This is a genomic window from Chryseobacterium elymi (assembly GCF_003385495.1).
GTDB classification, from domain to species: Bacteria; Bacteroidota; Bacteroidia; order Flavobacteriales; family Weeksellaceae; genus Chryseobacterium; species Chryseobacterium elymi.
In genome coordinates this window covers 1-115,343 of sequence record NZ_QNUH01000005.1, presented here as the reverse complement: position 1 = coordinate 115,343, position 115,343 = coordinate 1, and the positions used below count along the sequence as shown (strand labels likewise).

The window sequence follows — 115,343 nt, the reverse complement described above, 5'->3', positions numbered from 1 at the left end:
TTTGTAATTTTCAGGAAGGTCTGCTGCCATCTGAAGAGGCATATACATGGTTACATACAGGGCAAGCTGTTTAGCAAGGGTAGTTTTTACAAAACGCTTATCTCCAGGGAAGTAATAGTCTAATTTAGTCTGGAAAATTCCCGGTGTATAGTCCATAGATCCGCCCATCCATCTTGTAAACGGAAGAACGGTCTGGTGATCCGGCTTATTTCCTCCGAATGCTTCGTATTCAGTTCCTCTGGCTGCTTCTGCAGAAATATAGTTCGGATAGGTACGGCTTTCTCCTGTAGGACGTACTGACTCGTGGGAATTGACCATAATTTTATAATCGTTTGCTTTTTCAGCAATTCTGTAAAAATGGTTGATCGTCCACTGTGAGTAGTGGTGTTCTCCTCTTGGAATGATATCTCCCACATAGCCTGTTTTTACGGCATCATAGCCGTATTTGTTCATCAATTGGAAAGCTTTATCTGACCATCTTTCGTAGTTGGTTGCAGAACCTGACGTTTCGTGGTGCATGATAAGCTTAATGCCTTTTGAATGGGCATAATCATTCAGCATTTTGATATCAAAGTCCGGGTATGGTGTAATGAAATCGAAAACAAATTCTTTGGAATGACCGAACCAGTCTTCCCAACCGACATTCCAGCCTTCAATCAGTAATCCCTGGAACCCGTTTTCAGCTGCAAAGTCGATATATTCTTTAACTCTTGTATTGTTCGCCGCATGTTTTCCGTTCGGAGTTAATTTTGAGAAGTCTGTTTTGCCCAGGTGTACGTTTTCTGCAGTAGAATAAGCCCACTGGGATTTTCCGATGATCATTTCCCACCATACGCCCATGTATTTGGTTGGGTGAATGTAGGAAGTATCGGTATATTTTGTAGGTTCGTTAAGGTTGAAGATCATTTTGGATTCCATTACCTCTTCCGCTTTCGGAGACACAATAATGGTTCTCCAAGGCGTTACTGAAGGGGTTTGAATATATCCTTTTGCTCCCTGTCTGTCTGCAGTAAGATGTGTTTTGAATTTAAAATTCTGAGCATCCACTTCAAGATGGGATACCGGATAATCTAAAACAGCTGCTTCTGCCACATTCACATACAAAGGATCTTTACCTTCCTTTTTAAGCATTAATGGAGACTGGACAGCATTTTTAACGAGAGCCTGGGAAGCATTGGCATCGAATGCTTTATCCCATTGGGAAGGAATTTCGGAAATTTTTGTTTCCTGGTATTGATATTCCTGGGAATCATAGTCGGCAACCATCCACCATGCTTTCATATCTGTAGGAAAATCTATTTCGGAATCTTCTTCTCTGATCACGAAATAATTCAGATTTTTCTGTTGCGGGAATTCATATCTGAATCCTAATCCATCATTAAACAGTCTGAACTTTACAACAATACTTCTGCTTGTAGAAGCCTGATCAAGGGTAACCGCGAGCTCGTTATAATGATTGATATAGTTTTTCTTTTCGCCAAGAACCGGCTGCCAGGTTTCGTTTTTAGAGTCACGTTTTTCGTCTTTTTTCGTGAACCCGTTATTCAGGTCAAATTTTGCGTCTTCAGCTTTAGCAATTTCGGAAGCAAATTTGATGGCTGAATCTTTAAATAATCTCAATCCTAACTTAGAATCTTCTACCACCACAGCACCATTATATTTTAGATTGTAATAAGGTACTCCTTGTTTCAGCTGAAAATTCATTTCAAATTTTCCATCCGGTGATTTCAAAGACTGTGCATTCACTCCCATGAACATCATTGAGAGCAACACTGCTCCAACTGTAATTTTCTTCATAATGATTATTTATAAACTTAAAAATAGATAAAGTGCTGCGGTAAAGCAACACTTTATCTAATTATTCATTGAAATTATTATAATGGCTCTATTTTATAAGTACCTAATTTCAGATCTACAGAAATTTTATAGCTTCCACCAGTACCATCAAATAAAATATTGCCGTTGCTTCCTTTTGGAGCAAGATATCCTGTGTTACCATCACCATCAATATTTCCCCAATCCAAATCTCCCCAAGACTGTTGTCCTAAGAATTTTATCTGTGTACCAGCAGAAAGAGAAATAGTATGTTCAAATTTGCCATTTCCTAAATTTGTCATTGGAATTGCAGTGCCAGCATCCCAGCTATTTACTGTGCCTACTAAATATAAATTAGTAGGATTCCAGACAGCAATTGGTGAAGCAGAAACAGTAATTGTTTTTTGAGTCGCCTCTGCATCAATAAGTATTTTATACATTCCCGTCGCTCCATTAAATTGAATGTTTTCAGAAGGTGCTGCCACTAAATTGGTAGACCAAGTTTTAAAATACTTATAACTATCATTCATTCCAGGAGTATCTAAACTATAATTAATAGGATTCCAATCTTGTTGTCCTAAAAATCTGAAAGCTTTTCCATTCTCCAAATAAGTATAAATTGTTGAAAAATTTTCTTTTTTATACAACATTTGTGATGAACCTGCGTTCCATCCTACTGCTGATGCTTCCCCTACAATATAAAAAGAAGGAAACTCTGTCAAGTAAGGTGTTACTGTCATAGCAATTGTATTAGAATATAAAGCCACATTACCAACTGTTGACTTCATTCTAATCTGAATTTGTGAAGGTACACCAGGTACAAAACCAGCATCAAGTAAAATTTTATTAAAAACACCAACTGTATAAGTTACTGTTAAATCTTTTGCAGAAATAACAGTGCTTTTAGCACCAACAAAGTTTGTGCCTGCAGCAGCAACTTCTAGTGAATTAGTTAATGCTACTTTTGTATCAAATACAGGATTAACCCAATCAAATTTAACAGCTTTGTTTGCTTCATTATCTTTTATAAGCACCAAAGTTGTAGCATCCGCAGATAATACAGGAGTTGATCCCTGCCCAAGTGTGGCCTGATCTTCATCTTTTTCACAAGACATTAATAAAAATCCTATGAATGCAATAGCGAATATTTTATATAAATGTTTCATTTTTAATACTATTTTATATTAATAACCAGGATTCTGAATCAAATTAGGATTCGCATTTAAGTCACTTGCAGGAATAGGGTAAAGCTTTCTAAAATCTTCTACGGCTTTACCATCTTTAACACCTCCTTTGAAAGGCCATAAATAACTTCCTGAAGTAAATTTTCCGAATCTAATCAAATCTGTTCTTCTTACTGCTTCCCAAGATAACTCCCGAGCTCTTTCATCTAAAATAAAATCTAGATTAATTGATGAAACATTTCCTGAATTGTTTCCATAAGCTCTTTGTCTCAGTAAATTTACATACTGAACTGCTGTAGCCGTACTTCCGCCTCCCCCACGCAGAACCGCTTCTGCATATGTTAAATATGCTTCCCCAAGTCTGAACATTGGAAAATCTGTATCAACAAAATCTCCCGCCACATCTGAACCAGCCTGACCGTTTCTTTTAATATTTTTAAATTTTGTAATTGGGTACCCGTCTGTAAAGGTAGCAACATTGTTAATTTCCAAATTTTGCCCATCAGTATGGAAAGTTCCTCTTTTATCAATTGAACCATCTGTAGCAGGAAATAATGCAGCAATATTCTTAGTGCTTCTCAGACCACCCCAACCACTATTGATTCCAAAATTAGCAGGATTCATAGATCCCCCTGTGCTTGCATGTATGATGTAAGTAGTACCACCAAATGTTCTAGTGTGAGTACCATCATAGTTTACAGAGAAAATAGTTTCATTATTATCTAAGTTATTGTCTGCTAAGAATAATTCGCCATAATTAGCTTTTAGTGAATATCCAGCATTAATAACCTTTTCAGCATATACTCTTGCATCAGAATATCTGGCTTGACCTGTATATACTTCAGCATTTAAATATAATCTTGACAGTAACATCCAAACTGCAGCTTTATCAGCACGGCCATATTCATTTGTTCTAGGATCTTTTAAAAGATTTTCCAAATCTTTTAATTCAGATTCTATATAGTTGAAAAGTTCTTTACGTTCAATTCTTTGTGGAGGTATTGTTCCTACCTCACTAGTTTCTGTTGCAAACGGGCCATTACCAAAAAGATCTATAGCATGAGTATAGCTTAATGCTCTCATGAAACGCGCTTCATTTCTAAACATTTTTGCCTCTTCAGCATTTGCTCCTGTAATATTTCTTGAAGCTAGTTTTTCATCTGTCGTTTCTCTGATAAACTCATTGGAAAGCCCAACCTGATAGTAAATTCTGTAATACAAGGCTGCAATAAATTCATTACTTGCAGACCATGTCATACTATGAAGGTCAGGAAGAGAACCGTCTCCCCAAGCAATAACCGCCTCATCTGTAGGCAGTTCTTGTAATTGAAAATATTGTCTTATATAATTGGATGTTCCTCCGTCAATTCCACTGATATCAGGATCACCATCTCCTCCGTTCTGACCGCTCATTGCTAAGCCTGCATATATTTTTGCTAGTACACTCTTATAATTGTTAAAATCGGCATATACAGAAGCTGAAGTCACCTCTGTTTCAGGCATTCTATTCAAATCATTCTCACATGAAGTAAGAAATAATACTGCTGTAAGACCAGCAGAAAACATTGTTTTATTAATATATTTAAATGTCATGATTTCTCTCTAATTAAAATTGAAAATTAAATCCTACTGAATACACTCTAGGTCTTTGGTACAAATTATTATCGATACCGTTGAAAACTTCAGGGTCTAAACCACTGTATTTAGTGATAATAAATGCGTTTTGAACAGAACCGAAAATCCTCAACTTAGAATCTTTTATAAATCTTGGGAAATTATAACCTAAGTTGATATTATCCATTCTAACAAATGATGCATTTTCAACATAATAATCTGACAACAGCTGAGTACGTTTGAATCCGGTATCTAAATAACTTGTATGAATATTTTGTAAATACCCGTTAAGTGTAATGCCTTGCTCTGTACCATATTGAGACGCTACATTATTATAAACATAATTACCAATACTTGCTCTCATAGTGAATCCTAAATCCCAATTTTTATAATTAAATTTTGATGAAAATCCTAGTAATACATCTGGAGCAGGAGATTTATATCTGTACAAGTCATCTGTATTTACTATACCGTCTCCATTTCTATCTACATAAACACCTTCAATTGGCTTCCCGTTTCCATCATATACCTGTTGGTATACATAAAATGAATTTGGCTGATAGCCTTCTGTGTGAACTTGAATAGTTGTCCCAGTTGCTCCTCCAATTGAATTAAGTAAAACCTGAGATGAATTAAGGTTAGTAATCTCAGATTTAAAATGAGTAGCATTTACATTAAACTCCCAAGAAAAATTTTCTGTCTTAACAGCTTTAACATTAATATTTGCTTCAATCCCACGATTACGCATATTACCTACGTTTGTAAGTAGATAATTCGTAAGATTTGATAACGCCGGTACAGGAATAAAACTGATTAAATCTTTTGACTCTTTTTCGTAAACATCAATTGTTCCACTTATTTTATCATTTAAAAAGCCAAAATCAAGACCTAAGTTTTTAGTGGTGGTAGTTTCCCATTTAATATTTTTATCATAGCCTTGAGCTCTATAAGTACTATAGAAATCATCCCCTAATTGATATTGAGCACCGCTGTCCGATAAAACATATCTAGCTAAATAAGGATAGTCATTCTTATCAATTTCTTGTTGACCTGTCTGCCCCCAACCTGCTCTTAATTTCAAAGTAGAAATCGTTTTAGAGTTTTTAACGAAGTCTTCTTGGTCAATTCTCCAGGCTAAAGCTACAGACGGAAAATATCCAACTCTATTATCTTCACTGAATCTTGAGGAAGCATCCCTTCTTAATGAAGCTGTTAAAAGATATTTATTATTGAATGTATAATTTAATCTACCAAAATATGAAATAATTGTATTTTGAGTAAAGAAATCATTTCCAGTTGCAGGATTTAGAATTCCTGTTCCATATATTGTAGGAGCGAACGGTTCTGATCTTTGCCAATCTTGGTAAGAATAGCCAGCAGTGAAATCTACAGTAGATTTTATAGATTCAAAAGTTTTAAGATAATTTAAATAAAAATCTAATAATTTATTTTTCTTTTCCTGAGAATATTTTCTATAACTCCCCTTATTATTATAAGCAATAGCTGCAGTAGGTAAAACAGTTGTATTACCATTCGCATTACTATAATCGTAGCCCAAATTTAAATTAGCTCTTAATTCCGGCAAGAAATGAAATTTATAATCAAACTGTATGTTTCCTATCAATCTGTTTACATAAGATAAATCTTTTCTTTGATCAAGCATTGAAACCGGATTTTTGGTTCCATTTGTATTAGGCTCTCCATTTGCCTGCAACCATTCAAAATATCCGCCATATTTACCAAAGGCAGGATTAGCATCATAAACCGTCTGAGTTGGATCGAACACAACAGCAGCACCTATAGCACCATCATCTTTGAACCTATTCTCAACATACGTCCCCTTTAAGTTAAAGCTTACATCTAAATGTTTATCAAAAAATTTAGGATTCAAATTTAACGAAGCTGTTGTTCTTTCAATCGTATTCGTTTTAATAATACCCTCCTGATTAAGATAGCCTAAAGATAATCTGTATGGTAAACCTTTAATCCCCCCTGATAAGGAAATGTTATTGTCAACACCTACTGCAGTTTGATAAATTTGATTTTGCCAATTTGTATCTCCTTTTCCTAAATAACCCTGATAAACAGGAGTAGCTTTTTCATTCACTATTTTTCGGAAATCATCTGCAGACAACATATCTATATTCCCCATTTTGTTATATACAGATGTCGTGGTAGTATAATTTGCTTTCAATTTCCCTGAACTGCCTCTTTTTGTTGTAATAATTACTACTCCATTAGAAGCTCTAGAACCATAAATTGCAGCAGCTGATGCATCCTTTAGAATACTGAAACTTTCAATATCATTAGGGTTAATTAATGCCAAAGGATTCGCTGCACCGCTAATTCCGTTAGTATCAACAGGAACACCATCAATAACAATCAAAGGATCATTTAATGCATTTAAAGAAGACCCTCCACGAATTCTAATTGTAGAACCCGCACCAGGTGCTCCCCCATTACTTGTAATCTGAATTCCAGAAGTTTTACCTTGTATCAGTTGTTCAGCAGAATTAATACTTCCCTCATTAAAATCTTTGGCAGAAATTGCCGTGATCGACCCCGTCAGGTCAGATTTCTTTTGCTTTCCATATCCGATCAATACAACCTCCTCGATTTTTTTCTCCTTGGTTATAGTGTCCTGTGTCTGTGCATGTATCATTGAGCTTGCCAATAAAAAGGCAGGCGCAATTTTTAATACCGTTGTAAAATTTTTCACAATATCGTTTTTTTAGTTTCGTTTCTTAATAAGGCTGTACAAACCAGCCTTGCAATTTATAAAAAAATTAGAATTATTATAATATTATTGAAAATTTAGATAAATTTATGTAAATTGCTTGTCTGTTATAAAACCAAATATCTGTTTTCCATAACATTACGTTAACATATGCGATACATAATATATTAGTATAATTAACAAAAAGTTAAACATTTGTTTAACTAAATGTAATATTTCAGTCGGGCAGCCGGGCAAAAAACTTATTATAACCGAATATTAGGCGGTTCTATGAGATAATTCTTATCTTTGCAGTTAAAACTTTACGATAAATGTCAAACAGAAAGATGATTACGGCAGCTTTGCCTTATGCAAACGGACCGGTTCATATAGGACATTTGGCAGGTGTATATATTCCTGCGGATGTCTACGCAAGATTTCAGAGAAGATTAGGAAAAGATGTAGCATTTATCTGCGGATCGGATGAGCATGGGATTCCTATCACCATCAGAGCAAAAAAAGAAGGAGTAACGCCTCAGGATATCGTGGATAAATACCATGAGATCATCAAAAAATCTTTTTCAGATCTGGGAATTTCATTTGATGAGTATTCCAGAACGACTTCAAAAAAACATTACGAAACGAGCCAGGATTTTTTTAAAGTTCTTTATGAAAAAGGGAAATTTACAGAAGAGGTTTCCGAACAGTATTTTGATGAACTGGCCGGGGAGTTTCTCGCAGACCGATATATTGTAGGAACATGCCCGAACTGCGGGAATGAAAATGCTTACGGAGATCAGTGCGAAAAATGTGGTTCTACCTTATCCCCTTCAGAGCTGATCAATCCGAAATCAATGTTGAGCGGAAATGTTCCAATTCTTAAAGACACCAAAAACTGGTATCTTCCTTTAAATGAATATGAAGATTTCCTGAACGAATGGATCATTGAAGGTCATAAAGACGACTGGAAGCCAAATGTTTACGGACAGGTTAAATCATGGCTGAATGATGGTTTAAAACCACGTGCCATGACCAGGGATCTGAACTGGGGAGTTCCGGTACCGCTTCCGAATGCAGAAGGGAAGGTTCTTTATGTTTGGTTTGATGCTCCTATCGGGTATATTTCCTTCACTAAAGAATGGGCAGAGAGAAACGGAAAAGACTGGAAAGATTACTGGCAGAATGAAAACAGTGATCTGGTTCATTTCATCGGGAAGGATAATATTGTATTCCACTGTATTATTTTCCCTGCCATGATGAAGGCTCACGGTGATTATATCATGCCGAAAAATGTTCCTGCCTTTGAATTCTTAAACCTTGAGAACGACAAGATCTCAACGTCTAGAAACTGGGCGGTATGGGCACATGAATATGTAGAGGAATTCCCTGGACAACAAGATGTTTTAAGGTATGCATTACTTTCATCTGCTCCCGAAACAAAGGATAATAATTTTACATGGAAAGATTTCCAGACTAAAAATAATTCTGAGCTGGTAGGAATTTTTGGAAACTTTATTAATAGAGTTGCTGTTCTTATCCATAAATATTATGATGGAGTGATTCCTCAGGGAGGTATCAACAGCCCTGAACTGAAAGAAATTAACAAAGCAGCTAAAGAAATTTCAGGATTCTTAGAAAATTATGAATTCAGAAATGCATTAACTGCATTAATGAATCTTGCCCGTTTCGGAAACCAGTATCTTCAGACTGAAGAACCTTGGAAAACCATTAAGGATAGCCCTGAAAAAGCAGCACAATCCTTATTTGTAGGAGCTCAGCTGGCTGTTGCATTAGCTCAGTTATGCGAACCATTCATGCCTTTCAGTTCTGAAAAATTGTTAACCATGTTTAATGCCAAGCAGGTAAACTGGAGTGATGTTGAAGATAAATCTGTTTTAGTAGAAACAGGTCATAAGATCAATGAAGCTTCTCTTCTTTTCTCAAAAATTGAAGACAGTGTAATTGAAGCTCAGATTGAAAAGCTGGAACAGACCAAACAAAACAATAAAAAAACAAACCCTAACGCCAACCCTATGAAAGAAGAGATTTCTTTTGATGATTTTGCTAAAATAGACCTTAGAACAGCTACCATTTTAGAAGCTGAAAAAGTGGAAAAAGCGGATAAATTATTAAAATTCAAAGTAGATACAGGGGTTGATATAAGAATTGTAGTTTCTGGTGTTGCAGAAAGTTTCACGCCGGAAGAACTTATCGGAAAGCAAGTAATGATCTTATTGAACCTTGCTCCAAGAAAGATCAGAGGAATAGAGTCTCAGGGTATGTTCTTATTAACGACAAAGCCAGACGGAAAACTGTCTTTCGTAACACCGGACGACAGCAATGTAGAAAATGGTATTGAGATAGGATAATCAATATTTAAGATAAAGCAAAAGACACATGACTTTTCATGTGTCTTTTTATTTTGTACTCCATCCTAAAACAAAATTTAAACTCAATGATCTTAAAAACTTGATATTAACCTTAAAACCATTAAGAAGAGTTTAGCTATTAAGAGTATTAAGAGATTGCTTCGCTGCGCTCGCAATGACAAGGCAATATTTATTTTTTAGTCAATTTTGCCAGGTAAGAATCTTCATCCCGCATTACTTTTTCTATGGTAAAACCATTATTTTCAGCAGCATTTTTTAAAGTTTCAAAATCAAGATAGAGCCATTTTATAGGCTCTTCCGATTCTCCTTTATAATGAACCACATAATCCAGTTCACCATAATAGCCGCCTGCCGGAATATAAACGCCACCATCTTCATCACGGTCGAACATATACAGAATATCTGTACTGTCGATCAGGATCTGTCCGTTATCATTAATTAAAGTATGCAGCTTCTGAAGATAGGTATCAATTTTTTCCAAACTTTCAAAAATTCCGGTTCCGTTCATCAGAAGCAGAACCGTATTAAAAGTTTCTCCCGAGAAATCCAGCATATTTTCACATACTGCTTTTTTGACTCCTCTCAATTGGCAGACTTCAATACATTTTGGTGAAATATCCAACGCCAAAACATCAAGATTTTTTTCATTCTGGAGATATAAGGCATGAGAACCGGCACCGGAACCAATATCCAGTACTTTTCCCTGAGCTAACTCTAGTGCTTTCTGCTCAATATCATTCATCTCCTCAAAGTCTCTGAAAAGATATGCTACCGGAAGCTCATCCAGTTCTGATATTGATGTTTCTGTCTGCAGATCCTTAGGATTTTCATTGTGAAAGTAATCCCAGGCTGCCTTACCCATTAAGTCTTTCATTGCTGTCTTTAAAGTGCAAAGATAAGGGTTTGGGGTTCGGATTGCAAGTTTGCCTGGGGTGAGAGAGTTAAGGATTTGAAAGTAAATAAACTATCGTCTGGTATCCGGTGTCTTGGTTCTTGGTTCTTTATTCTTTATTCTTTATTCTTTATTCTTTATTCTTGACTCTATCATTCTCATCATTGACCTAATAATCCTACCCCATCGAATCCTTCTCCTTATGCCTGTCCTTTTCTGATTCATTCTCTGCAACACCGGCTTTCCAATAAGAATAGGCATTAAGCTCCTGTGATGTCCAGTTTTTTTCTTTTCTCAGATAAGTGCGGATTTCTTTAACACTTGAAAATTCTGCCGCAACATATCCGAATTTAGACATTTCCGGAATAGCAATATTTTTTACAGTATCTGCCATTTCACTGCTGATGTGCGGACTGGCGTTATGAAGCCATTTAAATTCAATATCAGCTTTGGTTTCAAGGCTCTGTTCATCCCCTTTTCCGTGAACTTCAATGATGCAGACTCCTTTCGCTGTTTCAGGCAGGGTTTCCAGCATCGCGCTCAAAACAGGAATGGCAGTAGCATCTCCAACAAACAGGTACCATTCAACGTCCGGATACATTTCTTTAGCTTCAGTTCTCATCATGATGCCTAATTTGGAGCCGGGTTCAGATTCACGAGCCCACTTTGATGCAGGACCGCCATCGCCATGGTCTACAAAATCGATAACCAGTTCGTTTTTTTCAAGATCAATTCCTTTGTGGGTGTAGGTTCTTATGGCAGGCGCTACTTCCTTTGGAGGATATACCCATTGGCGGTTTTCATCCAGTGTCGGAAAATAAATTTCATCCAGACCTGCCGGTGGCACAGCGATCTTGTTATTGTCACCAATGGTGGTATTTTTAAACAAATGAGCCTCCGGAGAATACAGATAGGCCCTGATATAATGATCTGTGATATACTCTTTTCTCGTCATTTCCGCAACAATGCGGCCTGTTTGAATTTTAGCCATAACTGAATTTTTAAAGTTAAAATCCGGCTTCCGTTGATGATGAGAAGCCGGATCTGTTATTATATAATGAATTTAAATCAAGGCTAAACAGCTCGATTTAAATTTTTAGAAATCAAAGGTATAGGAAAGGTTAAATGTTCTTCCCCTTCCTTTGTAGTTGAACAGTTCAGGAAGTCCGTAGGTAGAATATAGAACCTGTGAACGCTTGCTCCATATAGTCTGATAATCGGTATTGAAAATATTCTGAATCCCAAGATTGAATTTACCCCAATCGAAACGGTATCCTACCATTAAATCCGAAGTATTGTACCCATCGATTTGATTTTTAAGATCGTCCGTCAGCTTGAAACTCTGTAAAGACTGGAATCTGAATGACCAGCTTTTAACATTATATCCAATGTAAGTGACCAGTTTTGAAGGGGAAGCATTGTAAATTTCCTGCTTCTTCCATTCGTTATTATTCTCAACTTCAGATTTGATTAAAAGTCCGCTGGCTCCGAAGTAAACCCCATTGTTCATGAAATAGGAAACCTCAGCCTCAATTCCCATATTTCTTAGCTTAAGATCATTGACAAGGATCTGGAAAGTCTTCTTGTCAACCGTGACTGTTTTATCCGAATTGCTTAAAAAACCAGCAATCTGACCTCTTAATCCTCCTTTATTGATACGGTACCCCATTTCAAACTGGTTGGTTTTGATAGCCTGTAATGGTTGTTCTTTAACATTAATGCTTGAAGTTATGTCCCAGTTGGTTCCTTTTAATATATAGTTTCCAATTCCATAATATTTCGATGGATCTGCCAAACTCACTCCCTGGGAAAAAGTTCCCCAGACCTGATGCTGCTCATTGAATTTATACAGTAAACCGGCATTCGCCAATGTCACATTGTATGAACTTTCTCCTCCCGGAATAGCAGAAGCTGAAGTTCCGTATCCCATGGCCACCTGAGTCTGCTGCACTGAACCTACAAAATCATCTACTTTTACATTGATATTCTGATAACGGATTCCTCCGTTCACTTGGAGTTTAGGTAAGATGTCATATTTAGCCTGAACATATCCTGCGTAACTCTGAGAATGGTTGGTTGGATATCTTCCCAGGCTGTATTTGGTTTCGTTTACCAAGCCACCGCTCGACATTGTTTTGGCAATATCATATACCGACTGGCTTCCTTCAAATTTTTCAAGATCAACATCTACTCCATAGGTCACATTCAGGCTTTTCCATGATTTCGACAATAATGCTTTTACACCGGAATAATAGGTATCCTGCTGCGAAGAAGACATATAAGCCGTGTTTACGTTATTTAAGTTAACATTTCCGGGGAAAGGATAAAATCCTAACTTCTCTCCTCTCGCAGCCAACTGTACATACAAATCCTGACCTCCTAAAATATTATTCCCATTATAAGCAACTGTTCCCATGAAACGTTCTGTTCCTATATTTTTATCAGATGAAAAGCCGTCACGCATCTCCAGAAGGTTGGCATTTTTTGTCGTAAAAGCGCTTAAATTTTCGCCTAAATAAAGACTTCTATCACCATTAAACTTAGAATTGTAATACTGGAGGGATGCCGTGATTTTATGTTTATTATTAAATTTATAACCTCCTGTTGCCAATATATCAATTGACTGGTTGTACTGAAGGTCAGTTTGCGTAATATCTGTTAATACCTGACTTTCATCGGCCCCATAAACTCCCCCATTCTGCTGGTAAGCAACCCCCAACCTTCCGAAAAATTTCGCCCCTTTTGCTGAAATTGCCTGAGCTGCCCGGAAATCGTGGTCATCTTTTCCCATGAACCCTGTTCTTACTCCAAGCTCAGTTTCTCCGCTAATTCCGTTTTTAGGAGGTGTTTTTGTGATGATATTAATGATACCGCCGGTTGCATTCCCTCCGTAAATAGAACTGGCTCCGGAAAGCACTTCAATTCTTTCGATATTAAAAGGATCAATAGCGTCCAGCTGACGGCTGATGGCGCGGATACTGTTCAGCGAAACACCATCTATCATCACCAAAGCCGAACGGCCTCTCATATTTTGTCCGTAGTTGGTTCTTCCCTGCGGACCGATATCCATGCTCGGGATCAGGATTGCGAGCATTTCTTTGATAGGAACTCCGCTTTTTGCCTGTTCCTGGATTTTTTCTTTCTGAACCACCCAAACCGTTCCCGGGATATCCGAGATCTTTGTTGGTTTTCTGGATGCCACGATTACCACATCATCAATACCTTTATAGGCTATAGAATCATTCGCTGTCTGGGAAAATACAATTCCTGAAGCCAACAGACCTATGAATGCATATTGCTTTTTCATTCTTTTCTACTCAGTTTTATAATCCGTCAAATATAATTTTTATTGCTTCTAAATAAAAACAACAGAATATGAAATTTTTCATATTTTCACAAAAAAAAGCGTTTTATTTTCACTCATAAAAACGTAAGATCCCGGACTTCGTAAAGCCAAGGATCTTACTGGTGAAAAACAAGGTATCTTAAACTGCAGGCCCGGCTGCGTCTTTTATTTCTTCTAATAATTTTTTTCTTTCCCTAAGTCTTCTTCTCGCAATAACAGATTTACCGCCGAGAACTCTCATGAATCTTAAATACTGAAATCTTTCTCTTCCGAAATGATGCGTTATGATATACAATAGTACTCCAAAACCCACCAAAATAATATACCCGAAAATCTTTTTACTGGCTATGATAATGGCATTCAGCTGAAGCGTCTTCATATTTGCTGCTAAAGTCTGAGGCGTAACCGTCATTCCATCAATATACACTGCAAGATCTCCTACTGCTGTTATCTGGAAGCGGTACTGAAACCATGAATATAATGCTGAGAAGACCCCTACCGCCAGAAAAGTTCTCCATACCAGCACCAACCCGATTGCGGCCAGCATATCCTCCATTTCAAGCTTATCCAGGGTATAGAACCATACTGAAATAAACAGTGAACACATTCCATATCCTTTTAAAAACATCGGTAAGTACCAGTTCTCATAATTGAATTCTAAGACCATCGAAAAGTACATAATCAATGCATAACCCATCATCGCCGAAAATCCCGAGAAGATGTACATTTTCAGTGGTATTTCTTTTTTAAACCAGAATACAGCTATTATTCCTGCCAGGATAATTCCAGGAATCATCAGCATATTCAACCCTGCATTCGTAAGCTGATCATAGCCGAGAACTCCTACTGCAAAGGTATTCTGCAATGTGGTCGTTCCTAAGAACATTCCAAGAAACAACAGCATAAATAAACCATGCTGCACATTATTTTTTTTGAATATCTTAAATGACAAGTAAGGTCTTTTTAAAGTAAACTGACGAATCACCAACAATGCAAAGCTTATAAAAGCAGCCATACTTGCATTCATAATATTTTTTGAATTCCACCAGTCCTGCTGCTTTCCGAAAGAAAAAACGTAGGCAGAAAACATAAATGTTGAAACAAACAACATGATACTCATCCAGTCGATATAGTGCAACGGAACTTTTAATGCAAAGTATTTATCATGCATAAATATCCAGTGAATCAGAGCAAGGATAAAACACGATACTGCTGCAATGAGGTAGAAATGCTGCCAATTGTAATGAATGGAAACTACCACCGCATAATAAGCCGCTACTTGGTTCATCACCAAAACAAAAGTGTAAAATAGCCCATAGAACATTCCCCTGTTACCGATCATCATCATTAACGGAAGAAATAACTCGATCGTTACCATCATCTTCAAAAACCCGATAAACAGTGACGTAAATACGAAGATCATTGGTTGCGTCGTAGTTCCGTCGATGTAGCTCAACAATCCTAAAAGAACGAGCAGCACTGCCATTTTATCTCTCACCTTGAATCGCATCTTTAGTCTGAGAACAATCGGCATACAGGCGCCCATTCCTATTGTGGTGGCATAATTGGCCCACATAAAGTATTCCGTCATTGCCCCGGTACCGCTCACCAGATAACTGATGTTTCCGGTATACACACCGCCAAGCGGCATCACCACTGCCAATAGCAGTACAATGAGCAGCAGCTGTACTGGTTTAGGTACCCAGTCGTTATATAATCCTTTGTTGTACATGAATTTAGATATTAGAGGTTAGAAGTTAGAAGTTAGAAGTTAGAGGATGGAAGCGGGAAGATGGGAGATAGAAGTTTTTTTGTCATCATACTTCTGCTTTCCAGATAAGTTCTGTTTAAAAAAAATTAAAAAATAAGAAAGGGACCGGAAGTTATGATTCGTCTGCATCAACTTCCCTCTTCTGACTTCCGGCTTCCCTTCTAAAATCTTTCAATCATTAAATGCTTAAATCTTTCAATCCTAATTAATATTTACATTCATGTTCATTCCTGCACTCAGTTTTTCCAAATCTTCTTTTTTATTGGAATTAGTGAATTCTATTCTTACCGGAATTCTTTGTTGTACCTTGATAAAATTACCTGTAGAATTGTCTGTAGGAACGCTTGAATATCTTGAACCTGTTGCCGCTGAAATAGCAGTGACTACTCCTTCAAATTTTTTTCCTCCCAAAGCATCAGCGGTCATTGTCATCTTCTCCCCGATTCTGATATTGGGCATCTGGCTTTCCAGGAAATTAGCTGTTACCCATTTCTGACCATTCAGAACGATGGTCGCTACCTGTTGGCCTGGTTGTATCAGTTGTCCTTCAGATATTGTTCTGCGTCCCATGATTCCATCATATGGGGCTGTTATCACGGTATAAGAAAGGTTGATCTTTGCCATTTCCAGCGCTGATTTTGTTCTTTTGATCTCTGCATCATTAATTCCCAACTTGCTTTTAACCTCAGTTGTGGAAAGATTGGCAGACTGTTTCTGGTTCACTAAGGTTTCATACGCTGCTTTCTGGGCCTCATATTCCGTTTTGATCTGATCGTACTGTTGTCTGGTCACTGCTTCTGCTGCAAGAAGGTTTTTATACCGGTTTAAATTCTGCTCGGCATTCCATAATCTTGCTTTGGCACCGGCGATATTGGATTCCATGACACTTACGTTATTGGAAACTGTATTTACAGATGAACTGGTTGCCGATCTCTGGGCAAGTGCATTCTGATACGCTGCTTCTGCCTGTCCTAGCTGGGTTAATAATTCATTTTTATCCAGAATAACCAAGGTATCCCCTTTTTTAACCTTTTGATGCTCTATGAATTTTATATCTTTGATATAAGCCGAAACCCTTGTATTAATTGGGTTAATGAATTCTTCCACCTGAGCAGCTTCCGTATAGGTTTTGTCTCCGATGTGGAAATATTCACGGACCAGCCAGAAAAGTCCGAATCCTATCACCAGAAATACAGCCGTATTGGAAATGATGGCTCTGATTTTATTTTTTTTATTCTGTTTCTTTTTAACTGCTGCTCCTGACTGTGCCGGAGCGGCCTGAGTATTTTGAGTGGTTTGTTCCTTGTTTTCCATTATCTTGATTTTCAGTTTTAAAATTAAAGTGTTCCTGCAGACTTCAGCAGGTTATAATACTGATACAGTACATTGATCTCTGCATTGGCATAATCCAGTTCCGATTGAAGTTTCTGGTTCTGTGCATCAATCATTTCTGCCTGTACCGCCAATTGGTTTAAATATTTAGCTTCAGTGATCTTATAGTTTTCTTCCGCCAGCCTTTTTGCATCATTCAGAATATTAGCCTGCTGGATAGATTCCTGGTATTTTACATAGGCTGCATTGACTGCCATATCTACATTCTGCTGAACCAGGGTCACGGCATCTCCTGCCTGTGTTTTTTGTAGCTCACCAAGCTTTACTTTCTCTTTTGTCTTGTATAGATTATCAATATTGTAGCTCAGGGAAACACCCGCCTGCCATCCTCCTGAATACATATCCAGAACAGGATTTCTTGTGGTAACCGGACGTTGCAAAGTATAGCCTCCGAACCCGGAAAGTGTCGGCAGCTGGTCTGTTTTAATAATTTCTATGTTTTTATCAGCAACATCAATATTTTTCTTCGCCGATTTCAACTGAGGGTTGCTGTCATGGGCAAGCTCCATATAGTAATCCATACCGATTCCGGATTCTTTATCCGTTAAACTTTCAACGGGAACAATCTCTGTTTCTGAAGGAAGCCCTAATGCGATATTTAAATTGTAATTAAGAATTTTTTTATTATTCGCCAACGTCAGAATTCCCTGATCCAGATTTTTGATCGCCAGTTCTGCACGGATCACTTCATTTCGGGTCACCATTCCCTGCTGATAGAATTTCTGAATATTTTTGAGGCGTTCCTGAGCCAGCTTTTTGTTATTCTGAAAGACCGTTTCCTGATTGAACATTTTATAGACATCCAGATAATTGGAGATCACGAGAAATTTTACATCAAGCTTATTTTTTTCAAGATCCAGTTCAGAAAGCTGTTCACGAAGCCCGGCCATTTCAATGGATTTATTCACTAAACCTCCTTTAAAGATGAGTTGGGTTGCCTGTATGGCATATGAACTTCCGTAATGTGGCATCGGAATATGGATTGAATTTGAAAAATCTTTATCAATCGCTACAGCATCGCCTAAATAGAATTGGCTTGTAGAAGCCATAATACTAGGGAGCTTTTGAAGTTTTGCAACATTTGTATTTTGTTTTGCAATCTCAATATTCTGTGCAGCCACTTTTAATTGCTGATGATTTCTAACAGCCATATCGGCCGCCTCACCTGCGGTCATCTGTTTGATCTGTTGAGAAAAAAACAGCACAGGGAATAGAGCTATCACTAATGATAGTGCTGTTTTTACATTATTTGTCATTTTACCTTGTTTTACGAAGGCAAAGTTACGGCAGCAACAAAATCAATCAAATGTTTGAATTTTGGAAAAAGATGTTCAAATGTAAGATTTTAACTTTCAAACTGATGTCTGTACTGTCTTGGGCTTACTTCGAGATGCTTTTTAAAAAAGTGAGAAAATGCATATTGATCGCTGAAACCGAGGATTGAAGAAATCTCTGAAACAGGTTTATTGGAAGAGTTCAAAAGCACTTTGGCTTCATTCATTACAATTAAGGCAATGATCTGGCTGGCAGATTTTCCGGTAATGGATTTCACGACTGAGGAAAGATGTCTGGTTGTAATCGACTGCCTTTCGGCATAAAACTCAACGGTTCTTTCTGTCAGATGATGTTCTGCGAGATCTGTCAGGAATACAAAAACAATCTCTTCCTGCCTGGACATCTGGTTCATAGAATTATTATCCTCTTTAGAAATAATTCCGGCCATCTGGTAGCAGAAAACAGAGAAAAGATGTTCCACCATTTCTTTTTTGTAGAGCATGTCTGCATCTGAATCCAGAATAAATTTCAGAAAATTGACACTTTTCCAAACCACTTCCATTTCGTTTTCAGGAAAAGGGACCCCTTTATTCATTTGCTGGCGAAAATAGCGGTAAGTAATCAGTCGGTTGAATTTCAATGATAAAGCAGAGATAAATTCTCTTTTATAAGAAACCATTCTTGACTGAAAATCTCCGCTTACGGAAACCACCTCATAGATTGTCTGAGGGTCAGTAACCATAAACATATTGGCAGAAAGCTCCAGATCACTGAAATGCTGACGGAGCTTTATAGTACCTGATTTAATAAAAATAAAGGCAGGATTTTCCGGACGGAAAGGCTTATCCGCAGAAATTCTCTCGAAAATATTGTGCTGTGTAAAAATTTCAACACCGAATTTTTCTAAGGCTGACATAAAACAAATGTAACCAATATATTCTGTGTTTACAATATTCAGTCTTCCAGAGAATACACCGCAAAGCTTGCCAGCCAGTGGTCTCCTCCATAATTCCCCTGAAATAATAAAGGAAGTCCATTCGCTAAAAACACATCTGCCGTTTTCTTAAAATCTTTTTTCAGAGGATGTCCGTCAGGAAGGGCTTTGGATATTCCTTTCATACACCATGCTTTGGAGAAAGAGAGACCTACAAGATGAACGGTCTGGTAATCGCTTAAATCACTTACGACAGGGATTTTTTCAATATTCTCTAAGCTTCTTTTCTCATAAAAATTATTCAGCCATAGGACAAATTCTTTCTGAGGCAGTACTCTTCTCATCAGGTCTGCAATTTCGAGGCTTGGCGAGAAGAAGTCTGATCCGTCAGGTTCCAGATAGGCTGGAGTTTTCTGATCTTTAGCGTAAAAATATTTCGCTTTTTCTTTAAGCTGATTTTCGAATTCCTGATCCTTATTTGCTCTGGCCCAATCGATCGCGAAAGCCAGGCCAAACGCTGTATTCGGGTGAACGCCGGTTCTGTTCGGATAGGTTTGTTTGGGAAGATAGGCCTTCCAGGATTTTAAAATCTGATCTGTCAGGGGTTTTAAATTTTCGTGCCAGATTTTAGCTTTGGGATGATTCCAGGTGGTCAGCTCCTCATCAAGCTTCAGCAGCCATGCCCAGCCATAGGTTCTTTCAAATGTAGTGGTTAATTGATATTTTGTAAAATAATCGGCTTCGGCCTGCAGGTTTTCTTTACTTAACGAATTATCAAGGATTTCTTCAATGTCTTTTGCATTAGCCAGATTGGGTTTCGTTTTCAACAATCTCACAAGCATCCAATGCCCGTGAACGGAACTATGCCAGTCGAAACAGCCATAAAAACTTGGGTGAAGATCTTTTGGAGTCAAAGTAACCTCGCCGGCGTTGTTGATAATATGCGCCGTTTTATTGGGATATTCCTGGTTGATGCAGTGAAGTGGTTTTTCCAATAATTTAGCTGCCATTTCATCGGTAAGTTTCGGAACTTCCTGGGCGCAGATCAAAAAAGGAAAAAGCGTGAACGCTAAAAGACTTTTTTTCATTCAATAAAAATAGAAAAAAATTTAGATCCCAAGCTATTTTTAAACTTCATTAAAATAGCTAAATCCTAAAGATATCAATAAAAGAATGTAAGTATTCAATAAAATAAAGATTTAAGCATAATTTTTGATAAGATTCCTTAAAAAATATTTATGAAAAAATTATTTCTACCTTTATGTATACTTCTATTGATGAGCGGTTGTAAGAAATCTGAACTGGACGTTGCCAATTCCTCTCCGGCAGTAGCAGCTGATAAAGCAGTAGCAGTCGCTGAGTATGAAGTGGAGGCTCCTCCAGCGCCAAAAGAAGTTTATCAAATGGCTCCTGCTAGCTCTATTTCTGAAAAATCAGAACCCGTTAATAAATCTGCGCAACCTTCTATAGCCCCGAAAAAGCTGGACACTATTGCCAAAAAGATCATTAAAAACGGCAATATGAAAATCCAGGTGGGAGATATTAAGAAAGCTCAGAATCAGGTAGAAGATATTCTGAAAAAAAATAATGCTTATATTCAAACTGAACAGTTTCAAAACACTGACCTAGATGACAATTTAGACCTTGTTATCCGTGTCCCGCATAAAAATTTCGATGCGCTCATTAATTCATTTTCTGACGGAGTGGGTTCTGTTTTATCCAAAAATATCTCATCTAATGACGTCACTGAAGAATATACCGATGTCTCTATCAAATTGGCCAATAAAAAGATCTATATCGAGAAATACCGCGATATGCTTAGAAGTGCTTCTACTACAAAAGACATGATCGAAATTCAGGAGACCATCCGAGAGCTGGAAGATGAAATTGATATAGCGGAAGGCAGACTTCGCTTCATTGACGACCGGGTGAATTACAGCACACTCAATCTGAGTTTATACAAAGAAAAAGTAAGAAGCTCAGCTACCTCAAAAATTGGTTTTGGAAGCCGTTTTGCAGATTCTATCACTGAAGGGTGGAACAGCTTTATGAGTTTTCTATTGGGAATTATTTCTTTATGGCCGTTTATGCTACTTATTCCAATTATCATCTTCTTATGGCGAAAATGGAAGTCAGGAAGATCAAAATAGCAAATTAATATTTTGTAGATACCAAAATCCGGATATCATTGCTGATATCCGGATTTTTATTGCTTTTTCAATGATTAAGCATTGTAAAACTCTTTAACTGTTTCCAGCACTTGTTCCTCCGACATTTTCTGTGCTGTATCTAATGTTATCGTTAAATTTTTAAATTGTGCTGTATCATGGAGATAGTTTTTAAGCTCTTCCTGAATGGTTCCCGGACCTGTAATGTAAACTTCCTGGGAATTGGTCAGAAGATGTTCTATTTCTTTAAAGAACTTTACCCTGTTGGTACGTTCTGCATTATTTCCTGCATTTTCACTTGAATTTCCATGCTGTATTTCTGCTTTTACGGGACTGCACAGGAAAAATTTGAATGCATTCTGTGCATCGTGATTCTTTACAACAATTGCTTTTTCTGTATCTATCCAAAGTCCTGCTAATTTCTTATCTGACATAATTTATTTTTTTGGTGTTATAAACTGTACAGAACAAGAATGGTGCAAAGGGCATGTTAAGGGCTGTTAAATGTTTATTTATAGGTAAGATGGTAATGAAACAGCTTCAAACTGATAAATGATTTTATATCTCTCGCAGATCGGGCAGATTTTTTGGACATTATAATGATGTAATCTGTGAGAAAAAATTAATCCTTGAAAATATTTAAATTAGTAAAGATTAAAACACAACTCAAAATGAATGAAAATGAAATTTCTTACATTGTAAGAAAATGTATCTTTAATGTATACAACAAGCTGGGACCAGGCCTCTTGGAGACTGTTTATCACAAAATTCTTATCTATGAATTACAGGAGAATGGGCTTGATGTACAATCTGAATTAGCGATTCCAATAGTGTATGATGGCAAAGAATTTGACTTCAACTTTAGAATAGATATTCTGGTTGAAGATAAAGTAATTCTGGAACTCAAATCCGTAAAAAACCTAGATGATATTCATTTTAAACAACTTACTACTTATCTAAAGCTTTCCAATAAGAAATTGGGATTGTTGGTTAACTTTAATACTACCAATATTTTAGATGGGGTAAAAAGAGTCGTTAATAATCTATAATATTTTATGATGCATAGTAGTCTCTCGCAGATTTAGCTGATTACGCAGATTTATAATACTCACAAAACGATCTGCTCAATCTACTAAATCTGCGAGAGATATAATAGACAAATTACTGTAGAGATTGCTTCACTTTCAATTCGCAATGACGTTGTGAGAACTATTTCCCTAAGACAAATACCGCAGGAATTTTGTGGAGTTCCGGCTTTGCTTTTTTCCAGTCGTTAATGGTTTTTGTCTGGATGAATTCATGCTCCGGATCGTTAATATTTGCTGCGATGCAGAGCTTTGTATTCGGCGATAAGAATTTGGTAAGGTCTTCAAAAAGCGGATTGTTTCTGTACGGAGTTTCCATAAAGATTTGAGAATATCCTGTCTGTTGCACCAAACTTTCCAGACGCTGGATCTGCTTTTTCTTTTCTCCTTTATCTATCGGAAGGTAACCGTGAAATGTAAATTCCTGACCATTAAATCCGCTGGAAATTAACGCTAAAATGATGGATGAAGGTCCTGAAACAGGAATTACTCTTATATTTTTTTCATGACACCATTTCACAATCAGGTTTCCGGGATCCGCAATACATGGAAGCCCGGCCTCGGAAAGGAGCCCAAAGTCCTGTCCCTGCAGCATAAGTGTTTGAGCTTCTTTGATATCAGCATTTTCCGTGTACTTGTCAAGCAGAAAAAGCTTCAAATCAGACTGCTTCTTTTCGGGAGCAAAGAATTTAATAATCTTTCTGGCTGTTTTTTCATTTTCCACAAAGAAATAGTCCGTCTGCATAATATAATCTTTCAGTACGGGTGAAAAGTGAGTGATAGAAGTATTTTCCGATAAATAGGCTGGGAGTAAAAAAAGCATTTTTATTGTTTTTTAGTTCTTTCTTTTAGTGTAGGTTGAGGGAAATATTCCGTAAGATCCATAGAGAAGGTAACTGAAGTAATTTTCCATATTCCGTGGATCTTCATCAGGGTCCAGATTTCTTTACCCCAATTTTCCATTTTCCCATCATACCAGAAACTATAGTCAAAATTGGCAGAAGCTACAGCTCCGTCTTCAATGATTTTGATATTGTCGAATTTTTCTTCAGATTTATTATCTTTAAAGCCTCTGATAAAGGCTTTATAATCATCCGTAAAATAGTATTCCGCTTTTGGATTTTTTTCCAGACGTTTGGCCTGGGTTCTATCATTATATATTCCGGTCCAAAGTACAGGATCCTGAAATAAAGATGCAAATTTGGCTTCATCCCTGGTTTTGATACACTGCATAAATTCTTCCATTACTTTCCGGATTTCAGTTTCGTCCTGGGTTTGGGCAAAAGAAAAATTAAAGCTTAAGAGAAGTGTGAGAATTAATGTTTTCATATTATGATAGAATTTGGTTTTTAATAGCGTCACAGCCTTTATCCAACAATTGGAAAACATCTTCAAAATTCTTCATATCTCCCCAGTAAGGATCAGGAACCTCTGTATTTTTATGATCTCCCAGTGCAGACATAAATAATAATATTTTCTGGTGCTGTTCTTCATTCTGTGCTTTTGAAACCACATCTTCATATACATCAATATCCATACAGTAGATCTTATCAAAAGTATCAAAATCAGTTTTAGTAATAGGTCTGGACCTTTGTTGCGAAATATCAATATGATGGTTTGCAGCTGTTTTTACAGCTCTTTTATCAGGAGCTTCCCCTTCGTGCAGAGAGATTGTTCCGGCTGAGTCTACAAAAAAACTTTCCGGGACCTTTGTCTTCATAATACCTTCTGCTAAAGGACTTCTGCAGATATTGCCGAGGCAGACCATCAATATTTTCATAGCATTTTATTAATTGAAAGATTAAATGATTTATACATAAGACAATTAAGGATGCGAAATCATAACATTCAGCAGCAAAACTAAATAAAAAATGAAGAATAAAACTATTCTCCATTTCAATTTATTCAGATTAAATTATTTCTATTTTTTGATTCTTTCAGCAAGATCTTTTACGTACTTCTTTACTTCTTTATCAATTTTTGATACATCTTTAATGGTATCGCAGGCGTACATTACCGTTGAATGGTCTTTTCCGCCCATCTCTTCGCCTATTTTTGTAAAGGTAGCATTAGTCAGCTCTTTTGAAAAATACATCGCCAATTGTCTTGGAAGTGCAATTTCTCTTTTTCTTGTTTTAGAAAGAAGCTGTTCTTTTTTGATTCCGAAATAATCGCATACCACCTCCTGAATATAAGGAATATTGATCACCTTCTTCTGGTTGGCTGCAATCTTATTGATCGTATCTTTCAGTAATTCAAGACTTAAGTCTGTTTTATAAACAGTAGAATAAGCGATCACAGAGTTAATGACTCCAATAAGCTCTCTTACATTCGTCTTAGCTTCAGCAGCAAGGAAATCCAGCATATCACCAGGAAGAACAATTCCGTCTCTGCTCAGTTTATCTACTATGATCTGTCTTCTTGTAGAAAGATCCGGTGATTTAATTTCGGCAGAAAGTCCCCATTTGAAACGGGAAACAATTCTTTCCTGAATATCCATGATATCTGCAGGTGCCTTATCTGAGGTAAGGATGATCTGCTTTCCGTTCTGGTGAAGATGGTCAAAGATGTGGAAGAAACTGTCCTGTGTGGCAGATTTACCTGACAGGAACTGTATATCATCAATAATCAAAACATCAACCATCTGGTAAAAGTTCGCAAACTCAGTCTGCTTATGGGCTTTTGCTGCTGAAATGAACTGCTGGATAAATTTTTCTGAGGACAGATAAAGCACTACTTTATCCGGAAACTGATTTTTTACCTCAAGACCTACAGCCTGTCCCAGGTGTGTCTTTCCAACTCCGTACCCTCCGTGAAGAAATAATGGGTTGAAAGCTGTTGCTCCCGGTCTTTTAGCAATTGATCTCGCCACTGTAGCAGCAAATTTGTTACTCTCACCCTCTATATAATTATCAAAAGAATAATCAGACTTCAGATTCGAATCTATATTTACTTTTCTTATTCCAGGAACTACAAAAGGGTTTACAATATTTGCAGAGAATCCCTGCGGCATTGTTTCCTGCATTTTTGGAGTAGGAACGCTTTTTCCCTTCATATTCATAGTCACTGGCTTCTCCTCTCCGGTAGGCCTGTTTTCCATGACAGAATACCATAGTTTAACTCCTTTTCCAAGATTTTTCTTCAGGGCAGCAGAAAGCAGGGACAGGTAATTATCCTCAATATATTCCTTGTAAAAATCGCTCGGCACTATAAGCGTAAGGTTATTCGCAACCAATGAAAGTGGCTGTACCTTATCGAATAGCATGTCGAAGGATTTTTCAAGCTTCTTAAGATCAGAATTATCCTCAGCTGCGTTTAAATTATCACGCATGAACTGAAGACACTTCTGCCATATCATCATTAAATTTTCATCCATATTTATGCCCCGATTAAATCTTTGTTAGTACTTTTTGTAGAAGGAAGACAAAGGTCCAATTTTTTCTTTTCAAAAAAAAATATTGCAGGTATTGATTATTTAAAAATATATTTGTATGTGTAAATAAGGACTAAAAATGATACATACAACCCACTCAATACGAGTACGTTACGGAGAAACAGACCCTATGAAATATGTGTACTATGGCAACTATGCAGAGTATCTTGAAATTGGCAGAGTGGAACTCTTCCGAAGCATAGGAATGTCATACGATGAAATTGAGAACCAAGGAATTTGGCTGCCTGTTTCAGATTATAAAATTAAGTACATCCGCCCAGCGCTTTACGACCAAAAATTAGAAATTCATACCTACGTAAAAAAAATTCCGGGGGTAAGGATTGAATTTGAATATGAAATTTTTAATGAAGAAAAAGTAAAGATTACGGAAGCATCCACTACCCTATTCTTTCTGGATGCAAAAACCAATAAAATTATAAGGTGTCCGGATTTCCTGATGAAGCTTATTGAGCAAAATTGGAACAAATAGCAGATCTTAGGCAGCAGTTGCCAGATAAAAATCAGGATATCACTAATGGAAGGTGATTCTTTTTAAACTAATTTGCATCTTTGTCCATCAATTATAATTCTAAATATCATAACATTTTATATAACGTATGAAGATCGCATTTTTGGGACCCCACGCAAGTTTCACACAGCTTGCGGCCACACAACTTTTCCCCGGGGAAGAACTTTTACCGCAGGCCAATATTTTGGACTGCTTTAATGCTGTTAGCAACGGAGAAGCTGAAAAAGCTGTTGTTCCTTTGGAAAATTCTATTGAAGGAACAGTTTCTATGACCCTGGATTATTTATATAAAACACCCTCCATTAAAATTGAAGCGGAAGGAGTGATGCCTATTGCCCACCATTTGATGATTCATCCTGAGAACAGTATGGAAGAAATAGAGAAAATATATTCTCATCCACAGGCTTTGGCTCAAAGTTTCCATTTTCTGGATACGCATCATAAAGAAGTAACAAGACAGGATTTTTCTTCTACTGCAGCAGCAGCCAAATATGTTTCTGAAAATAAAGATTTGAAAATAGCTGCCGTCGCCAATCAGTTTGCCGCCAATCTGTACGGATTAAAAATCGTTCACCGGAATATTCAGGATTTTGAACAGAATCATACCCGTTTTATAGTCATTACCAAACAGCAGCCGGCTTACCATAACACCAGCCTTGAGGTACTGGGAGAGAAATCCGGTATGCTGATCAACCTTCCTGAGGATCATGCGGGTGGACTTCATCAGGTCCTGTCTGTTTTTGCCTGGCGAAAGATGAACCTCAGCAAAATTGAATCCCGAACACTAAAAACAGGCCTCGGTAATTACTTTTTCTTTATTAATGTGGTTGGAAAGTGGGAAGAAGTACTTCATGGAAATGCTCTTTTGGAACTTCAGTCAATTAATGCGGAGGTTGACTTTCTGGGTAATTATAAAGAATTCCTCCTCGAAAGCTAAAATTACACAGGTAACCCAACAACACTGCTTTTATGGCAGTGTTTTTTGTTTACAATCCGCTTTTCTTATCACAATTCCTTGAAATACGCTATCAAAACAGACACATAATCATCACGTTTACTGATAATTAAAACGATATTTAAAATATTTAATTTATAATATGAGGATATTAAATAAATTAAGTATTTTTACTCTGTTATTACTTTATAATATATTAACACATAATTATATTACAAAATAATATACATTACAATACAAACATTTGTACAAATTATTAACAATATAATAAACATATGTTTAAAAAAAACATAATACAAGGCATGATTTTTGCTGTGTTATTCTGAAAACTAATTGAAAAACTTACATAATGAAAACTAAAATTTACAATTTGCTCTTAGCTTTATTTACACTTCCCGCTTTTTCCCAAGTTGGTATTAATACAGCTAACCCGAGCGCTACCCTGGATGTGAATGGAACTTTGAAAGTAAGGGACACCCAAATGATCCCCGCTTTGCCCGGATATACTATTATGGTGGTGAACGATGGAACATTTCAAGTTGCTAAAGTAGACCCTCAGTTGATTATCGATGCTGCCACAGCTGCAGCTGGTGTTAATACCTCCGTATATGCAGCGAAGAAAACTACCGGAATCACTCTGATCAGTCTAGGTCTTTTTCCAACCGGGTTCAGGGCTGTCAATTTTTTAGCTTCTGAAAGAACAGTAGGATCCGCAGCATTATTCTCTGATACGGACAACACGTATACGATACCCTCTAACGGTGTTTACCAGGTAGGTTTTACATTCCGTTACGGCGCAGGCCTTCAGGCTGCCTTACTTACGAATACTCCGGGTATCGGAATTTTCAGAAACAGAGCTGGTGTTGGTACTCTTATTGACAGCCGTGTATTCAGCGGTATAACAATTCCGCTTGTTTTAAGCTTAACTATTTCTGAAAGTACAATTAATTCACTGTATACATTCCAGGCCGGAGATAAAATTTCATTTGGACTTACTGGATCTTCAGCCCTTGAAGCAGGATTATTAGGAACAAGTATTGGATCTTTCCATATCCACAAAGTATCTAATTAACAGATAAATTTAATCACTCTGCACAGTTAATCCATCACATATTCTGTGATGGATTAATTTTTTATCCTGTCACATTTATTTATATTTGATAAAAAGTAAAGAATGAGTGGGTTTCTTGCAGTCATATTAATCATTGTGGTCATCTTTTTTATTTTCAATAATCTTAATCACAAGATCAGGAAGCTTGAAAAGGAGGTTTTTGATTTACGGGTAAAAATCAATCAATCTCAACAAAATGCAGATACCTTCAAACAACCGCTGGCCAATGAAGAGATTCCGGCACCTCAACTGGTACAGGAGGGCATACTGCCTGCAGCCAACATTTCTGATGAAGCACCCACTGAACCTCAAAGAGACTGGATGGAACCTGTTTTTGAGTTTTTAAAACAAAATATCCTGACCATTATCGGTATTTTCACGCTTGTTCTTGGAATTGGTTACTTTGTAAAATATGCTATAGACAAAAACTGGATCAGAGAAACAGCGCGAGCAGGAATAGGCCTGGCAGTTGGAGCCGGGATTATGCTGACAGGACATTTTCTGAGAAAAAACTATGCTGTTTTCGCATCGATCATCACGGGAGGCGGAATTGCTGTTCTCTATTTCACCACTACCATTGCTTTCCGGGAATATCACCTGTTTACCCAAAATACTGCTTTCATTATTACTACTATTGTTACCATTATTTCTATTGCCCTCGCCTATTATTATAAAAGTGAAGTGTTGATTATTTTTGCAATGCTGGGCGGATTTTCTGCTCCTTTGATGATCAGTACGGGACAGAGTAATTATCTATTTCTTTTCACGTATCTTACTCTGCTAAATATTGGCATGCTCACCACAGCATTTTTAAAACGCTGGAAAAGCGTGGGATGGACCTCTTATACTTTCACCAGTATCTATCTGTTCTTCTGGACTGTAGAACACCCCGAACTACTCAGTATTGTTTTCTATATCATTAATTATATTATTTTCTACATTTTTGCGCTACAGGATCACATCAAAAAAAATATACTTTCATCGTGGGATACTTTCATGCTGGTGTTAATTAATTTTTCCAGTATTATTGGCCTGATTTATATATTCCATACCTTAAGCTATGAGCCTGTAATTATTTTCCCGCTGCTTTTTGCCGTTATCAATGCCCTGCTGCTTTTAAGAGAGTATGGGAAAAGGAACTTCGGCTTCAGCTATTCTATTTTTGCGGCACTTACGATCAGCCTTATTACGATAGCTGTTGCCCTTCAGTTCAAAAGTCATCTTATTACAACTGTCTGGGCCGTGGAAGCGACGCTTCTTCTTTATATATGGAAAAAAAGCAGACACAGCATTTTCAAAACTTGCTTTTATGTACTTTTCCCCCTTGTCATTATTGCACAAATCATGACCTGGTCTGAATATCTGAACAAAGACAATATGGCTGCTGTATTCAATCCTGTTTTTTTAACGAGCCTTGTGACTGTTACCACTACGATCGTGAATCTCTTTTTACTGAAAAAGATCAACGAAACACAAAAGCAGGAGGATAGTTTTTTTGAAAATATTTTTGCTATTGTAAGTTATAGCGTTATATATATTGCCCTGCTGCTGGAGATCAGCTATCATATCTCGGATATGCCATGGCCGGCTGTTGTAAGTATTGGTTTGCTATTCAGCATTTATTATATTTTTGCCCTGATGATACTCAGGAAAAAGCTGGGTATTGAAAGCATTATCCAGACTGGGCTTATTTACCTGCTATTTATCCTTATTGCCTTAAATGCCTCATTTGCAGCATCAGAGGTTGTTACATCGGTTTTAAAAAAGAAACTTACATTCGGTTTTTATATGATCCATTTTCTTCATTGGATTCCTTTTACATACATATTGTGGAACGCAGCTGCCAGTATTGGTTTTTATAAAACAAAGCTCTCTTACTGGATAATTTCAGTAACACTTGTTATTGCAGTAAGCTGCGGATTCTATCACACTTACATCCTAAGCTCCGTAAACGACATTTCGCTGGTCTATAAAACGAAAGAACATTTTAATATTCTCTATCTTCCGATCATCTGGACTGTTCTTGCCAGTATTTTTATTTATATCAGCTTAAAAAAGAATATTCCTGAATATGGCAGGATTGGCTTTGTACTCATAGGAATTATGGTGCTGAAACTTTATAGTTATGATGTCTGGCAGATGGATAATATCTCAAGAATTACCGCATTTATAATACTAGGCGTTATTTTATTATTGAGCTCTTTCACCTTCCAAAGACTGAAAAACATTATCAGGAATATGGTGGATACAAAGAAGGAAGAAAAAGAGGGATAATAACGAAAGCCGGAGTTACTATATTTACCATATAACTTGCCAGCATCATTCTCATAAAACAGGCTATAGAAAACCTTCTTTTAAAATCAAAAATCCTTAACAATAGTTTTTATTTCTAGATAATATTTAAAATATCACAAAAATTCATTCACATTTTGTAAAATTTAATTATATTTATCCAGTTTTTAACAGTTATATATTCTGGTTATGAAAAAAATACTCTATTCTTTTTTAATATTATCCTCTGTAGCATTATCTGCCCAGAAAAACCCTTCTATAAAGTTTGCCGTTGCCAATGATATTGTCGGAACAGTAGGCATGTTCAGTGCAAGAAAAGCCATTGTTCAGAGTTCTAATATCTACAAAGGTCCTTCAGCACTGCCACAGGGTTTAAAAAAATACAGCTTCATTGCAGAAAAAGGGTTGACTGAATTTAAAATCAAAAACGGCTATGACGGTTTGGATATAATATCTTTAGCTCAACTGAACTCACAGTACGAGTTGCCTGAAAACACTCCAGTTTTTATTGAAGGCTATGAATTTTCCGATACAAATACAAAGATCTATGGCGACATCATGGGTAATGTAGAAGTTAAGGATCATAACGGAAGGAAAACAGTTTTCCTAACCACTAGTAGTATAAAATAAACGACACCTAAAATAAAATTACATCATAAAAGGATACTTTTGAAAGTATCCTTTTGCTTTTAATACCGGTTATTCCATTTTTTCTTAAGTTCTTCGTAGATTTTTTTTTCTGTAGCATTGTTTCCCGGCTGGTAAAGTTTTACATCTTTAATTTCCTCAGGCAGGAAATCCTGCTCAACAAAATTTCCCTCGTATGAATGGGCATACTTATATTCTTTACCATAATCAAGATCTTTCATCAGCTTGGTTGGTGCATTTCTCAGATGTAAAGGCACCGGCAGGTTTCCAGTTTGTTTTACGAGAGCCAATGCTTCATTAATAGCCATGTATGTCGAATTGCTTTTAGGAGAAACAGCCAAATAAACTGCTGTTTCGCTTAAAATAATTCTTGATTCCGGATTTCCTATAACATTAATGGCCTGAAAGCAGTTGTTGGCGATCACCAAAGCGTTCGGATTTGCCAGCCCGATGTCTTCAGCCGCAAGAATAAGCATTCTACGGGCAATAAACTTGATATCCTCACCTCCTGCAATCATCCTTGCCAGCCAATAGACAGCACCATTCGGGTCACCTCCCCGCATAGATTTTATAAAAGCAGAGATGATATCATAATGCTGCTCGCCGTTTTTGTCATAGAGCGCCATCGTTTCCTGCAGAATGTCCAGGACATCCGAGTTATTGATTTCTTCTTTATCTGAATTCACATATTGATTAAGAACAAGTTCTACAGAATTGATCAGTTTGCGGGCATCCCCTCCTGAATACTGAATAAATGCTCCTTTTTCAGCAATCTTAAAAGAGGTTCCTTCATCCTTATTGAATCGCTGGGTGGCGGTATCGGCTAATTCTTCAAGCTTTTCATAGCTTAAGGCTTTCAGAATATAAACCTGACTTCTAGATAAAAGAGCGGATACCACTTCAAAGCTTGGGTTTTCTGTAGTGGCACCAATCAGTACAATCCATCCTTTCTCAACAGCATGCAATAATGAATCCTGCTGTGATTTATTGAACCTATGAATCTCATCTATGAATAAAATGGGAGATTTTCCTGAAAACAGGTTTTGTTTTTTAGCATCCTCAATTACATCCCGCACATCTTTTACTCCCGAAGAAACTGCGGAGAGCTTATAGAATTTCCTGCCCGATTTTTCAGAAATAATTTCAGCCAGGGTTGTTTTTCCGGTACCCGGAGGTCCCCAGAGAATCAGGGAATTCAATGCATTATTTTCGATCATTTTCCTGATCGTACCTTTTTCACCGGTAAGATGCTCCTGCCCCAGAACCTCGTCCAGAGTTTTAGGTCTTAACTTTTCGGCTAATGGAATATTTTGGCTCAAGATAATTTATTTTTAGGATAAACGGATTCAGGCTTTTGGGTCTCTGAAACTTATAACAAAATTAAACTAATTTTAATTTTTTTACCCTATTTTTGCATTGTTTTGAAACTTACATTCAATAAAATCATTAGTTTTCCTTTGGTAATTTTGATAAAATTTTACCAGTGGTTTATTTCGCCCCTACTTCCCAAAAACTGCCGTTACGAACCTACCTGTTCTCATTATATGGTAGAAGCCCTTCAGGTACATGGTATTTTCAAAGGGCTTTGGCTGGGTATCAAAAGAATTTCAAAATGCCATCCGTGGGGAGGCAGCGGTTACGATCCTGTTCCTCCGAAAAAATTAAATCAGTAACAAACTATTAAATTAATAGAAATGAGTAATCTATTTTTCAGAATTTACCTCATCGTATTTGTATTCATTACACAATCTGCGTTTGCCCAGCAATATCCGGGAGAATTATCTGACGGAACCCTGAAAGTAAATGGAGGCAGTGTTCCGGTAAAGATCTATTCCACTACCGAAGTAGGTGACCTTAATGCTTTCCCGGAAAAAGCCACAGACAGCAACATCCTGGTTATTCTGAACGAATCCAATTTTGAACCTGCGTACTTTAATTACAGCGCTACCACTTTAGAGAAGTATAAGAGTTTGCACTATCAGCTTTTCGATAAAGATTTTAAGCTAATTGACGGTCCTGCCACACAAGACAACATCACCAAATTCAAATATGCTGTAAAAACAGCTAAGCCAATTAACGGAACCGACAGTGTCGCTTTGGAAACGCCTTTCAAAATATGGGATCCTTCAAAAGGGATTCAGTTGGGACCGGTTACCCTTCATTTCTACAGCTTAATGTTCGTTTTTGCCTTTGGTTTTGGATATATTTTAATGTTAAGAATCTTCAAAATCGACAATGTTAACCAGAAATATCTGGAGCCGCTTTTCACATGGACGCTGATCGGAACTATTTTGGGAGCCAGATTAGGACATGTCATTTTCTATCAGCCGGAACTGTTCAAAGAAGATTTCTGGAGCGTATTTTTACCGATAAGCACTAAAAACGGGTTCAAGTTTACAGGATTCTCCGGATTGGCAAGTCATGGAGCTACAATAGCTTTGATCTTTACTACTTTATATTATTCATTTAAGATTATCAAGAAAAATCCATTCTGGGTATATGACAGAATTGGAATTGTGGTTGCTTTGGGAGGTGCATTTGTAAGAATAGGAAATTTTTTCAATTCGGAGATCGTAGGAAAAGCTGTTGATCCCAATTCTCCTCTTGCTATTCTTTTCCCACAGCAAAGCAGTGAATATGGCCCAACAGTTCCCCGCTATCCAGGTCAGCTTCTTGAAGCTGTCGGATATTTTCTACTGTTCCTGTTGTTATGGATATTATACAGAAAAACAAACAAAAAATATCAGCAGGGATGGCTATTCGGATTATTCTTTATTATCCTTTGGGCTGTAAGATTCTTTGTGGAATTCCTGAAGGAACCTCAGGGAGACGAATTCATCCAGATTGGAGGGCTGAATACGGGACAGGTACTTTCCATTCCGTTTATGATTGCGGGAGTTGTTATCATGATTATTTCAAAAAAATTCAAAATCACTCAGGCAGAAAACGAGAAACCGGAGTAATGATAAAAATAGGAAAGGGCAAATTTGCAGATAAGCGAATTTGCCCTTTTTCTTTTAATCTTTAAGATTAATTTAAACAAATGAGAAGTTTTCTGTTTTACTCTAAAATTAAAACTGTCTATTATCATAGTCTGATCCTGTTTATCCTGTTCAATTCCTCGAAAACATCTCCGAATGTATTGATGACATCTGTAGGTAACATAGATTCTTTGGAATATTTTTCAGCAGCCATATCAGCCGCCCTTCCATGAAGCCAGACTCCTAAAATACACGTATCTTCTTCAGAATATCCCTGAGCAAGCAGCGAAACCAGAATACCGGTAAGAATATCCCCACTCCCTCCTTTGGCAAGTCCTGCATTACCGTTGATATTATAGAAAACATTTCCCTGGGGAGTAACAATCTGGGTATGATGATCCTTCAATACAATATAAATATTGAGTTCTTTAGCTTTTTTACGGGCAAGTTTCAGTCTTTCAAAAGAGTTTTGTGTGCTACCGAATAATCTTTCAAATTCTTTTGGATGTGGCGTTATGAGAGATTTTTGAGGGATCAGTTTCAGGTTTTTATGATCTTTTGAAATAATATTCAGTGCGTCTGCATCTAAGACCAAAGGACTATTATATCCTTTTAAAAATTCCAGCAAACCTTTTGCGGTCTTTTCATGAGTTCCCAGGCCAGGCCCAATCGCATAAACAGTATCACTTTCCGGTTTAAAATCTTCTATCTGCTCATTCCCGCCTTCTATAAACATGGCTTCAGGACATGAGATCTGCAGAATTTCATATCCGCATTTTGGTGCAAGGGTAAAGGTAAGCCCCGCCCCGGTCTTTAGGGCAGATCTGGTGGCCAGTACTGCGGCACCCATTTTCCCGTAACTTCCTCCCACAACTGCCACTTTCCCATAAGTTCCTTTATGGGAAAAATCTTCTCTGGGTTTAAAAATTCTATTGATAAGCTTTTCATCAATAACAAAATCTTCAGCAGCTTCTGATTCTAAATATTCCGGATGCAATCCTATATCCAAAATAATTACTTTCCCTGCATACTTACCTGTTTCAGGATGAAGAAAGCTTTTTTTCCAGCACTGTAAGCTTAATGTATAATCAGCATTAAATATAACCGGATCTTTTTCAAGTATACTATCAGCAGGCAGTCCGGAAGGAATATCAACGGAAATTTTAATACAGTTTTTTTCGTTTAACATTTCGATTACCTGCTTGCCAACACCTTCCAGAGGCCGTGACAACCCTGTACCAAACAGAGCATCAATAATAACAGTTCTGTCGTCGAAATTATATTGAACGGCTTCTTTGAATTCCCTGACAGAGATTCCGGAAAAATCCCGAAGCCTTTTTAGATTCACCGAAGCATCATCAGAAAATTTTCCTTTAGGATTTTGTACAAAAACATCTGCATCAAAGCCTTTCGTGTAGAGTATTCTTGCCAGTGCCAGTCCATCGCCACCGTTATTGCCGCTGCCACAGAATATGGCCATTTTTTTGTGATTTTTACAGTTTTCTGATATCCAGCCGGCTAATGTTTCAGAAGCTCTTTCCATAAGCTGTACAGACGAAACAGGCTCATTCCAAATCGTAAACCGGTCCCACTGGCGTATTTGTTCTGCAGTAAAAACTTTCATAAGATAGGCAAAATTTTAACCAAATTACAAAAGTTTTCTTTTACTGTTTACAGTAATTACTACAAAAATAAAATATTAACCTAAATAATGAATTCACTAAAAAAAACTCATTAATTCCAGCCTGTAATTCAATTATTATGGCGCAAAAAACTCTAAAAAGTACTTTATATTACGTTTTTTAATTCTATTTTTGTGCGTATACTTAATTAAAAAATATAAATTATGGGATTTGTTAAAGAATTTAGAGATTTTGCTTTTAAGGGCAATGTACTTGACCTGGCTGTGGGTGTGATCATCGGTGGAGCATTCGGGAAAATTGTTTCCTCCTTGGTAGAAGATGTTATTACTCCGCTTTTACTGAATCCGGCACTGAAGGCTGCTGGAGCAGAAAACATTTCGATGCTTTCATGGAATGGGGTGACTTACGGTAATTTTATTTCTGCTGTAATCAGTTTTCTATGTATCGCTATAGTACTGTTCTGGATCATCAAAGGCGCCAACAAAGTTGTTAAAAGAGAAGAGGCTGCTCCGGCAGGACCTACTGCTGAACAACAATTGTTGACAGAGATCAGAGATCTTTTGAAAAGTAAAAATAATATATAAAAACAGAAAAGACTGCCTTTTGAGACAGTCTTTTTTCTAATCAGTATTTTTTGAGTTGTTCTTTGCTTTGAAGCAATTGAACCAAAAATTCAAGACTCAGACAATAGAGTTTTTTTACCGTTCTCAGAATTCATTTCCTAAAGTTCCAGTTTTTTAGGTCATCTGTACGACTTACAATTAATTTAGAAAAAATAAAAAGACCATCTCAATTAAGGGACGGTCTTATTTTATTTTATCCGATTCAGCGGTTACTGAATCTGTAAGATACTTGAAATCTGTTCCGCAAGAGATAGTCCGATCCTGTCCTGAGCTTCCAAAGTAGAAGCACCGGTATGTGGAGTCAGAGAGATCTTTGAATGGTTCAGTATTTCTTTAGAAGGAGTAGGCTCATTGATGAAAACATCCAACCCAGCAAATTTCACTTTTCCTGAATCTAATGCAGCAATTAAAGCTGATTCGTCAATAACACCGCCTCTTGAACAATTTACAATGGCAACACCATCTTTCATGATATCAAACTCATTTTTCCCGATCATGTATCCGTCTTTCTGAGCCGGAACGTGCAGGGTAATGAAATCTGAATGTTTCAGAACATCCTGAAGCGGTTCAGTTTCTATATCTACATTAATGAACTGGTTATTGTAAAATTTCACTTTGATGCTTGCTTTTCCTACATTATTATCAGCAGCAATCACCCTCATGCCTAATCCCAGTGCAATTCTGGCTACTTCCTGTCCTATTCTTCCCATTCCAACGATACCGATAGTTTTTCCTCTTAATTCGATACCGGCAGTATATGCTTTTTTAAGACTCGCAAATTCTGTATCTCCTACTAAAGGCATTTTTCTATTGGAATCCTGCAGGAATCTCGCTCCTGAAAATAAATGGGCAAAAACAAGCTCAGCAACCGATTCCGAAGAAGCAGAAGGAGTATTGATTACATGAATTCCTTTTTCTCTTGCATAATCTACATCAATATTATCCATACCTACACCGCCTCTTCCAATAATTTCGATAGATGGGCATCCGTCAATAATATCTTTTCTTACCTGTGTAGCACTCCTTACCAACAGGGTGCGGATCTTATGCTCATTAATGTAATCTACCAAAAACTCCTGCGGGACTTTTGCAGTGATCACTTCAAAACCTTTCTCAGCCAGAGCATCAATGCCAGATTGATCCAGACCGTCGTTTGCTAAAACTTTCATAAATACAATTGATATTAAAAGTGAAGAGATTTAAAAATTAAAGAATTTCAGTGTGTACACTTTTTATCATTCAATTTTTAAATCTCTGTATATGTTTTCTTAATCTTCTTTGAAAACTTCAATGGTAACCTGCTTTTCTACAAGGTCTGTGAATCTCCCTTTGTATCTTGTAGCTCTTACCAGATGGTTATCTATCCAGTGGTAATTTCCTCCTCTTGGTTTTCCGCAGAGTACACTGTGGTACTTGAAGCCATTCTTATCCAGCCAGTCGATGGTGATCTGTTTCAGGTTTTCCGTTCTTGAAGTGAAAAAACAAATCTGATGTCCCTCGTCATACCATTTGTTGATGGTTTCAAGTGCATCAGGATAAGGTTCGCAGGTAACCATTCTTTCAGGTTCTTCATTCGGGACATCATCTGTAATGGTACCGTCGATATCTATTAAGTAATTTTTTACCCCGTCCTTCAAAATAGGACTTATATGCTCTTTATATTCTAACTCCATCATTAAAATTTGAAATGCAAAGTTACGGCTTTTACCTCGAAGCTCAATATCAAATTTGGTATATATTGAAAATACACTGTAAAAAATGCTATTTAATGAATAAAATTAACAATACTTTGTCATTAATCTAGCTGTAGTTAATTTTATTCTGTTTTTAATGTTAAGATAACCTGAAATAAAAAATGACATGCTTAAAACTTCTCTCCCAGACTAATCCGCAAACGGTTCAAAGCGTTCATTAAGGAAATGCTGGAAGTGAGTTCTACAATCTCTTTTTCTGAGAACTCTTTTTTTAATTCTTCAAGTAAGACCTCCATGTCTTCGGTCAGGCCTGTCACAGCATCCGCCCATCTTAGTACCAAAACCTGCTTCGAACTAAATGAAACAGAATGTTTGTACCCCGGTATTTTATCTATTAAAGATAATTCCATTCCCATTTCTCTTAATTCATTAGCATGAAAACTGCAGCAATAGGAACATCCGTTCAACTGGGATATTCTTAATTCAGCCAAGGCAATGAGTGTATTGTCCATTTCTGAAGTTCTAATGCTTGAGTGAGCCTGATACAGATAGCCTACCGTCTTTTTTGAAATCTCTTTATAATCCATTTCTTTTTTTGACAAAGTTAGAAGTACAGCTGCTTCTGAAAGAGTATAAAAATTGGATAAATAAGTAAAAATAAAAGATCTAATTTTGCCGTATCAAGCCTGACAAAAGCATGGACCATATTCAAGAACTTATTGAAATCGAAACAGCCGAACTTACTGAATGGAAAGACAGATTTCGCAAAAACAGTTTTTTCGAACTGGTATTTATCCTGGAGGGGAAAGGAACTCAAAGTATAGAATACCAAACTAAAGCCTATGAAAAAAATGATTTTTTCCTTTTGCCCCACTCTAAATGCCATGCCTACAAAATTTCGGAGCCTACTACTTTTTTCTTTATCCGGTTTACGGAACATTATTTCAAAAACCTTAAAAACACCCCTATAGATTATTTACAATGGTACAGTAAGCTTAATTATATTATTGGATTTTATGATTTCAATACGGGTCTCTATTTCAATGACGAAAAAGACAAACGCCAGGTAAAGAGGTTATTTGAAATCATACAGCTCGAAAAAGAACAGAGATCGGAGTATTCGGAAACCTTAATTGCCAATACATTAGTATCCATATTAACCATAATAAGTTCAAAATTAACGGCAGCCCATCATGTATACAAAAAAAGTGATAATAAATTTGCAGACATCATTCAGCATATCAATCAGAATATTATTGATGAAAAAAAATTATCGGTTGTCTATCTTTCAGAGAAGTTTAACATTTCTAAAAAGTATTTCAGCGAATATTTTAAAAGAAATGCCCATGAACCATTAAAGGAATATATTCAGAAAACAAAGCTTCAGATAGCGGTCAACAGAATACAATATACGGAGGCACCTTTCCAGGAAATTGCATGGAGCCTTGGGTTTACGGACAGCAGTCATTTAAACAAATCTCTGAAAAAACATTTTGGGGTTACTTCATCTGTTTTAAGAAAAGAAAAAATTTTAATAAGATAAGAAAGCCAGCGACAATTATTGAAATCTGAGAAAACAACTTCCTCCCGCTCTCTCTTTCATAGCAATTCTTCATTATTTTTAGACCGAAATCAGGTTGTGGATATTCTCACCTTTGCTCCTCGCCGCATATCATATGATGTTTATCCAAAAATTTTCAAAATACATTTATTAGGCTTACATTTGTAGAAATGGAAGAATTTGTAGTTTTAGTAAATGCCGAAGATGAAGTTCTGGGCCTTATGGAAAAGCAGCAGGCTCACATCAACGGTCTTCTGCACCGTGCATTTTCTGTGTTTTTGTTCAACAGCAAAGGCGAAATGCTCCTTCAAAAAAGGGCACCGGGAAAATACCATTCTCCCAAACAGTGGACTAATGCAGTATGCTCTCATCCAAGAGAAAATGAAACCTATCTTGAAGCTGCCAAACGCAGATTAAAAGAGGAACTCGGAATCGAAACGGAGCTTTCGGAAAAATTCAATTTTATCTATAAAGCAGATGTAGGAGGCGGACTTTGGGAACATGAACTAGACCATGTATTTGTAGGAAATTATGAAGCTGATTTCAATTTAAATCAGGAGGAAGTGGAAGAAGTAAGATTTATTTCCATGGAAGACCTTGATAAAGAAATGAAGGAAGCTCCTGAAAATTTCACAGAGTGGTTCAAAATCATCCTTGAAGAATATAAATACCATTTTTAACTGATGAAAAAAATAGTACTCGTATCCGCTTTTTTATCGGCAAGTCTGTTTTTTGCCCAAAAAGCAAAAGTGTATGACGGTCCCGGTTACACAATTAATGTTCCTGAAGGCTGGAAATCTACCAATGACAACGATATTGTCAATATTTTCCCCAGCAATGAGATCGGAGCCATTACCATTTCAGAATACCATGATCTGAATCTTCCAAAAACAGAAATGAAAAAGTTCATCCTGGCCCTTTACAAATCTGAAGATCCGGAGAGCAAAATAAAGGAAAGCAAAGGCAGAAAAGGATATACAGAATATTCTTACGAATATTTTGATGAAAAAAACAAGCTTTTCTGGATTACCAGAGCTTTCCAGAAGGATAAGGATCTGTATCTCGTTTCTATTAACTGTGGCCAGAAGTTCTGGAACGGAAATTATATGAACCTTTTTAACGAAACTTTCAACAGCTTTAAAATAAAGAAATAAAAATTAAATATGAAGAAAACAGCCTTATACGATAAACACGTTTCTTTGGGCGCTAAAATCGTACCTTTTGCAGGTTTTGAAATGCCTGTACAGTATTCTGGTGTAACAGAAGAACATTTCGCCGTAAGAGAAAAAGCAGGATTGTTTGACGTTTCACACATGGGACAGTTTTTTATTGAAGGACCGGGATCTAAGGATCTTCTACAGTTTGTTACGACGAACAATGTAGATGCCCTGGAAAACGGAAAAGCCCAATATTCTTGTCTTCCTAACGAAAACGGAGGAATCGTAGACGATCTTATTGTTTACAAAATGGAAGATGAGAAATATTTTGTAGTGGTAAACGCGTCAAATATTGAGAAGGACTGGAATCATATTTCAAAATACAACACTTTTGGAGCTAAGATGACGAATGCATCCGATGATATGTCATTATTAGCAGTTCAGGGTCCTAAAGCTACAGAGATCTTACAGAAGCTTACAGAAACCAATCTTTCTGATATTCCTTATTACAGCTTTACAGTAGGAAGTGTGGCGGGAGTAAATAATGTAATCATTTCAAATACAGGATATACAGGAAGCGGTGGTTTTGAGATCTATTTCAACAATGAAAATGCTGAACAGCTTTGGGATGCGATCATTAATGCAGGTGAAGCGGAAGGGATTATTCCTGCCGGACTTGCTGCAAGGGACACTTTAAGACTGGAAAAAGGTTTCTGCCTTTACGGAAACGATATCGATGATACTACTTCTCCTATTGAAGCAGGATTAGGATGGATCACAAAATTCGATAAGGATTTTGTTTCTAAAGATACATTTGCAAAACAAAAAGAAGAAGGTGTTACAAGGAAATTAGTAGGTTTTGAGCTTCAGGATAAAGGGGTGCCAAGACATGATTATCCTGTAGTAGATGCTGAAGGAAACGTGATTGGAAAGGTAACATCAGGAACACAGTCACCAATGAAAAAAATCGGTCTGGGTCTGGCTTATGTAGACAAGCCTCACTTCAAACTGGGTTCTGAGATCTTTATTCAGGTAAGAAATAAGAATATTCCTGCAAAAGTAGTGAAAGCTCCTTTTGTATAATTGTTCGAAAAAACATATAAAAATAGGCTGTAATTGAATTACAGCCTATTTTTTTGTACTTAGTAGCAGATACAGCAGAGTATTCTGTCCGGAGTACAGGCATCACCTACTCCCGGTGTATTGGAGATAACGCCTCCTGCCGGTCCACACAACGTATAACAGTTGACAACAGGCCTGATTCCTCCGTTAATTTTTTTTTAATGCTGATCTGTTAAGATTCTTTGTTTGTAAAAAGTTTTTCATGATACTATTTTTTGGTTAATATAAATATAAGTATTTAATAATTAAACCATTGTAAATAAATCACAAAATATTGATAAAACATCTATTCAACGAAACTAAGGACTTAAAAAGCAGTCTGGAAATCAGGTCTTCATTCACTGATTCCAAAGAATTCTCTTAGAGCCTCAACATTTTTCTTGTCATTTCCTACAAAAATTTCATTGTCGGTAAGAAAAACGGGACGCTTCAAAAATGTATAATGGTCAAGCAATAAGTCTTTGAAATCTTTTTCTTCAAGAGATTTTGCATCCAGGCCTCTTAGTTTGATCTGTGTGGATTTTTTACTGAACAAAGCTTCGTAAGATTTTGTTTTTTTATACATAGCAGCCAGTTCTTCTTTGGTAACCGGTTCTTTTTTGATTTCACGGAGTTCCCAGTCTTTAAGGTCAAACTGTGCCAGGATCTTTCTGCATGTATCACATGTATTGAGATAAAATACTTTCTTCATTGTTACTTTTAAATCTGTTATGGGTTAAATTTCCTTCTTCATTGAAGTTTTACCTTTCAAAAGTAGGATTTAATCTAAAATTCTGGAAATTATTAAATAACTTTATTCAAATTTTATAAAGATGCAGAACAAGCCTATTACTTTTCAGTTTATTTCAGAACCTTCGGATGTGAATTATGGAGGAAATGTACATGGAGGAAGCGTTATGAAATGGATTGATCAGGCAGGTTATGCCTGCGCCACAACATGGAGCGGAAATTACTCCGTAACGGTTTATGTGGGCGGGATCCGTTTCTATGAGCCTATCAAGATCGGGGAAGTGGTCAAAGTTGACGCACAGGTTATTTATACCGGAAAATCGAGCATGCATATTTCAATCAATGTTTTCTCAAGGAACTTAAAACAGCCTACGTTTGATAAGAAGACGCACTGCATTATTGTTTTTGTGGCAGTAGATGAAAACGGTAAAAAGCTTCCTGTCCCGGCATGGGTTCCTGAAACGGAAGAGGAAAAACAGCAGGAAGAATATGCAAAACGCCTGATGAACCTGAGAACTCAGATTGAGGATGAAATGAAACCTTTTTTATAACCTATGCAAAGAAAAGATTTCATTACACTTTCATCATTAGGGTTTCTGGGGTTATATTCCTGTGGAATTTCCAAAATTAGCAGTAAAAAATCGTTAGCTATTCAGCTTTATACCATCCGGGACGCTGTTTCGGATAACCTTGAGAAAGCCCTGGAAACACTGGCTGCCTTGGGCTTTTCAGAACTGGAAATTTATGGATACAATGGTACATTCTTTGGAAAAAGCAGAACCGAGTTTCAGACTATTCTTAAACAAACCGGCTTAAAAGTCATCAGTTCGCACCATACTACTGGAATTATCCATAAAGACCGGGGAACCTTATTGTACAGCTGGGAGAAAGCTGTGGAGGATCTGCATTTTATTGGTGCTGAATATATGGTATGCTCTTATCTTTTTCCTGAAGAAAGAACTGTTGAAAACTATAAAAAGCTTCCTGAGCTATTTAAAAAATGTGGTGAAGCAACCCAAAAAGCAGGAATTCAGTTTGCTTATCATAACCATGATTTTGAGTTTGAAAAACTGGAGGATGATAAAAATGTGTATGATTTTATTTTAGAGAATACATCTTCAGAACTGGTTAAAATGGAACTGGATTTATACTGGATTTCAAAGGCCGGACTTGATCCGCTGGTTTATTTTGAAAAATACCCCGGCCGTTTTCCTCTATGGCATGTGAAAGATATGAAAGCCGGTACAAAAGATTTTACAGAAATCGGAAACGGCACTATCGACTTCAAAAAGATTTTTGGTACGAAAGAAAAGGCTGGCCTGCAATATTGGTTCCTTGAACAGGATTCCAGCGACAAAGATATTTTTGAAAGCATCCGGATAAGCAAAAAGTACATTCTTGAAAACAATTTCTTTTGAAATAATACTTATATTTGCAAGATAAAGGAAATGGTGCTCTTCCTTACCCAACCGCTTTACAGAAGCTGATGACGCCTGATTAAGAGATTATTAACCAATAACTGATCAGGATAATTATGTCAAAACCACAAAAAACACTACATAGAAAAGCAATTTTTCATACCCTTTTATTTTTCAGAAAATACCCTGCTCTGCCTTACATTTTAAAATGGCTATGCATTAGCATTATTATTGGTGCTTTAGTGGGAACGGCTTCCGCGGGATTTTTACAGTCCCTGGAATGGGTTACCAACTTCAGGGAAAGTCACATCTGGCTCATTGCCCTGCTTCCTGTTGCCGGTTTTCTTATTGGCCTCCTCTATCATTATTACGGAAAGGATGTAGCAGCGGGAAACAATTTACTGATTGACAATATTCATGATCCGAAAGGGATTATTCCTTTCAAAATGGCTCCTTTTGTATATCTGGGAACTATTGTTACACATTTATTTGGGGGTTCTGCCGGCCGGGAAGGAACTGCCCTTCAGATGGCGGGAGCTATGGCAGACCAGCTCAGTAAACCTTTTAAGCTTGATAAAAGTGAACGAAAAATTCTTCTCATTGCCGCAATTGCAGCAGGGTTCGGCTCTATTTTCGGGACACCTTTGGCCGGTGCGGTTTTCGGGCTTGAAGTTTTCCTGATAGGAAAAATACGGTATAACGCTATTTTTCCGGCTTTTGCATCAGCAATTCTTGCAGACCTGGTTACCAATCTTTGGAATGTAAAGCATACTCATTATCATATAGATCTCATTCCGAAACTGGAATTCTTACCTGTTTTGTACAGTATTTTAGCCGGAATTGCCTTCGGGATCTGTTCTGCAGGCTTTAGCAGAATCCTCCATTGGGCGGGTTCCTTTTTTAAATCTAAGATCAAATATCCGCCATTCCGTCCTGTAGTTGGGGGAATTATTGTTGCTCTGGCTGTTTTTGCCATGGGAACCACAAGATATATCGGATTGGGAATCCCTGTAATTGTTGAATCCTTCGAAAGACAGCTTCCGCTCTATGATTTTGCTTTAAAAATGATCTTTACCATTATTACTCTTTCGGCGGGCTTTAAAGGCGGTGAAGTAACTCCTCTATTTTTTATCGGCGCCACTCTCGGAAGCGCGCTCTCTCTGTTTATTCCATTACCATTTGGCCTTCTGGCAGGAATGGGATTTGTCGCTGTGTTCGCCGGAGCAACCAATACTCCACTGGCCTGTATGTTGATGGGAATCGAGCTATTCGGAGCAGAAGGCGGTGTTTATATAGCTATTGCATGCGTAGTTTCCTATCTGTTTTCCGGGCACCACAGCATTTATACAAAACAGAAAATCGGGGAAGCAAAGAACAAACGGTATGAAAGCGACAGGAACAGGTCTATTTCGGATTTATGAAAGTTTGAGGATTTTGCTTCTGCCAAAAGTTCTCAATATGATAATGTTTAACTTTACAACACTCAAACGCTTACCCTTAAAACTCTGCATAAATTCACTAAGTTTGTTACTATAAGTTCATATAAAAATGTTTGACTACAGATTAAAAGTTTTCCATACAGCCGCATCAAGACTGAGTTTTACTAAAGCTTCTGAGGAACTTCATATTTCACAACCGGCCGTCACCAAGCATATCAAAGAAATTGAAAGTCAGATGGGCACCAAACTGTTTGACAGGAAAGGAACTTCGGTACAGCTTACCCAAAGTGGAAAAATTTTATATGAATATGCAGAAAAGATCCGGAATATGTATCGTGATCTGGAATTTGAAATCAGTCAAATTAATGAACAGCATAAGGGAAAGCTGATTATTGGAGCCAGTACCAGCGTTGCACAGTATGTTTTACCTGAAATACTGGCCAAATTCAACTCTTATTATAAGGATATTAAGATTGAACTGATTGCCCATAATACTGAGATTATTTCCGAGCTTCTGAAGGACGGAAAGATCGACCTGGGAATTATCGAAGGGGAATCACAGTCATCCTTTTTTGATTATAAAATTTTTAAGGCTGATGAAATTGTCCTTACAGCAAAGACAGAACATCCACTAGCTCACAAAAGCTTAAATCTGAAAGATCTTTATGATCTGAATCTGATCTTCAGGGAACAGGGCTCCGGCACCCAGGAATTCATCCAAAACCGCTTAAAGGAAAAAGGAATCAACATCGAAGAGCTGAATACCGTCATGCAGCTGGGAAGCAGTGAGAGCATCAAGAATTACCTTTTACACTCAGATTGTATGGCATTCCTCTCCATCAGCACTATTTTGAATGAATTAAAGAACAATAGCCTGACTATTGTTGATATTAAAAACTTCAGTATTGAGAGGAATTTTCATTTCATTCTTCCCAAAGGTGATCAGTCTGAAATGATTAAGCTTTTTCTGAGATTTGTAAGGAGTTAGGGTGCAGATGGTAGGTTTTAGGGATTGGTCACAGTTTAAACTATGGTCTTTTATTTGGGTTTAGACGGGATAGATGTCAAAGATGAATTTTGCTTTGCAAGTGAGTGGTGAATTTTATATTTGTAGAAAAGAATCAAGATATCAGATATCAGATATATCAGATGCTAACTCGTTAACTTAACTACTATGAACTAGCAATCAGCAACTGACAACACTCAATAATTCATTTACTCTAAAAACTCTAAGACTCACGACCTGTCACTCTCAAACTCTCCCATTTAAAACATAACCAAAAGTTATCCATTATAATAAAATACGATTTATTTTGTAATACTATATTTCGGAATTTTGGAGTCTGATTTCAAAACTTATTTTATGAAAGATTTCCTCCAAAATGAAAGAATACGAAAAGCTGTTTTTATTCTACTTGCCGTTATATGCCTTACTCCACTAATTTCTTCTCCCATAGCTTTGGCGTTAGGCTTTGGCCTTGCTGTTTTTATAGGGAATCCGTTTGAGCAGCATCTGCACAAATACATTCATCTGCTTCTTCAGATTTCCATTGTTGGACTGGGTTTCGGACTTAAGCTGGATGAAGCGCTTCAGGCCGGAAAAACAGGATTCTTTTTGACGGTTGTGAGCATTCTCACGGTGATGATTCTTGGATATGTTCTGGGAAAAGTATTCAAGCTTGAAAAAAAACTTTCCTACCTGATCTCTGCAGGAACAGCAATCTGTGGCGGAAGTGCTATTGCAGCTGTCTCTCCTATCATAAAGCCCAGCACAAAAGAGATGTCTTTGGGACTTGCCATTATTTTTACATTGAATTCGGTGGCTTTATTTATTTATCCTGCAATTGGGCATCTGCTGCAACTTTCGCAGGAACAGTTCGGGCTTTGGTGTGCCGTGGGAATTCATGATACGAGTTCTGTGGTAGGAGCGGCCGGAAAATATGGAAATGAAGCTTTAAAGATCGCTACTACGGTGAAACTGGCCCGTGCTTTATGGATTATTCCGGTTTCTATTATTACCATGTTTATCTTTAAAAATAAAGAATCCAAGGTGAGAATCCCGTGGTTTATCGGTTATTTCATTATTGCTATCCTGCTAAATACCTACGTCCCTTTTCCGGAACACTTAAATATTTCCATTACAGCTTTGGCAAAATCCGGATTGAATCTGACTTTATTTTTTATAGGTTCTACTTTATCGATCCAAACTTTAAAAACAATAGGTTTCAAACCGCTGGCTGCAGCTGTTATCTTATGGATTGTTATAAGTGTGGGAAGCCTTATTTATATTATCGGTTAATATTTTATTCAATTTTTTAAAAAAAATAAACACAAATCATTGATTATAAATAATTTACAAAAACAAAATAAACGATTTTTCTTTTTTATAAGATGTAATTTAAAGACAAAAACCTTCTGGAAGGTCCAAAAGGCTTTTGCGTATTAAATGTGGAAATGTTTATTTCTGACTGAAATAGTTCTTAAATTTCTGAACCACAGTTATACCCTTGTGTACAAGCAATATGCTGCACACAATACCAAGGTCCTGTTACAGAACCTGAGCAGCTGCATCCGCAAAGTGATAAATCAGGGGTTCCGCTGATTCCTCCAATAATGTTCTTTAGATCTGCTTTTTTTAATTTCTTAGCATTTTTCATAGTGTTGAATGATTTGATTTAGGATTAAACAATATAGTTTAGTTACCTTCCAAAGTTAAACAAATATTAATTATTCACAACATAATTTAATTAAAATTTTAATAATACGTTGATTTCATTACTTTTATTACATTATAAGCGGAATAATAACGGTTAACCTTTATTAAACAATTTTATAATCCTGTTCTTTTAACCCGGCATAAAACCGTTCAAGAGAAAGACAACAGAATTTTGTTTTAATTCTTAAGCGTTAATAAATAAAACCTTTCAATTTCTCGAAAGGTTTTAGTGATATTTTATTAACAGGTTATTACCTGCAGACACTTTTTATACTTTATACAATAAGACGGACCTGTCACTGCACCTGTACAGCTACAGCCACATTGCGAAAGATCCGGAGTGATTACTCCACCAACTCCGCCTATAATGTTCTTAAGGTCATCCTTTTTTAACTTTTTTGCTTTTTTAAAAATTTCCTGTGACATGATATTTTGATTTTAATTAAACAATAGAATTAATTTCCTTTACTTTCAAAATTAAACAATTAATAATGATATAAAACACAATAAAATGTTAATTTATTTATTTCATTGTACTTAAAAAAAGATAATTTCTGTTAAAACTGTTATACTATTCAATAAATTCCAGATCTTTATTGTGCGTTTCTGAAATGGTCAGCGATGAATAAAAGGCTAACCCGAATACAACAATTCCTACAATTGCCGCACTTATAATAACACTGAAATTATTTTTCAGCAGATCAAATGCCAGGATCATTACGGGTAACAGACCTCTTACCATATTGGGTACAGTAGTGGTTGCCGTATTTCTGATATTGGTCCCGAACTGTTCTGCCGCAAGGGTCACAAACATTGCCCAATACCCAGTACCTAAGCCCAGCCAGACACAGAACATGTAGTATTTTGTTTCTGTATTGGTATTTCCAAACAACATGACCGCCACGCCGATTATCGTGAACAGCAGCATATAAAAAATAGCCATTTTCCGGGATTTCAATGCGTGGGAAATAAAACCGCTCATCAGATCACCAGCAGAAATACCAATGTAGGCCCACATAATGGCTTTTCCAGGGTTCAGATCTTTTATTCCTAATTCAGGGGCAAATTGGTTGGCTAAAACTGCCAGAATGCCTATACAATACCATGTAGGCAGACCTACTGCTATGCATTTAAGATACCTGGTCAAACGTTCCTTATTGGTAAAGAAAGAAAGAAAATTTCCTTTAGAGACGTTTTTATGCTCTATATTTTTATAAATCCCTGACTCTGATACGCTTACCCTTAGAATCAACAGCATGATCCCCATAATTCCGCCGATAATGTATGAAATATTCCATCCTCCGGCCAGCTCTACAGTAAGCTGGGCTACTACTGCACCCATCAATCCGAAACCCGCTACTACTGAAGTTCCAATTGCCCGCAGACTCTTTGGCAGGCTTTCAGAAACCAGGGTAATTCCGGCTCCAAGCTCTCCTGCAAGCCCTATTCCTGCAATAAATCTTAAACCTGCATATTGGTACACCAAGTGCTCTTTGGGAAAATAGGGTAAAAATCCACAGGCGATATTGGCAAGGGAATATACTAAGATAGACCCGAAAAGTACGGACAGCCTTCCTTTTTTGTCTCCAAAAATTCCCCAGAACACGCCACCGATAAGAAGTCCCACCATCTGGCAGTTCAGGATAAAGGTTCCGTCAGTATCAGGATCCAGGCCTAAAGCTTTTAAACTCGGAATTCTTACAATACCAAATAAAAGCAGGTCATAGATATCTACAAAATAGCCTAAGGCTGAAATAATAACGGGGATTGAAAAGATGTACTTCAGTTTTGAAGATAAAGACAGTTCTTGCATTTTTAAGTTTTGATAAAAATAAAAAAACCTTTCAATCTCTTGAAAGGTTTTTTTTAAATATCTTAATCGTGTATTATCTTGCAATATTCACGGCTCTTGTTTCTCTGATTACGGTTACTTTTACCTGTCCCGGATAGGTCAGTTCATTCTGGATCTTTTCAGAGATGTCGTAAGAGAGCTGGTTGGCTGTTTCATCACTTACTTTTCCACTTTCTACCATTACTCTAAGTTCTCTACCTGCCTGAATCGCATATGCACTGGAAACTCCATCAAAGCTTAATGCTGCAGATTCAAGATCTTTCAGTCTCTGGATGTAAGATTCCAGAACCTGTCTTCTTGCTCCCGGTCTTGCTCCGGAGATTGCATCGGCAACCTGGATGATCGGCGATAACAATGACTTCATTTCAATTTCGTCGTGGTGAGCTCCGATTGCGTTAACAACTTCTGCATTTTCACCATATTTTTCAGCCCACTGCATCCCCAATAAAGCGTGAGGAAGTTCAGACTCCTGCTCAGGCACTTTACCAATATCATGTAAAAGACCTGCTCTTTTGGCTAATTTTACGTTTAATCCTAATTCTGCAGCCATTGTTGCAGCAATATTCGCTACTTCTCTTGAGTGCTGTAACAGGTTTTGTCCGTAAGAAGAACGGTATTTCATTCTACCTACGATTTTAATCAGTTCAGGATGTAATCCGTGGATTCCCAAATCAATGATTGTTCTTTTTCCTACTTCAATAATCTCTTCTTCGATCTGTTTTCTTGTTTTTTCTACTACTTCTTCAATTCTTGCCGGGTGAATTCTTCCATCCGTCACCAATCTATGAAGGGACAGTCTTGCAATTTCTCTTCTTACAGGGTCAAAGCATGAAAGAAGAATAGCTTCCGGAGTATCATCAACAATAATTTCAACCCCTGTCACAGATTCTAAAGCACGGATGTTTCTCCCTTCTCTACCGATGATTCTACCCTTTACCTCATCTGATTCAATATTGAAAACCGATACTGAATTTTCAATTGCCTGCTCGGTTCCGATTCTTTGGATCGTCTGGATAACAATCTTTCTTGCTTCGTTCTTAGCATTCAGCTGTGCTTCTTCCATAATTCCCTGAACGTGTGCCTGGGCTCTTGTTTTAGCTTCGGCTTTCATGGTTTCCACCAATTCTGCTTTAGCCTCTTCTGCCGTATAATTGGCTATTTTTTCAAGGATTTCTACTTTCTTAGTGGTAGCCACATCCAGTTCCTGCTGTTTTCTGTCTAAGATCTCGTTTTTCTTAGCGTAGTCTGCAATCTGCTTGTCAAGGTCCTTTTCAAGTTTTCCGGTCTTGCTAAGCTCATCATTAAGCTTATGCTCCTTGTCTTTAATTCTTTTTTCAACCTCCTGCATTTTTTTCTCACGGGATTGGATATCCGCATCGTGCTGGGATTTCAGTTCCAAAAATTTTTCTTTGGCCTGTAGATTCTTTTCTTTCTTTATGGATTCAGCTTGAACATTTGCTTTTTCTATAAGGTTTTCGGCATTTTTCTTTGCATCATCTACAATAAATTTTGCTTTGGTATTCAGCGAGCTCTTAGAGAAAAGAATCCCTATCACTGCTCCTACAACTAAGCAAATAACGCCTACTATAATGGTGGCTGTTGTCATAATATATATTGAGTTTTAATTGTCTTACACTTATCTAAATAAAAAAAACCTACAACAATTCAGGGATTGAGAGTAAACTCCTAATCAACACGATTTGAACTGATTTCCTCTGTCTGTAATCCGGGAGACCCGGCACGCCATTCAGCGGACATTTGCTCGGTAATTGTTTAGCGTTGAGTTTACCTTAAATGTGTTAGAATTATTGTAGGCAGTCTGATGGGAAAAAATCTATTTCCCAATTTCATTCAACGACTGATTAATCTGCACTAATCTTTCGTTGGTAGAATTTATATTTTTTTCGTAGTTAAGAGAAACTACTTCAGCATTGGTTCCCAGTTTCAGGGCACACATAGCCAAAGCATCCTGTTTGTCTCTTACATCGAAGTTCTGTTCAAAATCTTTAATCATACTTTCAATCTGCTTTCCTACTTTACGCAGAGTTTCTTCCTCTGCGGCCGGTACGTTCAGCGGATATACCCTTCCTGCAATGTTGATGGTTATTCTTCTTACATCCATTATAGTCCACTGTTTTGAAGCTGTGCAATACAGAAATCAATTTCTTTTACCAATCTGTTGATGTGGTTTTTCATTAATCTGTTGTGTTCAGGATTCCCTGATATTGCTGAATACAATTTTATATTTTTTTGTTCTTCTGCTAATACCTGATTTCTTCTTCTTTCCTCATCATACTTCGTTTTCAGCTCTTCATGCTCAACAGTTAATTCAGATAGTCTTTCAGTAAGATTTTTATAGTTCTTTTGTAAAAGCAAAATCTTTTTCTCTAATTCTGAAAAATTATTTTCTAAATCTTGAAGCATTTCAGGTTTTCTATATTCTAACTAATAGCAAAAGTAAAAAAATAATAACAGTAACAAAAATAAAAGTCTCTATATTTTGATTGGGCACGAAAAAAAGGAGATGCATAAGCAACTCCTTTTGTATTTTTAATGTATATTTTCTTATTCGAATTTCAGAACAAACATTACAGCTCTTGTCTGAAGCGTAGACATTGCAGTTGCCCAGTATGGAGGTGTCGTTGCATTATCTGCCACTTTCTCGTTATTCATGAAGAATGTTCCTCTGATCGCCGGAGTAAGTTTAAATTTATTGAAATAAAACTGAATTCCCATTTCAGCAGACCACGCAAAGTTATGCGTTGTAGATCTGAAAACCTGCTGCATGTTGTCATCTTCAGAATCTGAATTGGACTGAAGGTTCACTATATAGTTCACCCCTGCCGCAATATAGGGTCTGGAATTGTACCATCTCTGGCCGTGAAGCTCCAGCAAAACAGGAACGTCTACCAATGTAGATTTTATCTCTCTTACTCTGTCTTTCTCAGTTAAAGCGATTGGAAAAAAAGGAGGGTTCGTCAATGTTCCGGCAGCATACTGGTCATTGGACTGAGTGTTAAAGATCAACTGCCTTTGAGCAAATTGCAAGCCTGGTTCCAATCTTAAATCCAGATAGTCATTCAGTCTCCATTTGGCGATCAAACCGGCCCCGAAACTGTAGCTTTCTTTAGATTTAACAAGATTCTGATTACCTTCCGCACCATATCTTGGATGTAGGACGATACGGTAGTCTAGCCTGTTGCCGTTCAAATAAAAACCCCAACTGAATTTCTGCTCGTCAAAGTCTTCCAACTTATCCATTCTGTTTCGGGTTCTGAATTGTGCATCTGCAAAAACTGCAATATTAACTGAGGCTAAAACCAGTGCTCTTAATAGAAATTTATTCATAGGTTACTTTGTTGCTTTATAAATTGTGGCTATACCTAAACTTAACTTTTTATATTCTACTTTCTTAAATCCTGTATCTAAAAGAATTTGTTTCATCTTTTCCCCGAAAGGAAAAGCATTTACAGAATCCGGAAGGTATGTATATGCCCTATTATCTTTGGAAACCAGTCTGCCAATGGCAGGTAATATATTTTTGAAATAAAACATATAAAATGGCCCTAAGAACCCCTCAACCTTTGAAAACTCCAGTATATAAACACTCTTGTTATCTTTAACTACTCTTCTTAATTCTGCCAAACCTTTGGTAAGGTTTTCAAAATTTCTCACTCCAAATGCAACGGAAACAGCGTCGAATCTATTGTCCTCGAAAGGTAAATTTTCTGCATCCCCTTTTTGCATGGAAATTTTGCCGTCTAATTTAAGTTTTTTTATTTTAATAACGCCAACATTCAGCATTTGTTGTGATAAATCCAAACCAATTACTTTCGCATCGGTTCCTTTTTCAATGGTGATTGCTAAATCTCCCGTTCCTGTAGCCACATCCAACACTTCCTGCGGATTGTCTTTTTTCATCATTTTCACCAATGTATTTCTCCATAAAACATCAATTTTCATAGATAAAACATGATTCAGAAGGTCATACTTCGGTGCAATATTGTCGAACATATCCTCTACCTGGCTTTTCTTGGTAGCCTCAGAATTGTAGGGAGTAACTTTGGTAATATCTTTTGTCAAAACTTTAAAACTTGTAATATTCTTTGTAATAATTTAGGAAATCCTGCTTTCTGAAGATCTTTGATCTCGATTCCACCTTTTGGATGTTTTTAATTACCTTATCGTAATCTTCATCTACATTATAATAAAAATCTTCAGTATAAAGCTTATTGAAGTGCCTTGCTCCTCCAAAATAAGCTTTTCCGTCAATTGTGGTTTTGTCCAGGGCCAAAAGTAATGAATCTTTTTTAAGATTGTACCCATAATATTGATCATTAATATAATAATCCTGATGGGCAATATTGATCAGTCCACGAATCTTACTTACTTCAAATGCAGAATCATACAGCATTTTCTTGTTCTGGTCGAAAACTTTGATAGAGTTTTTCCCTTTTTTTACGTCCACATGTACATACTGGCCCGCAGAAATAACCCCTTCGGAACCGTTATTGATCTTAAAATAATATGTATTGGGGGTAGGATTGTCTACTACAAAATAATTTTTCTTGGCTAAAAAGAAGAAGTAGACCCCAAAGGCAACGATAAACACCACAGCTGCAATAAGTAAGCCTTTTAAGGACGAGTTGTTTTTCATACGATTGTAAAGTACAATTTTTGCAAATTTAATAATATTTTTAATTCTCCGTTATTAATATTAATTATTAACTTTGCATCTTTAAAAAATCATATAAACGAATGCCAAATACGATCATTATTGGTTCCGGATCCTATATTCCTAACAGAGTTATTGGTAGAGATTATTTCATGGATTCTGAGTTCTACACTGAAGACGGAGTTAAGATTGAAAAACCTGCAGAAGAAACCATCGCAAAGTTTGTAGAAATCACAGAAATAGAAAACAGAAGATTTATTGAGGACGATCTTTCCAACTCACAGATCGGTTCTGAGGCTGCCAAAGCTGCCCTTGAGGATGCTAAAGTAGATGGTGAAGAACTGGACTATATTATTTATGCGAGCAACTTCGGAGAAGTTACTGTAGACGGATATGTGAATTTTATGCCGAATATGGCAGCAAGAGTAAAAAATAAGTTGGGCATTAAAAATAGAAAATGTGTTACTTATGATATGATCTTCGGATGTCCGGGATGGGTGGAAGCCATGATCCTTGCGGACAATCTTATCAAAGCAAAAGCCGCAAAAACCATTCTTGTGGTAGGCGCAGAAACATTAAGCCGCGTTACTGATCCGCATGACAGAAACAGAATGATCTTTGCCGACGGAGCCGGAGCAGTGGTAGTACAGGCTACAGAGCAGGAAAATGTAGGTATTATTGCCCACAACACGATCTGCGACAACGGTCCGGAGCTTTGTTACCTGGAAAATGCACCTTCTATTAACGCTAATGTAGACCAGAGGCGCCTTTACGTAAGAATGCAGGGAAGAAAGATCTATGAATACGCCCTTAAAAATGTTCCTTCAGCGATCAAAGAAACAATCGAAGATGCGAAACTTTCTATCCAAGATATTGATAAGATCCTTATTCACCAGGCCAATGCCAAAATGGATTATGCCATGATCGAAAGGCTTCATAAGCTTTATGATATAAAAGATTACGACCATGCGATCTCTCCTATGACGATCCAGGATCTTGGAAATACATCTGTAGCAACCATTCCTACAATGTATGATTTAATAATTAAAGGAAAAATGGAAGGTCAAACGTTTAAAGATAAAGGTAACATTGTGATGACTTCGGTAGGTGCCGGAATGAACATCAATGCTATCGTTTACAGATTTCCTTAAAATATTTAAATAACAAAAAAATATAAAGCACAGGGGAAATGTATTCTTTGTGCTTTTTTTAGATGTATTATGCAAAGAAATTTTTTGATCATTGCCGCTATCTTCCTAATTCTAGAAGTCTATATTTATCAGGCCATAAGAACATTAACTGATAATTTCTGGGTCAGACTCGGGTATTGGGCTGTATCTTTGACCGTTTATGGAATTTTCGCCTATGAAGTTACCCATTTCCAAAGATCGGACAGAAGCATGGTCAGGGCACAGATCACGATCTCGCTATTCCTGATCTTCATGCTGCCTAAAATTTTTGTAGTATTGTTTTTGCTTATTGACGATATTTTCAGAACAGGAGGATATCTGATAGGATTAACACAACCGAAAGAAAGCTTTTTCCCTGAAAGAAGAAAGTTTCTGAGTATGATAGGATTAGGCCTTGGAGGTGTTCTTTCAGCTCTTTTTATTGACGGAATTACATTTGGTAAGTACAGACATACCGTAAGAAGGATAAAAGTAAAAATACCCGGTCTTTCTAAAGATTTTAAAGGCTATAAAGTAATCCAGATCTCTGACGTTCACAGTGGCAGCTTTCCTGATCCGGACAAATTACAGCATGCCATTAACCTAATTAACGAGCAAAACCCTGATCTTGTTCTTTTTACAGGAGACATGGTCAATAACATTGCTGATGAATTCAAACCTTTCATCCCGTTATTTTCTAAAATCAAAGCAAAAGACGGAAAATTTGCAGTGCTGGGAAACCATGATTACGGCGATTATGTATCATGGACGTCTAATGATGCCAAGAAAAAGAACCTTGACACGCTTATTGAATATGAAAAACAGGCCGGTTTTGATATGTTGAGAAATGAGCACAGGATGATAGACAAAAATGGAGAGAAGCTTTATATTCTCGGCGTTGAAAACTGGGGACTGAAACCATTTCCGCAATTTGGGAAAATTGATGATGCTTTAAAAGGCGTACCAGAATCCGCTCCTAAAATCCTGATGAGCCATGACCCTACTCATTTTGATTATGTGGTAAAAAAACACCCGGGAAACATTCATCTGACCCTTTCAGGACACACCCACGGGATGCAGTTCGGCTTGGATCTTAAAAATATAAAATGGTCTCCGGCACAGTACCGCTATCCAAAATGGGCTGATCTCTATGAAAGTGAAGGCAAGATGCTGTATGTAAACAGGGGCTTTGGTGTTCTTGGTTATCCCGGAAGAGTTGGGGTTCTACCGGAAATAACTCTTTTTGAACTGTCTTAAATAGTCTCTCGCAGATTTAGCGGATTATGCAGATGTTTATGGATATTATGATCTATAGCCACAGATAAGCAAGTTCAATAATACCCTTATATCTTAACAATGTACGATACAATTACAACGCAAACATCTGCTAAATCTGCGAGAGCATAAAAATCCTCGAGAAAGAAATTTAAAAAATATAATCCTTCATACGGGAAGTGGCAAGTTCTTTTTCGTTGATCCAGGTAAGGAGGGCGTCCAGTTTGTCCTCCATTTTTTTGCCCGAAAACAGGCTTCTGTAAAACGGAATATCAAACCTGTATTTTTTAAAATCGGTAAACTGCCAGGAATTGAGGTAGATCAGTACAAAATCATCATTTTTAAGGGTTTCAAAAACCATATTCTGATAATAATTCATCGGCAGAATCTGAAATACAAAATCATTATAGGGCAGCTGGCTGTATGGTGAAATACTTTCAGGGACAATACTCAGTCCGTCTTCTTCATTAATTTCTGTATCTCTTTTCAATCTTTTGAACGGAAAAAGTATGTCTGCATTATCAATATTGGAAACATAATTAAACTCCAGGGATTTCAAATCCTGCAGAGGAAGCTTAAAATCTTTCTGTCTGATTCCTCTAACCTGTTTTTCCACAAAATCCTCAATATTCTTTTTAACATTCTCTATTTCCTGAAGATTAGAATTCAAATTATAAAAAGCAATTTCATGCCCTTTGGATGAAATTGCTTTTATTAAATTCTGCAGTTTTCCTGCCATAGAAATCTCTATAAAAAAACTTGCTTTTATATCATGAATATTTAAAATCCGAAGAATAGCTTTTGTATTGTCTTCTGTGATTTTCAGTCTTTCCACATCAGAAATTTCTGCACTGTTTTTCGCTTCAGCTTCAATATTCAGGATGTTAAAAGTCAATAAAATCATTTAAATTAAATTTTAGATAAATATTATAATTGATTAAAAATCAGATGTTAAAATGTTAATTATTTAAATGTAAACTTTAAGTAATTAATTTTTATTCAATTTCACCTTAAGATTCTTAATCATGTCCTTCGTCATTTCAGAAATTCCAAAATCATAAGTGAGTCCCCAGTCTTTTTTCGCTACGGAATCATCAATGGAAGCCGGCCAAGAATCTGCAATAGCCTGTCTGAAATCCGGTTGATAATCGATAGAAAAATCAGGAATTTCTTTCTTGATTTCTTCTGCCAGTTCTTTCGGTGTAAATGACATTCCACCTAAATTATAGGAAGAACGAACGGTAAGACTTTCCTTCGGAGCTTCCATTAATTTCAATGTTGCATTGATCGCATCATCCATATATAACATCGGCATTCCTGTATCTTGGGAAATGAAACTTGTATATTTTCCTTCTTCTATTGCTTCATAAAAAATCTCAACTGCGTAGTCTGTTGTACCCCCTCCAGCAGGAGTCTTCCACGAAATAAGTCCCGGATATCTTATACTTCTTACATCTACTCCATACTTGTCGAAATAATACTCACACCACTTCTCTCCTGCCATTTTGGAGATTCCATAAACTGTTGTAGGATTCAGAACCACATCCTGTCCTACATTCTGTTTTGGAATTCCTTTCCCGAATACCGCAATTGAGCTTGGCCAGAAGATCTTTTTAAGAAGGCCTTCCTTTGCCATTTCACAAAAATGAAGCAGAGGCTCAAGGTTCAGCTTCCATGCAAAAATTGGCTGCTTTTCTGAAGTTCCTGACAAAAGTGATGCTAAATGATAGACTGTTGTGATCTCATAGTCTTTAATAACCTGCCTTACCAGCTGCGTATTGGTAACATCCATCCTTTCATAATGTCCGGCAGCAGTGATCCCCTTTTGCCATCTGTCCAGTCCTGATGCCACTACATTATCAGCTCCGTGAATTTCAACAAGCCTGTTCGTCAGTTCGGTGCCGATCTGTCCCAGAGCACCCGTAATTAATATTCTTTCCGTATAGGATTCCATTTTACATATTTTTTTAGAATTCTACAAAAGTAAAAAAATCATATCAACCAAAATAAAAAAGGTATGCATAAACATACCTTTTTCATAATATCTAAAAAGAAACTGTTAAAAGCTCAGATTAACTCTTGCAAAAAGAAATCTTCCATTCATTCCAAACTGGGATGTATTTCTGGAGTAAACGAACTGATTCTGATTGGTAAGATCTATAGGAGCAGCATTAACGTAAGTCAAATTACCGGAACTATCCAGAGCAGGTACTTTCACCGCAGTTGGTCCGTAATTTTTATCCGGATAAATATCGAATAAATTATTAGCTCCAATGGTCAGCCTGAAACTGTCACTGAATTTGTAGCCTACCGATAAATCTGTAATTACCTTACCACCCCAAACAGGATGCTCTGTAGCAACAGCCTGTCCATTGATGATTTCTCCACTTACAATACCATCTCCATTAGCATCCATTGTATTCGGATCCGTGACCTCTCCGAAATATACATTTCTCAAAAGCACATTAAATCTACTGATTTCCAAAGTATTATTAAGAGAAGCTTTAAATCTTGGCACAGCCTCTTCAAGATAAATCCTACTCGATTCCGAGTAATAACGGTTGACCTGCCCTGCTTTAATCAAAGCATCCGAACCATGAATGTCTCCTACCCGGTTGGTCTTAGATACCGTCACTGCCAGATCAGAATTTAACGAAAACTTCTCGGAAAATTTACCTCTGTGAGATATCACCCCTTCCACTCCCTTGGTCTGAGTATCAATAGCATTAGCAAAAAATGTAGCTGCATTGGCATTGGCCTGGTCAAAAAGATTCTGCAGATTTTTTTCCGGGCTTCCGTCAGCATAGGTTCCGGCCGGTCTTGAGAACTGATCGGTAAGGACCACCCTGTTTTTGATCTTAATATAATAACCGTCAACAGTAAAAGTAAGGTTAGCCTGTGGAATTTTCGCTGTAAACCCCGCAGAATAACTAATTGACTCTTCCTGTTTCAATTGTGGAATACCCAAGAGCTTGGCAGCTTCTGAATCATTTGAAAATGTACCCACTTCAAATGCTGTACCTCCTACAAACTGGGTTGCCGTAGCATTGAAATAAATCTGCTGTAAAGATGGAGCCCTAAAGCCAGTTGAATGAGCTGCTCTTATATTAATCTGATCGGTCAGTTTATACCGTGTTGCTATTTTATAATTGAACGTAGATCCAAAATCTGAATAGTTTTCATACCGCAAAGCAGCACTCAAAAGCCACTTATCCGTAACATCCAGTTCGGTATCCACATAAGCGGCAACAGACTGCCTGCCTTTATTTAGAGCATTTTCAGGTCTAAACCCGGGAAACACCTGCGATCCGCCCGGTCTGGTAGCTCCTAAAAAATCAGTGGGTTTCAAAGAAGCAACAGTTGATGGAGTCTGGATCCTTCCATTGATATCATAAAGCGCCCATGACGCCTCTTCTCCGTTTTGTATCTTATACCGTTCAAATCTAGCTTCTCCTCCGAAGGCTACATTAAAACCTTTCAGCCAGTCAAATTTTGTATCGAAATCTGCATTGATTGTATTTTGCATAAAGCTCAGTCCACCTGCATCAAATTCGGTTTTACCGGGATAAGCCATGGACGCATTGGCCGTATTCTTAATAGTATAATCAAAAGTATTCTGTCCAAAGGTATTGCTTATGTCATAGTTGACATTCCCTAATTTCCCTTTAAATCCGCCTGCAAAAGAAAGGTCAATAACATCAGAGGCTATTTCCGGTAAGAAACCGTTCGGGTATAAGGCCGTAGACGTTCTGTTTTGATTGGGTCTTCTGAAAAAACCCGCTGCATTACCATCTCTGTAAGAAATGCCTCCAAAAGCATATCCTTTCACAGATGATGAAAGATCAAATTCAGAATTCATAAAAAACTGGCCGGATGTCAATTTCGACTGTCCTACCCGCATATTAAAATCATCCCTTGTTAATCTCCTGTAAGCCAATTCATTTTCAGTTACATTAACTTTCAACAAATTCTGCAATTGTGCAATAGTACTTGCAGATTGAATATCTGCCTGTTGCTGCGCCGTAAAATAACCTACCTGTGGGGCATACTGATGAATATAATTTATAATCTGCTGTGTATTTGGAGTATTGCTAATATTACCAAAAAGTGAAGAAATATTCACTCCATTTTCCATTGCTCTCTGTTCAATGGCATTATAAGCATTAAAAATATCCCCGGTCGCTGCCATAGCCCTCCTGGTATCGTCTCTGCTTAATAAACTTGCCGTGAAATTAATAAATCCATTGGTCCCGACTTTAGTCCCGTAATTAAGATCTACCTGGTATTTCCCACCGTCCCATCCTCCATGATGGTCATTAGATCCTTTTGAATTAAAAGCTCCTGCAGTAATAGCAGCTGTAAAAGCATTGGTGTTTTTCTTCATAATGACATTAATCACCCCTGCAATAGCATCAGAGCCGTATTGTGCAGAAGCTCCGTCTCTCAGTACTTCCAGCCTCTCTATAGCAAACGCAGGAATAGCATTAAGATCGGTACCTACTGAACCTCTGCCCGGCGATCCGTTGATATTGACCAAAGAAGAGGTATGTCTTCTTTTTCCGTTGAGCAGGACTAATACCTGATCAGGTCCAAGTCCTCTTAGCTGGGCAGGATCCACATGATCTGTACCATCTGCTACAGTTGTTGAGTTAGATGTAAAAGAAGGTGCAGCGTAATTCAGAATCTGATTAAGGTCCATCTGAGGACTTAAAACTGACTGGGAACCAATATTAATAACATCTACCGGCACCGGAGTATCGGTAGCAACCCTTGCTTTATTTCGTGAACCAATAGTGATTTTCACTTCATCGACCTGATTAGTTTTTATTGAATCATTAGTTTGAGCATTGGCATTTGCTGAAATAAAAAACAATACTCCAAGCAGAGCAATTTTTTGATAATTTTTATTCATATGTATTTTTTTAAGTGGCAATTCATCATATAAAAATACATTAAAAACATTAAAATACAGATTACTTTAAAAAATAATTATAATAATAACACTATTTAAATAAATTTTATCAATACTATTGATTTTTTACATATCAAATATATAATTCGATAAATAGTTTACTTTCTATTCGACTGATCTAGTGATAAACACCCATTAAAGAAAGGTCAGTTTCTTTAAAATTATCTACTTTTGTCTTAAAACATAATCTTATGAAGAAAATATTTATTGCTGCCTTATTTACAGCATTTAATTTTTCATTTGCTCAGTTTACTGATTTCAATATTATAAAGGAGGTAAAAGTAAAGAATAAGGGTGTAGTGATTTCTGCTCATCCTCTTGCCAGCGAAGCAGGAGCCGAAGTAATGAAGATGGGTGGAAATGCGTACGATGCTGTAGTAGCAACCCAATATGCTCTTGCCGTAGTTTATCCTCAGGCTGGAAACATTGGCGGCGGCGGCTTTTTAGTAGGCGTTAAAAACAATGGTGAAAAATTCACTCTGGATTATAGAGAAACAGCTCCGAAAAAAGCGTCTAAGGACATGTACGTTGATAAAAACGGAAAGGCGGATACAGAACTTTCCCAATACGGAAGACTCGCTGTAGGTGTGCCGGGAAGCATCTCCGGATTTTTTTCGACTTTAAAATACTGCAAGCTTCCGATGGATAAAATCATTCAGCCAGCTATTGATCTTGCGGAAAAAGGATTTGCCATTACAGAAATGGAAGCCAATATGCTGAATACACACAAAGAAAATTTCTTAAAACATAACAAATCCTCTATTGCTTTTATAAAAGATACTCCCTGGAAAGCCGGTGATCTTTTAGTTCAGAAAGAACTGGCTGCAACATTGAGACTGATCCAGAAACTGGGAGCAAAAGGATTCTATGAAGGAAAAACCGCTGAGCTTATGGTTTCGGAAATGAAAAAAGGCAACGGGATTATCACTTTGGAGGATCTTAAAAACTATAAAACGGTAGAAAGAAAACCTTTGGAATTCGATTATAAAGGAAGTCGTGTGGTCACTATGCCTCTTCCGTCCAGTGGTGGCGTATTGCTTGCCCAGATGCTGACAATGGCCGGGTACGAAAATCTGGAAAAATACCAGCAAAATTCAACGGAGGCGGTACAAATCATGGCGGAAGCGGAAAGAAGAGCTTTTGCAGACAGAGCAGAATACATGGGCGATCCGGATTTTATTGAGGACAAAACCACCTATCTTACTTCCGATTCATATTTAAAAAACAGATGGAAAAGCTTCAGCTTCAGTAAAGCGACACCAAGTTCAGAAGTCGGAAAAATCATCAGCCAGCCAAAAGAATCTACCCAGACCACCCATATTTCTGTTATAGATAAAGAGGGGAATACAGCCTCTGTAACAACTACACTTAACGGGTATTACGGAAGTAAGGTTGTGGTTTCGGGTGCAGGTTTCTTCTTAAATAACGAAATGGATGATTTCTCTATCAAGCCGGGAGTTCCGAATATGTTTGGAGCCGTAGGCGGAGAAGCCAATTCTATACAGCCCAATAAAAGAATGCTTTCTTCTATGACTCCTACTATACTGCTTAAAAATGGAAAGCCATATATGGTGGTAGGAACACCGGGCGGAACAACGATTCCTACTTCTGTTTATCAGTCTATCGTGAATGTGATAGATTTTAAACTGAATGCCAATATTTCTGTGAATGCACCGAAATTCCATCATCAGTGGCTTCCTGAAAAAATTACCGTAGAAAATAATTTCCCTGAAAGCACGATCACAGCTCTTAAAAGTAAAAATTATGTGATTGAAAAAATAAAGCACATCGGAAAAACAGAACTGATCCTGATGGATGATAACGGAAACATTCATGCTGTGGCAGACGGCCGGGGTGATGATTCTGTTGCGGTGGAATAAGCAAAATCCGGGGTCCTGTTTATATATGCTTCGACTCCGCTCAGCACGACCACGTTGATGTAAATTGTGTCATGCTGAGCGGAGTCGAAGCATTATTTTATCCACTACTCTTATTATCCTAAACTTCCAGAATTTCCAGAACCTCCATCTCCCATCTCCTTTCTTCATCATCAGTTTTAACTGACTTTCGTCATGTTTTAAGATAAAAATTATTAATTTTCCGCGTTCAAAACCTAAAATGAATCTTTTGAAAGCTAAAAAAATCTATCAGCAGCTTTATTTTCAAGTCATTATCGCCATAGCAGCCGGTATACTTCTGGGAAAATTCTATCCTGAGCTGGGTGAAAAAATGAAACCACTTGGTGATGGATTCATCAAACTGGTAAAAATGATCATCGCTCCGGTGATCTTTATTACTCTAACATTGGGAATTGCCCATATGACTGACCTTAAAAAAGTTGGCCGCATTGCCGTAAAAGCAATGATCTATTTTTTTACATTTTCAACTTTAGCACTGATTATCGGATTGATCGTAGGAAATATTTTACAGCCGGGACACGGTTTAAATATTGATCCTGCTACTCTATCGGGCGATGTTTCACAGTATCAGCAAAAGGCTCACGACTCTACCCTGACAGGCTTTATCATGAATATCATTCCGGAAACGCTTTTCAGTCCGCTGGTAGGAGAAAATATACTTCAGGTGCTTCTGGTAGCTATTCTAATGGGCATCGCCTTGGTTCTCACCAAAGAGAAAAGCCAGAAGGTAACTGATTTTCTGCAGGATATGTCAACTCCGGTTTTTAAAATTGTTCATATGCTGATGAAGCTGGCCCCGATAGGAGCTTTTGGTGCAATGGCATTTACTATCGGGAAATATGGTCTTCATTCTGTATTGAATCTTATATTTTTAGTAGGAACATTCTATATTACTTCCATTCTATTTGTCGTATTGGTTTTGGGATCAGTGGCCTGGTATAACGGATTCAATATTTTCAAGCTGATGTTTTATCTGAAAGAGGAGCTTCTATTGGTTTTAGGAACCAGTTCTTCTGAGTCAGCGCTTCCGGGAATTATGGAAAAACTGGAAAAGGCAGGTTGCTCACGAGCAATTGTAGGCCTTGTAGTCCCTACCGGATACTCTTTCAACCTGGATGGGACAAATATTTATATGACACTGGCTTCTCTTTTTATAGCTCAGGCCCTGAATATTCATCTTCCACTGGAAAAACAGCTGATGCTGCTTTTGGTGGCCATGTTAAGTTCAAAAGGTGCTGCTGGCGTTACGGGAGCAGGGTTTGTGACACTGGCAGCAACACTGGCAGTGGTTCCTGAAATACCCATTGCAGGAATGACTCTTATTCTGGGAATCGATAAATTTATGAGTGAATGCAGGGCTTTAACGAATGTGATTGGAAACTCGGTAGCGACGGTAGTTGTTGCCAACTGGGAGAAGCAACTGGATAAAACCCAGCTGCAGTATTGCCTGGATTATCCGAATGAAATTGAGAAGAAGCTTGAGGTTTGATCTTAAGCAATAAACCTTTATTCTTTTTAAGATTGGAATGACTGAGAATTAAACTAAAATATTCAGGCTGGCTGGTAAAACCTTTACATGTATTGGTGATTTTATTTTATTAAACTCACCATCTAGATGCCAGTTTTTGGTTGTTACTTTAAATGAAATTTCTGAAACGGGAAGATACGTTACATACTCATCGTCCTTCAACTTTTTGGTAAACATTCTGAAGGCAAAAAGAGCGGAATAGGTCAGTGGGAATTTTTTCACCAGCACCATATCTACCAATCCGTCACTTTTACTTGCCTGGGGAGCGATATAAGCATTGTTTCCGAACTGACGGGTATTGGCTATATTCAACATTAAATATTTACCATTGTACTGTTGATAGGCTTCATCAAAAAATTTAACCTTGATAGGTTTATAGTTAAAAAATGTTTTCAGGGATACTTTGATATAGTTTTTGAATCCGCGGTTGGTTTTTTCGAATTCTTTCACCACTTTTCCGTCAAATCCTGTTCCTGAAACATTGATAGACAGTCTGTTATTAACGGTAAAGGTATCAATCTTTCTGGATGCTTTGGTTTTAATTTTTTCTAAAAGCTCATCGAGGTTTTTGCTGAACTTAGTCTCATTGGAAAAGCCATTGCCAGATCCGGCCGGAAAAATCGCCAGAACTTTATCCGTATTAATAAGATTTCTTGCTACAGTTGAAATAGTTCCATCCCCTCCAATGGCTACAAAAATGTCAATATGGTCAAAATTTGCCCTGATAAAATCATCTGTCGCCGGAATAGATTCGGAGATATAATATAAAGGATTGTCAACCTTTTTTTTAAGTTCGTCAAGAAACGGCTGATAATTTTTTTTGGCCGAAAAGGGATTAATGATAAAAGCTACTTTTTCCATTACCGCAAAAATAGAAAATGCTTCCAGATCCGGAAGCATTAATTTATTTTATTTTCATTCTTTCTTTGAATTTTGCATTCAGTGTTCCTCTCAGCTCTTCCCAGGATACGGTAATGACGATATCTCCGGCGGCAAAGGCAGTAATTTCATATGGACTGTAATGGAAATAGAGGTTTTTCTGATCAAAATAGAAATTATCTGTTGCAGGAATAATTTCTACCAACAACATGTCTGAATTCTTCACTTCTCCTTCACTGTCTTTTGCCCCGCTATGTGCTTTATTAATATTCTTCATCAATATAGCCTCAAGCTTAGCTTTCGGCATTGAAGTAATATCTTTAAGTTCCAGTTTTTTATTGCTTTTAAGATCAAAAACCCTTTCTGAAAATCCATAATTATCGTGAGCGCCGCCTTCATAGGCGCTCCATGCATACCCGATATGCATATAATCATTATCAGTAGAAACCAGGTTCATATGGGAGCTTGTATACCATTCCTGCGCGTAGGAAATACCTGAGATCCAGTCTTTACTGTCACTTTTTACAGATTGGAAATACTTATTCTTCTCATTATCCAGAAAAGCCTGCAATCCTTTTTTAGAAAAGTCCCTGATTCCCTTATTTTGAAAATAGATACTGTCCAGCAATTGTTTGCTTTTCAGCGTTGGAAAAACAAGCAGATTGGAAGAGAATCTTATGGTTAATGAATCTGTAATTTTTGAGGAGTCACTCACTTTCACGGAATCCACTATGAATTTTTCCGGTTGGGAAGTTTCTGTTTTATCAGATAATATTGTACTTTCTCCTTTTTTACAGGCTGAAAAAGCGAGAAGGGAAGAAACTGCCAGAACGGCAATGGTGTTTTTCATAATTATATATTTTGGGAGGTAATGCAAAAACCATTCAAAAATGAATGGTTTTGCAAAATTATTTTTATTTGATCTAATAATCGGTCTGAGGATATTCTCTTCTATGATTTTTTGATCAGGCTTATCACCTGATTCTCACTTTTTGAGGCGGTTCCCCAAATCTGTTTGAATGCAGGATAATATTCTTTTGGATAATCCGGACTGGCAATTTTTGTAGTGGAGATTATTTCAAGCTTATTACCTTTCTGTTCAGCAATATAGCTGTATTCAATTTCTTTGTCTTCTGTAACGATTTTTTTACTTTTAGGCATTGCTTCTATGACGTAGCCTTCCGGTATTTCAAGGATTACTTTTTTCACTTTAGTAATTGAAGAGATAAAATCAATCGGATATTTTCTTTCCTCGCTCTGGTCAAATTCATTGGAATTCTTGCTCAAAAAAAGCATTGGGTTAATGATCATTTTCTTCCCTATCTTATCAATCAGATTATCTGAGGAGAATTTCATTGTGCTCTCAAAATCCCCGTTTTCCAGAGTTTTGGTTTCAATTCCCGTAAAATCTATTGAGAAGTTTTCTTTATACTGCTTTTTATATTTTTCAGCATTTTCGTCATAGCTTTCCTTGGCAAACATAGCATATGAGCCGGTATCCTTGTCGGAATATGTACCGGAAATACTGCCGTCTTCATTGATTTTTGCTTCTGTAGTAAGATAATTGAAGCTTGTAGTGGCGTTTCCCATCTGCATCAGTACTGCTTTATCTTTAGCCATGAGAACGCCATACTGATTCCAGTCTCTTGGGGGAAGATTATTCATCGACGACTGCTTGGAAGTGGCATCATAGAGATTAAAACCGTCTTTTATCTTAACACTTGCAATAACAAAATTCATCCCAACTATGCTTGGAGAAGTCAGGTTGATCAAGCCGTTGTCTACCGTGGAAATAATAAGAGGATCTGCTTTCAGTCCTGCTTCTCTAAGCATCATGACAAGCAAGAGGTTTATTTCTGCAGCATTTCCGGTTTTGGTTTCTATCAGTTTCTTTATTCCGTCTTCTGTATAAATTCCTCTGTCTTTGTTCCAGGTGAATGTATTTTTTACATAGTTAAAAATAGCATTAGCTTTTTCAGCATCGGAATTGAGGCCTGAAATAATTGAGGATACATTTTCTTTAACCAGTCTCGTTTTTTTCAGTTCTCCACCAAAATCTTCATCTTTATACAGCTTTTCTTTGATTTCTTCCCACGAAGAGGAATGCATTTTCAGTTCTCTAAAATTAGTGGAATGAAGTTCTGCACTCACTTTTGTCCGGTAATTCCTGTCATTTTTAACAAATTTCTCAGTTTTAAATCCTTTCAGATTTTCATACCCGAATCTATAGGTTTTAAACGGCATCCCGTACATTGTTTTTTCTTCCACCATTCTGTACTTTGGAGACAATGAGCCTGTATAATTTACATTATAGGCTATATATGAAGGGCTATCCAGAATATATTCCGTATACAGCGAAGGTGCATCGGACTCTATTACAACCTGTGGAACTGAATATAAAAACGGTGATAAAACTTCATACTGATATTCTATAACAGACCCATTTTTTACATTGGGAAAAGCAAATTTGGTGATGGTTGTATATTTGCTTTCCTTGCTCTTATATTTTGAGCTCTTATCTACTTTTGTAGCCGCTGCAGCTCCGTTTTCCAGGTTATATACGAAAGCTTTCATCTTATTTAAGGTCTCTTCATTGCCACTTGCGCTTTTGTATAGTGGAATTTCAAGATTCAGCCAGTCTTCTGCCTTATCTTTATCATAGATTTTGACTCTGTAAAAAACCTTTTTCCTAAGATCTCCCGTAGAGGTATCAATATCAAAGTGTACTGATTTATATAAAATTTCTGCCGGTGCATTTTCATCCAGCGTTGATTTTGTTTTGGACAGATCCGCATTGTCGAATTTCGGAGGATTAAGAAATTCATGTTTCTGGCCGTTTATATAGATCAAAGTTCCGAAGCAGAACGCTGTTAGTATTATTTTTTTCATGGTTAGATTTTAGTCAGTAAGATTTTGGAATTATCAATATTCAGGGTCTTTTTTCTGAAGCTTACATAATCGTTGTATTTTTCTTTCGGAAATATCCCTTTGTTAATTTTAATGAATCGGGTAACTTTCAATGATTCGCCGTTTTTTACAAGATTCAGTTTATAGGTTCCGAATTCAGAAGTGATGGTCATATTTTCCGGAACTTCGTCAATTTTATAATTTTTTGGAATGATAAAATCAATTTCATACTCATCCTGGAAAGACTGTCCTATTTCAAATGGAAGCTCACGGTTCTCATCTGATTTATAATAATTATTGGTAAAAATAGGCACTGCTCTGAAAATCAGGTTCGTTCCTGTATTTTTGGAGTAATTATTGGCTTTAAAATCTACATTGAATTTTATTACTGCATTGTCTTTATCATTAACAAAGTCTTTCATTTCAATTTTTTCAAAATTCAGAACATCAAATCTTGCTTTCATAGCCTCAATTCTCTCCTTCGGTGATAAATAAGCGTAAGGCAAGTTATTATCATACTGACTTCCGGTATAAGCAAACTGGATTTCTCCGTTGATGCTGTTGTCTTCTGTAAGATTAATTTTCAAAATTTGCTTTTCTCTGTTGTGTTCGGCTGTATAAGTGGGTGTATTGATAAGTTCGATCCCTTTTTTGGTTACTGCAAGAACATTTCTATCGGTAGTACTGTAGCTCAAATGGTTAAAAGCAATCTGCTGGGAAGTGTTTTCCAGCCAGATATTTCCTTTTTCCGTAGGCACCATCAGAATCGCATGATTCCCACCCATAGATGGAAAATCCGGATCGAAAGACACCTGCGATGAGCCGGAATTAATCACGCAGTAATGAGAAGGAATTCCAGCCTCGTTCAATAAGGTTTTCATGTAATTGGTAAGCCCTTTACAGTCTCCGTATCCTTTTTTCTGAACTTCATCCGGAAACATAGGAAGCCATCCTCCGATTCCCAGTCCTACAAATATATACCTGGTTTTCGACTGCATATGCTGATAAATCTTTTTCACTTTTTCCTCCGTTGAGCCCTCCAGTTTCAAAGCAGCCACTTCAGCTTTAATGGCCGGAGTAGATACAGAAACAGGCTCTACAAGGTTAGCATAATACCAGGTTCCAAAATCTGTCCAGCTGTTCAATGTTCCCTGTTTACCTTCCAGATTAAATTTCGCCAAAGCAAAACTTACTTTAGGCAGGATCTTTTCGGGCTGAGGCAGCATCAGAGCATCATCTATTGCCGGAACATTTTTATAGGAATAGGTCTTTTCATTACCGTTATCAGCTACGGAAACGGAACCATAGCTATATTTTGAAGGATAAATTTTGGTCTTAAGGTCGATCCCGGATTTATTAATAACTTTAAACCCTGCTTCTTCCAAAGCTGTATTGGGAGAAGAAAACGGCATAAAATCAGGAATAAAAATTGTATTCTCATTGGTAATCTGATACGAAAAATCAATTGTATACGGATAATAAGCAGAAGTATAGGACAATGCTAAGACCCTGTTATCTGAATAAAATACACCTTGTGTATTGTTGGCAAAGTCACCAAAATCTGATTTTGAAAAGCTTTTTACTTTTTTTCCGGATTCATCATACACGGTAACTTTTACATCAGAAATATTGTCTCCTTTTTTATAGGGAATATAAATCTGTGCCTTAGAATCGCCATCTTTATTTAAAACTGTGATTACTGTATTATGCTGGTATTTTATTTCATCAATTTTATTAATCTGAGCTGTTGTAAAATCCTTTCTGATCACAACATTGGCATTTTTCTTCAGGTTTTCAGGAATGGCAGAAACAGGATAGGTCTGTGCAAAATATAAAGAGGCTGTAGATAAGGCCCCAACAATTATAATTTTCATCATGGGTATTAAAGTTGGCACAAAAATAATAAAATCTTAATAAATGTTAATTTTTTATTTTAATATAATTGACAACACTATTAGAAAATACTTCATTATCAAAGCCTTACTTTATTATAATTTTAACCGTTTATATCTCTAAATGAGGATTTTTTCATCATATCCCCGTGAAATTCTTTTTTTCAATATCATATTTAAAAATCTTCCACTTAAATATAAGACATAAAAAAAGACTCCATTTCTGAAGCCTTTCAATATCTGTTTAATTATTGATTATTAATCATTTGGAATTCTGTTGCCATCATATTTATCACTGCTGAAGGCCAGCACCGGTATGAAAATAAACCCGAAGAAAAACAAAAGAATGGTATAAACCGGGGTTTCCTTACCAAAAGCATTTGCCAGTCTGTCACTAACTATCCATGATGCATAGAGATTAACAAAAGGAATAAAGAAAAGAATGATCCACCATATTGGTTTCTTTACAATTTCCAGCAGTACAATCATATTATAAACCGGTACAAAAGCGGCCCACGCATCTTCCCTGCCTGCTTTCTGAAATATTTTATACATACAGTATCCATAAAATAGATAAACAAACAATCCGAAGATCATAGCGCCCACTCCCAGTCCTGCAGCCGCTGCACCCGAAATTGCATCAACCCCTTCGTAAGGATCTGTTTGTAAAAGAGTTAACATAGTATTAATTTTTATTGGTTTTCACCAAATATAGAAAAAGCTTCTAATAAATAGAAGCTTTTCTCAATATATTTTTAATAACAATTATACATCAATCTTGGCATATTTTGCATTTTTCTCGATAAATTCTCTTCTTGGCGGAACCTCATCTCCCATCAGCATTGAGAATATACTGTCAGCCTCTACCGCATTATCAATTGTTACCTGCTTTAATATTCTGTGTTCAGGATTAAGAGTTGTTTCCCAAAGCTGCTCAGGATTCATTTCCCCAAGACCTTTATAACGTTGAACTTCTACACCTTTTCCGTCCGGAGACATTTCTAAAGTAAATTCTTCGCGCTCTTTCTCGTTATAGGCATATACTTTCTTGTTACCTTTCTTTAATAAATATAAAGGCGGCTGAGCGATATAAATATATCCGTTCTCAATAAGTTCCTTCATAAATCTGAAGAAGAAGGTAAGAATCAGGGTAGAAATGTGAGAACCGTCAATATCGGCATCGGTCATAATCACTACTTTATGATATCTCAGTTTAGCCATATTTAAGGCCTTACTATCTTCTTCTGTTCCTACAGAAACTCCAAGAGCAGTATAAATGTTTTTAATCTCTTCGTTATCATATACTTTGTGAAGCATAGACTTTTCCACGTTCAGAATCTTACCTCTCAAAGGTAAAATAGCCTGGAAATGTCTGTCTCTCCCCTGTTTAGCTGTTCCACCCGCGGAATCTCCTTCTACTAAGAACAGTTCGGATTCTGCCGGATCTTTAGATGAACAGTCAGATAATTTCCCAGGAAGCCCCGAACCTCCCATTGGAGATTTTCTCTGAACCATTTCACGGGCTTTTTTAGCTGCCTGTCTTGCTTTTGCAGCTAAAACCACTTTCTGAACGATAATTTTCGCTTCATTAGGGTTTTCTTCTAAGAAATTAGTAAGCATTTCCCCTACTATTTTATCTACAGCTCCTGAAACTTCGGAGTTTCCTAATTTTGTTTTGGTCTGTCCTTCAAACTGAGGTTCCATTACTTTTACAGAAATTACAGCTGTCAATCCTTCACGGAAGTCATCACCAGTAATTTCTACTTTTTCTTTAGCAGGAATTCCCAGATCATCAGCATATTTCTTCAGTGTTCTTGTCAAAGCACGTCTGAAACCGGCAAGGTGAGTTCCCCCTTCATGTGTATTGATATTATTAACATAAGAGTGAAGGTTTTCGCTGAATGACGTATTATAACGCATGGCAACTTCTACAGGAATATCATCTCTTTCTGCTTCCATGAAGATCACATTCTCCATGATAGACTCCCTGTTTCCGTCAATAAATTCAACAAACTCTCTTAAACCTCCTTCTGAATGGAAAACTTCCATTGGGAATGATCCATCTTCGTTTTCTACCCTTTCATCAACAAGAGTTATTGTAATTCCTTTGTTAAGAAAAGCCAGTTCACGTAACCTTGTAGCAAGGGTATCGTAGTTGTATACAAGCTCCTGAAAGATGGTACCGTCCGGCTGAAAGAAAACTTCTGTTCCTCTTTCAGTTGTCGTCCCAATTACGTCGACCTCTGTAAGGGCTTTACCTTCCGAATATTTTTGCTGATACAATTTTCCATCAAGGCTTACGGTAGCCACTAATAAAGTTGACAATGCGTTCACACAAGAAACCCCAACTCCATGCAGACCTCCGGATACCTTGTAAGAATCTTTATCAAATTTTCCTCCTGCTCCAATTTTGGTCATGACAACCTCAAGGGCAGATTTCTGCTCTTTTTCGTGGAAATCTACAGGAATACCTCTACCATTATCTTTTACAGAGATTGCTTCTCCTTTATGAATTCTTACTAAAATAGTATCACAATGCCCTGCCAAAGCCTCATCAATAGAGTTATCTACTACCTCATAAACCAAATGATGAAGACCTCTTACTCCTACATCTCCAATGTACATTGATGGTCTTAATCGTACGTGTTCCATGCCTTCTAAGGCCTGGATACTGCTAGCTGTATATTGTTTTTGACTCATATAAAATTATAAATTTTGCCTAATGCAAAGACCTACAAATATCGTGATTTTTTTCGACTTATGAAAGTTAAAATATGTCAAAAAAACACAGAGCTCTTAGTGAAAAAAAGAAAATTATTTCATCAGAAAAAAAGATTAAAGTTATTATCTATTTCTCAAAAGCCAACTGTATTAAATCATATTATACATCCGTAATTTATCCTTAAATTTATTTACTCAAAAGTTGATCGTATGGATGATTTTATTGCAGCCCGCGCGCAGATGGCTCTGTCGCTGGGTTTTCATATCATTTTCGCCTGTGTGGGAATGGTAATGCCTTTTCTGATGGCTTTTGCCCACTGGAAATACCTTAAGACCAATAATGAAGTATATAAAGGCCTTACAAAAGCCTGGAGCAAGGGAGTTGCTATTCTTTTTGCAACCGGTGCCGTATCAGGAACTATGCTTTCTTTTGAACTCGGACTTCTGTGGCCGGGATTTATGAAACACGCCGGACCGATCTTCGGAATGCCGTTCTCTCTTGAAGGAACAGCTTTTTTTATTGAAGCAATTGCCATTGGATTCTTTTTATACGGTTGGGAAAAATTCAACAAATGGTTCCACTGGTTCTGCGGATTTCTGGTCGGTTTAAGCGGACTGGCTTCCGGAATTCTGGTCGTGGCAGCTAATGCCTGGATGAATTCGCCAACGGGTTTTGATTATATCAACGGGCAGTATACCAATATAGATCCTATAAAGGCCATGTTCAATGATGCATGGTTTCCCCAGGCTCTGCATATGACAGTTGCAGCTTTCTGCGCTACAGGATTTGCCGTTGCAGGAGTTCATGCTTTTTTAATTATGAAGAAAAAAAATGTGGAATTCCATACGAAAGCATTCAGAATAGCAGCCGGATTTGCATTGATAGGAGCGTTTGGAGCACCTTTAAGCGGCGATGTAGCGGCTAAATCCGTTGCGGAAAGACAGCCTATTAAACTTGCTGCGATGGAAGCTCACTTTGAAACTGAAAAAGGAGCCCCCTTCATTATTGGAGGAATTCCTGATCAGGAGAAAGGAGAAGTAAAATATGCCATTAAAATTCCAAAAGTTTTAAGCTTTCTGGTAAGCAACGATTTTAATCATGAAGTAAAGGGATTAAATGACTTTCCAAGAGATGAATGGCCTCCGGTAGCTGTTGTGCATTACGCTTTCCAAATTATGATCTTCTTCGGGGTTGTCATGATCATCATCGGAAGTATTTATCTGTACGCTTTCTTTTTCAAAAAGGAATGGCTGAACAAAAGCTGGCTTTTAAAAACATTCCTGATTACAACACCTTTCGGATATATCGCCCTGGAAGCAGGATGGACAGTAACAGAGGTCGGAAGACAGCCATGGATTATCTACGGGATTATGAAAACGGTAGATGCTGTGACGCCCATGCCGGGAATACAGTATTCATTTTACTTCTTTACGGCCATCTTTGTATCATTATCACTGATTATTATCTTCCTTTTGAAGAGACAGATCCAGATGGTTCCTAAACTTTATGACCCTACAGACGCTCAGTTTAACGATAAAAACAAAAAATCATGATCTACGTTGTTATAGGATTTCTGTGGCTTTCCATCTGCCTTTATATCATTCTGGGCGGTGCTGACTTCGGAGCCGGAATTGTTGAGCTTTTTACCCATAAAAAAGCACGTCATAAAACAGAGGAGATCATGTACCAATCCATCGCACCCGTTTGGGAAGCCAATCATATGTGGCTGATCATTGCGATCGTTATTCTTTTTGTAGGATTTCCTGAGATTTACACGACAATGTCGACCTATCTTCATATTCCTCTGGTTCTGATGCTTTTGGGAATTATTGCAAGGGGAACAGCTTTTACTTTCAGACATTATGATGCTGTAAAAGATAACTGGCAGATTTTATATACCCAGATCTTTTACTACGCAAGTCTGTTAACTCCATTTTTCTTGGGACTGATTGCAGCGGCTACCGTATCACATTCTATCAATCCTGATGCAGTAGGATTTTTAGATTTATATATTTTCAGCTGGCTGAACTGGTTTGGAATTTCTGTAGGATTGTTTACCGTAGCGCTTTGTGCTTATCTGGCCTCTATTTTTTCATTAAGAGAAACCCGGGATAAAACCGATCTTACCCTGATGATCAGAAAATCCAGACAGACCATGGTTTTTGTGGTAATCACAGGGATGCTGGTGTTTTTAACAGCTTATATTTCCGATATTCCTTTGGTGATGTGGGTATTTTCAAAACCTCTAGGGGTCATGGCCATTTCCTTTGCCACAGTAGCTTTAGCATTGATTCTCCGTGCCCTACATCAGCAGAAACTGCTTCCTGTACGTGCACTGGCAGGGTTCCAGATGGTAATGATCTTGGTTGCAGCTACTTACCAGCATAATCCCGATATCATATTGCTCGGAAACGGACAACATCTTTCATTACTTGAACACATGGCTCCTCCAAAAACTATTAATGCTCTGGGTTGGGCATTGATGCTCGGCTCTTTGTTTATTCTTCCGTTTTTATTTTACCTGATGGCCTCGTTTAGCAGACAGAGAAAATAATATGGTACAGTATAAAGATAAGACAGAACTTATTAAAGCGATAAAACAGAATTATCTGCTTTATGATAAAGAGTTTGATAATATTCCCGAAGACGAAAAGAACCTGCTAAAACCAGGAGTTGATAAAAGTCCTTCACAGAATATATCGTATCAGATTGGCTGGACCAATCTTTTGCTGCAATGGGAATCGGAAGAAAAGAAGGGAATAGAAGTACAGACTCCCACACCGGGATATAAGTGGAATAATTTAGGAGGACTTCATGAATCTTTTTATAAAGAATACGGAGCTCTAAGACTTCATCAGCAAAGAGAGATTCTGAAGAATCAGGTCAATGAGATTGTAGAATGGATTGAAACCCTTGATCACGAAACCTTATTTGTTCCTGAACAGAGAAAGTGGGCTACAACACCCGCAAAATGGCCCATCTGGAAATGGATACATATCAATACTGTAGCACCGTTTAAAAATTTCAGGACTCAGCTGCGTAAATGGAAAAAAGAAACCGGTACAGAGTGATTCTGTACCGATTTGTTTTAATTTATACTTTATTCTAATTTTTAATTCCTTTTTTAGAAACTACTTTGTTGGATTGCGTGGTAATTTTAATCATGTAAATACCCCTTTTTAAAGCAGAGGTATCTAATGTAGAATTTTTACCTTCCAAAACCAGACGTCCAGTTTCATCGTAAATCTCTATAGATTTTATTTTTTCTTTCGAGTTGAAATTAAGTTCGTTTTGGAAAGGGTTTATAAACTGAAGCGATTCTTTTGTTTCTTTATTTTCTGAAGTAGAAAGCGTTGCATTGGAAATAATATATCTAGAAATCTCGTTCTCAACAAAGGCATATAAATAATTATCTTTAACTTTTAAAACCAAATTTTTATAAAAACTATTAGTATTATAAAAAACTTGAAATATATAGTGAAGATTGTTATTAATTGTAATTGGATTCCCTGAATAATCGTAACTCATAAGTTCAAATTTTTGATCTCCAGTTGCATTATCAAAACTAAAAAAAAGTATAAAAATATAATTTTCATATAATGTAGGATCATTTACTGTAACTATATAATCATCTCCATTAAATGTATGAAAAGAAGGATAATTTATTACTCCACTTACACCAAAACTAGTATCCAAAATACCAGCAGCGTTGGTACGGGTAAGCTGTCCAGTTGCTACAACTCCACTCATTGTATTACTGTCGGTATTATGTATAAATAAAGCGTTGCTTTGAGGCATGTATGAACTTCCAAGAGAATAAATAGGAGGGGCTAAAGTACCATAAAAATATGAATTCCCATTTTGCCCATAAGACAAGTCTAAATTGCCAGTCGTGATATTTATTTTTCTAATGTATGTGGGTAGATTATCAACATCTAACACAACTTCATACAGAAAATTTTGATCAAAATATTTAAGACCACCAGGATTGTCTAAAGTGAACTCTAATGATGGATCAAGAGCTACAACTCCATTATTTCCATAAGTTGTATCTGGAGCTCCTGTTGATAAATATTTTTTTATATTTTGAGGATTTCTTGCAATTATTTTACCATCTGGAAGAACTATTTTATAGTGCGATAAATCATTGTTAGCTAAAGGAGTATTAACATTTCCAAATCCTGTATCTTGCAATCCGTTAGAAAAATATTTTTCTCCGGAATCCAAGTAAAATTTATTCGTGTCTGCATAGAAACTATTAGAATTATAATTTGTTGTTGAGACGGTAAACTCTCCGTTAGTTCCAAATGTTGCATCTAAGCTCCCATTATGGTTAAGTCTGTAAAATTTTCGACCAACCAAACTTCCAGAAACATCATAAATTGGTTGATTAACAAACAGTTTATCATCTTGAAATGTAGGTGCATTATAATCAGACAAATGGTAACTGGAAATATCGGTTGTTCCTAATTGTACAGTCCCATTATTCCCGAAACTTAAATCTTTTGTGAGGGTAATTTGTGCGTGAGAATATGCAAAATGCAGTACAATAACCGCAGAAATTATTTTTTTCATTTAGATGTGTTTTTCTTAAGAATAAACTTAATAAAAATTAATCACATAAAAGTACAGAAAAGCGAACTTTAAGTTCGCTTTTCTGTACTTATTTACATCTAGTTGATTCTAAACCAGCTTAATCAAAACATTTTCATCAATCTTCTCAACCTTCACCAAGTTATGTTTCGTCAAAGTCTTAGAAGCTTTATCCCATTTCTTACCGGATAACTGGCTTCTTTCTTTTACTACAGCTAGTGTAAACGGCTCTTCCTGAGAATTAAGGATTTCAAGAATCACTTTTTCATCTTCACCTAATTCAATCTGAGGAACTGTTTTTTCCGGTCTCATCTGAGGGAAGAATAATACTTCCTGGATGGATGCGTTGTTCGTTAAGAACATGATTAGTCTGTCCATACCGATTCCTAATCCGGAAGTTGGAGGCATACCGTATTCCAGTGCTCTTAAGAAATCCTGGTCAATGAACATTGCTTCATCATCTCCTCGTTCTGATAAGGCCATCTGGGATTCAAAACGCTCTCTTTGATCGATTGGATCATTAAGCTCTGAATAAGCGTTTGCAATTTCTTTTCCACAAACCATTAATTCAAAACGCTCTGTTAAGCCTTCTTTGCTTCTGTGTTTCTTTGTCAAAGGAGACATTTCGATCGGGTAATCCGTGATAAACGTCGGCTGGATGAAGTTTCCTTCACATTTTTCACCGAAGATCTCATCAATTAATTTTCCTTTCCCCATCGTTTCATTTACGTCAATTCCGATAGATTTGGCGAAATCAAACAATTCCTGTTCAGTTTTACCTGTGATATCGAAACCTGTATATTTTTGGATCGCTTCCGTCATGGAAACTCTTGGATAAGGCGCTTTCCAGTTGATCGTGTGCTCTCCAAAAGTAGATTCCGCACTTCCGTTCACCTGAACTGCACAGAATTCCAGAAGTTTTTCTGTGAAATCCATCATCCAGTTGTAATCTTTGTAAGCTACATAGATTTCCATAGCTGTAAATTCAGGATTATGAGTTCTGTCCATCCCTTCATTTCTGAAGTTTTTAGAGAATTCATAAACCCCGTCAAAACCACCTACAATCAGTCTTTTCAGATATAATTCGTTGGCAATTCTTAAATATAATGGAATATCTAAAGCATTGTGATGCGTGATAAACGGTTTTGCTGCTGCACCTCCAGGAATCGACTGCAGGATAGGTGTTTCTACCTCAAAATACCCTGCATCGTTGAAGAAAGTTCTCATCGCATTGAACATTTTTGTTCTCTTTACAAAGATTTCTTTTACCTGCGGATTAACCGTTAAATCTACGTAACGTTGTCTGTATCTCAGTTCGGGATCTGTAAATCCGTCGTGCACTACTCCATTTTCGTCAGTTTTAGCCTGAGGAAGCGGGCGTAAAGCTTTGGTAAGAAGCGTAAAATTCTTAACCAAAATTGTCATTTCGCCTACCTGAGTAGTGAATAAGGTTCCTTCAATACCGATAATATCACCGATATCCAAAAGATGTTTGTATACTTCGTTATATAATTCTTTATCTTCACCCGGACAGATCTCATCCCTGTTAAAATAAACCTGGATCTTACCTTTAGAGTCCTGCAATTCAGCAAAAGAAGCCTTCCCCTGAATTCTGCGGGACATCAATCTACCAGCGATCTTCACCTGTTTATTTTCAGAAAAATCCTGTTTTATAGATTCTGTAGTATCTGTAATGGTATACTCCTCCGCAGGGAATGCATTAATTCCCATTTCAGTAAGCTTATTCAGCTTTTCTCTTCTAATGATTTCTTGTTCTGATAATTGCATTTCTTATTTTTCTAAAAGCGTACAAATTTAGGCATTTTTAGTGATTTGTCAATTACGAATTGTGAATTTGCTGACCAACGGGGATTATCACTGACTATTAACAGCTTGAGCGTAAATTGTCAGTAGTAAATCCTATTTCACAGTGAGTTTTTTGGTAGGATTATTATTGACATTTGACTTGCGCAGCAAAATTGTCCATTGACTTCAATTGTGAAAAGTGAACTGTCAATAGTGAATCTGCTTTGCAGTGAGTTATTAGTGAAGGTTGCCATTGACATTTGACTTGCGCAGCAAAATTGACCAGTAACTTTAATTGTGAAAAGTGAATTGTCAATGGTGAATTTGTTTCGCAGTGAATTATTAGTGAAGGTTACCATTGACATTTGACTTGCTCAGCAAATTGTCCATTGACTTCAATTGTAAAAGTGAACTGTCAATGGTGAATCTGTTTCACAGTGAATTATTAGTGAAGGTTGCCATTGACATTTGACTTGCGCAGCAAAATTGACTATTGACATCTTATATCCACCCTGTCCTATCCTTCTCAGGAATAAATGTCCAGGCCAGCATCCTGCTTATCTTTTGCCCCTGAGCCATATCAATGGTTTTAATTTCTAATGCTTTGACTTTCTTTAATAGTGTGTTGAGCTTATATAGATTGTCTTTTTTAGACACCAAACATGTGAACCAAAGGACCTGTGAGGAATACTGAATACTTTCTTCAATCATTTTTGAGATAAAAGCCAGTTCACCACCTTCACACCATAATTCGGATTGTTGTCCGCCAAAATTAAGAAGAGGCTTTTTAGATTTTGATTTATTGATATTCTTTGTTTTTCTAAGGTTTCCTTTCAGCGCAGATTCTTCTGAATCATGAAAAGGAGGATTACACATAGAAAATGCAAAACGGTCTCCAGATTCAATAATATTTTTAAAGATATGATTGGAATCAGGCTGTTGTTTTAATGGAATAATAGATAATAAATCCGGGTTTTGATCCAAAATACGCCGTGCATTTTCCAACGAATCCTTATTAATATCTGTTCCCATCATCTTCCACCCATAAGATCTGTGAGCCAGTAAAGGATAAACAAGATTCGCCCCTGTTCCGATATCTAACCCTGACACAGAAGTCCCTGTCGGGATTTCAGGCTGCTGTTCGGCGATAAGATCGGCAATATAATGGATATAATCAGCCCGTCCGGGAATAGGCGGACAAAGATTGGTTTCGGGAATATCCCAGTTTTTGATATGATAAAAATATAAAAGTAATGCCTGGTTAAGCAGTTTTACCGCTTTAGGAAGACTAAAATTAATGGTCTGCGTTTCGTAAGCATTAACGAACACATAGTGTTTCAGTTCTGGCACACAAGAAATAAGCTGATCAAAATCATAGGGATTGCGATGCAGATTTCTTGTGTGCAGACTGGATTTTTCAGTAGACATTATTTATTTTTTCTGACTCAGAATATATTCTACCATTTTTTTGGCATCTTCTTTAGATACCTGTGGATGGGCAGCCATCGGAACACCTCCCCAAACTCCGCTCCCGCCTTCTATGATCTTGGAAGCCAGCAGCTCAATATCTTTTTCAGAATACTTTTCTGCGATCTCCTTATAAGAAGGTCCTATCATTCTCTCATTCACGGCATGGCATCCTGAACAGTCTAATGTTTCAATGATCTGGTCACCTGAAAGATTAGCTTTTGCGGGTTCCGAAACAGCGGATGTTTCGGCAGGCATACTGGGTACCTCCGTGTTTTCTTTTTTAGAACAGGAAAGGATCAGAAATCCTATAGTTCCTGCCAAAAGGAATTTTTTCATTATTTTTTTGCTGCAGTAGAATCTGTTTTAGCAGCCTCAGGAGTAGCTGGTGCAGGAGTTGTTGCGGCAGCCGGAGCAGCTGTCTTAGCTGTAGAATCTACTACTGTTGTAACCTCAGGCTCTTCAAGCATAGTGTTGCTGTCCTGTAAATTATTTTCTGGTTTCTTAGAACAGTTTACGACGAATAAACTTCCGATAAATGCAAGTGCTAATACTTTTCTCATTATTTTTTCTATAAAATTTAGACAAAAGTATAAAAAATAAGCTTTTAAACTTATGACTTATCTCCACATTACACACATTTTTCAAGAAAATTAATGATTATGTCCTTCGATAATTTTAAATTTAGGATATGATCTTTATATCCAAAATTCTGTTTTTCACCAGTCATCACGGTTTTTACACGGTGATCATACTTTTAGTATTCTTTGGTTTACTTTCTTATGTTACCAAAAAAGCATGGTTTCTGGCCCCGATTCTCCCTCTTGCTATTCTGAACGGTGTCGGCGGACAGTATCTGAATGCATGGTTTTTAAATAAATATGGTGTAGAAAGTACAGCCATTATCACCTCCGATGTAGAAACCAACTCTACTCTGAATGAGATGTATATTCATGATTATTAAGCTATTGTAAAAAAGCAGGACGGGAAATATGTTTCAACTTATTTTTCAACAACAAGTGCTACTATTTATCCGATTGAAAATGCCATCAGGATCCCGAGGACGGAACAGCATTTCCCGGTAAAATACATTCCGGGATATGAAAAAAACATAGTAATTCTGTATTATCAGTCTGAAGAAGGAAACGCTTTGCTGCAGTATGAAAAGATGGCTCCGGTCAACTCCGCAAAGATCAAATATGAAACGGACAGAACGAATAAAGAGTTTATTGAAGAATACATTTCTGCTTTAGAGGATTATGTAAGTTCCTATAACAATGACGAATACAAAACAAAAATTGAGGAATTAAAAAAGGAGTTGAAGCGACTTAAATAGAGAATCTCAAAATTAAGTTTTTTTATTTTCTGCCATTTTTTTGTTTTTATATTAAAAAAATTTCTACATTTGTCCCATGTTTAATATGAGCAACAATATTTGGTGGTGGCTTTCAAGCTCTTCGTCGGGTCTGGAGGTATTGTCATGTTGCTAATGAGATAGCAGAATAATTAAAATAAACAATATATAGGCTTTGACGGATTCCGTTGAAGCCTTTTTTATTTCATCCAAAACAAAAAATACAAGTCAGATGACCACTCAGAAAATAAAAATAAAGACCGGTTCTAAAAAAACACTGGGAGATCTTTATACTCCCATGAATATCTATCTTCAGATCAGGGACAGATTCCGGGATACCATCCTTCTGGAAAGTTCGGATTCTAAGAATATTGATAATAATTTCTCTTTTATCGCAGTGAATGCCGTTGCAGGAATTGAGGTTAAAAATCTTACTGAATTTGAAATCAAGCTGCCGGGTTCAGATCCCGTAAAGCAATTGATAGGTGAACGTAATATCACCGATATTTTTGAGGAATTCCAAAGCGTTTTTGAATGTGAAACCACGCATGATCCTATTGAACAAACAGCGCAAAGCCTTTTCGGATATACAAGCTTTGAAGCCGTACAGTTTTTTGAAGACATCAGCTTAAAGCCACAGAGTCCCGAAGTAGAGATCCCGATTCTCCGCTACAGACTATACCAATATGTTATTGCCATTAACCATTACAATGACGAAATGCATATTATTGAAAATCAAATTCCTGGGTTAAAATCTGAGCTTTATCTGCTAGAAAACCTGATCAGAAACCAGAATACTCCGGTCTACCCTTTCGAAAAAATTGATCGCGAAACCTCGAATCTTACGGATGAAGAATATATCGAACTGGTAAAAACAGCTCAGAAGCACTGTATGAGGGGTGATGTATTCCAACTGGTTTTAAGCAGAAGGTTTGAGCAGAAATTCAAAGGGGATGAATTCAATGTATACCGTGCTCTTAGGAATATCAACCCTTCTCCCTATCTTTTCTTTTTCGACTATGGAAACTATAAATTATTTGGTTCCAGTCCCGAAAGCCAGCTGATCATCAAAGACAACAAAGCTGTCATTCACCCTATTGCAGGGACTTTCAAGAGAACCGGACATCTGGAAACAGATCTCCAGTCTATTGAGGCTTTAAAAAATGATCCGAAAGAAAATGCAGAACATACCATGCTGGTAGATTTAGCAAGAAACGACCTTGGCAAATTAGGTAAAAATGTAACTGTCACCAAACTGAAAGAGATCCAGCTTTTTTCCCATGTCATCCATATGGTAAGCGAAGTTACTGCTGATCTTCCGGAAAATATCAATCCTCTTGACATGGTTTCCAATACGTTTCCACAGGGAACTCTAAGCGGTGCACCAAAACATAAAGCCCTTCAGCTTATCGATCAGTATGAAAAAGACTCCCGAGGTTATTACGGAGGATGCATCGGCATGATCGGGTTAAACGGAACCTGCAACCAGGCCATTATGATCCGTACTTTTTTAAGCAGGAACAATACCCTTTATTATCAGGCCGGAGCAGGATTGGTTGCGAAATCCGTCCCTGAAAATGAGCTGCAGGAAGTGAATAATAAATTAAATGCGCTGAAAAAAGCGGTAGACAAAGCAGGCAAAATAGTATTGAGTTAACAGCAACTTTCAACTCCTACCCAACAATTAAAAAAACAAAAAATGAGCAACAATATAAATCTATCGGCAACCAATGGACAACTCAAAGTCCTGGTTTTTGATAACTACGACAGCTTTACGTACAACCTTGTCCAGATTATTGAACGAATTCTGGATCAGAAAGTAGATGTCGTAAGAAATGATCAGATCACTTTGGAAGCGATCGGAAAATATGATAAAATTATCCTTTCCCCTGGTCCCGGAATTCCCGAAGAAGCAGGAATTTTGCTGGATCTGATCAGAGAATATGCTCCAACAAAAAGCATTCTGGGCGTATGTCTTGGGCAACAAGCCATTGCTGAAGCTTTTGGAGGAAGCCTGATCAATCTTTCTGAAATTTTTCATGGGGTGGCTACTTCTGCCGAACTGGTTAAAGAAAACACCAAAATTTTCAGGAATCTGACTTCAGGCATGGAAGTGGGAAGATACCACAGCTGGGCAGTGAATCCGAAAGGTTTCCCTGAAGAACTTGAAATCACGGCTGTAGACAAGGACGGAATGATCATGGCACTGCAGCATAAAACCTATGATGTACATGGGGTACAGTTTCATCCTGAAAGCATTTTAACTCCTGACGGGGAAGTAATTATCAGAAATTTCCTTTTACCATGAAAACTACAGAAATACCCAACCCTATAAAAGCACCCCAGATGAAAGAGATCCTCCAATACCTGTTTAACCATCAAACCCTATCCAAATCTGAAGCAAAGGCTACGATGATCGAGATCGCACAGAATAAATTCAATTCCGCGGAAGTAACTGCATTCATCAGTGTTTTTCTGATGCGGAATATTACTTTAGAAGAGCTGAAAGGTTTCAGGGAAGCTCTGCTGCAGATGGCCGTTCCCGTACATCTTAATTTTGAGGATACGCTGGATATTGTAGGTACCGGAGGCGACGGGAAAAATACGATCAATATATCCACTCTGGCGAGTTTTGTGGTTGCCGGAACAGGTCAAAAAGTGGCCAAACACGGAAATTACGGGGCATCTGCTACCACAGGATCATCCAATGTCATGGAAGAACTTGGTTATCAGTTCAAAAATAATTCAGACCAGCTGAATAAAGACCTTGAAAAAGCCAATATCTGTTTTCTGCATGCTCCCTATTTTCATCCGGCTCTTCAGTCTGTTGGTGCATTAAGAAAGGCTTTAGGATTAAGAACATTTTTTAATCTTCTAGGTCCGTTAGTTAATCCTGCGAAACCGAAATATTCCGTAATTGGAGTTTATAATCTTGAAATTGCAAGAATTTACCAATATCTCCTGCAGAAAGAAGAGAGCGAGTTTATCCTTGTACATGGCCTAGATGGATATGATGAAATAAGCCTTACCCAGGACAGCAAGATTATTACGAAACATGGTGAAGAAATTTATTCTGCCCGGGATCTGGGATTTGATTCTGTAAGTCCGGAAAGCATTAAATCGGGAGAAACCCCTCAGGAATCAGCTAAGATTTTCAGGAATATCCTGGAAGGAAAAGGTTCGGTACAACAAAACGCGGTGGTTCTTGCCAATGCATCAACTGCTCTTTTCCACACTAAAAAATTCGGAACCTATGAAGATTGTGTCGCTCTGGCAAAAGAAAGTCTGGAAAGCGGAAAGGCACTAAGAAGCCTTGAATTACTGGTAAATGGCTAATATTTGATAATTAATTAGTTGCTAGCTGCTGGTTATTATAAAAATTAAACTCTTCTCCGGCATATCTAACCTCTAATTTCTAACCTCTAACTTCTAGTTAAACAATGACCATACTTGATAAAATTATTGAAAGAAAAAAGGAAGAAATTACCGTTTCAAAAGCAAAAATTTCAATTGATCATCTGAAGAATTCTGATTTTTTTGGAAGAAAAAGTTTTTCCCTGAAAGAATCTATCAAAAATAAAAGCGGAATTATTGCTGAATTTAAAAGAAAATCTCCTTCAAAAGGAATCATCAACGATCAGGTTCAGCCTTTAAAAGTCGTTTCTGCCTATGAAAACTTTGGAGCATCCGGAATTTCTATTCTGACTGACACTGATTTTTTCGGGGGAAGCTTTGATGATATTTTGAATGTAAGAAATCATATCCATATCCCTATTCTCAGGAAAGATTTTATGGTGGATGAATACCAGTTTTATGAAGCCAAAAGTATCGGTGCCGATGCCGTTCTACTGATCGCAGCCTGTCTTTCTCCAGATCAGGTTTTGGAATTTACAGAGCTGGCCCATCAGCTGGATATGGAAGTCCTTCTCGAAATTCATACAGAAGACGAGCTGAATCATTTTAATTCTAAAATTGATCTTGTCGGTATCAACAACAGAAATTTAAAGGATTTTAAGGTTGATCTTCAACATTCTGTACTTTTAAAGGACCAGCTTCCGAAAGATGTTCTGTCTGTTGCAGAAAGTGGCATTTACAGTATAGAAGATTTTAAATATTTAAAGGAAAAAGGATTTGACGGTTTTCTGATGGGAGAATATTTTATGAAAAATGAAGATCCAGGAGATAAATTCACTGAATTTGTTTCTAATGTAGCCACATAACAGTTTATCAATCTAGCAATGAATAAAAACCAGCAGCCAAAGCTAAAAGTTTGTGGATTGACCCAGTTAAATCAAGTTCATGAACTGATTTCCCTGAAAACAGATTTTCTCGGTTTTATTTTCTATGAAAAATCACCAAGATATGTTTTGAATCATTTGAGTCTGGAGGATATTTCGCAAATCAGTCATCCGGGAAAAACAGGCGTTTTTGTCAATGAAACCATTGATAAAGTTACCGATATTTCAGAAAAAGCAGGGTTGAATATGATTCAGCTTCATGGTGATGAAAACGAAGATTTTATGATCAGCTTAAGACAAAACCTTAAACCTGAGATTAAAATCATAAAGGCTGTCAGGATCGGAAATAGTGATCAGGAAACGAAGGAAAAAATAGAAAAAACAATCAATTCTCATGTTTCACTTATTAATTATTTTCTCTTCGATACAGACAGCAAGGCATTCGGAGGAACAGGAAAGCAGTTTGACTGGAAGGTCTTGAATGAACTGAAAATTCCACTTCCCTACTTTCTGAGTGGTGGAATTTCAGAGGAAAACATTGAAAATATCAGCCTTTTGGAAAAGAAGCCTTTTGTCATAGATATTAACTCAAAGTTTGAACTGGAACCGGGCATTAAGGACCTGGAAAAAATAAGAAAATTCATTTCGAAAGCGTTCTGAAAAGAACAGCAAAAAAATACACACAAAGATGATGAACATCCATCTGCTAAAAAAAACATTTTATAAAACCTTATTCCCGCCTAAATTCGGGAATGAAAAAATTCAGGCTCTGTACCATTTCGTTTCACAGAATGACAGCGATGCAGAGAACTGGACCATTGATAAACAGTTGCGGGAATTTATAGATATCATCAAAATTTTTGATGGTGATGATATCCAGTATTTCTTTGAAAGAATAGGTCTTTGGAACAGCTATTATCTTGTGATTATATCTGACAAGTTTTTAGACAGCCACGTCAAAACGAATGTAAAATACGATCTGGGAAAGATTTATGCTAAAATTTTTCTGCTATATGAAGATTCCGATCCTTATTTCTTGATTGATAATCTGGAAATTGCCATTACGATGTATGATTCAAAAATAGATACCGCCACTTTGATTGACCTGATGAGTAAAATTGAACTTCTTCATCATAAAAAACTGATCACGAGACAACAACGGAATTACAACATACAATTTATCAACAGGCTGAAAGACGGAATATCAAAGTAAAGTTGATAATCAAAAAGTGCTTATTTAATGACTAAAAATAATACAATGAATTATAAAAACCCTGATGAACACGGATATTATGGAGAATTCGGAGGAGCTTTCATCCCTGAAATGCTTTATCCGAATGTAGAGGAACTGCAGAAAAACTATCTTAAGATCATAGAGTCTGAGGAGTTTCAGGATGAGTATCAGGACCTGCTTAAAAATTATGTCGGACGTGCTACACCACTCTATTTCGCTAAGAATTTAAGCCAGAAATACAATACTCAAGTTTATTTAAAAAGAGAAGATCTCAACCATACCGGAGCGCATAAAATCAACAATGCCCTGGGACAGGTTTTATTGGCAAAACGTCTTGGAAAAACCAGAATTATAGCTGAAACCGGAGCCGGACAGCACGGTGTGGCCACGGCTACAGCCTGTGCCCTGCTTGGCCTGGAATGTATCGTTTATATGGGCGAGATCGATATCCAGCGACAGGCTCCTAATGTAGCAAGAATGAAAATGCTGGGTGCAGAAGTTATTCCGGCAACATCAGGCTCAAAAACCCTGAAAGATGCAGTGAATGAAGCGCTAAGAGACTGGATCAATAATCCGGTGACAACACATTATGTGATCGGAAGCGTGGTGGGCCCTCATCCTTTTCCTGATCTGGTGGCCAGATTTCAAAGCATTATCTCAAAGGAAATCAGGGAACAGCTTAAAGAGAAAATCGGGAGAGAAAATCCTGATTATATAATTGCCTGTGTAGGCGGCGGAAGCAATGCTGCGGGAACTTTCTATCATTTTGTAGAAGAAAAAGAAGTGAAGATTATTGCTGCGGAAGCTGGCGGACTGGGCGTAGATTCAGGGAAATCAGCAGCCACAACTTTTCTGGGAACCTTAGGTGTTCTTCATGGAAGCAAAAGTCTTGTGATGCAAACTGAGGATGGCCAGGTGATCGAACCCCACTCTATTTCTGCGGGACTTGATTATCCGGGAATCGGGCCTTTCCATGCTCATTTGTTTAAGGAAAAACGGGCAGAGTTTTTCAGTATCAATGATGAGGAAGCTTTACAGTCTGCTTTTGAATTAACAAAACTGGAAGGAATTATTCCAGCATTGGAAAGCTCACATGCTCTAGCCGTTTTAGACAAAAAGAAATTCAGTGAAAACGATATTGTTGTAATCTGCCTGAGCGGACGTGGGGATAAGGATATGGAAACTTATTTAAGAGAAATTAGAAGTTAGAGATTAGAAATTAGTCCTTTAGCAACTTCAACTACCATATTCTTCTAACTTCTAATCTCTAAATTCTAACATCTATTATAAAATGAAAAAACTAAACATATATTTCACAGCAGGAATTCCGCAACTGGAAGATACCGCTGACGTTATACAACTGATCCAAAATTCCGGTGCTGATATGATGGAGATTGGGATGCCGTATTCTGATCCTGTAGCAGATGGGCCGGTAATCCAGCAGGCGCATGAACTGGCATTAAAAAACGGAATGACGATTGAAAAACTGTTTTCACAGCTGAAAACAGTAAAGAATGACATTCATATTCCTGTTATCCTGATGGGATACATCAATCCTGTTTTGAGTTTTGGATTTGAAGAGTTTTGTCGTGAATGTTCGGAAAGTGGTGTTTCAGGACTGATCATCCCTGACCTGCCCCCTATTGAATTTGAAAATAATTATCAGCAGATCTTAAAAAAGTATAACCTTAATTTTACGTTTCTGGTCACTCCTGAAACTTCCGATAAAAGGATTCTGTATTTAGATTCTTTAAGCTCCGGATTTTTGTATGCGGTAAGTTCCTCATCTACGACAGGAAATGACAATGCTGTTCTTAAAAATGAAAATTATCTTTCACGTCTGGCGTCACTACATTTAAAAAATCCGGTGATGATCGGTTTCGGGATCAAATCTAAAGATGATTTTGAAAATGTCACGGAAAAAGCTGCCGGCGGAATTATAGGAACAGCTTTCGTTAACACCTTATTGAACAATAAAGACTGGAAGAATGCTGCCATAGATTTTATCCATGCTGTAAAAGGGTAAAATTCACTAAATTTGTATGTCAAAAAATGGTATGATATTGCAATTTCATATAAGTATTGCAAGAAAACAGACATCAACGTATGAATACACATCAAAATAAATCGGTAGAATTTGAAGATCTGGGTATAAAAGAATATCAGCCTGCCTGGGATTATCAGGAAAGCCTGATGAAAAATATCATTGATACCAAGATTAAGAACCGCGATTTGCCTGCAGAACAGCACATCACGACTCCAAATCACCTGTTATTGGTAGAGCATCCTCATGTTTATACATTGGGAAAAAGCGGTCATGAAGAAAATATGCTTGCGGGTATCGATAAGCTGAAGGAAATAGATGCTACTTTCGTGAAAGTGAACCGTGGCGGAGATATTACTTATCACGGATACGGACAAATCGTTGGCTACCCTATTCTGGATCTTGAAAACTTTTTTACAGATATTCATTTGTATATGAGAAACCTGGAAGAAGTGATCATCAGGGCTATTGGTGAATTTGGTATTAAAGGCGAGCGTTCCCCGGGAGAAACCGGCGTATGGCTGGATGTGGGAAAACCTTATGCCAGAAAGATCTGCGCGATGGGTGTAAAAGCCTCACGATGGGTTACCCTTCACGGTTTTGCTTTGAATGTAAATACGGATATGCGCTATTTTGAATACATTATTCCGTGTGGTATCAAAGACAAGCAGGTGACTTCTGTAAAAAGAGAGCTTGAAAGAGAACTTTCTCCTGAAGAAACGGAAGACCTGAAAGCAAAGATCAGAAAGCACTTTGCAGAAGTTTTCGGAGCTGAACTCGTTCAAAAATAATAAAAAATTTATCAGAAAAATAAAAACCGGCCGTAGTTCTACAGTCGGTTTTCTTTATTTACAGATGAATCATGATTCTAAAAAATTTTATTTCAAATTTTTCTGATCACGTATTATTTTAAAGCTTACTTTTGGTTCTCTATAATACCACACCAACTCTAAACTTTTAAGCCCAATGAACCCGGTTATCAGAATCTCCTGCGTTACAGCATTTCTTTTTTCAGCATCCGTATCGTATGCCCAAAGCAAAGATGACTATGCCAGACGCATTGACAGTTTAATACAATCTCCAACTTCTCCCAGGCTATTTAATGGAGTGGTTCTGATCACGCAAAACGGAAAAATCAAATACTCAAAAGCCTATGGTTTTCAAGACAGCCGAACGAAAGTTCCGTTGAAAATGGACGACCAGTTTGAAATCATGTCCAATACCAAGCAGATCACTTCTGTATTAGTATTAAAACAATTTGAAAAAGGAAAAGTAGATTTACAGGCTCCCATCAAAAAATATCTTCCTTCCCTGACCCAGCCCTGGGCAGACTCGGTTACTGTTCATCAGCTCTTAAATCACACCCATGGAATTGTTGATGTAGAGAAACCTTTATTATTTAAACCCGGAACAGAATTTAAATATGGAAATCTGTCGAATATTCTTTTAGGAAAGATTGTTGAAAAAATTTCCGGCAAATCGTATATTCAGCAGGCTACTGATCTGTTCAAAGAGCTTCACCTGAAAAACACATTCTGCTATTCTAAAGATAACCGCAGAAATCTGGTGTTGGGACATATAAATAAGGACAATAATTTTACTCCTGTTGAAAATTCATTTATTACCAATGAAAATATGCCTGCTGACGGTGTGATTACTACAGCAGAAGATATGGCAGTCTGGAATTCGCTTCTTCATACAGGGAAAATTCTGAGCTCTAAAAGTTATAAATTGATGACTACTTCTTCAATTCTATCACAGCACGATGTATTTGGAAAAGAGAAATCAGGTTACGGCTATAATATGCGTATCGTGAAATATAACGGTATTCCTTATTTAGGACACACAGGTCTTGGTGATGGTTTTGCATCTCTGAATGTCTATGTTCCCGGCTCCGATGTAAGCATTATTATCATGGAAAATCAAATGAGTGAAGACAGCAGTCTGTATTATTACCAGGAATCACTCATCAGAGATATTGTCTTACAAAGCAGCCTGATCAAAAGGAAATAATCACTTTTTAAATAAATCTTCCCACTCATTCTACTGTGTGTGGATTTTTAATTTTTATGACTATCGGATATATACATATATATCAATACTAAAAACCTATCTAAATCCCCTAAAACACAGGTATAATTCAAATTTACGCTAAAAAATTAGCATTTTATTGAAAAATAGTTTGCTTGTATTTAATTTTTATTTATTTTTAATATCACAATAAAGTGAACTATAATCTGATTTCAATTAAAAAAACGACACACCAAAACTTAAAGCAATATATTTATTACTAACCACCAAATTATGAGAATTATGAGAAATTTTTTTTTATCAATGATGGTATTTGTGACAGCCTTGTCATTTAATTCCTGTACAGACTCCAGTGCAGAACAGCAGATGAGTCAGAACGAAATAAACAACAAAACACTTACGGATCTTGGGAAAACAATTCCGGTAGGGGTAGAAGATGAAAACGGCACGTTGAAAGTATCATTCATTGTTACGGCGCAATTCTATACCATCAGACCAACAAAGGAGAATGAAGGGTATATCAACCTGATCAGAGAAGCAGTAAAAAACGAATCTCCAATTCAGGTTTTCATCAAGCCTAACACGCATGAAATTGCTAAAGTAGAAAAAGGAAGCGAAGAAGATATCCGCTTTTTCAAATCTGCTTATACAAAAGAGATTAAAAATGAAACCAACAAGTTAACAAGCGTCCTTCCTAATGTGGCTACATTAAACAGCATGTTTGCCCTGATCAAAAATCAGGCTTGCGGTACTTCTACAGCATCTTCACCATGCATCACGTTCAGATATCCTGTAGACGGATGTTATGCAAGAGCTCATAAAATGAGACAGATCCTGATCAACAACGGCTACGACTGTGAAAAACAGTTTGTATACGGAAACTTAAAAGCATCTACGGGTACTTGTTGTGTAGCATGGAGTTACCATGTTGCGATCCTTGTAAGTTATAAAAATGCTTCAGGTGTTACAGAAAAAAGAATCATAGATCCTTCCCTGTTCCCTAGCGGACCTGTTACGGATACGGCATGGAGAAATGCATGTATCAATACAAGCTGTGGATCTGCATCTGTATCTTCCTATGCCAATACAGCAGGAAATGTGTATTACAGAAGTCCTACTAATTCTTATCTGTATGACAATAACTTAGTGAATACCAACTGTGTACTGACTATATTCTCACCATATTCCGGATGCTCCCCATCACCGGCTCCGAGTGTTGCGAGCTGTGGGTTCTAATTAACATAAACAGCTTCTGCCGTTGAGTTATGATAAAAGCGGCAGAAGCTTTTACTAAATATTTTTTCTATGAAAATCTGGACTTATATACTATTAATATTATTTATGATCACATCCTGTTCCGGTAGCTCAAGTTCACAAAACCTGACCTGGTATAATAACTCAGTTATCACCAATGTAGCTGAAGATCCGGAAAAACCGGAAGAGTTCACTCGTATATCCATAGGAATAAGCCCGCAGATTTTTTATCTGTCTAAAAAAGGAAACGATTATAAAGCGCTTCTTGAAAAAACAGACCAGAGCCATAAAAGAGGAAAAGCATATAATATAGGTATTGAAAATAATACTAATATTATAAAACAGATCAACGAAATTCCCTGATCTGATTATCCTCCTTTTATCTCTCCCAACATCCTGCATTTAAAGCAGAAGAAGATTAAATGATTCTTAAAAAACCCCGACATTGATATGTTGGGGTTTTTAACGTTATCTTATAACGGAAATTCCTGCATCTACCTTAATTTCAGCTCCATGAATATAAGAAGCCTCTTCCGAAGCTAAAAACAATACTGCATTGGCAACTTCCTCCGGTTCTCCCAATCTTTTAAAAGGAATAGTAGGAATGATACCATGAACTGCACTGTCAATCTGCTCAGTATTTAAACCTGTGTTATTAAAAATATTGGTTTTAATATGTCCGGGACTTACTCCATTAACTCTAATTCCACGTTCTGTAAGTTCTAAAGCGAAAGTTTTGATAAAAGACTGCACCGCTGATTTTGCAGCTGAATAAACTGAAAAATTGAGCATTGCAATTTCAGTCGCCACAGAAGTATTGAAAATTACAGAGCTTCCCTGTCTCATTAAAGGTAGTATTTGCTGTACCGTAAAGAAAGAACCTTTTACAAGAACGTTGAATAGCTCATCAAAATGATTTTCATCCACATTTTCTATCAGGGAAAATTTTCCATACCCTGCATTGGCAAAAAGTACATCTATAATTTCCGTATATCTTTTCACCTCTTCCTGCAGATTCATAAGGTCTTTCATACTTCCAGCGTCAGAAACAATTCCTGAAGCTTTATCACCCAGTTTTTCTAAAGCCTGACTTACTGTTTCTTCACTTCGGCCTGTAATAATAACGCTACCTCCTTCACTAATGAACTGCTGTGCAGTTGCGAATCCCATTCCATTGGTTCCTCCTGTGATCAGGGCTGTTTTGTTTTTAAATCTCTGCATATTCTTTTAATTATTAATTCTACTGCAAAGTTTCAAATAAAGAGCTTAACAAAAAATCCGATTCTTGTTGAAAATAAAGGAACCAAGCTTGATTTACTTCACCAATTTGTTTTTTCTAAAATGCACATCAATTAAATCTATCAAAATTAAATTGCACACAATTTAATTAATGATACATTTGTATCAGAATTCATCACACCTTTTAAGTGATGATAAATAACAAAAAATATAAATTTAAAATAATAGAAATGTCATTAATAGAAGACTTACAATGGAGACATGCGGTAAAAGCATATGATCCTTCAAAAAAAGTAACGGAAAAAGACCTTAACACCATTTTAGAAGCAGCAAGACTGGCGCCTACTTCATCAGGGCTTCAGCCATTCCGCGTTATCGTTGTAGAAAATCAGGAATTAAAAGAAAAGATGGTACAGGGAGCGCTAAATCCAGAAGTAATGAGAGACAGTTCCCATGTTTTAGTATTTGCTGCCTGGGACAGTTATTCCAACGAAAAAATTGATAAGGTTTACGATTATCACACCGATGTAAGAGATTTGCCAAGAGGTCGTTTCGGAAGCTATACCGATAAGATTAAAGAAATGTACGGGGCTCAGACTCCCGCAGAACATTTTGCCCATACTGCACGCCAGACTTATATTGCACTTGGTTTAGCTATGGCTCAGGCTGCAGAATTAAAAATAGACAGTACACCTGCAGAAGGGTTCAGTAATGAAATAGTGGATGAAATTCTTAATCTTAAAGAATTAGGTTTAAAAAGCGTAAGCCTGTTATATCTTGGTTATAGAGATGCAGCCAATGACTGGCTTTCTACTATGAAAAAAGTAAGAGTTCCAATGGAGGAATTCATCATTAAAAAGTAATATATTTATTACCACTCTCAAGTTCAGCTTTATGGAAAATTCAAAATCACTACAACTAGAAAACCAAATCTGCTTTCCGCTTTATGTTATTGCCAAGGAGATCACAGGGCTTTATCGTCCATTCCTTGATGAGATCGATATTACGTATTCGCAGTATCTTGTGATGATGGTATTATGGGAGAATGACGGTCTTGCAGTGAACCATATCGGTGAAAAGCTGTTTCTGGACAGCGGAACATTAACTCCTCTTCTGAAAAGACTTGAGACTAAGGGAATTATTTCCAGAAAGAGAAAAAAAGAGGATGAAAGAGTGGTTGAAGTCTTTTTAACGGAATCAGGAAGACAGTTGCAGCAGAAAGCCTGTGAGATTCCCGGAAAAATTAAGGACAAAATTGGTATAGAGACGGAAGATCTTCTTCATCTCAAAGAGACTATCCTAAAAATATTAAACAAAATAGAAAAATAAATGAAAACATTATATACAACCAAAGTAACAGCACAAGGCGGAAGAAACGGTCATGTAAAAAGTGAAAACGGAGTTTTGGAACTTGATGTAAGAATGCCTAAAGCTTTAGGTGGCGGCAATGATGACTTCGCTAATCCTGAAATGCTTTTTGCTGCCGGATATTCAGCTTGTTTTGACAGTGCTCTTAACAGAGTGATCAGTCTTTCAAAGGTAAAAACCGGTGAAACAACAGTTACTGCACAAATCAGTATTGGGCAGCTGGAGAACGGAGGTTTTGGGCTGGCAGCAGAACTGGATGTTAATATTCCGGGAGTTTCTATTGAAGAAGCACAGGAATTAACTGAAAAAGCGCACCAGATTTGCCCATATTCTAATGCAACAAGAGGTAATATGGAGGTGAAGCTTTCGGTGACGAATCACTAAGATTAGTTTCTTTTTTATAAAAAAATCTGTTTCTTTGGAGACAGATTTTTTTATTTACCAATGACAACCAACCCAATAAGCGTAGAAGCATTAACAGAAATAATATACAAATAGTATGGATATTATTTTTCTAATTATTTTTCTATTAGTCCTGGGTATTTTATTCATCAAATACTACACTCCAAAAATAAAAGGATTTATTGGTGAGAACAAAGTTTCAAAAGCCTTAAAGAGGCTAAATAATGAAAAATACATTGTCCTGAATAATATTGAATTAAACATTAAAGGTTCCACTTCGCAGATAGATCATATTATTGTTTCAGATTATGGGATATTTGTTATTGAAACCAAGAATTATAAAGGCTGGATTTTAGGCTATGAAAAAGACAAATACTGGGTCCAGGCTATTTATAAATACAGACGTAAGTTTTACAATCCTGTTTTGCAAAACCAAGGCCATATTTATGCTTTAAAACATGTACTGAAAAATTATAAATATCTGAGATATTATTCGATAGTTACCTTCACAAAAAGAGCAACGCTTAAAACCAAAACATATACCGATGTTGTTTATATAAACAGGTTAGTCAGAACAATAAAAAAATATGATTCGGCTTATATTAACGAACAAACCAAGAACGAAATTGTCGCAACACTTCTCACTGCAAAAATAAACAACCGGAATCAAGATAAAAGAATAATAGCCAATTCTAAGATTAACAGTAATGGTTCATGCCCAAACTGCGGTGGAAATCTTATTAAAAGAAATGGTCAATATGGGCTTTTTTGGGGTTGTGCTAATTTTCCGAAATGCAAATACACAAGAAAGGAAAGCAATACTTAATCTGAAAACAAAACATTATCTCGTTGTAGAATCACTCCTTTTAAAAGCATCCACCTTTTTATAAGAATCATTTTTTTCTTTTTCTTTTTTATCAGAAATCAGGATGCCGAAGAGATGGTCTATTTCATGCTGGAAAATTACCGCAGTAAAACCTTCTACAATCTCCGCATACCTCTGTCCTTTTAAATCCACATATTCTAACTTAATTACTTTACTTCTGTAAAACTGATCCCTGAATTCAGGAATAGAAAGATCTCCTTCGGGACCAAGATTCTGTAATTCTGACTTCCAGACAATGACAGGATTGATGAAATATTCCAGAGGATTTCCTTCTTTATCAAAACGCTGTACCCAGATTACTTTTCTGTTGATCCCGACCTGTGGCGCTGCAATTCCCACTCCACCGTCTGTTGAAAGAAGAGATTCTTTCATTCTTTTAACCAAAGTTGCGGTATTGGAATCAACCGGATCAATTTCTGTTGAAAGACTTAATAAAGTTTTATGCTGATGAGAATCTGTAGTCTGGTAAATTGGTAATGCTGTAGCAATATCTCCCTGATTAATAAGCGAAATTTCGTTTGATATCAGTTTCTGTGCATGGATGAGTCCGATAAAAAAGATAAACAGAAAAGATATTTTTTTCATTTTTATAATTTGTGAGACAAAGATAGCTAATGTGTTTCAAACATCTAATTGAGCTGAAGCCTTTGTTTGGATATTTTCATAAAATTAAACGGGCTAAAGCCCGTTTCTATTGAATTTTAAAGGGGTTTATTACATATAGATTATGAGCTAAAGGCTTCGACTTCGCTCAGCCTGACAGTCGATACTATTGTGACTAGTATTAGCGTTGTCAGGCTGAGCGGAGTCGAAGCCTCTATTTTGTTATAAAAAATCTGGTCATCAGGAAGAACCTAAGAATTTAAAATGTTTTCGTCATATCTGCAGGAATGATCAGGTTGAAGTCTGTCGGGATATATTCTTTTGCAGGAACTTTCAGCTCAGGATCTTCAGATTCAAAAACTGAGATCACCGCCATTTTAAGGTTCGGGTTCTTTTGCTTGATATACCAGTAGATCCCACCGAATTCCTTACTGTGATAGTTTCCGTTGTAATGGATAAAAGTTTTCCCGGCCTGCATGCTTTTCAGGATAGATTCAGCCATGGTAGCATCTTTTGTAGCTTGTGCCGAAATGAAGTTCATCACTTTTGTCCCTTCGGCATGGTCACCCATCATCGCCTTCATTTCCTGATAACCGGGAGTATCCAATGTTACTTTAATGGGAAGCTGAGCAATATAAGCTTTCTCTTTATCACTTAATGTATTCAAAGATTCCAATCCTTCTTTTGCAGTCTGAGAAGCATATCTTCTTGGAATATTCGTGGCGATAAAGCTCAGCTTTTTAGTTTTAGCAAAATCAACGATCGGTTTGTAATCTGTTGCATAATTATTCCACAATCTGGCGGAGTCCTTTAATGTTTTGGCATCGAACTTCCCGTTTAAATATTGATTCAGCTGATCCTGGTTATCTCTTTCAAACATTTCAGCACCTAAAATAATCTGGCCGTTTTTCTTTTGGAACAAGCCTTCCGTCACTTTCAGCTGAAGCCAGTGATTGATAGAGCTGTTGTGATTTTCCCCAAAGAAAACAACATCATATTCAGCCAGCTCTTTGATTAGCTTATCTGCTTTTACTTCCTTCCCTTTCTTGTCATAAAACTGGTAAGCTTTGAAATCCTGTCCGCTTAACGAACAAAAACCTGCCAGCAAAACGGCTATGAAAATATTTTTCATTTTTATTTATTTAAATACAAATTACACAAATGCTTTTTACAAATATTACAGATTTTACGCTGATTTAAACCACAAAAGTCACAAAAGTTTTTAATTGATTTAAACACTTTAGCACACTTTAGTTTTAAAAAAGTTTTAATATTTTGAAAACCATAAGAACATATAAGCAAAAAATCAAAGATTTTTACAGAACTTAAGTGTACTTCATATACACGATGTATTAAACTTAAAATAACTAAAGTGTTTAATAAGCTTTTGTGACTTTTGTGGTTTAAAAAGCTTGCAAATCAAATTTACCTTTTCTCAGGGAAATCCAGCGATCTGCTTTAAAAACAAAAGGCCGCCTTGAATAAAAAAACAAAACGGCCCATTCAAAATCATCTAACTATTTATTTCTCTAATTCTGCTACTAAATCTTTCCACTCCTGCAGCTCAGGAATTCCAGGTTTTCTTTTTCCGAAGAACTGAACGATGAAATCTCCTTCTTTATTGAATACTTCAATAGCCGTTACTTCCCCGTCTTCAGTGGGCTTCTTAACGATCCATGCTTCTGCAATTTTCGTAACATCCAAATGTAAATTGAAATCCGGATCCATTACATTGAACCACTGCTGGTGCCAAAGTGTTTTCTTCACATTTCCTGTATGGATCTGGATAATTCCTCTGTTTCCAACGAATACCATGATGGGAATATTCTTTTCTGAAGCATCTTCCAGAACATTAACCACTTTAGAATTATCTATCTTTTTAGCAAATCCTTCCGGAGCCAGTCTCAGTGCCTGGGTTCTGCTTACCCCGAATTTTCTTGTCATCATAAAGAAATCGTGGGTATCTTTTAATTCTGTCCATGCTTTTTTGAATCCTTCGGTATCAATCTCAGAATCTGCCTTTTCAGGGGCTTTTGGTGCTACAGCTTCGACAGTAAAAGCCTGGCTCTGGTCTTCAGCTCTGAATTTCTCTACAATGGCATCGAAAGCAGCTTCATCACTGTTTTTGGTCAGGTAAATCTTATGAAGGGCAAGACCGTCTTTCCCGAAGAACTGAAGACTTTTTTTGTCTCCCTCCACTACTGCAAACGCAGATTTCCAGTGGTTAAGAAATATTCTAAGATCGATATCCTCTCCTACGAAAAGCTGTGCATGAGGACTGCTGAAATCACCGTTCTGGTAGATTCCTTTTCTTTCGTGCACACATTCGTCATTGCGGGTAAGCGCCATTACTTTGCCTAACTTTTCTGCTTCGGTAAGGATAGCAGGAAACTCAGGTTTAAGTACCGTTACTCCTTCACCTATGCTTGTTACCAGTAGTTCTGCTTCACTTACGCTCAGCTGTGTTGCAGCATTTCTTATTCTTATATGTGGATTTTCTGCTTTCAGAGCTTCCCATTTTTCCTTTAAATCATTAACTAATGTGCTCATTATTTTATTTTTTTATGGTTAAAACTGTATAAATTCTATGGATGGTTTCGTTTCCTGATTTGCTTTGTATATCTTCTTCTTTTTCAGAAATTTTCATTCTCTTGAAGTGGCTTTTGGAAACAAGCTGCTCCATTTCGCTGTTGCTGTACATGGTAAAATCATATTCTGTAAACGGCAGTCTTTCCATGAATTTTTTCTGTCCGAACGTAAGAACGAAAGTCCCACCCTTTTTTAAAACCCTGTGGATCTCATTGAGAAATTCAACCGGATCTTCCCAGAAATACACGGTATTGACTGTAAATATCTTATCAAAAGATTTGTCTTCAAAAGGAAGTTTTTTTCCTTCATACAATACAAAATCAGCCTGGCTTTCAAAGTCTTTGTTCAGCTTTCTGGCTTCATTGTACATGGTTTCAGAAATATCTACTCCCGTATATTTCAGATTTTGGGCTCTGCTTAAAATATTTTTAAGGTGTCCGGCATTGCCGTGGCCTATTTCAAGGATATGTTCATCATCTTCTATTAAAAGCGTTTTAATGCTTTCCAATGTCATGCTGATGTTGGTAGCGTTCATCATCTCGCCAATCTCTATGCCTTTTTCTCCTTGTGGATTGGCAAGATTCTGCGCAAGGATTTTTAGTTCATCTTTTTCCATGGTTATCCAAAAATGATCATTGGGTTATTGGTAATAGGGTGTCCGCAAATGGTGCACGGAAAATTGTACGCCTGGCTGATCGTTTCAGCAGTAAATACTTCCTGTGGTGTTCCGTATGCGGAAACCTTTCCTGATTTCATTAATAAAATTTTATCTGCAAATTGTGCAGCAAGGTTCAGATCATGCAATACAACAATAGCACTGTTGGCCTTTTTAGTGAAATTCTTAATAATCTCTAAAGCTTTGTACTGATGTTTTATATCTAAATTATTCAAAGGCTCATCCAGAAATACCAGTTTATGAGCAATCTCATTTTCCAGCTGGGCCATTACTCTTGAAAGATGGACACGCTGTTTTTCTCCTCCGGATAGTGTATTGTATTCTCTGTCTTTCAGGTGATAAACATCCGTTTCATACATCAGTTTATTGGCCGCTTCAAGATCTTCTTTGCGTGGCTGTGAATCAAAGTACGGGTAACGTCCCATCATGACCACGTCTTTTACGTCCAGAGGAATCTCGTTGGAATTATGCTGTGAAAATTTAGACTTATGCTGAGATAATACTTTCACTTCCCAGTCTGAAATGGATTTTTCCTTAAATAAAACCTCCTGTTTTCCCTGTCTTATTTCATTGGCTAAAACACTGAGAAGGCTTGATTTCCCGGCTCCGTTGGGTCCTACAATCGCTAAAAATTCGCCATACCCTAAAGAGACATCAACGCCCTCAAGAATATGGAAATCCTTGTGAAGATAATTGATCTGATGCGCTTTTATCATTAGAGTGATTTTTTAAATTTAATTAAAATAGCGATAAAAATGGGTCCTCCGATCAGGGAAGTCAAAATACCGATGGGCAATTCTGATGGTGCCACAATGCTGCGGCTGAATGTATCAGCTATCAACAGTAAAACACTTCCCAAAACAGCTGACAACGGTAAAATGAAAACATAATTTGATTTAAATAAAAGTCTTAAAATATAAGGTACGATAAGACCTACAAAACCAATGGTTCCTGAAAATGCCACACAGGTTCCTATCATCAAAGAGGTAATAATCACAATCTGCTTTTTCAGTTTTTCAACGTTGATTCCTAAATGCTGAGCATCTCTTTCTCCTAACATCATCGCATTCAGCGCTTTTCCTTTTGGAAGCAAAATTGAGTAAGAAATAACAATCACTACAGCCAAAACAATATTCTTGGTCCAGGTGGCAGCGGCTAAACTTCCCATATTCCAGAACGTAAGATCTCTTAACTGTTCATCTTTTGATATATAAATAAGGAATCCTGTAATAGAAAAGCCGATAGATGTAATGGCCACACCGCTTAACAGCATCATGACAACATTGGTTTTTCCTGCGCTGGTAGAGATCCTGTAAACAAGCATCATAGCCAGTAAGGCTCCTAAAAAAGCGGAAATACCAACCAGTGAAAACTGAATCACTTCAGGAAGATATTGTTTGAAATGCCCTCCTAAAACAATGGCAATTGCCGCAAGTAGTGTAGCTCCGGAAGTTAAACCTATTGCTTCACCGGTCGCTAACGGATTTTTAAACAACCCCTGCAGACTTGTCCCTGAGACAGCAAGCATGCTCCCAATCAGAATGGCCATGACAATTCTCGATGCTCTTACCTCCCAAATCACATATTGATCGCTTAAAGATAAGCCCGGATCACCTTTTATATAGTGCCATAGAACTTTGAAGGCTGATGTTCCTCCAAAATCGTAGACTCCTGTATTAAGTGCCAGTACCGCTATAATAGCTAGCAGTACGGCACCTATAGTCAGATAAAAGTATAGTTTACTTTGTGTTCTCAATTAAAAGTTTGTTTAATGCTACTGCTGCTTCTCCCAGTCTAGGCCCGAAACCTGAAACCAATCCTCCGTCCATTGCAATGATCTTTTTGTTTTTACCTGCGTTGGTCTGTGCTACGCCCGGCATTTTAAGAGCTCCTTCGTTTCCGCCGGCACCCTGAAGTCCTGTTTCAAAGAAGAATAAAATATCAGGATTAGCTTTTACAACAGCCTCTGGTGTCAATGGCTTGAAATCTTCAAAATCGTTCACTGCATTTTCTCCACCAGCAAGGCCGATTAGAGAGGCCATAGGTGTATTTTTACCTGAAACCATCAGCATGTTTCCTCTTGCGTAGATGAACAATACTTTTGGCTTTTTAGCGATAGGCTGAATTTGTTTCAGATCAGCATCGATTTTATCGTTTAATTTCTGATAATCTGTATTTCCTACTGCTTTAGCTACATCAGCGATAAGCTTTTTAGTTCCTTCTACCGTGTATTCCTGCTTGAAAATCTCAGCCTGGATTCCTGAAGACTTGATTTTAGCCATCAATTCAGGGTTGATATCTTTTTCTGAAGCTAAAATCAAAGTTGGACTTACCGCCATAATCGGCTCGATTGTCATGGATCTTACGTGTCCAAGGTCTTTGGCCGTAGCTTTTAATGTTGAAGGATAGGTGCTGGTAACATCTGTTCCTACAATTTCTTTTTCGTGGCCCAGCGCGCTTACAATTTCTGTGATTCCACCGCTCAGGGTAACGATTTTGTTATTCGTTTTCGGAGCTTCAGAAGAGGTCTCTGTTCCATTTTCTGTCTTAGCACTTTCTGCTTTTTTGCATGAATATACTGCCATCAGAATGGAAGCTGCAAGGATTAATTTTTTCATGATATACTATTATTTGATTATTATAAAGGGTCAAACTCGAAATTGGTAGTGCCGCGGTGCCCGTCTTCGCTTTTCATGGTATTAAATCTTAGCTTAAAATAAAAGCCTTCAGCATCTTTCAGGACAAAAAAACGGTCTGCATAAACATGTGGCTGTGGATTATCTGCTGTTCCCGTAGTGGTTCTCCATTTATCACCAAGAGCCCTCTGATCATTAAATATAAACTTTGACTGATCCACATCTCCTAATTTAAATGAATTGTAAGCCTGATCAAGATTCCCTGCCGCAGTTACCTGGTATACTCCTACTCCGTTAAGGGTATTTGTTACCACAAAATCCGCAAAGAAATAACTTCCGGCACTTACACCGGGCGCTGTAAACACTTCATTGGTAAATGTGGTAAAGCCAAGGTCCCAATTTTTTTTCTTAGGCTGAATTTTCACCGGCATCCCAGCATTGAAACTGAAAAAAGTAAAATTATAATCTGTATCTTTTGGTATGAAATACTCACTGTAACTCGTTGTATTTCCTACATCAGCATAGCGTATTTTATACCCGTTTAATGCTCTGAAAATCTGAATTTTTTTCCAGCCCCTGGCAGCGCCGGATAAGTTAACTGAGCCTGGCCCGATATTATCAGAAGACGGAATATCTCTTCCAAGATTTAACAGATACACAGGATTTTCCGCATCATTTTCCTTAATAGGTTCAATTCCTGAGGTCTGGGTAAGGAAATTCCCGTCAGGATGATCAATGTATTGCATATTGGCCGGATCAAATGTCCCAACCATTATGCTTCCTTTAAGGGTGGCAACGTCGGCTTCTGTTACTGTTTTAATATCCGTTTTATTAGGTACTTTTGCCACTGTCATAGCAAGAGAGCTGTTGATCACTACATGAAATCCATCTCCGGTATAGAAACCAAGATCCCAGTCTGTTCTTTTATTGACAGAAGGCTTTTCATAATCACTTAAGTCTATCCAGACCTGATTGGGTTCGGTAGCGCCTCCTACCTTTACTTCTACTACAGATCCGGTAATTGGCGGTGCCGGAACAGGATCTTCATCAGCCGAAACACAGGACTGTAAAGCAACAGCTGAGAAAAGGGCGAATATTTTTAAATAGTTCATAAGGGTAGCTTTTTAGAATTGATAGATTAATCTCGCGAAATAACTTCTTCCGTAATACAGATTAAGACGGTCAGTCGCTCCGTTATGGGCAGTTCCGGCAGTAGCGGTTGTGTTAATAGTCGTTACATCAAATATATTTTTCACTCCTACAGAAAGTTCCATATGATCTTTCCAGAATGGCTGGCTTACAATAAAGTCCATCATATGGAAATCATCTGTTTTTCCCAGTCTGAAGCCTGTACCTTCACTTTCCAGCACATAATTTCTTCCCGGACCGGTATATTTATAGTAAAGGGCAAAACCCGTTTTGGTATTTTTCAATTTATAATTTGCCGACGCTCCTGCCTGAACAAGGTATTGGTAATCTGTAGGTGATGCATGATTTAATGAATTCAGGGATACTGAAGTCCCGCTTACAGATCCTCTTAAGGATAAGGCCAGCTGGTCTTTTTTAAAGTCTATATTGGCAGAGAACAGCATGTTTCTGTACTTGTCCATATTCATATACTTGTAGGTAGAGGGATCTTTTACGAGTACCATTTCTATTCTGTCCCGTACGTCCAGATATAATGCATTAACGCTGTACCCAATTTTCCAGTCGTTTGCTGAAAAATTCTGGTCCCAGAAAGCGCCTGCTGAAAAGCCTTTTTCAGGATTCAGATCAGGGTTTCCCTGTACATCGTGATTGATATTCACGAAATATGTATAAAGCTCATCGTAGGTAGGGAAACGGTTTGCAGTACCTGCCACAGCCCTTAAATTGGAATTTTCAGAAGTTTTATATCTTGCTGAAAGTGAATAATTAAACTGGTTGTCAAAATTTTCACTGACGGATAGTCTTGCACCCGGCCTTACAGAAAAACGGTCTGAAATATTCCATTCTGCAGAAAGGAAGTTGGAATAGGTGAAAATTTTCCTTTTCACGGCTTCACCAAAGAAATCTCCGGCAATCAAAGCTGCATATCCATTGGTATAATCCAATTCGTAACCAAGCTGGAAATCGAATGTCTTATTATTGAGAAAATTACTGAACATTCCTCTTGAATAGATGACATCTGTCTTGTAATAAGATGTGTCTTCCCTGCTGATTCTGACAGATCTGTTGGGAATATCGTAATTATAATCCTGGTATTTTCTGTCCTGGTTCTGGTAAGAAAAATCTCCCATATAGCGGATACTCCCAATACTGGTCTGAATATTAAACTGATGGGCCCATCGTTTGGTATTATATTCCCGGTCTATACTTTCGTAAAGTGCACCTCCCATTCCATCGTTCAGGGGAATCCTGTTAACTTCCGGATTATAGAAATTGAATTTTTCGTACAGGTAAGACAGTTTGTAGTAGAAAGAAGTTTTATTTTTTGAATACCGTATTAGTGCAGAGGCATCGTACTGATCTTTCGGGTTCCATTCAAAGCCTCTTTTATTATCTCTTTCAAAATATTTATAACCTTTGCTCTCTCCTTCATAGCCCATAAACTGGTTATGATTAAAGCTGATATTGGCAAACCAGTTATTATCAATATTATAGTCTACATTAAGGTTCTGAATATGCCTTCCGTTTCCTTTTTTCTTCAGGTCGTAATTATCCCTTACGGTTTCTTCCTGCAGAGAAGCTCTAACACTTACCTTTTTTGTATTGCTTTTTTTGGTGATAATATTGATAACTCCGGCTACTGCTCCGTTACCATATTCTACTCCCATGCTTCCTTTTACCACTTCAATTCTCTCTACATTATTCAGTGAAAGTTTCGTAAGGTCAATATTACTTCCTAATCCTGTATCACCTACTACGGGAATATTATCTATCAGTACTTTTACATAATTGCCATCAAGCCCCATCATATTGGCTGTAGAGTTTCCCGACCGGGTGTCCGGTGTAATCTGAATATTAAGACTTTGATTTAAAACATCTGCAACATTGGTAGCTGCCATATTTTTGATCTGCTGGGCATCTATAACTTCAACTTTATATATTGATTTATTGATGGACTGCTGCGTGTACTGTCCCGTGATAACAACTTCCTCTATTTTATTTTTATTAAGAGAATCTTTTTCTTGTGCATTCATCCAAAAGGCAATGGATAATGATAGAACGGAAAGCACTTTCTTCTTCATAAAGCAAAAATTTTGGCAAATATAATGCTTTATTTAGAATAGTTAAAAATAAATACTTATTTTTGTAGAATAATTCTAAATAAAAATAACGTTATGAAATTAAAACTACTTTTAGGAACATTAATGTTTACGGCTGCTACAGCGCATGCACAAGTAGCGACGCTTAATGAAAATTTCAACAACTTTACTATTGGAACCACGACTTTTCCTCAGGGAGGATGGTCTGCCGTTGTAGCTCCTATTACGGGTGTATTTCCACCTGCACCTCCAAGAATGATTGTAGCTGCTCTGGACAACGACAATACGCAGAGATTTATCCAGTCTTATGCTGGCAATAATGCAACATCTCCCTCTTATCTTATTTCTCCTAAAATCGAGAATCTAACAGGAAATAAAGTTTTAACATTTACCACTACATTGGTATCTCCATCTCCCGGACCGGGAACAATACAAATCGGGTTAGCAACAAGCGCCAGCGATATGTCGACTTTTGTGTCTGTAGGAAACCCTATCGATGTAACTACAATTGGAGTAATTCAGAACATAAGTGTTAATATTCCCGCGACTACGGGGTCTTATATTGTTTTTAAATTTACTCCAAGTGCTACTCACGTAGCGGTACAGATAGATGATGTTGTGTACAATACTTCTACTACTTTAGGAGTTAACGATACTGCTAAATCCAAAGAGAACTTCAGATTTGCTGTAAGCTCAGACAACAATGCTTTAGAATTCATTACAAGAACAGAACCTAAAAAGATAGAGGTTTATTCGGCTTCAGGACAAAAAGCAGCAGAAGGAAAATTAAAAGGACAGAAATTTGATATCAGCGGACTTCAGCCAGGAGTTTACTATATGTTGGTGGAAACTGCTGAAGGTTCAGCAGTAAAATCTAAATTTATCAAAAAATAAGGTTTATTAGACTAGTATTATGCCTTTCTGAAGCCGGCCGGAGATAACTCCTGCTGGCTCTTTTATATCGGTTAAGGCTGTCTTTTAAATACAAATTCTGAAACACGACAAATATCATGTTTTTATTTAGAATGATTAAAAATAATTATTTACTTTTGTGGAATCATTCTAAATAATAACTCAAAAAAAATGTTATGAAAGCAAAACTATTATTGGCTTCGGTATTGGCTCTTTCTGTTCAGCAGACTGTCCTCTCACAAACTGATGCATTAGGATACACGCAGGCAAATATGACGATGGGGCCTTCCTACCAGAATCGTGTGTTTTTTAACCTTGCCGACGGAAATATGGTTTCCCAGCCGGCGAATACCTGGGATGTAGCATTTTACAGAAATTCTAATTTTGCATTTGGTTCCAGAGTTAATGATGCTCTGAATATTGAAGTGTATACTGCTTCTACCAACCTGGCAGATTGGGATAATATCAATATCAGCAATATAGCAAATTGGGGTGAGCCGTTATATAACCCTGACCAAACTACTGATATCAGCCAGGGAGCTTTTGAACAAGGTCCTGTTACATCACCTAATCCTAATATTCCATCAACAGGCTGGGGCGTATACAATCCCATGAACCATCATATTGAAGGAAAAGCTATTTTTGTTTTAAAGTATACCACATCCAATACTTATGTGAAATTTGCCATTGAAGATGCTTTTGCAGGATATACATTCAAATATTCTAAATGGAACGGAACAGCATGGGGGCCTACTGAAACAAGAACCATTGCCAACGGATCGGATGATGCCTATTTCAACTATTTCTCATTTACTACAGGAGCAAAAGTTCCCAATATGGAGCCGTCTAAAAGTGCTTGGGACTTAATGTTTACGAAGTATTACACTTTCTATAATAATATGATGATGTATCCTCTTACAGGAGCCATCCAGGGACCTGGTGTAAAAGTGGCAAAGGTACAGCCTGAAACACAGGAAACAGTCGCATTCTCTACACCTGCTAATGCTAATTTCTCTTCCAACATTACTACAATTGGTCATTCATGGAAAGGAATCGGAAATGTTTACAATAATGTGGTGTATTACGTGAAAAAAGGTAACGATTACTACAGAATGTACTTCACAACCAATGGAGGTGCTTCTACCGGAGATATGTATTTTAAATACAAAAAGATCACAGCTACTTTGGGAATAACGGAAGTGAGCAAAAAAGCATCTTTCGGGATTTATCCAAATCCTACAACAGCGGACAAAAAAGTGACTGTACTTTTTGATGTAAAAGAAAAGGCCAATAATAAGGGAACCATCGAGGTTTATGATCTTACAGGGAAAAAAGTACACACTGCTGAACTGACCAACCAAGCGGGCTTTTACAAGCAGGATCTGAACTTATCACATCTTACTGCAGGAAATTATTTAGTGAAAATCACTTTCGGAGGCAGTACGGAAACGAAAAAACTTATTGTAAAATAACTCAAAATTTTAATACTTTCTATTTTTTCTAATCAAAAGGCGGCTTCAGTATTCTGAGCCCGCCTTTTATATGTTTTTTTAATTTAAAAATTGAAGAATTCAAAGATTAAAATCTTAATACCATTAAATCTTTCAATTTTTTAAATCAATAAATCTTAAACCCTTTATAAACTTCTGCAGAGCTTTCCATGATTTTTGAGGCATCTTTACGGAAATCCAGAAGGTGGTCCTGCCCGTTGTGTCTGTTATGATGTTCAACACTTTCCCACAACTCGATCAGAAAGAAAGTTCCTTTGTTATCTTTATCTTCAATAAGATCGTACTGAAGGCATCCTTCTTCTTTTCTGGTCTCTTTTACAAGATTCTGAAACAGTTCCACAGCATCCATCAGGTAGTTTTCGTTAAACTTAAAAAGTGCTACTATATGCAAATTCATGTTCTAATATTTAGGGTGTAAAAGTAGAATATTTTCAATGTTAAACATGTTTTTGAGGCATTTATTTTTCTGAAAAGCCGATAAATTTTACTTGAAAACTGATTTATAAATAGTTATCAAACTCATTACAATAACAAGGGCTCCAATAACCAGAAACATTTTTTTAACAGGAAGTTTTGCTGTAAGCATGGCAGAAAAAGGAGCAGTAATGATCCCCCCTATCACAAGACCAAGGATGATATTCCAATGCTGGATCCCAAGGGTAAAGAAGAAAGTTATGGCGGCTGTGATGGTCAGTATGAATTTGGCAACGGTAGAACTGCCTACTGCAAATCTGGGGATAAAAGCATTTTTAATAAGGGTCCCTGTAACCAATGGGCCCCAACCTCCTCCGGCAAATGAATCTATAAAGCCGCCGATTACACCAAGCCTTGTAAGATTGGTTTTCTTTTTCATTGCCCTGTTCTGCTTATTTTTAAAAGCATTAGAGAGGATCTGAATTCCCAGATAAAGCGTATAAAAAGCAATAAGTGTTTTTGTAATCTTGGCATAGTATTCTCCTAAATAGGTTAGGCTTACCGCCCCGATAATAGCTCCAATCACTGCCGGAACAGCCAGTTTCTTAACTAAACTTTTACTCACATTTTTGAGTTTGATATGGCTTAAACTTCCCGCAGCTGTGGTAAAACTTTCAGCAGAATGAATACTGGCACTTACAATATGAGGTGGAATGTTCAGAAACAAAAGGGTTGTTGTACAGATCACTCCATAACCCATTCCCATGGATCCGGCTACAATCTCCGCGAAAACGCCGACCAGCATCATCCAGTAAAAAATATAATTGTCTTTGGCAAGAACATTCATCAGCCCATCCAGATAACCCATTTCATGCATGGATAAAACAGCAATCAGCAATACCGCAGCCGTAATAAAGAATATATTGAGTCTTATCTGGATCTTTCTTGAAATTATCATATTACATATCATTACAGCTCTACTCTATCGCTTTATCAGATATTCTGTATCATATGCATTTAGAATCTTAAAACTGAAATAAAGCAGTATTCGGTGTGATTAAACATTTGGGGTACTGCAAATATCAAATAAAAATATTATCCTACCAAATAAGTAGACTAATTATTCAAAAAAAAGGACCAGGTCAGTCGACCAGATCCATCAGAGTTTTTTTCTCAAGAATATTCAGAGAGGCATCCCGGACTTCTATAAGCACATCATGCAGTCCGCAATGCTCTTCATTACAATCTTCACATTTTTCATAAAAATTTAAGCTGACACACGGCAACATGGCAATAGGACCGTTTACGAGCCGGATGATTTTTGCCAGTTTTACATTTTCAGGGTTTCCCCTTAAAAAGTAACCTCCTCCTTTACCTTTTTTACTGTCAAGGATATCTGCTTTTTTCAGTTCCAGCAGAATATTTTCTAAAAACTTCAAAGGGATCTTCTTATGTTCCGCAATTTCGGAAATAAGGACCGGGCCATCATTCCTTTTTTCTACAAGGTATGAAAGCGCTTTAAAAGCATATTGGGATTTTTTTGAAAGCATTACAGCAAAAATAAGAAAATAGTTTGAATTATATAAATGGAGAATGATGATCGCAAAAGGTAATTTCTCCAATTGATACATTAACGTTCCATAACGTTGTTCCTTTCCCATTAAATTCTTAAGTTTGTCCATATGTTCAGTAAACAAGAAACACAACAGCTAAAAAAAGAGTTTTGGACGGCTTTTGGAAAGTCTTTTCCGAGAAAATGGATTCTGTATGATACCAAAATCAAGGATCTGTCATTTAAATTTTATGCCGACAATAAAAAAGCAGCGGTTTCATTGGATATAGAAATGAAAGATGAAGTCTTCCGGAATGCTTATTATGAAAAGATATGGTCTTTGGAAGACATTCTGAAAGATTTTATAGGCGACTTTCAAAAGGAAGAGCATTTTGCCCTTGATAACGGAAAAGTGATCAGCAAAATCTGGGTGGAAAAACATAACGTTTCAATATTCAATAAAAATACATGGCAGGAAACTTTTGAGTTTTTCCGGGAGAAAATGGATGGTTTTGAAAGGTTTTATTATGAATATGAGGATTTTATAAAGGATGTTTAAATAAATTTCGGCATCTGAAATCAATCTGTTTGCTCACAATTTCTAATCAAAAAATCTTTATTTAATATTAATATATAATTCCTTAATTCTCTGATTTTAAATATATTTGGAGTCGTAAAAACTAACCCATGAAAACAGAAGCAGAATTGAGAATTTTAAGCTCAAAGCTCATCCACATGCCGTTGAGAAAAAATTCAGATTGTACAAACCCAAACTTTAACAATAAGCAATGTCATTCTGCCCGTTTTCTTGTTCCTTGGTGGCATGTGAATAAAGAATTTACTATAAAATCTGCATCTAAATTGCATGAGATTCTCTATCACCAATTTAAAAACTTTATCAAGAAGAGAACCAATACACTGATAACACAATATACACTAACTAATAACCATGAAAAAAGTATATAAAAACATTTTTGGAGAAGTGATTTCAAAAGCCAAAGCTGAGAAGCTGGACGATTATCATTTATATTATTATGAAAAAGATTCCGGGGTGCTGAAAGAAATTGAGTTCCTCACTGATGATGAAATATATAATATTAATTATTTTATGAGTCACGATGAGGATGAAAAACAGATTATAAATTATCTGAAGAAGAAATCCGATCTTTTCGATATTGAAAAGAGGGAATCCTCCGGAGACTTTATTATTGCTACCAACAAAATATATTCCTTATCCGCAGATGAAAAGCCTTTGATCTCAAAAACGGTTTTTTATCACGATGATCCTGAAAATTTTATCTGTTCCCAGATCCTGGACGCTGAAACATTGAAACCTATCCCGGAAAGAACAACAAAATGCTGGTACACTTCTGATGAAAACGGCGAAAAATATGCTGCTATAGAGTTCAGCTATCAGGAAGACGGAAAACTTGAGCTGGCAATAGATAAAACGCCTAACCCTGATAATGACCTGGAATGGGAACATTATGAGTATTCTACTTTTAAGGATCTGCAGAGCAAAATTCAAACTGACATAAGCTATTATAAGACAGCCCGTCTGCTTCCTGAGCCTGTAGAGCAAGAATAATAAAATCTTTATTGCATCGAAAATCAAACAACCGTTTACATTTTTTCGTATTTTTAATAAAATAAAAATGTCGGGTTTAACAGTGTTATACAATACTTTTAAACTCTTCATAATGATCAAATATTAATATCAATTACCAATCACAATGGAAGAGAATTCGTTTATATTTACTGATGGACAGGATCCTAAAATGATCGAAGCATATGAAAGAGCAAGAGAAACTTTTAAATATTTCTGGCGGGAACTGTCCTGGGAAAACAGAAGAATTATTCCCGGTCTTGACCTTGCCTGCGTGAAGGCAGCATTCAGTGAAACAAATCCTGAAACAGGAGAAAATACAGTAGAACACATGTGGATCAATGAGGTTGATTTTGACGGTGATACGGTAAGCGGATTCCTGATTAACAATCCCAACAATCTTACCAACATCCAGTCTGGAGATTATTTTGAGATTCCACTGAATGAGATCAGCGACTGGCTTTTTGCCATCACTCCTGCTGATAAGAAGCCCAAAGGACTCTCCAAATTATTTTCTTCACCCGCCAATCCTTTACCGAAAGCTTATGGTGGATTTACCATTCATAAAATGCGAGCTGATATGTCTGATGATGAAAGAAAAGAGCACGACAACGCATGGCAGCTTGATTTTGGAGATTTCAATGATATACAACTAGTGAATGAACAGAAGGAAAAACCAGAAAATATTATAGAACATCCGATGAGTAAAAATATGGAAGGAGAATTCCTAAAATTCCTTCAGGAATATCCTGACGAACTTACCAACAAAGATGAAAACGGACTTACACTTCTTCATAAAGAAACCATCGCCGGAAATCTTACCTCTGTAAAAGTTATTCTGGGAGCCGGAGCAGATAAAAATGTAAAATCTAACAATGGAAAAACGGCTTTGGATTACGCTAAACAATTGAGATGGCAGCATATTATACCGGTTTTGGAAGGTTAAATAATATTTGATTAAAAACATTCAGCATATAAAAAGGGAAACTTCGGTTTCTCTTTTTGTTTTTATCAAATTACTTCTCCTCTTATATCTTAATTATTCCAGCTATTCTATTCATGGAAAGTAAATGTTTTGCTTCCTATTATAATACGACAGGTTTTGTCGCTTTGTAGTAATACTTTTGTATTATAACAACTTGGCATACCAATAAAAACACGAATAAGTGATAAAATTGATATTAAATCACATTCATATGACTTTGATACGTTAAAAAACGTTAAATTTGCAGAATTATACCAACTAATACACACAAA

111 protein-coding genes and 1 riboswitch (1 of these 112 running past the window's edge) are annotated in these 115,343 nt (G+C 37.0%); of the genes, 51 read left to right on the top strand and 60 right to left on the bottom strand.

The window, feature by feature from the left end:
- From DRF60_RS07435 to DRF60_RS07420, 4 genes are all read right to left on the bottom strand, one after another.
- Positions 1–1,797 carry the 5' portion of a glycoside hydrolase family 97 protein gene (locus DRF60_RS07435; RefSeq protein WP_116011468.1) on the bottom strand. It extends 360 nt beyond the left edge of the window, so 1,797 of the gene's 2,157 nt are visible here — the first part of the coding sequence; it begins with the start codon at positions 1,795–1,797; its stop codon lies beyond the left edge, outside the window.
- A 77-nt stretch (positions 1,798–1,874) separates the two neighbouring features.
- Entirely contained in the window at positions 1,875–2,981 is a 1,107-nt protein-coding gene (locus tag DRF60_RS07430) for a SusE domain-containing protein (protein WP_116011467.1), read from the bottom strand.
- Positions 2,982–2,999: 18 nt separating this feature from the next.
- Positions 3,000–4,592 (bottom strand): RagB/SusD family nutrient uptake outer membrane protein, encoded by a 1,593-nt coding sequence (locus DRF60_RS07425; protein WP_116011466.1) that lies wholly within the window; start codon positions 4,590–4,592, stop codon positions 3,000–3,002.
- Between the two features lie 13 nt (positions 4,593–4,605).
- The gene (locus DRF60_RS07420) at positions 4,606–7,332 is read right to left on the bottom strand and encodes a SusC/RagA family TonB-linked outer membrane protein (RefSeq protein ID WP_116011465.1); all 2,727 of its coding nucleotides are present in this window, start codon (positions 7,330–7,332) and stop codon (positions 4,606–4,608) included.
- 329 nt (positions 7,333–7,661) lie between these two features.
- On the opposite strand from DRF60_RS07420, the gene metG reads away from it, so the two are divergent.
- Positions 7,662–9,698, top strand: coding sequence for a methionine--tRNA ligase (gene metG / locus DRF60_RS07415; protein ID WP_116011464.1), 2,037 nt, complete (start codon positions 7,662–7,664; stop codon positions 9,696–9,698).
- Positions 9,699–9,888: 190 nt separating this feature from the next.
- Here metG and DRF60_RS07410 read toward each other — a convergent pair whose 3' ends face one another.
- The 8 genes from DRF60_RS07410 to DRF60_RS07375 all read right to left on the bottom strand — a co-directional run bounded on the left by DRF60_RS07410 (position 9,889) and on the right by DRF60_RS07375 (position 20,417).
- Positions 9,889–10,593, bottom strand: coding sequence for a class I SAM-dependent methyltransferase (locus tag DRF60_RS07410; RefSeq protein WP_116011463.1), 705 nt, complete (start codon positions 10,591–10,593; stop codon positions 9,889–9,891).
- A 196-nt stretch (positions 10,594–10,789) separates the two neighbouring features.
- The gene (locus DRF60_RS07405) at positions 10,790–11,602 is read right to left on the bottom strand and encodes a siderophore-interacting protein (RefSeq protein WP_116011462.1); all 813 of its coding nucleotides are present in this window, start codon (positions 11,600–11,602) and stop codon (positions 10,790–10,792) included.
- A 105-nt stretch (positions 11,603–11,707) separates the two neighbouring features.
- Complete coding sequence (locus tag DRF60_RS07400) at positions 11,708–13,918, bottom strand: TonB-dependent receptor (protein WP_116011461.1); 2,211 nt, start codon at positions 13,916–13,918, stop codon at positions 11,708–11,710.
- A gap of 178 nt (positions 13,919–14,096) precedes the next feature.
- Entirely contained in the window at positions 14,097–15,689 is a 1,593-nt protein-coding gene (locus DRF60_RS07395) for an efflux MFS transporter permease (protein WP_116011460.1), read from the bottom strand.
- A 240-nt stretch (positions 15,690–15,929) separates the two neighbouring features.
- A complete protein-coding gene (locus tag DRF60_RS07390; protein WP_116011459.1) occupies positions 15,930–17,042 on the bottom strand; it encodes an HlyD family secretion protein in 1,113 nt (370 codons plus the stop codon).
- 23 nt (positions 17,043–17,065) lie between these two features.
- Complete coding sequence (locus tag DRF60_RS07385) at positions 17,066–18,376, bottom strand: TolC family protein (RefSeq protein WP_116011458.1); 1,311 nt, start codon at positions 18,374–18,376, stop codon at positions 17,066–17,068.
- 89 nt (positions 18,377–18,465) lie between these two features.
- The gene (locus DRF60_RS07380; protein ID WP_116011457.1) at positions 18,466–19,311 is read right to left on the bottom strand and encodes a helix-turn-helix domain-containing protein; all 846 of its coding nucleotides are present in this window, start codon (positions 19,309–19,311) and stop codon (positions 18,466–18,468) included.
- A gap of 38 nt (positions 19,312–19,349) precedes the next feature.
- Positions 19,350–20,417, bottom strand: coding sequence for a DUF2891 domain-containing protein (locus DRF60_RS07375; RefSeq protein WP_116011456.1), 1,068 nt, complete (start codon positions 20,415–20,417; stop codon positions 19,350–19,352).
- 150 nt (positions 20,418–20,567) lie between these two features.
- On the opposite strand from DRF60_RS07375, the gene DRF60_RS07370 reads away from it, so the two are divergent.
- Positions 20,568–21,479: a DUF4349 domain-containing protein gene (locus DRF60_RS07370; RefSeq protein ID WP_116011455.1), complete on the top strand. Its 912-nt coding sequence runs from the start codon at positions 20,568–20,570 to the stop codon at positions 21,477–21,479.
- Between the two features lie 74 nt (positions 21,480–21,553).
- On the opposite strand, the gene DRF60_RS07365 is transcribed toward DRF60_RS07370, so the two are convergent.
- A complete protein-coding gene (locus DRF60_RS07365; protein ID WP_116011454.1) occupies positions 21,554–21,931 on the bottom strand; it encodes a hypothetical protein in 378 nt (125 codons plus the stop codon).
- Between the two features lie 237 nt (positions 21,932–22,168).
- Between DRF60_RS07365 and DRF60_RS07360 the strand changes: the two genes are divergently transcribed.
- Positions 22,169–22,546, top strand: a complete 378-nt coding sequence (locus tag DRF60_RS07360; RefSeq protein ID WP_116011453.1) for a GxxExxY protein — start codon at positions 22,169–22,171, stop codon at positions 22,544–22,546.
- Positions 22,547–22,706: 160 nt separating this feature from the next.
- Here the strand turns inward: DRF60_RS07360 and DRF60_RS07355 are convergent, their stop codons facing one another.
- The 4 genes from DRF60_RS07355 to dnaA all read right to left on the bottom strand — a co-directional run bounded on the left by DRF60_RS07355 (position 22,707) and on the right by dnaA (position 25,958).
- A complete protein-coding gene (locus DRF60_RS07355; protein ID WP_116011452.1) occupies positions 22,707–23,405 on the bottom strand; it encodes an SAM-dependent methyltransferase in 699 nt (232 codons plus the stop codon).
- Positions 23,406–23,407: 2 nt separating this feature from the next.
- Entirely contained in the window at positions 23,408–23,911 is a 504-nt protein-coding gene (locus tag DRF60_RS07350; protein WP_116011451.1) for a DUF4440 domain-containing protein, read from the bottom strand.
- A 1-nt stretch (position 23,912) separates the two neighbouring features.
- Positions 23,913–24,362 (bottom strand): low molecular weight protein-tyrosine-phosphatase, encoded by a 450-nt coding sequence (locus tag DRF60_RS07345; RefSeq protein ID WP_116011450.1) that lies wholly within the window; start codon positions 24,360–24,362, stop codon positions 23,913–23,915.
- Positions 24,363–24,503: 141 nt separating this feature from the next.
- Positions 24,504–25,958 carry a chromosomal replication initiator protein DnaA gene (gene dnaA / locus DRF60_RS07340; protein WP_116011449.1) on the bottom strand — a complete coding sequence of 485 codons (1,455 nt, stop codon included), beginning with the start codon at positions 25,956–25,958 and terminating at the stop codon, positions 24,504–24,506.
- 136 nt (positions 25,959–26,094) lie between these two features.
- Here dnaA and DRF60_RS07335 point away from each other — a divergent pair, with 136 nt between their 5' ends.
- The 5 genes from DRF60_RS07335 to DRF60_RS07315 all read left to right on the top strand — a co-directional run bounded on the left by DRF60_RS07335 (position 26,095) and on the right by DRF60_RS07315 (position 31,532).
- Positions 26,095–26,505, top strand: coding sequence for an acyl-CoA thioesterase (locus DRF60_RS07335; RefSeq protein ID WP_116011448.1), 411 nt, complete (start codon positions 26,095–26,097; stop codon positions 26,503–26,505).
- Positions 26,506–26,632: 127 nt separating this feature from the next.
- Positions 26,633–27,481, top strand: a complete 849-nt coding sequence (pheA, locus tag DRF60_RS07330) for a prephenate dehydratase (RefSeq protein WP_116011447.1) — start codon at positions 26,633–26,635, stop codon at positions 27,479–27,481.
- A gap of 367 nt (positions 27,482–27,848) precedes the next feature.
- Complete coding sequence (locus DRF60_RS07325; protein WP_116011446.1) at positions 27,849–28,571, top strand: hypothetical protein; 723 nt, start codon at positions 27,849–27,851, stop codon at positions 28,569–28,571.
- Between the two features lie 102 nt (positions 28,572–28,673).
- Positions 28,674–30,884, top strand: a complete 2,211-nt coding sequence (locus DRF60_RS07320; protein WP_116011445.1) for a DUF2339 domain-containing protein — start codon at positions 28,674–28,676, stop codon at positions 30,882–30,884.
- A gap of 207 nt (positions 30,885–31,091) precedes the next feature.
- The gene (locus DRF60_RS07315; RefSeq protein WP_116011444.1) at positions 31,092–31,532 is read left to right on the top strand and encodes a hypothetical protein; all 441 of its coding nucleotides are present in this window, start codon (positions 31,092–31,094) and stop codon (positions 31,530–31,532) included.
- 59 nt (positions 31,533–31,591) lie between these two features.
- Here DRF60_RS07315 and DRF60_RS07310 read toward each other — a convergent pair whose 3' ends face one another.
- Positions 31,592–32,869: a replication-associated recombination protein A gene (locus DRF60_RS07310; protein WP_116011443.1), complete on the bottom strand. Its 1,278-nt coding sequence runs from the start codon at positions 32,867–32,869 to the stop codon at positions 31,592–31,594.
- 102 nt (positions 32,870–32,971) lie between these two features.
- Here DRF60_RS07310 and yidD point away from each other — a divergent pair, with 102 nt between their 5' ends.
- The gene (gene yidD, locus DRF60_RS07305) at positions 32,972–33,223 is read left to right on the top strand and encodes a membrane protein insertion efficiency factor YidD (RefSeq protein ID WP_185144578.1); all 252 of its coding nucleotides are present in this window, start codon (positions 32,972–32,974) and stop codon (positions 33,221–33,223) included.
- A gap of 423 nt (positions 33,224–33,646) precedes the next feature.
- The gene (gene lgt, locus DRF60_RS07300; RefSeq protein ID WP_116011610.1) at positions 33,647–34,513 is read left to right on the top strand and encodes a prolipoprotein diacylglyceryl transferase; all 867 of its coding nucleotides are present in this window, start codon (positions 33,647–33,649) and stop codon (positions 34,511–34,513) included.
- 124 nt (positions 34,514–34,637) lie between these two features.
- On the opposite strand, the gene DRF60_RS07295 is transcribed toward lgt, so the two are convergent.
- A complete protein-coding gene (locus tag DRF60_RS07295) occupies positions 34,638–36,155 on the bottom strand; it encodes an NAD(P)H-hydrate dehydratase (RefSeq protein ID WP_116011442.1) in 1,518 nt (505 codons plus the stop codon).
- A 222-nt stretch (positions 36,156–36,377) separates the two neighbouring features.
- Here DRF60_RS07295 and mscL point away from each other — a divergent pair, with 222 nt between their 5' ends.
- Positions 36,378–36,758, top strand: coding sequence for a large conductance mechanosensitive channel protein MscL (mscL, locus tag DRF60_RS07290; RefSeq protein WP_116011441.1), 381 nt, complete (start codon positions 36,378–36,380; stop codon positions 36,756–36,758).
- A gap of 248 nt (positions 36,759–37,006) precedes the next feature.
- Here the strand turns inward: mscL and DRF60_RS07285 are convergent, their stop codons facing one another.
- The 3 genes from DRF60_RS07285 to DRF60_RS07275 all read right to left on the bottom strand — a co-directional run bounded on the left by DRF60_RS07285 (position 37,007) and on the right by DRF60_RS07275 (position 39,078).
- Positions 37,007–37,966 (bottom strand): D-2-hydroxyacid dehydrogenase, encoded by a 960-nt coding sequence (locus DRF60_RS07285; RefSeq protein WP_116011440.1) that lies wholly within the window; start codon positions 37,964–37,966, stop codon positions 37,007–37,009.
- Positions 37,967–38,065: 99 nt separating this feature from the next.
- Positions 38,066–38,470: an LNS2 domain-containing protein gene (locus DRF60_RS07280; protein WP_111957741.1), complete on the bottom strand. Its 405-nt coding sequence runs from the start codon at positions 38,468–38,470 to the stop codon at positions 38,066–38,068.
- A 191-nt stretch (positions 38,471–38,661) separates the two neighbouring features.
- Positions 38,662–39,078, bottom strand: a complete 417-nt coding sequence (locus DRF60_RS07275; RefSeq protein ID WP_116011609.1) for a carboxymuconolactone decarboxylase family protein — start codon at positions 39,076–39,078, stop codon at positions 38,662–38,664.
- A 110-nt stretch (positions 39,079–39,188) separates the two neighbouring features.
- Between DRF60_RS07275 and DRF60_RS07270 the strand changes: the two genes are divergently transcribed.
- The 4 genes from DRF60_RS07270 to gcvT all read left to right on the top strand — a co-directional run bounded on the left by DRF60_RS07270 (position 39,189) and on the right by gcvT (position 42,292).
- Positions 39,189–40,034 carry an AraC family transcriptional regulator gene (locus DRF60_RS07270; protein ID WP_116011439.1) on the top strand — a complete coding sequence of 282 codons (846 nt, stop codon included), beginning with the start codon at positions 39,189–39,191 and terminating at the stop codon, positions 40,032–40,034.
- Between the two features lie 188 nt (positions 40,035–40,222).
- Positions 40,223–40,732 (top strand): isopentenyl-diphosphate Delta-isomerase, encoded by a 510-nt coding sequence (gene idi / locus DRF60_RS07265; protein WP_116011438.1) that lies wholly within the window; start codon positions 40,223–40,225, stop codon positions 40,730–40,732.
- A gap of 3 nt (positions 40,733–40,735) precedes the next feature.
- On the top strand, positions 40,736–41,206 hold the full coding sequence (locus DRF60_RS07260; RefSeq protein WP_238640093.1) for a hypothetical protein: 471 nt from the start codon (positions 40,736–40,738) through the stop codon (positions 41,204–41,206).
- Positions 41,207–41,215: 9 nt separating this feature from the next.
- Positions 41,216–42,292, top strand: coding sequence for a glycine cleavage system aminomethyltransferase GcvT (gene gcvT / locus DRF60_RS07255; protein ID WP_116011436.1), 1,077 nt, complete (start codon positions 41,216–41,218; stop codon positions 42,290–42,292).
- 373 nt (positions 42,293–42,665) lie between these two features.
- On the opposite strand, the gene DRF60_RS07250 is transcribed toward gcvT, so the two are convergent.
- Positions 42,666–43,022 (bottom strand): arsenate reductase family protein, encoded by a 357-nt coding sequence (locus DRF60_RS07250; RefSeq protein WP_116011435.1) that lies wholly within the window; start codon positions 43,020–43,022, stop codon positions 42,666–42,668.
- 121 nt (positions 43,023–43,143) lie between these two features.
- Between DRF60_RS07250 and DRF60_RS07245 the strand changes: the two genes are divergently transcribed.
- The 5 genes from DRF60_RS07245 (at position 43,144) to DRF60_RS07225 (ending at position 48,216) form a co-directional block, all read left to right on the top strand.
- Positions 43,144–43,611: an acyl-CoA thioesterase gene (locus DRF60_RS07245; protein ID WP_111957755.1), complete on the top strand. Its 468-nt coding sequence runs from the start codon at positions 43,144–43,146 to the stop codon at positions 43,609–43,611.
- A 3-nt stretch (positions 43,612–43,614) separates the two neighbouring features.
- Positions 43,615–44,478 (top strand): sugar phosphate isomerase/epimerase family protein, encoded by an 864-nt coding sequence (locus DRF60_RS07240; RefSeq protein ID WP_116011434.1) that lies wholly within the window; start codon positions 43,615–43,617, stop codon positions 44,476–44,478.
- Positions 44,479–44,495: 17 nt separating this feature from the next.
- A riboswitch (Fluoride riboswitch) is annotated at positions 44,496–44,563 on the top strand.
- Positions 44,564–44,594: 31 nt separating this feature from the next.
- The gene (locus tag DRF60_RS07235) at positions 44,595–45,899 is read left to right on the top strand and encodes a voltage-gated chloride channel family protein (protein WP_185144577.1); all 1,305 of its coding nucleotides are present in this window, start codon (positions 44,595–44,597) and stop codon (positions 45,897–45,899) included.
- Positions 45,900–46,026: 127 nt separating this feature from the next.
- Positions 46,027–46,905, top strand: a complete 879-nt coding sequence (locus DRF60_RS07230; RefSeq protein ID WP_116011433.1) for a LysR family transcriptional regulator — start codon at positions 46,027–46,029, stop codon at positions 46,903–46,905.
- Between the two features lie 375 nt (positions 46,906–47,280).
- Positions 47,281–48,216 carry a YeiH family protein gene (locus DRF60_RS07225; protein ID WP_116011607.1) on the top strand — a complete coding sequence of 312 codons (936 nt, stop codon included), beginning with the start codon at positions 47,281–47,283 and terminating at the stop codon, positions 48,214–48,216.
- Positions 48,217–48,397: 181 nt separating this feature from the next.
- Here the strand turns inward: DRF60_RS07225 and DRF60_RS21350 are convergent, their stop codons facing one another.
- From DRF60_RS21350 to DRF60_RS07185, 9 genes are all read right to left on the bottom strand, one after another.
- Positions 48,398–48,574: a hypothetical protein gene (locus tag DRF60_RS21350; RefSeq protein WP_167443716.1), complete on the bottom strand. Its 177-nt coding sequence runs from the start codon at positions 48,572–48,574 to the stop codon at positions 48,398–48,400.
- A gap of 299 nt (positions 48,575–48,873) precedes the next feature.
- Positions 48,874–49,059, bottom strand: a complete 186-nt coding sequence (locus DRF60_RS07220) for a hypothetical protein (protein ID WP_116011432.1) — start codon at positions 49,057–49,059, stop codon at positions 48,874–48,876.
- Between the two features lie 145 nt (positions 49,060–49,204).
- Positions 49,205–50,446 (bottom strand): MFS transporter, encoded by a 1,242-nt coding sequence (locus DRF60_RS07215; protein WP_116011431.1) that lies wholly within the window; start codon positions 50,444–50,446, stop codon positions 49,205–49,207.
- A gap of 73 nt (positions 50,447–50,519) precedes the next feature.
- Positions 50,520–52,091, bottom strand: a complete 1,572-nt coding sequence (gene rny, locus DRF60_RS07210; RefSeq protein ID WP_116011430.1) for a ribonuclease Y — start codon at positions 52,089–52,091, stop codon at positions 50,520–50,522.
- Positions 52,092–52,319: 228 nt separating this feature from the next.
- A complete protein-coding gene (locus tag DRF60_RS07205) occupies positions 52,320–52,607 on the bottom strand; it encodes a cell division protein ZapA (protein WP_111957769.1) in 288 nt (95 codons plus the stop codon).
- Positions 52,607–52,909, bottom strand: coding sequence for a hypothetical protein (locus DRF60_RS07200; RefSeq protein ID WP_111957771.1), 303 nt, complete (start codon positions 52,907–52,909; stop codon positions 52,607–52,609). Before DRF60_RS07200 ends, DRF60_RS07205 begins: the two co-directional genes overlap by 1 nt.
- A gap of 141 nt (positions 52,910–53,050) precedes the next feature.
- Positions 53,051–53,833: a type IX secretion/gliding motility protein PorT/SprT gene (porT, locus tag DRF60_RS07195; RefSeq protein WP_116011429.1), complete on the bottom strand. Its 783-nt coding sequence runs from the start codon at positions 53,831–53,833 to the stop codon at positions 53,051–53,053.
- Between the two features lie 3 nt (positions 53,834–53,836).
- Positions 53,837–54,568: a bifunctional demethylmenaquinone methyltransferase/2-methoxy-6-polyprenyl-1,4-benzoquinol methylase UbiE gene (ubiE, locus tag DRF60_RS07190; protein ID WP_034726327.1), complete on the bottom strand. Its 732-nt coding sequence runs from the start codon at positions 54,566–54,568 to the stop codon at positions 53,837–53,839.
- Positions 54,569–54,572: 4 nt separating this feature from the next.
- A complete protein-coding gene (locus DRF60_RS07185; protein ID WP_116011428.1) occupies positions 54,573–55,142 on the bottom strand; it encodes a hypothetical protein in 570 nt (189 codons plus the stop codon).
- Between the two features lie 101 nt (positions 55,143–55,243).
- Here DRF60_RS07185 and DRF60_RS07180 point away from each other — a divergent pair, with 101 nt between their 5' ends.
- Together DRF60_RS07180 and DRF60_RS07175 are read left to right on the top strand one after the other, a co-directional pair.
- Positions 55,244–56,311 (top strand): 3-oxoacyl-ACP synthase III family protein, encoded by a 1,068-nt coding sequence (locus DRF60_RS07180; RefSeq protein ID WP_116011427.1) that lies wholly within the window; start codon positions 55,244–55,246, stop codon positions 56,309–56,311.
- Positions 56,312–56,380: 69 nt separating this feature from the next.
- Positions 56,381–57,586 (top strand): metallophosphoesterase, encoded by a 1,206-nt coding sequence (locus DRF60_RS07175; protein ID WP_116011426.1) that lies wholly within the window; start codon positions 56,381–56,383, stop codon positions 57,584–57,586.
- A gap of 169 nt (positions 57,587–57,755) precedes the next feature.
- Here the strand turns inward: DRF60_RS07175 and DRF60_RS07170 are convergent, their stop codons facing one another.
- From DRF60_RS07170 to DRF60_RS07160, 3 genes are all read right to left on the bottom strand, one after another.
- Positions 57,756–58,508: a polysaccharide deacetylase family protein gene (locus DRF60_RS07170; RefSeq protein WP_116011425.1), complete on the bottom strand. Its 753-nt coding sequence runs from the start codon at positions 58,506–58,508 to the stop codon at positions 57,756–57,758.
- An 84-nt stretch (positions 58,509–58,592) separates the two neighbouring features.
- On the bottom strand, positions 58,593–59,558 hold the full coding sequence (locus DRF60_RS07165) for an NAD-dependent epimerase/dehydratase family protein (protein WP_116011424.1): 966 nt from the start codon (positions 59,556–59,558) through the stop codon (positions 58,593–58,595).
- A 105-nt stretch (positions 59,559–59,663) separates the two neighbouring features.
- A complete protein-coding gene (locus DRF60_RS07160) occupies positions 59,664–62,516 on the bottom strand; it encodes a TonB-dependent receptor plug domain-containing protein (RefSeq protein WP_116011423.1) in 2,853 nt (950 codons plus the stop codon).
- 251 nt (positions 62,517–62,767) lie between these two features.
- Here DRF60_RS07160 and ggt point away from each other — a divergent pair, with 251 nt between their 5' ends.
- Together ggt and DRF60_RS07150 are read left to right on the top strand one after the other, a co-directional pair.
- Positions 62,768–64,456 carry a gamma-glutamyltransferase gene (ggt, locus tag DRF60_RS07155; protein ID WP_116011422.1) on the top strand — a complete coding sequence of 563 codons (1,689 nt, stop codon included), beginning with the start codon at positions 62,768–62,770 and terminating at the stop codon, positions 64,454–64,456.
- A 247-nt stretch (positions 64,457–64,703) separates the two neighbouring features.
- Positions 64,704–65,984 carry a dicarboxylate/amino acid:cation symporter gene (locus DRF60_RS07150; RefSeq protein WP_116011606.1) on the top strand — a complete coding sequence of 427 codons (1,281 nt, stop codon included), beginning with the start codon at positions 64,704–64,706 and terminating at the stop codon, positions 65,982–65,984.
- 48 nt (positions 65,985–66,032) lie between these two features.
- On the opposite strand, the gene DRF60_RS07145 is transcribed toward DRF60_RS07150, so the two are convergent.
- The 6 genes from DRF60_RS07145 to gyrB form a co-directional block, all read right to left on the bottom strand.
- Positions 66,033–66,923: a diacylglycerol/lipid kinase family protein gene (locus tag DRF60_RS07145; protein WP_394337445.1), complete on the bottom strand. Its 891-nt coding sequence runs from the start codon at positions 66,921–66,923 to the stop codon at positions 66,033–66,035.
- A gap of 4 nt (positions 66,924–66,927) precedes the next feature.
- Positions 66,928–67,752, bottom strand: coding sequence for an RsiV family protein (locus DRF60_RS07140; protein WP_116011421.1), 825 nt, complete (start codon positions 67,750–67,752; stop codon positions 66,928–66,930).
- A gap of 101 nt (positions 67,753–67,853) precedes the next feature.
- Positions 67,854–69,791: a transglutaminase-like domain-containing protein gene (locus tag DRF60_RS07135; RefSeq protein WP_116011420.1), complete on the bottom strand. Its 1,938-nt coding sequence runs from the start codon at positions 69,789–69,791 to the stop codon at positions 67,854–67,856.
- A gap of 2 nt (positions 69,792–69,793) precedes the next feature.
- Positions 69,794–71,686: a DUF3857 domain-containing protein gene (locus DRF60_RS07130; RefSeq protein ID WP_116011419.1), complete on the bottom strand. Its 1,893-nt coding sequence runs from the start codon at positions 71,684–71,686 to the stop codon at positions 69,794–69,796.
- Between the two features lie 273 nt (positions 71,687–71,959).
- Positions 71,960–72,382: a DUF5684 domain-containing protein gene (locus DRF60_RS07125; protein WP_116011418.1), complete on the bottom strand. Its 423-nt coding sequence runs from the start codon at positions 72,380–72,382 to the stop codon at positions 71,960–71,962.
- Between the two features lie 84 nt (positions 72,383–72,466).
- Positions 72,467–74,401, bottom strand: a complete 1,935-nt coding sequence (gyrB, locus tag DRF60_RS07120; RefSeq protein WP_116011417.1) for a DNA topoisomerase (ATP-hydrolyzing) subunit B — start codon at positions 74,399–74,401, stop codon at positions 72,467–72,469.
- A gap of 231 nt (positions 74,402–74,632) precedes the next feature.
- Here gyrB and DRF60_RS07115 point away from each other — a divergent pair, with 231 nt between their 5' ends.
- The 3 genes from DRF60_RS07115 to DRF60_RS07105 are packed head-to-tail and all read left to right on the top strand — an operon-like array spanning position 74,633 to position 77,494.
- Complete coding sequence (locus tag DRF60_RS07115) at positions 74,633–75,976, top strand: cytochrome ubiquinol oxidase subunit I (protein WP_116011416.1); 1,344 nt, start codon at positions 74,633–74,635, stop codon at positions 75,974–75,976.
- Positions 75,973–76,977 carry a cytochrome d ubiquinol oxidase subunit II gene (locus tag DRF60_RS07110; RefSeq protein WP_116011415.1) on the top strand — a complete coding sequence of 335 codons (1,005 nt, stop codon included), beginning with the start codon at positions 75,973–75,975 and terminating at the stop codon, positions 76,975–76,977. The genes DRF60_RS07115 and DRF60_RS07110 overlap by 4 nt, the downstream gene beginning before the upstream one ends.
- Position 76,978: 1 nt before the next feature.
- Positions 76,979–77,494 (top strand): ClbS/DfsB family four-helix bundle protein, encoded by a 516-nt coding sequence (locus DRF60_RS07105; RefSeq protein ID WP_116011414.1) that lies wholly within the window; start codon positions 76,979–76,981, stop codon positions 77,492–77,494.
- A 34-nt stretch (positions 77,495–77,528) separates the two neighbouring features.
- Here the strand turns inward: DRF60_RS07105 and DRF60_RS07100 are convergent, their stop codons facing one another.
- The 5 genes from DRF60_RS07100 to DRF60_RS07080 all read right to left on the bottom strand — a co-directional run bounded on the left by DRF60_RS07100 (position 77,529) and on the right by DRF60_RS07080 (position 82,852).
- Positions 77,529–78,998, bottom strand: a complete 1,470-nt coding sequence (locus DRF60_RS07100) for a T9SS type A sorting domain-containing protein (RefSeq protein ID WP_116011413.1) — start codon at positions 78,996–78,998, stop codon at positions 77,529–77,531.
- Between the two features lie 108 nt (positions 78,999–79,106).
- The gene (gene lysS / locus DRF60_RS07095; RefSeq protein WP_116011412.1) at positions 79,107–80,804 is read right to left on the bottom strand and encodes a lysine--tRNA ligase; all 1,698 of its coding nucleotides are present in this window, start codon (positions 80,802–80,804) and stop codon (positions 79,107–79,109) included.
- Positions 80,805–81,323: 519 nt separating this feature from the next.
- Positions 81,324–82,250 carry a 23S rRNA (adenine(1618)-N(6))-methyltransferase RlmF gene (gene rlmF / locus DRF60_RS07090; protein ID WP_116011411.1) on the bottom strand — a complete coding sequence of 309 codons (927 nt, stop codon included), beginning with the start codon at positions 82,248–82,250 and terminating at the stop codon, positions 81,324–81,326.
- Between the two features lie 3 nt (positions 82,251–82,253).
- A complete protein-coding gene (locus DRF60_RS07085) occupies positions 82,254–82,628 on the bottom strand; it encodes a c-type cytochrome (protein WP_111957806.1) in 375 nt (124 codons plus the stop codon).
- Positions 82,628–82,852, bottom strand: a complete 225-nt coding sequence (locus DRF60_RS07080; protein ID WP_116011410.1) for a hypothetical protein — start codon at positions 82,850–82,852, stop codon at positions 82,628–82,630. The genes DRF60_RS07085 and DRF60_RS07080 overlap by 1 nt, the downstream gene beginning before the upstream one ends.
- Before the next feature lie 128 nt (positions 82,853–82,980).
- Here DRF60_RS07080 and DRF60_RS21565 point away from each other — a divergent pair, with 128 nt between their 5' ends.
- The 14 genes from DRF60_RS21565 to DRF60_RS07015 all read left to right on the top strand — a co-directional run bounded on the left by DRF60_RS21565 (position 82,981) and on the right by DRF60_RS07015 (position 94,807).
- Positions 82,981–83,253, top strand: coding sequence for a hypothetical protein (locus DRF60_RS21565; protein ID WP_238640090.1), 273 nt, complete (start codon positions 82,981–82,983; stop codon positions 83,251–83,253).
- A gap of 186 nt (positions 83,254–83,439) precedes the next feature.
- Positions 83,440–83,625, top strand: coding sequence for a hypothetical protein (locus DRF60_RS21560; protein WP_238640089.1), 186 nt, complete (start codon positions 83,440–83,442; stop codon positions 83,623–83,625).
- A gap of 250 nt (positions 83,626–83,875) precedes the next feature.
- Positions 83,876–85,300 (top strand): anthranilate synthase component I family protein, encoded by a 1,425-nt coding sequence (locus DRF60_RS07070; RefSeq protein WP_116011604.1) that lies wholly within the window; start codon positions 83,876–83,878, stop codon positions 85,298–85,300.
- A 42-nt stretch (positions 85,301–85,342) separates the two neighbouring features.
- Positions 85,343–85,951, top strand: coding sequence for an anthranilate synthase component II (locus tag DRF60_RS07065; RefSeq protein ID WP_116011409.1), 609 nt, complete (start codon positions 85,343–85,345; stop codon positions 85,949–85,951).
- Positions 85,952–85,989: 38 nt separating this feature from the next.
- Complete coding sequence (gene trpD, locus DRF60_RS07060; RefSeq protein ID WP_116011603.1) at positions 85,990–86,979, top strand: anthranilate phosphoribosyltransferase; 990 nt, start codon at positions 85,990–85,992, stop codon at positions 86,977–86,979.
- Positions 86,980–87,083: 104 nt separating this feature from the next.
- Positions 87,084–87,863: an indole-3-glycerol phosphate synthase TrpC gene (trpC, locus tag DRF60_RS07055; protein WP_116011408.1), complete on the top strand. Its 780-nt coding sequence runs from the start codon at positions 87,084–87,086 to the stop codon at positions 87,861–87,863.
- Between the two features lie 18 nt (positions 87,864–87,881).
- The gene (locus DRF60_RS07050) at positions 87,882–88,541 is read left to right on the top strand and encodes a phosphoribosylanthranilate isomerase (protein WP_116011407.1); all 660 of its coding nucleotides are present in this window, start codon (positions 87,882–87,884) and stop codon (positions 88,539–88,541) included.
- A 28-nt stretch (positions 88,542–88,569) separates the two neighbouring features.
- Positions 88,570–89,094, top strand: a complete 525-nt coding sequence (locus tag DRF60_RS07045) for a hypothetical protein (protein ID WP_116011406.1) — start codon at positions 88,570–88,572, stop codon at positions 89,092–89,094.
- A 45-nt stretch (positions 89,095–89,139) separates the two neighbouring features.
- Entirely contained in the window at positions 89,140–90,324 is a 1,185-nt protein-coding gene (trpB, locus tag DRF60_RS07040) for a tryptophan synthase subunit beta (RefSeq protein WP_116011405.1), read from the top strand.
- Between the two features lie 82 nt (positions 90,325–90,406).
- A complete protein-coding gene (trpA, locus tag DRF60_RS07035) occupies positions 90,407–91,141 on the top strand; it encodes a tryptophan synthase subunit alpha (protein ID WP_116011404.1) in 735 nt (244 codons plus the stop codon).
- Between the two features lie 80 nt (positions 91,142–91,221).
- Complete coding sequence (gene lipB, locus DRF60_RS07030) at positions 91,222–91,950, top strand: lipoyl(octanoyl) transferase LipB (RefSeq protein WP_116011403.1); 729 nt, start codon at positions 91,222–91,224, stop codon at positions 91,948–91,950.
- A gap of 175 nt (positions 91,951–92,125) precedes the next feature.
- The gene (locus tag DRF60_RS07025) at positions 92,126–93,172 is read left to right on the top strand and encodes a serine hydrolase domain-containing protein (RefSeq protein WP_116011402.1); all 1,047 of its coding nucleotides are present in this window, start codon (positions 92,126–92,128) and stop codon (positions 93,170–93,172) included.
- A gap of 300 nt (positions 93,173–93,472) precedes the next feature.
- Positions 93,473–94,426 carry a protein-glutamine glutaminase gene (locus DRF60_RS07020; RefSeq protein ID WP_123902656.1) on the top strand — a complete coding sequence of 318 codons (954 nt, stop codon included), beginning with the start codon at positions 93,473–93,475 and terminating at the stop codon, positions 94,424–94,426.
- A gap of 69 nt (positions 94,427–94,495) precedes the next feature.
- Positions 94,496–94,807, top strand: a complete 312-nt coding sequence (locus tag DRF60_RS07015; RefSeq protein WP_123902655.1) for a hypothetical protein — start codon at positions 94,496–94,498, stop codon at positions 94,805–94,807.
- 105 nt (positions 94,808–94,912) lie between these two features.
- On the opposite strand, the gene DRF60_RS07010 is transcribed toward DRF60_RS07015, so the two are convergent.
- Positions 94,913–95,665 carry an SDR family oxidoreductase gene (locus DRF60_RS07010; RefSeq protein WP_116011399.1) on the bottom strand — a complete coding sequence of 251 codons (753 nt, stop codon included), beginning with the start codon at positions 95,663–95,665 and terminating at the stop codon, positions 94,913–94,915.
- Positions 95,666–95,913: 248 nt separating this feature from the next.
- On the opposite strand from DRF60_RS07010, the gene DRF60_RS07005 reads away from it, so the two are divergent.
- The 4 genes from DRF60_RS07005 to DRF60_RS06990 all read left to right on the top strand — a co-directional run bounded on the left by DRF60_RS07005 (position 95,914) and on the right by DRF60_RS06990 (position 98,279).
- The gene (locus DRF60_RS07005; protein ID WP_116011602.1) at positions 95,914–96,546 is read left to right on the top strand and encodes an NAD(P)H-dependent oxidoreductase; all 633 of its coding nucleotides are present in this window, start codon (positions 95,914–95,916) and stop codon (positions 96,544–96,546) included.
- Between the two features lie 31 nt (positions 96,547–96,577).
- On the top strand, positions 96,578–97,012 hold the full coding sequence (locus DRF60_RS07000) for a MarR family winged helix-turn-helix transcriptional regulator (protein ID WP_116011398.1): 435 nt from the start codon (positions 96,578–96,580) through the stop codon (positions 97,010–97,012).
- A complete protein-coding gene (locus tag DRF60_RS06995; RefSeq protein WP_116011397.1) occupies positions 97,013–97,435 on the top strand; it encodes an organic hydroperoxide resistance protein in 423 nt (140 codons plus the stop codon).
- Between the two features lie 115 nt (positions 97,436–97,550).
- Complete coding sequence (locus DRF60_RS06990) at positions 97,551–98,279, top strand: NERD domain-containing protein (protein WP_116011396.1); 729 nt, start codon at positions 97,551–97,553, stop codon at positions 98,277–98,279.
- A 15-nt stretch (positions 98,280–98,294) separates the two neighbouring features.
- On the opposite strand, the gene def is transcribed toward DRF60_RS06990, so the two are convergent.
- From def to DRF60_RS06945, 9 genes are all read right to left on the bottom strand, one after another.
- Positions 98,295–98,924: a peptide deformylase gene (def, locus tag DRF60_RS06985; protein ID WP_116011395.1), complete on the bottom strand. Its 630-nt coding sequence runs from the start codon at positions 98,922–98,924 to the stop codon at positions 98,295–98,297.
- A 277-nt stretch (positions 98,925–99,201) separates the two neighbouring features.
- Positions 99,202–100,074, bottom strand: a complete 873-nt coding sequence (locus tag DRF60_RS06980; RefSeq protein WP_116011394.1) for a ChaN family lipoprotein — start codon at positions 100,072–100,074, stop codon at positions 99,202–99,204.
- A gap of 389 nt (positions 100,075–100,463) precedes the next feature.
- Positions 100,464–101,492 (bottom strand): hemin-degrading factor, encoded by a 1,029-nt coding sequence (locus DRF60_RS06975; RefSeq protein WP_116011393.1) that lies wholly within the window; start codon positions 101,490–101,492, stop codon positions 100,464–100,466.
- Between the two features lie 4 nt (positions 101,493–101,496).
- Positions 101,497–102,147, bottom strand: coding sequence for a class I SAM-dependent methyltransferase (locus tag DRF60_RS06970; protein ID WP_116011392.1), 651 nt, complete (start codon positions 102,145–102,147; stop codon positions 101,497–101,499).
- A gap of 2 nt (positions 102,148–102,149) precedes the next feature.
- Entirely contained in the window at positions 102,150–102,923 is a 774-nt protein-coding gene (locus DRF60_RS06965; RefSeq protein WP_116011391.1) for a heme ABC transporter ATP-binding protein, read from the bottom strand.
- Positions 102,923–103,963 carry a FecCD family ABC transporter permease gene (locus DRF60_RS06960; protein ID WP_116011390.1) on the bottom strand — a complete coding sequence of 347 codons (1,041 nt, stop codon included), beginning with the start codon at positions 103,961–103,963 and terminating at the stop codon, positions 102,923–102,925. The genes DRF60_RS06965 and DRF60_RS06960 overlap by 1 nt, the downstream gene beginning before the upstream one ends.
- Positions 103,947–104,825, bottom strand: a complete 879-nt coding sequence (locus DRF60_RS06955) for a heme/hemin ABC transporter substrate-binding protein (RefSeq protein ID WP_116011389.1) — start codon at positions 104,823–104,825, stop codon at positions 103,947–103,949. The genes DRF60_RS06960 and DRF60_RS06955 overlap by 17 nt, the downstream gene beginning before the upstream one ends.
- A gap of 20 nt (positions 104,826–104,845) precedes the next feature.
- Positions 104,846–105,955 carry an HmuY family protein gene (locus tag DRF60_RS06950; RefSeq protein ID WP_116011388.1) on the bottom strand — a complete coding sequence of 370 codons (1,110 nt, stop codon included), beginning with the start codon at positions 105,953–105,955 and terminating at the stop codon, positions 104,846–104,848.
- Between the two features lie 12 nt (positions 105,956–105,967).
- Positions 105,968–108,073: a TonB-dependent receptor plug domain-containing protein gene (locus tag DRF60_RS06945; RefSeq protein WP_116011387.1), complete on the bottom strand. Its 2,106-nt coding sequence runs from the start codon at positions 108,071–108,073 to the stop codon at positions 105,968–105,970.
- Between the two features lie 93 nt (positions 108,074–108,166).
- On the opposite strand from DRF60_RS06945, the gene DRF60_RS06940 reads away from it, so the two are divergent.
- Both DRF60_RS06940 and DRF60_RS06935 read left to right on the top strand, forming a co-directional pair.
- Positions 108,167–108,985 (top strand): T9SS-dependent choice-of-anchor J family protein, encoded by an 819-nt coding sequence (locus tag DRF60_RS06940; protein ID WP_116011386.1) that lies wholly within the window; start codon positions 108,167–108,169, stop codon positions 108,983–108,985.
- 194 nt (positions 108,986–109,179) lie between these two features.
- Complete coding sequence (locus DRF60_RS06935; protein ID WP_116011385.1) at positions 109,180–110,475, top strand: T9SS type A sorting domain-containing protein; 1,296 nt, start codon at positions 109,180–109,182, stop codon at positions 110,473–110,475.
- 145 nt (positions 110,476–110,620) lie between these two features.
- Here the strand turns inward: DRF60_RS06935 and DRF60_RS06930 are convergent, their stop codons facing one another.
- The 3 genes from DRF60_RS06930 to DRF60_RS06920 all read right to left on the bottom strand — a co-directional run bounded on the left by DRF60_RS06930 (position 110,621) and on the right by DRF60_RS06920 (position 112,478).
- Positions 110,621–110,911: a putative quinol monooxygenase gene (locus DRF60_RS06930; RefSeq protein ID WP_116011384.1), complete on the bottom strand. Its 291-nt coding sequence runs from the start codon at positions 110,909–110,911 to the stop codon at positions 110,621–110,623.
- A gap of 87 nt (positions 110,912–110,998) precedes the next feature.
- A complete protein-coding gene (locus DRF60_RS06925) occupies positions 110,999–111,886 on the bottom strand; it encodes a sulfite exporter TauE/SafE family protein (protein ID WP_116011383.1) in 888 nt (295 codons plus the stop codon).
- A gap of 184 nt (positions 111,887–112,070) precedes the next feature.
- On the bottom strand, positions 112,071–112,478 hold the full coding sequence (locus DRF60_RS06920) for an RrF2 family transcriptional regulator (RefSeq protein WP_116011601.1): 408 nt from the start codon (positions 112,476–112,478) through the stop codon (positions 112,071–112,073).
- Between the two features lie 132 nt (positions 112,479–112,610).
- Here DRF60_RS06920 and DRF60_RS06915 point away from each other — a divergent pair, with 132 nt between their 5' ends.
- The 4 genes from DRF60_RS06915 to DRF60_RS06900 all read left to right on the top strand — a co-directional run bounded on the left by DRF60_RS06915 (position 112,611) and on the right by DRF60_RS06900 (position 115,032).
- Positions 112,611–113,039, top strand: coding sequence for a DUF4268 domain-containing protein (locus tag DRF60_RS06915; RefSeq protein WP_116011382.1), 429 nt, complete (start codon positions 112,611–112,613; stop codon positions 113,037–113,039).
- Positions 113,040–113,167: 128 nt separating this feature from the next.
- On the top strand, positions 113,168–113,446 hold the full coding sequence (locus DRF60_RS06910; protein ID WP_116011381.1) for a hypothetical protein: 279 nt from the start codon (positions 113,168–113,170) through the stop codon (positions 113,444–113,446).
- Complete coding sequence (locus DRF60_RS06905) at positions 113,430–114,068, top strand: hypothetical protein (protein ID WP_116011380.1); 639 nt, start codon at positions 113,430–113,432, stop codon at positions 114,066–114,068. Before DRF60_RS06910 ends, DRF60_RS06905 begins: the two co-directional genes overlap by 17 nt.
- 145 nt (positions 114,069–114,213) lie before the next feature.
- Positions 114,214–115,032 (top strand): DUF2314 domain-containing protein, encoded by an 819-nt coding sequence (locus DRF60_RS06900; RefSeq protein ID WP_116011379.1) that lies wholly within the window; start codon positions 114,214–114,216, stop codon positions 115,030–115,032.
- A 107-nt stretch (positions 115,033–115,139) separates the two neighbouring features.
- On the opposite strand, the gene DRF60_RS21555 is transcribed toward DRF60_RS06900, so the two are convergent.
- A partial coding sequence (locus tag DRF60_RS21555; protein ID WP_238640086.1) for a hypothetical protein occupies positions 115,140–115,343 on the bottom strand: 204 nt, incomplete at its 5' end.

Coding starts and splice junctions, on each gene's coding strand:
- DRF60_RS21565 (WP_238640090.1), top strand. CDS start 82,981: ATGATCTTTATATCCAAAATTCTGTTTTTCACCAGTCATCACGGTTTT.
- DRF60_RS07400 (WP_116011461.1), bottom strand. CDS start 13,918: ATGAAAAAGCAATATGCATTCATAGGTCTGTTGGCTTCAGGAATTGTA.
- DRF60_RS06925 (WP_116011383.1), bottom strand. CDS start 111,886: ATGATAATTTCAAGAAAGATCCAGATAAGACTCAATATATTCTTTATT.
- DRF60_RS06905 (WP_116011380.1), top strand. CDS start 113,430: ATGAAAAAAGTATATAAAAACATTTTTGGAGAAGTGATTTCAAAAGCC.
- DRF60_RS07085 (WP_111957806.1), bottom strand. CDS start 82,628: ATGAAAAAATTCCTTTTGGCAGGAACTATAGGATTTCTGATCCTTTCC.
- idi (WP_116011438.1), top strand. CDS start 40,223: ATGGAAGAATTTGTAGTTTTAGTAAATGCCGAAGATGAAGTTCTGGGC.
- DRF60_RS06945 (WP_116011387.1), bottom strand. CDS start 108,073: ATGAAGAAGAAAGTGCTTTCCGTTCTATCATTATCCATTGCCTTTTGG.
- DRF60_RS07100 (WP_116011413.1), bottom strand. CDS start 78,998: ATGAAAAAAATAATTTCTGCGGTTATTGTACTGCATTTTGCATATTCT.
- rlmF (WP_116011411.1), bottom strand. CDS start 82,250: ATGTCTACTGAAAAATCCAGTCTGCACACAAGAAATCTGCATCGCAAT.
- DRF60_RS06950 (WP_116011388.1), bottom strand. CDS start 105,955: ATGAACTATTTAAAAATATTCGCCCTTTTCTCAGCTGTTGCTTTACAG.
- DRF60_RS07130 (WP_116011419.1), bottom strand. CDS start 71,686: ATGATGAAAATTATAATTGTTGGGGCCTTATCTACAGCCTCTTTATAT.
- DRF60_RS07390 (WP_116011459.1), bottom strand. CDS start 17,042: ATGGAAAACAAGGAACAAACCACTCAAAATACTCAGGCCGCTCCGGCA.
- DRF60_RS07170 (WP_116011425.1), bottom strand. CDS start 58,508: ATGATTTTATTGACTTTTAACATCCTGAATATTGAAGCTGAAGCGAAA.
- rny (WP_116011430.1), bottom strand. CDS start 52,091: ATGACAACAGCCACCATTATAGTAGGCGTTATTTGCTTAGTTGTAGGA.
- DRF60_RS06965 (WP_116011391.1), bottom strand. CDS start 102,923: ATGATAAAAGCGCATCAGATCAATTATCTTCACAAGGATTTCCATATT.
- DRF60_RS07370 (WP_116011455.1), top strand. CDS start 20,568: ATGAAAAAATTATTTCTACCTTTATGTATACTTCTATTGATGAGCGGT.
- DRF60_RS06920 (WP_116011601.1), bottom strand. CDS start 112,478: ATGCTTTCAAAAAAATCCCAATATGCTTTTAAAGCGCTTTCATACCTT.
- DRF60_RS07225 (WP_116011607.1), top strand. CDS start 47,281: ATGAAAGATTTCCTCCAAAATGAAAGAATACGAAAAGCTGTTTTTATT.
- DRF60_RS07360 (WP_116011453.1), top strand. CDS start 22,169: ATGAATGAAAATGAAATTTCTTACATTGTAAGAAAATGTATCTTTAAT.
- DRF60_RS07220 (WP_116011432.1), bottom strand. CDS start 49,059: ATGTCACAGGAAATTTTTAAAAAAGCAAAAAAGTTAAAAAAGGATGAC.
- DRF60_RS07365 (WP_116011454.1), bottom strand. CDS start 21,931: ATGTCAGATAAGAAATTAGCAGGACTTTGGATAGATACAGAAAAAGCA.
- DRF60_RS07325 (WP_116011446.1), top strand. CDS start 27,849: ATGAAAACTAAAATTTACAATTTGCTCTTAGCTTTATTTACACTTCCC.
- porT (WP_116011429.1), bottom strand. CDS start 53,833: ATGAATAAATTTCTATTAAGAGCACTGGTTTTAGCCTCAGTTAATATT.
- DRF60_RS06915 (WP_116011382.1), top strand. CDS start 112,611: ATGTTCAGTAAACAAGAAACACAACAGCTAAAAAAAGAGTTTTGGACG.
- DRF60_RS07115 (WP_116011416.1), top strand. CDS start 74,633: ATGGATGATTTTATTGCAGCCCGCGCGCAGATGGCTCTGTCGCTGGGT.
- DRF60_RS07045 (WP_116011406.1), top strand. CDS start 88,570: ATGATGAACATCCATCTGCTAAAAAAAACATTTTATAAAACCTTATTC.
- trpC (WP_116011408.1), top strand. CDS start 87,084: ATGACCATACTTGATAAAATTATTGAAAGAAAAAAGGAAGAAATTACC.
- DRF60_RS07050 (WP_116011407.1), top strand. CDS start 87,882: ATGAATAAAAACCAGCAGCCAAAGCTAAAAGTTTGTGGATTGACCCAG.
- DRF60_RS07110 (WP_116011415.1), top strand. CDS start 75,973: ATGATCTACGTTGTTATAGGATTTCTGTGGCTTTCCATCTGCCTTTAT.
- DRF60_RS07270 (WP_116011439.1), top strand. CDS start 39,189: ATGGACCATATTCAAGAACTTATTGAAATCGAAACAGCCGAACTTACT.
- trpD (WP_116011603.1), top strand. CDS start 85,990: ATGAAAGAGATCCTCCAATACCTGTTTAACCATCAAACCCTATCCAAA.
- DRF60_RS07065 (WP_116011409.1), top strand. CDS start 85,343: ATGAGCAACAATATAAATCTATCGGCAACCAATGGACAACTCAAAGTC.
- DRF60_RS06990 (WP_116011396.1), top strand. CDS start 97,551: ATGGATATTATTTTTCTAATTATTTTTCTATTAGTCCTGGGTATTTTA.
- DRF60_RS07200 (WP_111957771.1), bottom strand. CDS start 52,909: ATGCTTCAAGATTTAGAAAATAATTTTTCAGAATTAGAGAAAAAGATT.
- DRF60_RS07410 (WP_116011463.1), bottom strand. CDS start 10,593: ATGAAAGACTTAATGGGTAAGGCAGCCTGGGATTACTTTCACAATGAA.
- DRF60_RS07380 (WP_116011457.1), bottom strand. CDS start 19,311: ATGTCAGCCTTAGAAAAATTCGGTGTTGAAATTTTTACACAGCACAAT.
- DRF60_RS07145 (WP_394337445.1), bottom strand. CDS start 66,923: ATGCTTCCGGATCTGGAAGCATTTTCTATTTTTGCGGTAATGGAAAAA.
- DRF60_RS07160 (WP_116011423.1), bottom strand. CDS start 62,516: ATGAATAAAAATTATCAAAAAATTGCTCTGCTTGGAGTATTGTTTTTT.
- DRF60_RS07105 (WP_116011414.1), top strand. CDS start 76,979: ATGGTACAGTATAAAGATAAGACAGAACTTATTAAAGCGATAAAACAG.
- trpB (WP_116011405.1), top strand. CDS start 89,140: ATGAATTATAAAAACCCTGATGAACACGGATATTATGGAGAATTCGGA.
- gyrB (WP_116011417.1), bottom strand. CDS start 74,401: ATGAGTCAAAAACAATATACAGCTAGCAGTATCCAGGCCTTAGAAGGC.
- DRF60_RS07235 (WP_185144577.1), top strand. CDS start 44,595: ATGTCAAAACCACAAAAAACACTACATAGAAAAGCAATTTTTCATACC.
- DRF60_RS07245 (WP_111957755.1), top strand. CDS start 43,144: ATGCAGAACAAGCCTATTACTTTTCAGTTTATTTCAGAACCTTCGGAT.
- DRF60_RS07345 (WP_116011450.1), bottom strand. CDS start 24,362: ATGAAAATATTGATGGTCTGCCTCGGCAATATCTGCAGAAGTCCTTTA.
- DRF60_RS07180 (WP_116011427.1), top strand. CDS start 55,244: ATGCCAAATACGATCATTATTGGTTCCGGATCCTATATTCCTAACAGA.
- DRF60_RS07385 (WP_116011458.1), bottom strand. CDS start 18,376: ATGACAAATAATGTAAAAACAGCACTATCATTAGTGATAGCTCTATTC.
- DRF60_RS07005 (WP_116011602.1), top strand. CDS start 95,914: ATGTCATTAATAGAAGACTTACAATGGAGACATGCGGTAAAAGCATAT.
- def (WP_116011395.1), bottom strand. CDS start 98,924: ATGAAAAAAATATCTTTTCTGTTTATCTTTTTTATCGGACTCATCCAT.
- DRF60_RS07405 (WP_116011462.1), bottom strand. CDS start 11,602: ATGGCTAAAATTCAAACAGGCCGCATTGTTGCGGAAATGACGAGAAAA.
- DRF60_RS07015 (WP_123902655.1), top strand. CDS start 94,496: ATGAAAATCTGGACTTATATACTATTAATATTATTTATGATCACATCC.
- DRF60_RS07240 (WP_116011434.1), top strand. CDS start 43,615: ATGCAAAGAAAAGATTTCATTACACTTTCATCATTAGGGTTTCTGGGG.
- DRF60_RS07295 (WP_116011442.1), bottom strand. CDS start 36,155: ATGAAAGTTTTTACTGCAGAACAAATACGCCAGTGGGACCGGTTTACG.
- DRF60_RS07335 (WP_116011448.1), top strand. CDS start 26,095: ATGATACATACAACCCACTCAATACGAGTACGTTACGGAGAAACAGAC.
- DRF60_RS06930 (WP_116011384.1), bottom strand. CDS start 110,911: ATGAATTTGCATATAGTAGCACTTTTTAAGTTTAACGAAAACTACCTG.
- metG (WP_116011464.1), top strand. CDS start 7,662: ATGTCAAACAGAAAGATGATTACGGCAGCTTTGCCTTATGCAAACGGA.
- DRF60_RS06910 (WP_116011381.1), top strand. CDS start 113,168: ATGAAAACAGAAGCAGAATTGAGAATTTTAAGCTCAAAGCTCATCCAC.
- ggt (WP_116011422.1), top strand. CDS start 62,768: ATGAAGAAAATATTTATTGCTGCCTTATTTACAGCATTTAATTTTTCA.
- DRF60_RS07355 (WP_116011452.1), bottom strand. CDS start 23,405: ATGCTTTTTTTACTCCCAGCCTATTTATCGGAAAATACTTCTATCACT.
- DRF60_RS21350 (WP_167443716.1), bottom strand. CDS start 48,574: ATGAAAAATGCTAAGAAATTAAAAAAAGCAGATCTAAAGAACATTATT.
- DRF60_RS07350 (WP_116011451.1), bottom strand. CDS start 23,911: ATGAAAACATTAATTCTCACACTTCTCTTAAGCTTTAATTTTTCTTTT.
- DRF60_RS06970 (WP_116011392.1), bottom strand. CDS start 102,147: ATGGAAAAAGATGAACTAAAAATCCTTGCGCAGAATCTTGCCAATCCA.
- DRF60_RS06975 (WP_116011393.1), bottom strand. CDS start 101,492: ATGAGCACATTAGTTAATGATTTAAAGGAAAAATGGGAAGCTCTGAAA.
- DRF60_RS07275 (WP_116011609.1), bottom strand. CDS start 39,078: ATGGATTATAAAGAGATTTCAAAAAAGACGGTAGGCTATCTGTATCAG.
- DRF60_RS07205 (WP_111957769.1), bottom strand. CDS start 52,607: ATGGATGTAAGAAGAATAACCATCAACATTGCAGGAAGGGTATATCCG.
- DRF60_RS07185 (WP_116011428.1), bottom strand. CDS start 55,142: ATGAAAAACAACTCGTCCTTAAAAGGCTTACTTATTGCAGCTGTGGTG.
- DRF60_RS07025 (WP_116011402.1), top strand. CDS start 92,126: ATGAACCCGGTTATCAGAATCTCCTGCGTTACAGCATTTCTTTTTTCA.
- DRF60_RS07395 (WP_116011460.1), bottom strand. CDS start 15,689: ATGTACAACAAAGGATTATATAACGACTGGGTACCTAAACCAGTACAG.
- gcvT (WP_116011436.1), top strand. CDS start 41,216: ATGAAGAAAACAGCCTTATACGATAAACACGTTTCTTTGGGCGCTAAA.
- DRF60_RS07280 (WP_111957741.1), bottom strand. CDS start 38,470: ATGGAGTTAGAATATAAAGAGCATATAAGTCCTATTTTGAAGGACGGG.
- DRF60_RS07315 (WP_116011444.1), top strand. CDS start 31,092: ATGAAAAAAATACTCTATTCTTTTTTAATATTATCCTCTGTAGCATTA.
- DRF60_RS07010 (WP_116011399.1), bottom strand. CDS start 95,665: ATGCAGAGATTTAAAAACAAAACAGCCCTGATCACAGGAGGAACCAAT.
- DRF60_RS06900 (WP_116011379.1), top strand. CDS start 114,214: ATGGAAGAGAATTCGTTTATATTTACTGATGGACAGGATCCTAAAATG.
- trpA (WP_116011404.1), top strand. CDS start 90,407: ATGAAAAAACTAAACATATATTTCACAGCAGGAATTCCGCAACTGGAA.
- DRF60_RS07430 (WP_116011467.1), bottom strand. CDS start 2,981: ATGAAACATTTATATAAAATATTCGCTATTGCATTCATAGGATTTTTA.
- DRF60_RS07070 (WP_116011604.1), top strand. CDS start 83,876: ATGACCACTCAGAAAATAAAAATAAAGACCGGTTCTAAAAAAACACTG.
- DRF60_RS07215 (WP_116011431.1), bottom strand. CDS start 50,446: ATGCAAGAACTGTCTTTATCTTCAAAACTGAAGTACATCTTTTCAATC.
- DRF60_RS07260 (WP_238640093.1), top strand. CDS start 40,736: ATGAAAAAAATAGTACTCGTATCCGCTTTTTTATCGGCAAGTCTGTTT.
- DRF60_RS07250 (WP_116011435.1), bottom strand. CDS start 43,022: ATGAAGAAAGTATTTTATCTCAATACATGTGATACATGCAGAAAGATC.
- DRF60_RS07000 (WP_116011398.1), top strand. CDS start 96,578: ATGGAAAATTCAAAATCACTACAACTAGAAAACCAAATCTGCTTTCCG.
- DRF60_RS06935 (WP_116011385.1), top strand. CDS start 109,180: ATGAAAGCAAAACTATTATTGGCTTCGGTATTGGCTCTTTCTGTTCAG.
- DRF60_RS07125 (WP_116011418.1), bottom strand. CDS start 72,382: ATGTTAACTCTTTTACAAACAGATCCTTACGAAGGGGTTGATGCAATT.
- DRF60_RS07020 (WP_123902656.1), top strand. CDS start 93,473: ATGAGAAATTTTTTTTTATCAATGATGGTATTTGTGACAGCCTTGTCA.
- lysS (WP_116011412.1), bottom strand. CDS start 80,804: ATGCAATTATCAGAACAAGAAATCATTAGAAGAGAAAAGCTGAATAAG.
- DRF60_RS07320 (WP_116011445.1), top strand. CDS start 28,674: ATGAGTGGGTTTCTTGCAGTCATATTAATCATTGTGGTCATCTTTTTT.
- DRF60_RS07175 (WP_116011426.1), top strand. CDS start 56,381: ATGCAAAGAAATTTTTTGATCATTGCCGCTATCTTCCTAATTCTAGAA.
- mscL (WP_116011441.1), top strand. CDS start 36,378: ATGGGATTTGTTAAAGAATTTAGAGATTTTGCTTTTAAGGGCAATGTA.
- DRF60_RS07080 (WP_116011410.1), bottom strand. CDS start 82,852: ATGAGAAAAGTATTAGCACTTGCATTTATCGGAAGTTTATTCGTCGTA.
- DRF60_RS07425 (WP_116011466.1), bottom strand. CDS start 4,592: ATGACATTTAAATATATTAATAAAACAATGTTTTCTGCTGGTCTTACA.
- DRF60_RS07285 (WP_116011440.1), bottom strand. CDS start 37,966: ATGAAAGTTTTAGCAAACGACGGTCTGGATCAATCTGGCATTGATGCT.
- pheA (WP_116011447.1), top strand. CDS start 26,633: ATGAAGATCGCATTTTTGGGACCCCACGCAAGTTTCACACAGCTTGCG.
- DRF60_RS07140 (WP_116011421.1), bottom strand. CDS start 67,752: ATGAAAAACACCATTGCCGTTCTGGCAGTTTCTTCCCTTCTCGCTTTT.
- DRF60_RS06995 (WP_116011397.1), top strand. CDS start 97,013: ATGAAAACATTATATACAACCAAAGTAACAGCACAAGGCGGAAGAAAC.
- dnaA (WP_116011449.1), bottom strand. CDS start 25,958: ATGGATGAAAATTTAATGATGATATGGCAGAAGTGTCTTCAGTTCATG.
- DRF60_RS07135 (WP_116011420.1), bottom strand. CDS start 69,791: ATGAAAAAAATAATACTAACAGCGTTCTGCTTCGGAACTTTGATCTAT.
- DRF60_RS06955 (WP_116011389.1), bottom strand. CDS start 104,825: ATGAAAAAATTAATCCTTGCAGCTTCCATTCTGATGGCAGTATATTCA.
- DRF60_RS07375 (WP_116011456.1), bottom strand. CDS start 20,417: ATGAAAAAAAGTCTTTTAGCGTTCACGCTTTTTCCTTTTTTGATCTGC.
- DRF60_RS07165 (WP_116011424.1), bottom strand. CDS start 59,558: ATGGAATCCTATACGGAAAGAATATTAATTACGGGTGCTCTGGGACAG.
- lipB (WP_116011403.1), top strand. CDS start 91,222: ATGAATACACATCAAAATAAATCGGTAGAATTTGAAGATCTGGGTATA.
- DRF60_RS06940 (WP_116011386.1), top strand. CDS start 108,167: ATGAAATTAAAACTACTTTTAGGAACATTAATGTTTACGGCTGCTACA.
- DRF60_RS07230 (WP_116011433.1), top strand. CDS start 46,027: ATGTTTGACTACAGATTAAAAGTTTTCCATACAGCCGCATCAAGACTG.
- DRF60_RS06980 (WP_116011394.1), bottom strand. CDS start 100,074: ATGAAAAATATTTTCATAGCCGTTTTGCTGGCAGGTTTTTGTTCGTTA.